Origin of the sequence: Bradyrhizobium algeriense (assembly GCF_036924595.1) — a bacterium.
Classification (GTDB): domain Bacteria; phylum Pseudomonadota; class Alphaproteobacteria; order Rhizobiales; family Xanthobacteraceae; genus Bradyrhizobium; species Bradyrhizobium algeriense.
Genome location: NZ_JAZHRV010000001.1, coordinates 2,835,554 through 2,950,896, shown reverse-complemented (window position 1 = coordinate 2,950,896; position 115,343 = coordinate 2,835,554). Strand labels below are relative to the sequence as shown.

Here is a 115,343-nt window from a genome sequence, read left to right as displayed (position 1 = left end):
CCCATGCTGTCGATCAAAGCAACGGTTTCCTTGGCGGCATCGTCAGGCAGACAGAGGATGACGAGATCCACCTCCTCCATCAGCGCCCGCTTGGCGCCCGCATCCTTGCGCTTCTCCTCGGCGATGCTTTTTACGACGACGTCGTTGTGCAGCCGAAGGCGCTCCTGAATGCCGAGCCCCGTCGTTCCGGATGCGCCGTCAACGAACACGGCGGGCTTGGTCGCGGCGCCGGCGGTCTTGCCGGTGACCTTGGGCTGCTGGCTGTCGGTGAGGGTCATGGCACGCTCCTTTCGAGCTGGTTCGTTTCGTCGGCAAAGGCCCCTTGGTTTGCAAACGCGTTGGGCCGCGCCTCTTTCATCAAATGCGCGATCTGCTGCGCGCCGGCATCGGCCTGCGCGGCCAGCGACCCTGCTACCGCTGCATAGTCGGTCTCGGATTTGTGCTGGTTCAGCTTGAAGCTGCCCTCCACTTCTTCAACCGTCATCTCCATGCCCACGATCGCTTTCTTCATCGCTTCCAGCCGCCCGGCGGTCATCTTCGACGACAGCCACGGCTTTTTCGGCAGCAGCCGCTGTTCGAACTTGGCGCTCAGCGTGTCGATCTGCACGGCGAGTTCGTCGTCGGACAAGACACGCACCGGGCCGGTCAGGTGCACCGCCTGATAGAGCCACGTCGGCACCTGGTCCGGCGAGAGGTACCAGTCCGGCGACACATAGGCGTCCGCGCCCGTCACGGCCAGCAGCCACGACGCCTTCCCGTCCGCCAGCTTTACCAGCGGATTGTGACGCGCGACGTGAAACAACGCGCGCGGCGTGCCGTCATTGGCCGAGGTCAGATAGAACGGCAGCGACGAAGCGACGGGCTTGTTGCCGTCCCACGCACAAGCCAGGCCAAAGCCGCGCGCTTCCGCGAACGCGAGGCTCGCGGTGCGGTCGGACTTGAACGGTGGAGGCGTATACATCTCAAACTCCTGCTTGACGTAGGAGCCGCCAGTTCAGACCGCGTTTTCTGGAAAAGGAAGAAGCCGCGGGACCCGATCCGGCGGCAGGGGCGACGATCTCAAACGCAGACGTCCGCCCATACCGCGATAATGCGGCGGCGGCGAGCGATGGTCATGGTCGCGGCGATAGTCATGGGCGCGGCTATAAGGCCGCTTGGTTCCGGGGTCAAGCCAAACGTAACATTGCGCGCACAGTCTTGGAGTTCAATGTCAGCGAACGTGATCGTGCCCCGTCGTGCTCCGTCTTAAAAGTCCTTAAAGAAGAACGGGAATTTTCTAACGGACCGGGGGTTTAAGCCCAGGAACGATTGAAATTTCACCAGACGGGCTATCTCTTCGCTTTCATGTCGCCACCAACACGAGGACATCGCAAATGATAGAACTCACCCGCCGCGCGGCCCTGGTCGGCGTAGCTGCAACCACCGTTGCCCCGCTCGCTGGCGCAACATCGGCCCGCGCCAACGCGCCGTTAGCGGATAAACAAGCCCCGGGTTTTTACCGTTACAACATCGGCACGCACCAGATCACGGTCGTTTCCGATGGAGTCACCGTTACCCCCCGACCCGACAATTATGTCGCCAATGCATCGAAGGACGAGGTCAGCAAGGCTTTTGCGGACAACTATATGCCTCCGGACAAGGCGACCCACAGCTACAGCCCAATCGTCATCAACACCGGGTCCAAGCTTGTAGTCGTGGACACCGGCCTCGGCCCCGCCACCTATGAGCAGAGCAAGGGGAAGGTCGGACAGTTTCAGACCAATCTCGCGGCAGCAGGCATCGACCGCAACAGCGTCGATACGGTGATCATCTCGCATTTTCACGGAGACCACATCAATGGGCTCCTGGCCGCCGACAACAAGGCCGCATATCCGAATGCCGAGATCATGGTGCCATCAGCCGAGTGGAAATTCTGGATGGACGACGGCGAGCTGAGCAAGGGCGCAGGAAATCCAATTCTCGAAAACAACTTCAAGAATTCACGGCGGGTATTCGATGCTCTCGGCCGCAAGGTGACGCAGTATGATGCCGGCAAGGAGATTGCTCCTGGCATCACGTCCGTCGCCAGTCCCGGTCATACGCCGGGCCATACCTCCTTCATCGTTGCGTCCGGCTCGGAAAAGTTGCTCGTGCAGGTCGATATCACTGCCGGAGCCGCCTTCCTATTCGTGAAGAATCCCCAGTGGCAGTTGCTGTTTGATGTCGATAAGCCACTCGCTGTCGAAACACGGCGCAAGCTTTACGATATGGCGATTGCGGAAAAGATGCCGATCCAGGCGTTCCACGCCGGTTTCCCCGGGCTCGTGCGGGTGGAGAAGGACGGGAACGGCTATCGTTGGGTTCCAGCGCTTTGGAATCCATCGCTGTAAATCAATCGCGACGGTGCTGACCCTTTCCAATACCAATGGATAGGGTCAAAACCTACGCCACCCGCCACAGCCATTCGGCGAGTTTCCCCATCACGTCGCCGACCAGCAGCAGGACGGCCGACCAGATCAGCGCCGAAATGAAATTGGCGATCTGGAACGGCCAGTAGGACATCTCGAAAATGCCGGCCGCGAGCGGCACCGAAGCCCGCAGCGGCCCGAAGAACCGGCCGATGAAGATCGAGCGCACGCCCCCTTTTTCACGAACGCCTCGCCGGGTGTCAGATCATCGGACTCCACGGCGCGGGGATCAGCCGGTAACCGTTGCCGTCCTTCTCGACAAAGCCATTGGCCGGGAACGGATAGTGGAAGCCCTGGACCCGCATCTTGTCGGCGACCAGCATGTCGTAGACCCGGCGGCGGGTCTTTTCCGCCAAAACCGGATCCTGGTCGAACTGCTGGTGCCAGCCCGGATTGGTGACAAACAGCGCCGGGACGTTGGTGACGTCGGACTGGATGAACACCTTGTCCGAGCCGGATGCGAGAATGTGGGAGGTGTGGCCGGGCGTGTGGCCGATGGTTTCCACCGCCGTCAGTCCGGGAGCGATTTCCTTGCCCCACTCATAGGCCGTCACCTTGTTCTTGAGCCCGGCCTCGAACACGCGGCGGGCGTTCTTGAAATTGTTCTGCATCCGCCCCTCGGGCGCTCGGCTCATCTCGCCCTCATCCATGAAGTATTTCCATTCCGCCGCCGGCACCAGCACTTCGGCATTGGGGAAAGCAGGCGTGTTCTCGGCGGTCAAAAGGCCGTTGATGTGGTCGCCGTGGAAGTGCGAGATCACGACGATGTCGACCGCCTTGGGGTCGAAGCCCGCGGCAACCATGTTGGCGCCGAACTGCCCGACATTACCCTTGCTCGATGCAAAGGCGGCAGCGCCGTTGCCGGTATCGACCACGACCAGCTTGCCGCCGGTGTTGATCACCAGCGGCGCGAACTGGATCGACATCCTGCCCTTCGGCAAGAAGGCCTTTTCGAGCGCCGCGTTGACTTCGTCCTTCTTGGCGTTGAGCACGAAGCTGTCAGACAGCGCAAAGTTGTTGACGCCATCCGAAATCGCCGTCACCTGAGCATCGCCCACCTTGTAGCGGTAGAAGCTCGGCGCCTGCTTGTCCGCCACAGGGGCAACCGCCCTGGCGGGCGCTTGCGGCAAGAGCGGCGTGGCGGCGAGCGCTGCGGCGCCGGCGAGTGCGTGACGACGTGTCAATTCCATGGAGATGTTCTTTCAGTTGAGACGATGAGTGAGGCGGCGGGATCCCCGCCGATGCGTGCCCTTGGTTCGGTTGCCGCAGAATCTATCAAACGTTTCTGCGATAGCGCGACGACGGCCAAGCGACGGAAATGCGAAGATGGTCGGCTCTGCGTATGTTGGGGCTAACACCCCCGTCATCAGCTTATTCCTGCCTGTCCTACGCCACCCGCCACAGCCATTCGGCGAGTTTCCCCATCACGTCGCCGACCAGCAGCAGGACGGCCGACCAGATCAGCGCCGAAATGAAATTGGCGATCTGGAACGGCCAGTAGGACATTTCGAAAATGCCGGCGGCGAGCGGCACCGAGGCGCGCAACGGCCCGAAGAACCGGCCGATGAAGATCGAGGGCACGCCCCATTTTTTCACGAACGCCTCACCGCGCGGCAGGATCTCGGGATAGCGCGACAGCGGCCACATCTCGGCGACGTGCTCCTTGTAGCGGTAGCCGAACCAGTAGGAGACCCAGTCGCCCAGCGCCGCGCCGAGGCCGCCGGCCACCCAGACCGGCCAGAAGCTGATGCCGCTGACGCCGATCAGCGCGCCGATCGCGACCAGCGCGCCCCACGCCGGCACCAGCAGCGAGATGAAGGCGAGCGATTCGCCGAACGCCAGCAACAGGACGATTGGGACGGCCCAGGCCTGATTGTCGCGCACGAAATCAGCCAGAGCACGCACATAATCATCCATTCCGAGCCCTTTCCGCCCCGATTCCTGTCTTTGAACCCTTCTACCGGTTCCGCCGGGAAGAACAGGTAAGCCAGCCCCTTCCGCGACATCAAGTCACAAAGGCGGGCACGGGATGTGATTACAGGCGGCCTGCCCCCAGCCCCGGACGGCACCGCGCTCCATATCCCGGCAAGACCCCGTGCCAAGGCCTTTGGACCCTGCCCCCGGCACCTCGAATCCGGTCAGCTCTGGGGCGGCGGCGTCCGTCTTGGCGGCCGTGGCCGGCGGGCCTGCGGCGCGACCGGTTGCAGGGTCACGATGACCGGATTCGGCTTGTGATCCATTGCGGCGCCGGTGGCGGCGTCGACGCCCATCCCGACCAGGCCGCCGAGAAGAACATTGCCCGCGAAACCGGCTGCACCAGTACCGGGGATTTCCTTGGTCAGCGGAATGATCTGGGGCTCATATCCTTCCTTGTTCACAGTGACGGTGATGTCGGCGTTGCGCTTTGCCTGAACCACGCACGGAGTAACGCAAGTTGTTGGAATCTCTAGCCCGGTAATCTCAGCCGTCGCGCCCGCCGGTGTGCTCGAAATGGAGATATTCTCGGTCGTTCCCCGCGTCACGGACGCGCAGCCGACACACGGCGCCGCGATTGCAGCAGCCAGCAATACTCTGATGATCATTTACAGCCCCCCACCCGCCAAAACATTCGGGCAACCCTAACGCGAACGCAAGGGGGGACCCTCGCGGGCATTGAGATATTGTTAACCGCCTGGTCCGGCCGTGAACCTCCCGGCCCCGGGCTTTCCAGCCCGGCCGTCACTTTTTGAGCCCATCCATGGCATAGTCAGCGTAACCGATTCGGCACGCCGCGCCGCGTGCAACACACAAAGAGCCATGTCCAAACCATTGAAATCAGCTGCGAAAACCAAATCTGCCAACGACCTGTTTGGAGCGGAACCAAAGGGCCGGGCCCCGGCCCGCGCCGCCGCCTCGCGGGCGACCAGCGCCGAGGCCGGCTATACCGCGGCCGACATCGAGGTGCTGGAAGGATTGGAGCCGGTACGCCGGCGCCCCGGCATGTATATCGGCGGCACCGACGAAAAGGCGCTGCATCATTTGTTCGCCGAAGTCATCGACAACGCCATGGACGAAGCCCTGGCCGGGCATGCCTCGTTCATCGAGGTGGAATTGAGCGCCGACGGATTTCTGACCGTCACCGATAACGGCCGCGGCATCCCGGTCGATCCGCATCCGAAATTTCCGAAGAAGTCCGCGCTCGAAGTCATCATGTGCACGCTGCATTCCGGCGGCAAGTTCGACTCCAAGGTCTATGAGACCTCGGGCGGCCTGCACGGCGTCGGCGTCTCCGTGGTCAACGCGCTGTCCTCGCGTCTCGAGGTCGAAGTCGCGCGCAGCCAAAAGCTCTATCGGATGAGTTTCGAGCGCGGCCATCCCAAGGGCAAGCTCGAAGACCTCGGCAAGATCAACAACCGCCGCGGCACCCGCATCCGCTTCAAGCCCGACACCGACATCTTCGGCGCCAAGGCCGCCTTCAAGCCGCAGCGCCTGTTCAAGATGACGCGCTCGAAAGCCTATCTGTTCGGCGGCGTCGAGATCCGCTGGCGCTGCGATCCCGCGCTGTTGAAGGGCATCGAGGATGTGCCGGCCGAGGATAGCTTCCACTTCCCCGGTGGCCTGAAAGACTATCTCGGCGCCGCCATTCACGCCGACACGCTGGTGCATCCGGATATCTTCTCCGGCAAATCGGGACGCAACGGCGCGCATGGCGCCTGCGAATGGGCGGTCGCCTGGACGGCAGACGCCGACGGCTTCCTCTCCTCCTACTGCAACACAGTGCCGACGCCCGATGGCGGCACCCACGAATCCGGCATGCGCAGCGCGATGCTGCGCGGCCTGAAGGACCATGCCGAGCGCATCGGCCAGGGCAAGCGCGCCGCCCCGATCACGTCAGAAGACGTCATGGTGGGAGCTGCCGTCATGCTCTCGGTGTTCGTGCGCGAGCCGGAATTCCAGGGCCAGACCAAGGACCGACTGGCCACGGCGGAGGCCCAGAAGATCGTCGAGCAGGCGATCAAGGATCCGTTCGATCACTGGCTGTCGGGCAATCCGCTGCAGGCCAACAAGCTCCTCGATTTCGTCATCGAGCGCGCCGACGAGCGGCTGCGCCGCCGCGCCGAGAAGGAAATCTCGCGCAAGACCGCGGTAAAGAAACTGCGCCTGCCGGGCAAGCTTACGGACTGCACCAATACGGCCGCGGAAGGCTCGGAACTGTTCATCGTCGAGGGCGATTCGGCCGGCGGCACCGCCAAGCACGCGCGCGACCGCAAGACGCAAGCGATACTCCCCTTGCGCGGAAAAATCCTCAACGTTGCATCCGCCGGCAAGGACAAGCTCACCGCCAACGCCCAGCTCTCCGACCTGATGCAGGCGATCGGCTGTGGCACGCTTGCGCATTATCGCGAAGAGGATTTGCGCTATTCGCGCATCATCATCATGACCGACGCCGACGTCGACGGCGCGCATATCGCGTCGCTGTTGATCACGTTCTTCTACCGGCTCACGCCGCGGTTGATCGACGAGGGGCACCTCTACCTGGCGGTGCCGCCGCTCTACAAGCTGACCCACGGCAGCAAGACGATCTACGCCCGCAACGACGCCCACAAGGACGCGCTTCTAAAGAGCGAGTTCAACGCCAATGCCAAGGTCGACGTCAGCCGGTTCAAAGGGCTTGGCGAGATGATGTCGGCCCAACTCAAGGAAACCACCATGGACCCGGCCAAGCGCACGCTGCTCCGCGTGGTGCTGCTGGCCGACGATCGCGACGGCACCGCCGATTCGGTCGAACGGCTGATGGGAACCAAGGCCGAGGCCCGGTTCGCCTTCATCTCCGACAAGGCGGAATTCGCCAGCGACGACCTGCTGGACGTGTGATTTTACCCTGAGAGACGACTTTCGGACGATTTCCGGGACTTTTGGCCGGCTAGCGCCCGAATTTGCGCGTTTTCGGGGCATTTTCCGGTCATTCGTTTTCCGGTGGCTGTGTTCCTCCCGCAACAGCTTTTTGGGCTGAACTGCGTATAGTCACGACACTGGGTTTTGGGAATCGGGTGCTCGCGCATCGTTAGAGCGATCAGATTTGACGCTTCTGGACTGAGGGAATGAATATGAAAAAGGCACTGCTCGCTCTGACCGCGCTGGCGGCTTTCACTGGATCGGCCGTTGCGGCTGACCTCGGGGCTCGCCCCTATACCAAAGCCCCCGCGCCGGTTGCCCCGGTGTATAACTGGACCGGCTTCTACATCTTCGGCGGCGCCGGCGGCGGATTGTGGAACGCGGACAGCAACGTTCAGACCTCCTTCCCCACCGTTCCCGCTGGAGTTGCGCTCACGCGCGATCAGCGCGTTGGCGGCGATGGCTGGTTCGGGACGGTGGGCATCGGATACGATTGGCAGTTCAACCGTTGGGTGGCCGGCGTCTTCGCTGACGGCCAGTTCGGCGAACTAAAGGGCTCGATGAGCGACCCCTTCTTTTTCCTCGAAGGCAGTGTGAAGCTCCGTACCAGCTACGCCGCTGGCGCGCGGATTGGCTATCTCGTTGCCCCCCAAGTTCTGTCCTATGTTAACGCCGGCTACTCCGGTTCGGAATGGTCGGGCTCGAGCCTCTCGGACTTGGGTGCCGCCGGCGGTCCGACCATTGCGACCACGCCTTCTTTCCGTCGTGATGGCTGGTTCATCGGCGGCGGCGTCGAGAACAACCTCGACTTCTTTGGCATCTCGGCACCCGGCTGGTTCATGAAGACCGAATATCGGTCGGCATTCTATGACCGCATCTCCCTGCCCGAGACTTTTGCTCCGGCTAGTGGCTTCGCGGGCCTGACGGGTACGGCCGTCACCTTCAAGCCTTGGGTGCAGACCATCAGCACTTCGCTGGTCTACCGCTTCAACTGGGGTGGCGCTCCGGTCGCCGCCAAGTACTGATCTCTGCTAAATCAGCAGCTCAAAAGCCCCGGCATCGTCCGGGGCTTTTTTGTTGCCTGGAATACGAGTCCGCTTTCGGACCGCGTCAATTCCCCGCCACCGCCGTCTTCAGCGACCGGTACGCGCGGCGCAACCGGCACTCGATCTCGGACCAGTCCGGATCCGTCATCGCCTGCCCGCGCGCGTCGCGATAGGCCATCGCCCCGGCGCGGCCGATGCCTGATATCAGGAGCGACGGGCCATCCGCCGGCTTGCCGTAGGTGATCGCAGCGACGCGGGCGACCGTCACGCCGTATTGCCCTGGCCTTACGGCTTCGCGCCTCGCCTGCCACCAATCGAGCTCAAGCCGCGCCGCCTCCCCGGCATCGAAGCCGCCGGGCGTGGCGGATGCGAGCAGGCGGTAGTAGCTCACGAGCGCCGGCAGCGCGGCGTTGGCCGCCTCGCGGGAGCGCGTCGGCTGAAAGGCTTTCGCGGCCTGAGCAGCCGCCAGCGCGATCCGAAAACTATCCAGCGGCGAGAAGCCGAACTGCGTCCGCGACAGTTCGTAGAGATGGCCGAACAGCGCGACATAGCGCTTCTCGTAATAGTCGCGCCACATCGCCGCCTCCAGCCGTGCGATGTCAGCCGGCTCGAAGCGGCGCAAATCCGCATGCCGCGGCCACGCCGCGTAAGCGCCGATGGCGCCCAAGACAAAGGCTGGGACAAGCACGAGCGCGAGAATGAGCGTCCGGCGGCTCATGATGGCCCCTGGGAATCGCGGTGCAACGACTTCCGGCCTTGCGAAGCCGGCCGGCTTTGTATTCGATCGGAAGCTACGGCCGCCGCGGGCAACGGTTTCCTCGCAGCGACGCATAACAAAGCCGCGGCCGCGACCAGGTCCGAGACGGCAACAGGGAGAAATCCATGGCCAGATCGCTTTCGATCATCGGCTTTCTGGCGCTTGCGATCGGCCTGTTGTGGATCGGTCAAGGCACCGGCGTGATTCCTTGGCCGCCATCGAGCTTCATGATCAATCAACTGCAATGGGCCGGATATGGCGCCGTGCTCGCCGCCGTCGGCCTGATCCTGATCTGGCAAGGCAATCGCTAGCTGTCGCCGTCATGGCCGGGCTTGTCCCGGCCATGACGAAGAAAAGGACAACCACCATGAACACAAAACTATTCGATCTCTCAGGCAAGGTGGCCATCGTCACCGGCGGCAATGGCGGCATCGGGCTCGGCATGGCCCGGGGCCTTGCACAGGCCGGCGCGGCAATCGCGGTGGTGGGCCGCAACGAAGCCAAGTCGGCGGCTGCGGTCGCGGAGCTTGCGAAAGCCGGCGCCAAGGCGATTGCGGTCGCGGCCGACGTCACCGACAAGAAAGCGGTCGCCGCCATGGCCAACCGCGTCGCCGGCGAGCTCGGCCGAATCGATATCCTCGTCAACAATGCCGGCATCAATATCCGCAAGCCGCCGCATGCGCTCGATATCGCCGAGTGGAACAGCGTGATCCAGACCAACCTCACCAGCGCCTTCCTGTGCTCGCAGGCGGTCTATCCCGCCATGAAGGCGGCCGGCGGCGGCAAGATCATCAATATCGGCTCGATGATGTCGATCTTCGGCGCCAGTTTTACGCCGGCCTATGCCGCCAGCAAGGGCGGCATCGTGCAGTTCACCCGTTCCTGCGCCTGCGCATGGGCCGCCGACAACATCCAGGCCAACGCCGTGCTGCCGGGCTGGATCGATACCGACCTCACCAAGCGCGCCCGCCAGGAGATCGACGGCCTGCACGACCGGGTGCTGGCGCGCACGCCCGCCGCGCGCTGGGGCGGCATTGACGACTTTGCAGGTATCGCCGTGTTTCTCGCCTCGCCGGCGTCCGACTTCGTCACCGGCACCGCGATTCCCGTCGATGGCGGGTATTCCGTTATGGGATAGGCGATTCCTTCCTAGAGCTCCCTTCCGCTCCACGCAAATGCATCCCGCCGGAAGCCGGCTCCAAACGTCACCCCGAGCCCGCGAAATCCCGATGTTTTTGCCGCTTATGAGCCGAAAAGCGGCGGCGGACTGGCGGTGTCGTGGTGTGGAAGTGGCAAAGCTTTGCCACTGTGGCGTGCAGGTTACAGCTTTTCCGACAATTCCTGATTATCAACATAGCCAGAAGCAATTGCTCGCGTCACTTTTTAGTGGGGGAAAATCATGAAGAAGATCGTTCTGGCCGCTGCTGCCCTGACTATCGGCACCGTCAGCGCATCCGCTGCAGACTTGGCCGCCCGGCCTTACACCAAGGCTCCCGCGCCCGTTGCGGCCGTCTACAACTGGACCGGCTTTTATATCGGTGCGCATGCCGGCTGGGGCTGGAATGAAGGCGACACCTTCACCAATTTCCTTCCGTCACCGGCGGCTTTCGGCGCGGCGCCGTTCGGCGTAAGCCACCGCCAGGATGGCGGAATGGCCGGTGGGCAAATCGGCTTCAACTATCAGGTTAACAGCCTGGTGTGGGGCGTCGAGGCGGACATTTCGTGGGTCGACTGGGATCGCGCTTACCTCGTGGGGCCGCTTAACTTCTTCGCGGGCGGCGCCCCGATTCCGGGTTCGTTCCAGGCGGCTGCAACTGACATGAACTGGTTCGGCACCGTGCGCGGCCGGCTGGGCTTTGCCGTGAACAACTGGATGTTCTACGGAACCGGCGGTCTCGCTTATGCTGATGTCCGCCACTCGGTGACGACGTCATTCGCCGCGACCGGCGGTGGCGTGTTCACGGGCACCAGCGACGACACTCGCTTCGGCTGGACGGCCGGTGCTGGCTTCGAGTATGGCTTCGTGCCGAACTGGAGCTTCAAGGCCGAATACCTTTACTATGACCTCGGCGACACCACGGTGACCGGGCTTTCCGCGGCATTTCCGGCGTTCTCAACGTCGACGACGTTCGAGAATAAGGGCCATATTGCCCGTGTCGGCATCAACTATCGCTTCGGTGGCGCGGGCGCGGTCGTCGCGAAGTACTGATCTCAGCCAACCCTCACCAACTCAAAGCCCCGGCGTCGTCCGGGGCTTTTTGTTGCGCCCGACACACGGGTGTTCGTCCTGCGCCGCAAGCATCGCCTATTCGGAGTGGACAGGCGACTGCACATGCTCAGGCCGTACGCCAAGACCTACAAACCGCGCCGTGATGCCCTGCAGCCAGGGCACGGCGGTGACGAGCCGCATCACGAGCGGGACCTTCAGCGGCTGATTGCCGGGCTTGAGCGCAGCGTTGATGATATTGTTCTGCACCACGACCTGCATCCGCTGCGTCATCTTCACCGGGAATTCGCGGCGCCGGCGGACGGCGTCGAGCTCGTCCTCCGACGGACATCCATGCGCCAGCTTCGCTGCCAGCAGGTTCGCGGTCGCGACCGCATCCTGCACCGCGAGGTTGACGCCGACGCCGCCGATCGGCGACATCGCATGCGCGGCGTCGCCGATGCACAACAACCCCGGCCGCGTCCAGCGCCGCAGCCGGTTGACCGCAACCGTCAACAGCTTCACCTCATCCCAGCTCTTCACCTCTGATAGCCCCGATTTCAGGATCGGCGCCATCCGCGCGATGTCGTCGAGCAGCGCCGCCAGCCCCCTCGCCTTCACCGCGTCGTGCTGCCCCTTCGGAATCACGTACGCGCATTGCCAGTAATCGCCGCGATCGAAGGTCACCATCATCTTGCCAGGATCGACCCGCGCAAACAGGTTTTCGTTTTCGCCCTCCCGCCTGCCGGCGCGAAACCACAGCACATCCATCGGCGCGCCGATTTCCTCGACCTCGAGGCCCGCGCGTTCACGCACCAGCGAATGGCGGCCGTCGCAGGCAATGGTCAGGTCCGCCTCGATATCGACCACGCCCTCCGGCGTCTTGGCCCTCACGCCCGTGACGCGCTCGCCGTCACGAACGAGATCGACCGCCTCCGTCGACATCATCACTTTCAGCGAGGCAAACCGTTTGCCGCTCTCGCGCAGGAAATTGAGAAAGTCCCACTGCGGCATGAAGGCGATGAAGGGATATTTGACGTTGAGCCGGCCGAGATCGGCGATCCGCACCGTCTCGCCGCCGAACATCCCCTCCATCTTCTGCAGGCGCTGATGCGGCAGTTTCAGGAAGCCGTCGATCAGCCCGAGTTCGTCCATCACCTGCAGCGTGGAGGGGTGCACGGTGTCGCCACGAAAATCGCGGAAGAAATCCGCGTGCTTTTCCAGCACCACGACGTCGACACCGGCACGCCCGAGCAGGTAACCGAGCATCATGCCGGCTGGGCCGCCGCCGACGATGCAGCAACGTGTTTTCATCGCTCGCTCCCTCGCTTCGGTAGAGCCGAGCCTATGCTACCATCAAGCCTATTCAACCATATTGTGTTGCTGCCAGCGCAGCAGATGGGCCTGTAACCGCCAGATCACGGCCGAAAGCGCCACGCCCACCAGCATCAGCACGATCACCGCGACCATCATCCCCGAGGCTTCCGCCCGTGCCTCGGACTCGATGATCAGGCGGCCGATACCACGCTCTGCGCCGATGAATTCGCCGACGATGACGCCGATCAGCGCAAAGGAGATCGCCGGCGAGAGCGAGGCAAACACCCAGGCCATGGTCGAGGGGATCACGACGGTGCGGGTGATCTGCCATTCGCTCGCTCCCAGCAGCCGCGCGGCATTGATAAAGCCTTCGTCGATCGACCGGGCGCCCTCGAAGGTGTTGAAGAACACCAGGAACACCACCACGATCCACGAGGTCACGATTTTCGAGGTGTCGCCAATCCCGAATGCCAGCACGATGATCGGCGCCAGCGCGATCCGGGGTATGGAATTCACCGCCGTAATGAAAGGCTGAAAGATCGCGCTGAGCCGGTCCGAACGTCCCAGAATAAGCCCCGCGACAAAGCCGCTCGACACGCCCGTGACGAAACCGAAGAAGGTGTTCTTCAGCGTGATCGCGGTCGCGATCCAGAGGTTGTTCTCGTTGCGCACCATGCACTTGGCAAAGTCGCCATTGAACCAGCCGTTGAAGGCGCCGAGCTTGGATTTGAGGCAGCTCAGGATCAGGAAGTGCTCGAAGATCTGCGAGGGCTTTGACACGAAATAGGGATCGAGCAGATCGGGGACCAGCCAAGGGACTTTGGCATGGAAGTCATATCCCCATTGCCAGATCGACAGCACGGCGACGCAGATAAAGATCTGCCAGGCCAGCGTATTGCCGATGCGACGATTCCTCATGGGTGACGTGTCCTCATGGCTTGCGTCCCTTGACGAACTCCTCGCCGAGCGAGTGCCAGATGTGCTGGAACAGCTCGGCATAGCGCGGCGTCTCGCGCACCTTGACCGCATCGCGCGGCCGCGCAAAGTCGACCTCGAACATATCCTTGATCCGCCCGGGGCGCGCCGAGAACAGGATGATGCGGTCGGCCAACGTCAGGGCTTCGCCGAGGTCATGGGTCACGAACAGAACGGTTTGCTGCTCGCGCTCCCAGATCCTGAGCAGCACGTCATGCATGTCGATTTTGGTGTGGGTATCGAGCGCGCCGAACGGCTCGTCCATCAGCAGGATCTGCGGCTCCACCACCAGCGTTCGCATCAGCGCCGCGCGCTGACGCATGCCGCCCGACAGCGCCGAGGGATAAGCGTGTTCAAAACCCTGGAGGCCTGCCTGCGCCACGCAGGCCGCGATGCGTTCCTTGCGCGCCGCTTCCGCAACGCCCGCCAGCTCCAGGCCGTAACCGATATTGTCGGCGACGGTCCGCCAGGGAAACAGCGTGTCGCGCTGAAAGATGTAACCGACATTGGGCGTCGCCTTGCCCGCAATGACCGGCACGCCGTCAATCAGGATTTGACCACTGGTCGGCTTTATCAAGGTCGCGATCATGTTGAGAACGGTGCTCTTGCCGGAGCCGGACGGCCCCAGAAGTGCTACGAACTCGCCGCGGCGGACACCGAAGGAAACATCCCGCACCGCCTCGATCGCGGTGCCGGCGAGCTGAAACGATTTGCTCAATCCCCTGACGTCAATGCGCTGGAGATTTGATTGTCCATCCGGCAGCGGCGTGGAAAGGTTCTGGACGTTCAAGCCGGATACGCCTTTCGGGCTGCCTCGATGAAGGTCGGGCTGACCAGATCGGCCGGCGTCAGCGGCTTGATGCCGGTCATTTCCCGGAACCAGACCTTCTCGCCGCGGGCGAAAGCCGCAGCATCGATCGACGCATCGTAGTCGACCACCTTTTGCAATGCCGTGATCTCGAGAATGTTGGCGGCGCGCGAGGTGCTGCCGACATATTGCTCGATCGTGTCGTGAATTTCGTCGGGCGAATGTTTCCTGATCCATTGCGTCGCCCGCCAGATCGCGGTGACGAAGGCCTGCATCTTGGGCGGGTCCTTGTCGATGGTCGCCTGCAGCGTGAAATGCGCCGTCACCGGGACCTTGCCGCCGATATACTTGTTCCAAATCGTCTCATCGGTGCCGTCGAACAGCAGCGTGCCCCAGCCTTGCTCCTTCGAATCGTTGAGCAGCGACAGCGAACTGACGAGGACATCGACCTGCCTGGTCTTCAGGGAACCCATCATGGTGTCGACATTGCCGGTGCCGATCCAGGTCACCTTCTGGTCGAGCCCCATCGTCTCCATGTACTAGGACGACCAGACGTGGTTGGTGCCGCCCAGCGACGACACCGAGACGATCGGCTTGCGCCCGTCGGGCCGTTTCCATTCCGTCAACCTCTCGAGCGAGGTGATGCCCTGGTCCCAGAGATCCTTGCGGATGATGAACATCACCGAAGAGGAACGGGTATCGACCGGCATCAGCACGCGTCCATGGCGGCCGCGATTAGAGAGCTGCATCGGATGCGTGATGTCGCCGATGCCGATGTCGCCCTGCGCGGAGGCAATGATTTCGCGCGTCTTGACGCCGCTGCCACCCTGGATCAGCTTGCAGTCGAGGCCGGCCTCCTTGAAGTATCCCAATCTGTCGGCGACGAATTGCGTCTGATAGACCGGCACCGCGACCGGATAGATCACGCGGCCGGGCTTGTCCTCGGCGCACACTTTGCCTGAAGCGATCGAGGCGCCGCCGGCCGCGATGACCGTCAGCGCCGAACGTCTGGTGAAATGTGCCATCACGCGCGCTCCCTTTCCCTGTCTTTTTCTTTGCCAGCGACCTTCTCCAGCGCGTTCAGCACCGCGTCGCCCATTTCCTGCGTTGAAAGTCGCTTTGCTCCCGCCTCGGCAATGTCGGCGGTTCGCGCGCCGCCCGACAAGGCACCCGCCACGGCCTTTTCCAGCAGGTCCGCGTCCTCGGGCCGGTTCATCGTCATACGCAGCATCATCGCGACGCTGAGGATGGAGCCAAGCGGGTTGGCAATGCCCCTGCCCGCGATGTCGGGTGCGCTGCCATGCACCGGCTCGTAAAGCGCCTTGCGTCTGCCGAACTTGTCGACCGGGCCCAGTGAGGCCGACGGCAGCATGCCGAGCGAGCCGGACGCCATCGCCGCGCAATCGGACAGGATGTCGCCGAAGATATTGCCGGTGACCATCACATCGAATTGCGCCGGCTCCCGCACGATCTGCATCGCGGCGTTATCGACATACATATGCGTGAGCTCGACATCGGAAAATTCCGCGGCGTGCAAGGCAATGACTTCCTCGCGCCACACCACGCTGGTCTCTAACACGTTGGCCTTGTCGACCGAACAAACCTTGTTCCTTCGCGTCCGCGCCAGCTCAAAGGCGGAACGCGCGACGCGGCGAACTTGATCGGTGGTGTATTGCTCGGTGTTGAAGCCACGGCGTTGCCCGTCGGCGAGCGTCTCGATGCCGCGCGGCTCGCCGAAATAAATGCCGCTGGTCAGTTCGCGGATGATGACGAAGTCGACGTCCCTCAGCACGCTGGCCTTGAGCGGCGTCGAGTCCGCCAGCGCCGGATGGGCGACGATCGGCCTGAGATTGGCGTAAAGATCGTATTTGCTGCGCAGGCCCAGCAGGCTCCCCGCCTTGCGCGCCGCCGCGGGAACTTCCTTCGTCTCCGGGCCGCCGGTCGCACCCCACAGGATCGCGTCGGCCTCCTCCATCGCCTCGACGGTGTCAGGCGGCATCACCTTGCCGGTCGCAAGATAAGGAATGATGCCGTATTGCGCTTCGCGCAAGGCCATGGGAACGCCGCGTTTTGCGGCAAACCAGTTGAGCACGCGCTGCGACTGCGCGGTCACTTCGGGGCCGATGCCCTCGCCGCCGACCACGGCGACCTTGATCATATTGGACCGATCATTCATGCCGCATTCCCTGACGTTTTCCCTGCGAAGTGGATCCAGGGCCGCTCCGCCCGGTCGGCCGCCTGAAAGGCACGGATTTCGTCATCGCGCTGCAATGTCAGCGCAACTTCATCGAGACCTTCCAAAAGCCCGGCGCGCCGGCGCGGGTCGATCGCAAAATCGTGTCGCTGTCCCGAAGGCGAGGTGATCGTCTGCTGCTGCAGGTCGATGCTGATGCGCCCCGCTCCTTGCGTTTGCTGCACCTCCGCAGCAAGGCCATCGGCGATCGCCTTGTCGACGACAACAGGCAGGATGCCGTTTTGGAAGCAATTGGCAAAGAAGATGTCGCCAAAGCTTGAGCCGATGACGGCGCGGATGCCCATTTCCTGCAGCGACCAGACCGCGCCTTCACGCGAGGACCCGCAGCCGAAATTCGGACCGGTAATGAGAATTTCCGCCTGCCGGTAAGGCTCACGGTTCAGGATGAATTCGGGGTTTTCCGAACCGTCGGGCAGATAGCGAAGTGCGCCGAAAGCCCATTTGCCGAGCGTTCCGTGAACGGAGTTTCCGACCAGCCGCTCGATGCGGATGATGACGTCGGTATCGATGTTGCCGCGCATGATGGGAGCGGCAATCGCCGTCAGGGTGGTGAACGGTTTCGGCATGTCAGCGCCCCATCGTTCGCACGTCGGCAATGGCGCCGGCGATGGCGGCTGCGGCCGCACTGGCCGGGCTGGCCAGATGGGTACGCGCCCGCGGGCCCTGGCGGCCGACGAAATTGCGGTTGGAGGTCGAGACCGAGCGCTGACCGGGAGCGACGGTTTCACCGTTGGCGGCAAGACACATGGAACATCCCGGCTCGCGCCATTCAAACCCGGCATCGGTAAAGACCTTGTCCAGTCCTTCGGCGACCGCATCGCGCTTGACGGTCTCCGAACCCGGCACGACCCAGGCACGGACGCCCGACGCAACCTTGCGGCCGCGCGCGATCTCGGCGGCGGCCCGCAAGTCGCTCAGTCGGCTGTTGGTGCACGACCCGATGAAGACCCAATCGACCGGTGTGCCGGCGATCGGTGCGCCGGCTACCAGACCCATATAGTCAAGCGCCGTTTCGATCGCTTGGCGGCGCGCGGGATCTGCGACCTCGCCGGGATCAGGCACGCGGCCATCGACGCCGATGACGTGCTCCGGACTGATGCCCCAGGTCACCTGCGGAATGATCTTCTCGACATCGATGACGACTTCGCGGTCGAACACCGCATCGGGATCGCTGGGCAGTCTTCGCCACGCCGCAACCGCCTGCTCCCACATCTCCCCCTGCGGCGCATAGGTACGCCCGCGCAGATATTCGAAAGTCTTCTCGTCCGGCGCGATCAGGCCCATTTTGGCGCCGAGTTCAATCGACAGATTGCAGATGGTGAGCCGGCCCTCGACCGGCAGATCGCGAATGGCGCTGCCGGCATACTCGACCGCGTAGCCGGTGCCGGCCGCAGCGCCGATATGGCCGATCAGTGCGAGGATGAGATCCTTGGCCGTGACACCGGCCAGCAGCCGGCCTTCGAACCGCACGCGCATGGTTTTCGGCCGCCGCTGAATCAGCGCTTGCGTCGCGAGCACATGGGTCAACTCGCTGGAGCCAATGCCGAACGCCAGCGCGCCCAGCCCGCCATGGGTGCAGGTATGGCTGTCGCCGCAGACGATCAGGCAGCCCGGAAGGCTGAGGCCAAGCTCGGGCCCAATCACGTGGACGATGCCCTGCCCGGGCTCATCGACATCGAACATCCGGATGCCGGTCGCCGACGTCTCGGTTCGCAGGCCCGCCAGAAGCTCCTGTCCGACCTTGCTGGTGCCGGCCCGTCCGCGCGCCGTCGAAATCGCATGATCCGGCGTTGCGAACGTCAGTTCCGGACTGTGCACCGGCAGGTTGCGATTCCTGAGATCGAGCAGGCCACGCGAGCCGCCCAGATCGTGCAGCAGATGACGGTCGACGTGAAGCAGATCAGTGTCGTCGCTGACGCGAGCGATGACGTGCTGGTCCCATATCTTGGCCAGCAAGGTTCGGCCGGGGGTTTGCACTGCCGTATCCTCCCGTTTTTCTTGTTCTATGGCAGGTTGATGCACCGCCACCGGCCGTTTTTGCGCGGCCTGCTACTCAGGTCTCCGCCCGAACTCGCTTCCGATGATCAAAACATATTGGAGCGCTTGGGCCAATGTCTGATTTGGTGGGCCAGCTCCCACACTGGCGCGGGACGCCGCCAGATCGAAGCGGCGCGGCCAAATCCATCCCGCCCGCGGAAATACGGTACCGGTCGGGAGTTCGCCACATCACGAGGCTGGCTGGAATTGCACGAGAGCGGCACGTTCGTGAAGCTCACGCAAACCGGCGCGGACCTGTTCGCCTGATGCTGTACGAGTTCCAGAATTAACCTGCGCGACGAACATCAAGCTTAACATGCGAGTTTCGTTGCGGCCGATCTAAACAAGTCTAGCGTGGCTGCAGTCGCGCAGATTGGCCAGTCCCCACGTTTAGCCTGCGTACTGCGCGATCAGGGGCCGCCTCGTGCCCTAGAGGCGGCCCCGCCCCCAATACAAAGGCCACGCGGCCGTTACATCGCGTGGCCTGATGCCGGGACTGTCCCGCTCCTCGCAAGATTCCGTCGCCGCTAAGACGATCGCGAACCAGTCAACACGTTCCCCGTAACCAAAGAAGCCCGCCAGGTTGAGTTGGCGGGCTTCCTACGCGGTTACTAAATCCCGCGGGGCCTTGGGGGCGATCCGCGATTGCCACGACGATACAGGGCTGCGGCTTACAAAATGCCTAATGGCGAGCGGCGCGCTCTACACAAGAGCCTGAGTAAGGCTTGGTCCCTAAGGCCGGAGACGCCCTCTTCAATGAACCTTTAAGAGCTTTCGGCGACCTACTCACTGCTTGGGTCTGCTGAGGAAGCTTTTGGCGATGGTTCGGAAATCCTGGTCATTCAAGGACGATCGTCGCTTGCTGGAATTAGCCAAATCTAAAAAGACGCATGAGCAGATAGCAAAGGCGATGGATCGATCACCGGAACGGATACGGAAACGGGCCATGCGACTCGGCGTCTCGATCAAATCGCAAGCTGCCAGCAGGTGACGCGGATCGCCTGATGTCTGACCTTCAAGCGAGATAGAAGCTTGCCCGCATGCCGCTTGTCGCGTGCCTCACCGCCAGAGCCGGCATCCCAGCGGCTCGCGCCAGACTCGTGCTTCCCGACACGAACGTTATCTTTACTTGCCTCAACGACGCGGCAATTGTTGAGTTCCGCTCACCTCCAGCTACCATACTCACATGATCCTGACCCTGATATTGCTGGCAGCTATCGGTGTCATTGTGCTGGCAGAACGCAGCGCCGAGCACCTGCCATTCGCAATCTCGATGCTCTTCCTTAGCGCGGCCGTAATCTCATTCATCGTTGGCGACTTCGACAGAGCGATACTGCTGGCCAGTGTGCTGGCCGCAGCAATCACCGCCGCATCGACCATCAAACATAATTACAGCGCGCTTAAGCTGATTGTAACCGACTTGCCACTGATGTTTGCAGGCACAGTTCCCTTTTTCGCATCGCAGTACCCGCGCGCCGTATTGGCCGTTCTGACTGGAACTGCCGCACTCGTCCTGGCTGTAATCGCTACTCTGATCTACGGAACCGGGCCATCAATTCCCCTGGATGTCAGAGTTTCTTTATTCAGCGTTGCGCTTGTTTGCGTTGTAACGGCCTTCAGGATGAGCGGCGGCGGCATTTCCTTCCAGCGGATCATGGCCCAGCGTCGGTGCTTTTACTCGACCTTCATGGCTTCGCTCATCGATCCACATTCCTGGCGGCAAGTCGGCGGATTGGCTCTGAGCGATATTGCAAATGACCCGTTGCCGCTAATGGCGGCCGTACCAGCGCGCACCACCGAATACCCCGACATTATCGTCATCCAGCATGAATCAATTTTCGATCCTCGCATTTTTGGACTTCCGATTGAGCCGACTGTCGAAGCGTTTCTGTCCCCAACGAATGGCCTCCATGGAATCCTTAACGTCGACATTTTCGGCGGAGGTTCGTGGCAATCCGAATTTAGTTTGTTGACCGGTCTTTCAAGTGCAAGCTTCGGTTCAAATGCCTATTACCTTTTCAAGCAGGGCGCGGGCCGATTTCACAACAGTCTTCCCCATGCGTTGGCTGCGCTTGGGTACAGGACCATGCTCGCGTCGAGCTGTCGTCGCAGCTTTCTCAGCTACGATGAATTTTATCGTTCGATTGGCATTGGCGAACGCATCTTTACGGACGATTTCCCTCCACCGTTCGACATCAGCCAGTTCGAGACGACAAATTCCGATGCAATTTTCCTGGAAGCGGCGTTCGCGGCCCATAGGAAGGGTATTGCTGACGACCCAGCGCCCCGCTTTCTATATGCACTGACTAACTTCAATCACGGCCCCCACAACCGAAGGCTGGCAGCACCCGGACAGTTTGAGAGGGAACGTGCCTTTGCCGCATCAAGCCTTCCCGATGCTCAATATGCCGAATACTACGCAAGGCTCGCGGAAACAGCCTCAACCTGGAACAGGCTCAAGTTTGAGCTGACAACGAATTTTCCAAAACGTCCTGTTCTCATTGTGCACTACGGGGATCATCAGCCCGTCGTGGCGAAGCGGATCGATCGGCAACTCAAACTCCCCAACGATGCGCGGCGCGCGTTCCGCACATTTTATGCAATGGAGGCGCTAAACATCGTACCTGATCGCCTTGCTTCCGGACCGGGTGCGGACCTCGATATTGCTTTTCTTGGGACCGTCGCCCTGCAGCAAGCAGGTCTGCCGCTTGATCCGATATTTGCCACCCGCGCCAGCTTGCTCGACCATTGCCGGGAAACCTACTTTGCGTCACCTTCCGAACAGAAGCGCCGATTCCATCGCACGCTGGTGGATCTGGGCATGATAGACACGGGGCCGAGCGTTCCAAACGGTCGCTACTCGCCCACGCCGACGAAGTGATCGAATGGGCCCGCTATGTCCGCCGTAGGCGACCATAAGCGGACACCGTAACAGCCAAAGCTGATGTCCGTTCTTGTGGGGGTAAAGCAGACCAAGTCCCCTTTCGATCGGATGTCGCTTTTGACCATCTCGGAAGTCGACGTTGCCGCTAGGCGGCCGAATTTTGCGTCGCAAAATGCTCAACGTCGCGAAAGATATATTGCACTAAATCGCTGCGCGGTAATGAGCGCGTGCATGGTGTCAGAGACCTTGGTTATCAACCGTCGATCAATCTCGGCGTCGTTCTTGTCTCTCATTTGCCGATATGCCGGCTCCGGCTCGCCCCTTCCGAGAATGCCTAGATTTGCCGCTGCCGGCGGACATCGACCCCTGCCGAAGCAGGGCGGGGTCGGCACCAGTAACTGTGACTGGTATCGTCGCGTGCGCCATGTTAGCGGGCCGCAGAAGGCCGCCCATGCGCGCGGCGAGCGCTGGGGTAGGAGTGGCTGCCCGGCCCGGGTATCCTGCTAACGCAGCAAGGGCGCGGCGTGGGTCGTGCCGGCTGCCGCAGCCCATTTTCGCGTCACATTAGGAGCACGCCGATGACCCCGCTCGATGTATTCGGAGGCGTCATGTACCTCCTCTTCTTCGCACCGTTCCTCTTTCCGCTGGCGCCGTGGTTCGCCAAAAGGCCGCGCGGAGCCTGGCTAGTCTGTTGCGCGGCCGTTTCCGTACTTGTCCTCCTTTTCCCGGCCATGTTTTGGTGGGGGTGTGACTGGTCAAACTGCGGCCAAGGAGCCGTTGCAATTTTCATCGTCGCTCCAGTTTGGCTGCTCTTTGCCGTGATCACACCGCTTTCCGCCTGCGCGGCGGCGCGCAAACTTGCCCGCACGCCGACATCCGACCCGCCCCGGTCCGTTCCCTGACAGGCGGAGGATACTGGCCGATCCTCAGTAGCCCTGCTTGAAAGTTGCAAGGCCAGCTTTGCTCTACGCAGGCTATTCCCTCATTAAGTCCGACAAACCAACCGGCATTGAAGCGCGGACGTTGTCGTGATTAGCTACTGTCTTTGTTTAAGGAGGCGAAAATGAGAGCGGTCGCTATTGTGCTTTCGCTGTCGATTTGCGCCATGGACTTTTTGACAGCCCCAGCTATTGCCTCAGTAATGGACGGAAAGGGGTCTCCAGGCTCCTTTCGCGGGGAGCGTGCGAGAGACAAAGCATTCGGAAAATTAAAAAAGAACGCAGCCGGGGAAAGGACATGTAGTTCTTATGCAAAGATATGCCGGAGGAACAATGCCAACTCGCCCGCTTGCCAAACGTCTTATTCAAACTGTATGGCGACAGGCGTTTTTGTCGGCCCCAAAGGCGCGACTTTTTCTGGCATGACGAGGCAGTAAAATCGGGAAATGATCTTTCCAAAGAGGCCGCCTTAGTTGGCCTCTTTCATTTGTCGATGTCATCGGTGTCGCCTGTTGACGCATCACGGAAGTCGGCCCTAGTCCAGCAACGGCCCGATATGGTTTGATGCCGTGGGGCGGGAACTGAGACGCATGGGTGGCCTCATGTACATGTTCATTCGAAAGTACACCAAGGTTCATTCGGTTGCGGATGCTGCCCGCCGCGCCAAAAGCGGCGTTGGTCAGATCCTAAGGGAATCGCACGGATTCAGATCGTATTATGTAATGGATGGGGGCGCGGGCGTCGGTGTCGCTGTGATGATATTCGAGGACCGCGAAAGCGCCAATGCGGCGAACGATAAAGTCCGGGAGTTTGTTCAAGCAAGCCTGCATGACCTTGATCTTGGAGACCCGGAAATCATCGCCGGGGAAGTCTTGGTGAATATGGAATCTGATGCGTAATGTCGGCCGACGGTCAAAATGGCGCGATTGACCCACAATGGACATCAGGCTTTGCGACAAGCAACTCGAAGCCAGCCCCTATCAATGCACTCAGTTGACCTGATACATTGGCCCGCTGAGGGTTGACAGGTAACGGCCGGAATTTCTTAGCTTCTTTGGTGGTGCGGCTGTCGCGTGGCCGCATGCTATGCACGCACAAGAGGGCCTAGAATGAAGAAGACATTTGCTGCCTTTGTCGCGGTCGCAACAATTGCCGGTTCGCTCGTCGCGACGCCCGCAAGCGCACAGCGGGGCGTCTCCGCTCCGGGCCGCTATTATGAGCCCGCCCCTTACGGAGCAGGTCGCGGGCCATACGACGATTTTGGCAGTTGCGAATGGGTGACACAGCGTTTCTGGGACGGCCGTGGCTGGCGGGTCCGCCGGGTGCGCGTCTGCGGCTGATCTGCGATTGCGGCGAGATTGAACGGCTCATAGCAACATCGACGTCGAGCGGAGGCCGTCGAGAACGGGTCCAGCATCTCCATGACGGCTTCAACCTGTACCCGGGCGTTGCGCGCGAGCGACGATACCGCCCGCGACGCCAACGCCCAGCACGTATAGCCACCCTTCGTGAAAATCGAACAGGTGGGAATTGAGCAGCGAACTGATGAAGTTCTGAACCACGATCACCAGGCCGATCCACGATGCAAAAAGGGATTCCCGAAACAGCTGCAGATGGAAGTACCACATCGCATAGAGCACGAGGCAACCGAGCACGCCCCACTGGATTGCGACGTAAAGTGTCTGGTTATGAGGGTTGCGGATGATGTTGCCCCATTCGCCGCTCTTGCCTTCAGCTTCACGGCTGAAAAGCTGCTGGGTTGATCCGGTGCCGTGCCCGAAAACCGGCGCCTCGGAAATCGACCTGATGGAAACGCGCCAATACGCCAGTCGCAGGCCATTCGACGTCGCGGCACTGGTGTCGCGATCCACCTTGTAGTCCTGCACCGTGCGCCCGATCCGGTCACGCAAATAGGGTGATGAGAGTAGAACTCCGAACTCGACAACTGCCGCAAGCATCAGAAAATAAATCGCATGTCTGCGATTCAGATATTTGACAGCAAAGAGGATCAACAGGACAGGGAAGTAGGCGAATGCCGTTCGCGATGTCGCGACAAACCGCATGTCGAGGTAGAAGCCCAACATGACAGCTGCGAAAGCCAAGGTCCACGCGCGATGACCGTTCGCCGCGAACCACAAGATCAGCGGCGCCATGACAAACAGGCACAGCGCGAATTCGTGGCTTTGATCGATGTAGTTTCTGACGGGGACTCCAGCCAGCGCCCCCGGCGAGGAGGCTTTCCAGTCGGCGAAATATGTCACCCATGACAATCCCATCAGCAAGACACAGGAAGCCAGGAACGCGAACAGCACCCAATGCCCGCGCTGGGAGCGTTCGTAGTGGTAGAGGAGAAGCGGCACCGCCAGCAGCTTTGTTACGGGCACGACGCCTTGAATTCCTGTCGCCCAGCTGTCCTCAGTCCAGAACAGGCCCGCAAACGCCAGTGCGAGGAAGGCCAGCGGCAGCAAGCTGGCTGGTGCACGCAACGACTCGAAAAATGCCGGCCAATGGATCGTGGGAAGAACCACGAGCATCCACAGCACCATGAAAATGGAAACCGCCGTTGTGGACCATGGAAGCGAAGCGCCGGCCAGTGCCGGGTAAAGATCGACGCTGAGAAGCCAGAGCCGGGATTGCGGCCACGCGCCGATGAGTTCAGAAAATCCCGGCCGTACGACGGGAGCGGTCAGCTCTGACATCGCACACCTGCCACTCGATCATGATCTGCAAGGAAGAAACGGCGATGCTGGCGGACGCGGTCCCAGCGCGATCGGCTCGGCTTTCGAAAGGTCATCTGAAATACCCGTATACATACGCATACTCAACAAATACTACCTCCCCGCGCGACATCGCCTTGCGGCACGCCCCGCCCTCGAAAGGCTCCTAATATCGCTGCGCGCAAACGGCGGTTTGTTGAATAATTTCAGGCTGATTTGGGTCATCCAGCCTCCTGAGCAAAAATATTCCGCTTTCCATCCGACCCAAATCAGCGCGGCATAAGCCGTCAAACCATTGCGCAGGGGATGCCGAAGTGCTCCGGCTGTACCTGTATGCTCGTGTGCGCAACTCTTTACACCATTGCACACGAGACCGCGGGTGCAGCAAGCACCCGGCATTCCCTGCTCCCTCTCGTTGGAGGGAAGGTTCATGCAAGCCTCGGGCGCAATGCGTCGCGGGAATGCGAAACTGTATCAACGTCATTGCCTGCGACAAACGCGAAGCGTTTGCGCAAGGGAGCGAAACGACGAAGCAATCCACGTCTCCGCAAGCGGCGCAATGGATTGCTTCGCGGAGCCTGTCATCGGGCGCGCATTCGCGCGACCCGTTGGCTCGCAATGACGTGGATAGGCCGCGGCGTGCTGGATACACTGCCTTCGCGGAGTATGACGACCCTCATGGTGAGGAGCACGCCTTCGCGCGTCTCGAACCATAAGGTCCCGATGCGGCCATCAGCGCCTGAAACTCTTGATCTCCGAGACGCTGCCGTCGCGATAAGTCAGCTCCACCGAAACCGATTTGGTCTGCGGCGCGAGCTTCAGGTACGGCGTCGCTTCGTGCGGAATGACGCTGGGATCCCGGGGATCGCATGGCGGCATTTTCAGGACCTTGTCGGGCACCGTAGAGTCGATGCCGACGCGCACTTCGCGGATCGCGCAGCGATACGACATCAGATGCGTGTAGTAGACCAAGAGGCCGTTGAATTCGCGGAACGACAGCCAGCTCGTCGCGGTCATGTCGAGGATCTTGCGCTGGTCGCGGATCAGGGCGGCCTCGGGGTCGAAGCGGATCGGGAACGGGCCCTGCAACTCGCCATTGGTGTCGACATAGCGCACCTGGATGATGGCCGCCGGCGCATCGGCCGGCAATTCGACCGACGGATTGGGCATCCGCTTGCGGGTCCGCGGGTCGAGCGTATCCATGAAGCCGGTTTCGCGGAAATTGCCGCTGTCCCCCAGCCGCCAGGAAATGCCGAGCGTCGGGTCGGCGATCGAGAACACCACGGTCCAGCCGCCATTGTGGCGCGAGAACATCGCGATCGGCGCGTTGACGGAATCGTTCTGCGGCTTGAGTTGCTGCACCGGCGGCAACGCTGCCAGCTTTGGCAGCTGTTCGGCAGGCTTCGCGGCCGCTTCCGGCTGCGCCTTGCTCGCCAGACCGTTCAGGAACACGTCGTCGACCATCTGGTCGAAATAGACCGGGATCTGCTTGTGGCGAACCGTCTCCGCCAGTTCGCTGACCGCCCGCCGCGTCCGCTGCGCGACCTGAACGAGGTTCGCGCCGGGCTGCGTCAACTCCTTGGCGAAGGTGCGGGTGAACACCGAATTGGGATTGGCATCGTCATTGGAGAGCCGGTCGAGCGCGGTCTGCCGCGGCCCGGCCGAGAAGATCGAGAACACGCCTTCCGGCAATTGCGTCATCGGCGCAAGGCCGCCCCGGCCGGCAATCGCGCGCGTGCCGGCACGCTCGAACGGATTGTTGCGGCAAGCGTCGAACACCAGGATGGCGGTGCGCACGTTGCGGTTCTGCAGCCGCTCGATGATGCGGTCGGCGAGGACCGAGGCGTCGCGTACCAGCTCTTCCTGGCCTTCGGTCGCCGCCGGCACGTCGGTCGGCAGCAGGAAATTCTGGCCGGCGATTTCGAAGCCGTGGCCGGCAAAAAAGAAGAACGCGGTGTCGCCGGCATCGACCGCCTTGTCGAACGCGAGCAGGGTCTGGCTGAACGCCTGCCGGTTCTGGTTTTCCGCCACCATCACCGTGAAGCCGAGCTGCTTCAGCGTATCGCCCATGGTGCGGGCGTCGTTGACCGCCTTCTGCAGCTTGGGCACGTTCCGGTAGTCGTTGTTGCCGACCACGAGCGCGACGCGCTTTTCCGCATGCGCGGGCGCGGCAAACGCCGCGATGCAACCTGCAAGGCTCGTCACCGCGAGCAATCTGGAAAGCCAAGCCTTCATCGAATTCCCCCAGCGCACGAATGGTCCTGGTTTGAGCCGTGCGAAGCCACTTCATGCCATAGTCGGCATCCCAATGCCCACGGTTCAACGGCCACCGCTGTTAGGAATACAGCGGCCCGATTTGACGCCCAAATGACGGTTTTGGCCGTTATTTGTGCGAGAACATTAAGCTTTTTCGGCGATATGGCCGTTCCCAGATTGACTTTGGCCATTTCGCCCCTATGTTCCGGCTCAACGCGGCCTTGGATCGAAACGCGATTCCCTAGGTTAGCCGCTCGTCTGCGTAAGTCAGAGCCCCCAGCTTTTCAAAAGCGCGCCGTTTCGGGGCAAAACGCGACAGCCTTTTTACCCTCGATTCCGAACGGCGGTGTCGACTAGAGGCTCAATGTCTTTTTCCCATCTCGGCCTTTCCGATAAGGTCCTCGCCGCGGTTGCGGCCACCGGCTACACCACCCCTACCCCCATCCAGGAACAGGCAATTCCGCACGTTCTGGCACGCCGCGATGTTCTCGGCATCGCCCAGACTGGCACCGGCAAGACCGCCGCCTTCGTCCTGCCCATGCTCACCTTGCTGGAAAAGGGCCGCGCCCGGGCACGAATGCCGCGCACCCTGATCCTCGAACCGACCCGCGAACTCGCCGCCCAGGTCAAAGAGAATTTCGACAAATACGGCGTCGGCCAGAAACTCAACGTTGCGCTCCTGATCGGCGGCGTCTCGTTCGGCGACCAGGATTCCAAACTGACCCGCGGCGTCGACGTCCTGATCGCGACCCCCGGCCGCCTGCTCGACCACACCGAACGCGGCGGTCTGCTGCTCACCGGTGTCGAACTCTTGGTCATCGACGAAGCCGACCGCATGCTGGACATGGGCTTCATCCCCGACATCGAACGCGTCTGCAAGCTGGTGCCGTTCACGCGGCAAACCCTGTTCTTCACCGCAACGATGCCGCCGGAAATCAGCCGCATCAGCCAAGACTTCCTGCACAATCCCGAGCGGATCGAAGTCTCGAAACCCGCCACCACCGCGACAGGCGTATCGCAGTTCCAGGTTCGCGGCGGTCGCGAGGTGCACGAGAAGCGCGAGATTCTGCGCCGCCTGCTGCGCGACGCCAAGGATCTTCAGAACGCGATCATCTTCTGCAACCGCAAGCGCGAAGTCGCCGTCGTTTACAAATCGCTGCAGAAGCACGGCTTCAGCGTCGGCGCCCTGCATGGCGACATGGACCAGTCGGCGCGCACCGCAGCGCTCGATCAGTTCCGCAAGGGTGAGATACCGTTGCTGGTGGCCTCCGACGTCGCGGCCCGCGGCCTCGATATTCCCGCCGTCAGCCACGTCTTCAATTTCGACGTGCCGCATCATGCCGACGATTACGTGCATCGCATCGGCCGTACCGGACGCGCCGGTCGCGCCGGCACCGCGATCTCGATCGTCAGCCCGCTCGACAGCAAATCGATTGCTGCGATCGAACGGCTGATCGGCCAGACCATTCCTGCCGCCGAAGGCGATTATGCCGTGCAGTCGGTCGCCTCCGACGAGACCGACCAGCCCCGCCGCTCACGCGAGGGATCTCGGGAAGGTTCACGCGGCGGCCGCAAGCCGCGACGTGAACGCGAGCCGCGTGCTGCCAAGGGTAGCGATGGCAGCGAACGCGAGCCGCGTCCCGCCAGGGATTCCGACAAGAGCGGCGAGCGCGAACCGCGGCATGCCAGGGGCGCAGGCCGCAGTGCCGGCCCGCAGCCGCAGGCAGCGGCCGCTTCCTTCACGCCGCCCGCCCCTGCGCAGCCTTCGCGCGTGCCCTCGATCGGTCGTCCGGAACCGCGGCGCGCCCAGCGCGATGTTGAATCGGAGCCCGCCGATCACTCGCATCTTCCGGCGTTCCTGCTGCGGCCGGTTCGCGCCCGCGTCTGAACGAACTCGGCACGACCCAACGGCCGGAACCGTTTACCGGCCGTTCATTCTCCTCCATTAACCTGCCGCCGATAATTTAATCATTGCGGCACGGCAACGAGCGCGGCTCGATATTGGGGACGGATCAGTGGTCAAGCTGCTGGACGAACACGAACGCACTTTGGCGTTTGCCGAAGTCGCGTTGGGCCAGATCAAATCCCTCCGGCAAACCGCCGTCCCCCGCAATTACGAAATCTGGTACGTCTACGCGACCGGATACAATGCCCCCCTCAACAAGATCATCAACGAGACGCTGGCGCGCAATGGCCGACTGAGCGAGTCCGATCTCGAACAGATCTACGAAACCTATCTCTCCCACATCAAGACCTCCGACCGCATCGACAAGGTCGGCGCGCGCGTGATCGGCGAAATCGACGACGTGATGAACCTGATCACCGAGGCGCTCGGGATGTCCGAGAGCTACGACGCCAAGCTGAACGGCGCGAACGATCAACTCAGGACTGCAAAGACCCGCGAACAGATCAAGGCGGTCGTCGACGGCCTCGTGAAATCGACCCGCGAGATGCGCGAGACCAACAAGGCGCTGGAAAGCCGGCTAGCGCTGTCGAAAACCGAGATCAGCAATCTTCAGCACAGCCTCGAGGCGATCCGCGCCGAGAGCCTGACCGATCCGCTGACCGGACTGGGCAACCGCAAATATTTCGACCGCTCGATCGAGATGGCGGTGCGGGCGGCGCTGGCGAGCGGCGAGCCGCTGTCGATGATGATGTTCGACATCGACCACTTCAAATCGTTCAACGATTCCTACGGCCATCTCACCGGCGATCAGGTGCTGCGGCTGGTTGCGATGTCGCTGAAACAGACCATCAAGGGCCAGGACATCACCGCCCGCTATGGCGGCGAGGAATTTGCGGTGGTGCTGCCCAACACGGCGCTGCGCCAGGCGCTGACGGTCGCCGACCACATTCGCCGCGCCGTGATGGCGAAGGAATTGAAGAAGAAATCCACTGGCGAAATCCTAGGCCGCGTCACCATCTCCGTCGGCGTCTCCATGCTGAAACCGGACGATGATACGGATTCGCTGATCGAGCGCGCCGACGCCTGCCTCTACGCCGCCAAGCGTAACGGCCGCAACCGCGTGATCTGCGAAGTCGACCCCGAATACGCCGCCGAGACTCGCGGCCAGGTCGCCTGAGCGCCAACTACCGGCGCGTCGCCTTCTTCGCCTTCGCTGCCGGCCGCTTCGCCGCCAGCTTACGGCCAACAGCCGGCTTGCTCGCAGCCTTGCTCGAAACCTTCGGCTTCGCCACCTTGCGCGCCTTCGGCCGCTTGCGTAACGCCGCGCGTTGCGCAGCGGCCAGCGCCGCCCTCGCCCAATCGGCCAATTCCTCGGAATCGTCGAACAGGCGCGCCGGCAACTGCCAGTATGAGTTCACAGTGACGGTCTTGGCGCGCGTTTGATACTGAAACGGCTGCGACCCCTCCGCCTCGAATTGCGGAATGGTCTGGTCATCGGCGCGGAAATAGACACCGGCGCGAAGCGCGAGCGCGAAGTTGGTGCCGTCGACGGAGATGCCGAATCCGGAGAACATCTTGCGGATGGTGACGGGGCCGAAATCGGCAAACAGGTCGATCAGGAAATCGCGGTCCATCGCTCACCGCCCCGGCGATGCGGTCGTTAGACCTTCGCGGCCGTCAGTTGCACCGACTCGCCGCAACCGCAGGCGGAGACCTGGTTCGGATTGTTGAAGATGAACTGGGCCTGCATCTTGTCGGCCTTGTAGTCCATCTCGGTGCCGAGCAGGAACAACACCGCCTTGGGATCGACCAGGATCTTCACGCCGCGGTCCTCGACCACCTCGTCAGTCGGGCGGACCTCATGGGCATATTCCACCGTGTAGGACTGGCCGGCGCAGCCGCCGTTCTTGATCCCGACGCGAAGCCCGACGATCTCGGAATCGGCGCGCTTGGTCAGTTCCGTAATCCGCTGCGCGGCTGCCTCGGTCAGTTTCATGACCTGCGGGCGCGGCCGCGGCTTCGGCTTGGAAGACTGGACGGTGGTATCCATTGCAGTCGATCTCCCGCGTCGCATCATGGCGACGAACTATCTTGCCATTAAAATAACAACGAAATTCCCGCTGTGAAGGTCTCTCGTCATGAACTCGATCAGAACCCGTCGAAACCAGCTGCAAGCCTCCTAGTAAATCGCCCAAATTCCCGGTGTCGCCAATTCCAGCAGGTGATTGTCCGGATCGCGAAAATAGATGCTTTTTCCGCCGCGCGGCCAGTCCGTCCTGCCTTCGATTGCGACATTGTGCTCACCAAGCGACTTTTCCCATACTGGCAGCTCAGTCGCCGCAATGGCAAAGGCCATGTGAATAGGGCCACTGCCGTCATGCGGCGGAATGGTCCCGCCGGGTAGTTGGATCGGCTCGGGCGTCGAACCGCGGAGAAAGAGCAGCAACACGCTGCGGCCGCCAACATCATAGGCAAGAAATCGCGAGTCGGCCGTCAGCGGCACAAGCCCGAGCACCTTCTCATAAAATGCGCGAGCGCGATCGAGGTCATCAACGTAAAGCGCGGTCTCGATGACACCGGATAATTTAGGCAACGGATCCCTTCACCACATATTGAGGACGAGGCGTGCCTCGTCGGACATACGATCCGGCGTCCAGGCCGGATCCCAGACCAGGTTCACATTGACGACGCCGACGCCGGGAACGCTGGCGATCGCGTTCTCCACCATGGTCGGCAATTCGCCGGCCGCCGGACAGTTCGGCGTGGTCAGCGTCATCATCACGTCGACACCACGGTCGTCCTTGAGGTCGACCTTGTAGATCAGCCCGAGCTCATAGATGTCGGCCGGGATTTCCGGATCGAATACCGTCTTCAGCGCGGCGACGATTTCACTTCCCAGCCGCTCGGTCTCCTCGGGCGGCAGCGCCGAGATGGTTTCCATATTGGCTGATTTGACTTCGGCTGCGTCACTCATGAGAACAATTCCCGCGCCTTGATCAGCGCCTGTGCCAGATGGTCGACTTCTTCCCGGGTATTATACATCCCAAACGATGCCCGGCAGGTGGCTGTGACGTTGAACCGCTCTAAAAGCGGCATCACGCAATGGGTGCCGGCGCGCACCGCAATGCCCTGCCGGTCGATCACGGTCGCGACGTCATGGGCATGAGCCCCCTTCATCTCGAAGGAAATCACCGGTCCCTTGCCGCGCGCGGTGCCGATCAGGCGCAGCGAATTGATTTCGCGCAGGCGATCCTGGGCATAGTTCAAGAGATCGTGCTCGTGGGCGGCGATGCGCTCCTTGCCGATCGAATTAACGTAGTCGATCGCAGCGCCCAGCCCGATCGCCTCGACGATTGGCGGCGTCCCGGCCTCGAACTTGTGCGGTGGGTCGCCATAGGTGACCCAATCCCTTGCCACCTCGCGGATCATCTCGCCGCCGCCGTTATAGGGCCGCATCGCCACCAGGTGCTCATGCTTGGCATAGAGCGCGCCAATCCCGGTCGGACCATAGATCTTGTGGCCGGTGAAGGCATAGAAATCGCAATCGAGATCCTGCACGTCGATCGGCAAATGCACCGCGCCTTGCGCACCGTCGACCAGCACCGGAATGCCGCGGTCATGGGCGAGCTTCACGACCTCCTTGACCGGGACGAAGGTGCCGAGCGCGTTCGACATCTGGGTGATGGCGACGAGCTTGGTGCGCGGCGTCAGCAGCTTCTCAAATTCCTCGATCAGGAAATTGCCGTCGTCGTCGACCGGCGCCCATTTGATCACGGCGCCATGGCGCTCGCGCAGGAAATGCCAGGGCACGATGTTGGAGTGGTGCTCCATGATCGAGAGCACGATCTCGTCGCCCGGTTTGATGTTGGGCTCGCCCCAGGACGATGCCACGAGGTTGATGGCCTCGGTGACATTGCGGGTGAAGATGATTTCTTCACTACGCGCCGCATTGATGAATTTTGCTACCTTGCCGCGCGCGCCCTCGTAAGCCTCGGTCGCGGCATTGGCGAGGTAATGCAGGCCGCGATGCACGTTGGCGTATTCGCTCTTGTAAGCTTCCGTCATGCGATCGAGCACAGCGGTCGGCTTCTGCGCGGAGGCGGCGTTATCGAGATAGACCAGCGGCTTGCCATAGACCTTCATCGCCAGCGCGGGGAAATCCTCCCGCACGCGGGCGACGTCATATGCACCGTTGGAAACCGCCGGATGCATTGTCATCCCCTTGCCTCCAGCCAGCGCTGCGCGGCTGCAATTGCGAGTTCGCGCAGATCGTCGTTGACGATCGATTCAATGGCTTCGCCCACGAACGCCTGGATCAGCAGCGCCTGGGCTTCCTTCTCCGAAAGGCCGCGGGCGCGCAGGTAGAACAGCAGGCTCTCGTCGAGCGCGCCGGTGGTGGCGCCATGGCCGCAGGTGACGTCGTCGGCGAAGATTTCGAGCTCCGGCTTGTTGTCGGCCTCGGCCTCGTCGGACAGCAACAGCGCCCGCGTCATCATCTTGGCGTCGGTCTTCTGCGCATCCGGGCGCACGATGATGCGGCCCTGGAACACCGAATGGCCGCGGTCGTCGGCGACGGCGCGGAACACTTCGCGGCTGGCGCAATGCGGCACCGCGTGGTCCATGAACAGCGTGGTGTCGGCGTGCTGGCGGCCATTGAGCAGATTTACGCCGTTGGTCTCGACCCGGGAGCCCTCCCCTGCGAACGCAATCGCCGCCTGATAGCGGCTGACGGCAGCGCCGGAGGTCATGCCGAAGGTGTTGAAGTGCGCATGCGCGCCCAGCGCAATCACGGCGGAGGAAATATTGACGGCCTCGCGGCCATCCTCGATCAGGCGAATCTGGTCGAGCCGCGAATTGTCGCCGATCGTAACGATCAGCGAGTCGTGGACCTGATAGGCCGTCGCGCCATCGGCCGCGATGTAGCTCTCGACCAGCGTCGCGCCGGCGTCCTTGCCAAGGCGCAACAGCGAGCGGGTGAACATCGCCGCGGGCGTGGCGCCGCTCGCAACATGGATAACTTGCAGCGGCTCCTTCAGCACGAGGCCATTGGCGATCTCGATCACCACGCCATCTGTCATCATCGCGCTGTTGAGCGCCACCATCGGATTGGCGATATCTGGCGTGAATAGCTGCGCCTGCAGTGCAGCGTCGCCGGCCTCCAGCACGTCGCGCAGGGTGCGGACGGCGAGCCCCTTTTCGAGCCCGGCCAGTTCGGAGAGTTTTGGCGCGAACACGCCGTCCACCAGCACCAGCCGGCGCACGCCCTTGATCGCTTGCAGCTTCGCGGCCGTTGCGGCCCGTGCCAGGGCTGCGGCATCCGGCACGGGCGCCAGCGGCAGCACTTCGCGCATCAGCGCGCGCAGATCGGTGTATTTCCAATCCTCGATCCGCCGGTGCGGAAGGCCCACACGGTCATAGGCCTCGAAGGCGGCGCTTCGCGCCTCGGCCACGCTGCCTGTACCCGGCAGCCGGTCGCGCGCGATGGCGAAGCTGTCGCTCAGCGCGCGTCCGGTCTCGTTCTTTGCCAAAACTAGGTTCATCACAAATCCGCTTTGCGTCAGGCTGCGTCTTCGAACTGGGTGTAGCCGGAAGCCTCGAGCTCCAGCGCCAGATCCTTGCCGCCGCTTTTGACGACCCGGCCCTTCGACATCACGTGCACGAAGTCAGGCACGATATAGTTGAGCAGCCGCTGGTAATGCGTAATGACGACCATCGCGCGATCCGGCGAACGCAGCGCGTTGACGCCGTCGGCCGCCACACGAAGCGCGTCGATATCGAGGCCGGAATCCATTTCGTCGAGGATGCAGACGGCAGGCTCGAACAGCGCCATCTGCAAAATCTCGTTGCGCTTCTTCTCGCCGCCGGAGAAACCGACGTTGACACCGCGGCGAAGCATGTCCTGCGGAATGTTCAGCGACTTTGCTACCTCGCGCACCTTCTTCAGGAAGTCCGGCGTTGAATATTCGCTCTCGCCGCGCGCCTTACGCTGGGCATTCAGCGCGGTGCGCAGGAACGTCATGGTCGCAACACCGGGAATTTCGACCGGATACTGGAACGCCAGGAACACGCCCTTGGCGGCGCGCTCGTCCGGCGACATTTCCAGCAGGTCTTCGCCCCTGAACAGGATTTCGCCGCCGGTGACTTCATAGCCCGGCTTGCCGGCGATCACATGCGACAGCGTCGATTTGCCGGAGCCGTTCGGCCCCATGATCGCGTGCACCTCGCCCGGATTCACCGTGAGCGACAACCCATGGAGGATTTCGTTATCCTCGACACGGACCTTCAGATCTTTGACTTCAAGCAATGACATCTTGTCTTTCCATTTTTTTACCCTCGTCCTGAGGAACGCCGATAGGCGCGTCTCGAAGGACGTGGCCCACAATCTTTCCTCCCATCCTTCGAGACGGCCGCTGCGCGGCCTCCTCAGGATGAGGCCCTACCCAACCGAACCTTCGAGCGAGATCGAGATCAGCTTCTGCGCCTCAACCGCGAATTCCATCGGCAGTTGCTGCAGCACGTCCTTCACAAAGCCGTTGACGACGAGGCCAACCGCTTCTTCCTGGCTGAGGCCGCGCTGGATGCAATAGAACAGCACGTCCTCGGAGATCTTCGACGTCGTCGCTTCGTGCTCGAAGGTCGCCGACGAGTTCTTCGCCTCGACATAGGGCACGGTGTGGGCGCCGCATTTGTCGCCGATCAGGAGCGAGTCGCAGGCGGTGAAGTTGCGCGCGCCGGTGGCTTTCCGATGCGCGGTGACGAGGCCGCGATAGGTGTTCTGCGAGACGCCGGCGGCGATACCCTTGGAGATGATCCTGGAGGTCGTGTTCTTGCCGAGATGGATCATCTTGGTGCCGCTATCGACCTGCTGGTGACCGTTCGAGATCGCGATCGAGTAGAACTCGCCGCGTGAATTGTCGCCGCGCAGGATGCAGCTCGGATATTTCCAGGTGATCGCCGAACCGGTTTCGACCTGGGTCCAGGAGATTTTTGAATTGTTGCCGCGGCAGTCGCCACGCTTGGTGACGAAATTGTAGATGCCGCCTTTTCCTTCGGAATTGCCGGGATACCAGTTCTGCACCGTCGAATATTTGATCTCGGCGTCGTCGAGCGTGACGAGTTCGACGACTGCGGCATGCAGCTGGTTCTCGTCGCGCTGCGGTGCGGTGCAGCCTTCGAGGTAGCTGACGTAAGCGCCCTTGTCGGCGATGATCAGCGTGCGCTCGAACTGGCCGGTGTTGCGCTCGTTGATGCGGAAATAGGTCGAAAGCTCCATCGGGCAGCGTACGCCCGGCGGCACGTAGACGAACGAGCCGTCAGAAAACACCGCCGAGTTCAGCGTCGCGAAGTAATTGTCCGAGGTCGGCACGACCGAACCGAGATACTTCTGCACCAGTTCGGGATGTTCGCGGATCGCCTCCGAGATCGGCATGAAGATCACGCCGGCCGCCTTCAATTCCTTCTGGAACGTGGTGGCGACGGAAACCGAGTCGAAGACGGCGTCGACCGCGATCCTGCGCTCGCCTTCCGGCTTGACGACGCCTTCGAGCACCTCGACCTCGCGCAGGGGGATGCCGAGCTTCTCGTAGGTCTTGAGGATTTCCGGATCGATCTCGTCCAGCGAGCCGATCTGCTTCTTCGGCTTCGGCGCCGAGTAGTAATAGAGGTCCTGGTAGTCGATCCTGGGATAATTGACGCGGGCCCAGGTCGGCTCGGTCATGGTCAGCCAGCGGCGATACGCCTCCAGACGCCATTCCAGCATCCAGGTCGGCTCGTTCTTTTTCGCTGAAATGAAGCGGACGGTGTCTTCCGACAGCCCCCTGGGGGCCTTGTCGGATTCGATCAGCGTCTCAAACCCATATCGATACTGGTCGACGTCGATGCGCTTCACGCGCTCGACCGTCTCTTGTACGGCTGGCATTCCATCCTCCGCTCGCGGTTTCAAGGACCGCGGTGGAACAATTCCAAATCAGTGACGAACCATTTCAGCGAAACCCACTTAGAACGTTTCAAGCTGTGTTTCGTCGCCCTCTAAGTAAGGCATCGGCGAGCTTTCGCCAAGCCTGAAGCGCCAAATCAATGTCTGCCTCAGAGGTAGACCAGCCCAGACTGAGCCGCACCGCTCCCTGGGCCAGTTCCTTGCCATAGCCCATGGCCTCGAGGACGTGGGATGGCTGGACCTTGCCGGACGAGCAGGCGGAACCCGAGGATACCGCAATACCGCCGAGGTCGAAGCCAATCACGGCCGTTTCGGCCCTCAGCCCGGGAACGGTAAACAGGGTGGTATTGGGCAGCCGCGGGACGTCCTCGGAGAATACAATCACCCCCGGAGTTTGCTTCAGGCCGGCTTCAAGGCGGTCCCTCAAGCCCCGTAGCCGGGCTGTATCGCCGTCTAAAGCCCCCATGGCGGCCCGCACGGCAGCGCCAAAGGCCGCAATACCCGCGACATTCTCGGTGCCGGCCCGGCGCCCGAGCTCCTGACCACCGCCACGCAGCAGCGGCTCCAGCCCCAGCATCTCCGCGGCCAGAACCAGCGCACCGACGCCCTTCGGGCCGCCGATCTTGTGCGCAGAAAGCGTGACCAGATCGGCTTTCATCGATTTGATATCAAACGGTATTTTCCCGAGCGCCTGGATTGCATCGACATGCAGCAGCCCGCCTGCTTCATGTACGATGTCAGCGACTTCGCCGACCGGTTGAAGCGCGCCGGTCTCGTTATTGGCCAGCATGACCGAGACAAGCGCCGGCGGCCCGACGGCAACAAGCCTCCGCAAATGGTCGGTGTCGATCAGGCCGGATCCGGTGACCCGGATGGTCCCGATCGCGTCCGGCGAAAAACGCCCTCCCGATAACACCGAGGTATGTTCGATGGCCGAGACCAGCAGCCGACGGACCGGTTCGCCCGCGCCCCGGCGTAGCCCCGGCGTCAGCGCTAGCGCATTCGCTTCCGTACCGCCCGACGTAAACACCACGTCCTGCGGCCGCGCGCCGACAGCCGCCGAGATGGCGGCACGGGCGTCCTCGATCAGCCTGCGCGCCTGACGGCCTTCGGCATGGACCGAGGATGGATTGCCGGCCACCTCCCAAGCAGCCGCCATCGCCTGCCTGGCCTCTGGGTGAAGCGGCGTCGTCGCATTCCAGTCGAGATAGACCCGGTCGGGCATGTCCGTACAATATTACCTATATCGGCCAGCAGCTCCCGCAAGGCTCGGCCTCGCCGCCGGCGCGAGCTGCCTTATGGCAATTGGGGATCGCGGCGTCTCTTGCAATCGCAGCCTAACGCCTTGAGCTGCCTTCGAGATGTTCAAGATGCTTGCTTTTTGCCCCTCGCCTCATGCTAGAACGCCGCCACCAGTTTCACGGGAGCGCCGGTTGCGCACCACCCAACGACGCCTGATCGCATTTCTTCTCTGCCGGATCACGGCCGTTGCCAAGGATCACTTCCAAGGATCATGAATGCCTGAAGTTATTTTCACCGGCCCCGCGGGCCGCCTCGAAGGCCGTTACCATCCGGCCAAGCAGAAGAACGCGCCGATCGCGATGATCCTGCATCCGCATCCGCAGTTTCACGGCACGATGAACCACCAGATCGTCTACCAGTGCTACTACGCGTTCGCGCATCGCGGCTTCTCGGTGTTGCGATTCAATTTTCGCGGCGTCGGCCGCAGCCAGGGCTCGTTCGATCACGGCACCGGCGAATTGTCGGATGCGGCTTCCGCGCTCGACTGGGCGCAGACCATCAATCCCGAAGCGCGCGCCTGCTGGGTCGCCGGCTTCTCGTTCGGCGCCTGGATCGGCATGCAGCTTTTGATGCGCCGGCCCGAGGTCGAGGGCTTCATCTCGATCGCGCCGCCCGCCAATCTCTATGACTTCTCCTTCCTCGCGCCCTGCCCGTCCTCAGGGCTCATCGTGCATGGCGAGAAGGATGCGGTGGTGCCGCCGAAGGACGTCAACACGCTGGTCGAGAAGCTGAAGACCCAAAAGGGCATCGTGATCGACCAGCAGATCATCCCCGGCGCCAACCATTTCTTCGACGGCAAGCTTGAGCCCCTGATGGAGACGGTGACCGGCTATCTGGATATGCGGCTCGCCAACGTCCGCTGACGTGACCGTGTTGTTTCGTAGCCCGGATGGAGCGCAGCGAAATCCGGGACCGCTGCCAACGCGGTGACGATTCCCGGATTGCGCTGCGCTCCATCCGGGCTACGGCGACATCTGAGTCTCACGCCGCCAGCTTCAGCAGATGCGCGTCATGGCGCACCAGGAACGCGTGCAGCAATTGCGGATAGTCCGGCCCGACTGCCGTACGCACGCTCGGCCGCTTCGCGAGCGCCTCGCGCCACGCGCGGACCTTGGGCGTATCGGCAAAGACCGAGAGATCGGTCAGCTGATCGAACACATCGAAATAGCGGAAAATCGGAGCGAACACTGCGTCCACCAGGCTGAAATCTTTGCCGGCAAAGAACGGGCCCGGTCCCAGCGCTTCCTCGACACGCGCGAACTTCGCGGCAACCGCTTGCCGCTTGCTCTCGAAGATCGCGGGATCGCCTGTCGTCTCCAGCCCCCATAGCTCGCTCAGAATCGTCGAGCCGAATTCCATCCACGCGCGGTGCTTCGCCCGCTCGAGCGCGTCCTGCGGATGCAGTTTCGCGCCTCCTTGCGTCTCCTCGATGTACTCGCAGATGACATTGCTCTCGAACAGTGCGGCTTCGCCGTCCTCTGTTTCGACAAGCAGCACCGGCACTTTGCCGAGCGGCGAAATTTTCCGGAACCAGTCCGGCTTGTTGGCGAGATCAATGTCGACCCGCTCGAACGGAATGCCCTTCTCGCTGAGCGCGATCACGGCACGCTGCACATAGGGACAAAGCTTGTGGCTGATCAGCGTGAGTTTTGGCGCCATGACGGACCTCCAGGCGAGGCCAGCAGGCCTCGCTACATGCATCTGCATCCAAATTAGATGCGTATGCATGTATCCGTCAAGGTCAATGCAATTGCATCAACATATCTTGAACCCAGATCAGGGTCGCGCGATGATGCCACCGGTCATCGGGAATGGTACCCCCGTGGTGGCGGGGTAGCTCAGCGGCAGGCCTTTCAGGCCCCGCGCGGCCAGGAATCCGAAGGCCTGCGCCTCGATGGCGTCGGACGCCCAGCCGAGTGTGTCCGCTGCCCGGACGGTCGCAGGCTGCAGACACTCGCGCAGCATCCGCAGCATGGTCAGGTTGCGGGCGCCGCCACCGGCCACGATCCAGTTCTTGGGCTCCTTTGGCAGCAGCGGCACCACCCTGGCGATCGCGGCAACGGTAAAGGCGGTCAGCGTCGCCGCGCCATCCTCGGGGGGTATATCGCCGAGCTTCAACCTCTCAAAATCGTTGCGATCGAGCGATTTCGGCGGCGGCAGTGAAAAGAACGGCATTTGCAGCGCGCGATTGATCCAGGCCGCATCAACCTTGCCCAGCGCGGCGGTGCGGCCCTCGTTATCGAAACGCTGGTTCAGCCAGCGAAACATGTAGTCGTCGAGCAGCGCGTTGCCCGGGCCGGTGTCGCACGCGATCAGCGTGTCGCCGTCGATATAGGTGATGTTGGCGACGCCGCCGATATTGACCACGACGGTCGGCCCCTCCCACTCCAGCGATTGGGCGAGCGCGCGGTGATAGACCGGCACAAAGGGAGCGCCCTGCCCGCCGGCGTCGACGTCGGCAGCGCGGAAATCGTACATGACCGGAACGTGGATGAGCTTGGCTAGCGCCGGTGCGTCACCAATCTGGACCGTCAACTTTTTCTCGGGCCGGTGCAGCACGGTCTGGCCGTGAAAGCCGACGATGTCGATGTCGTCGAAGCGCATCCGGTGCTGTGCGGTAAAGGCGGCCACCGCCTCGGCATGAGCAGATGTGACGACCCGCTCGGCCTCGCGCAGGCAACCGGGCCGCGCCGCGCGATCCGGCAGGTCGGCGGCCTCGTACAACGCCTGTCGCAGCAGGCCGCGCTCCACGTCGGTATAGGGCCGGTATCCGGACGGTCCCAGGGCGTTCACCCGGCGGCCGTCGGTCTCGATCATAGCGACATCGACCCCGTCGAGCGAGGTGCCGCTCATCAGACCAAGCGCCGTCAACATCATGTTAAATCGTGCCTTTGCAACGCCCTGCTCGATCCGTCCCGCCGACGACGATCAGCTTGTGCCAAACACAGACATCTTATAATGCCACAGCGCCCGGCCCTGCGGCAGCCCGTTCCGCCATGGTTCCGCAAGCAGTTACAATTACAGTGAAAATAGAATGATCAAAGCAGCCCGCCATGACCGCATTTAAATCAGATTTCCTGAACATTTTACAGGAACGCGGCTTCATCCACCAGTGTTCCGATTTCGAGGGCCTCGACGCGCTTGCCGCGAAGGGCCAGGCGACCGCCTATGTCGGCTACGACTGCACGGCGCCATCGCTGCATATCGGCAATTACCTCACCATGATGATGCTGCACTGGCTGCAGCAGAGCGGCAACAAGCCGATCACCCTGATGGGCGGCGGCACCACCATGGTCGGCGACCCCTCCGGCAAGGATGAATCGCGCGCCATCCGCTCGATCGAGGAAATCGAGGCCAACAAGGCCTCAATCCGCGGCGTGTTCGCGAAGGTACTGCGCTACGGTTCGGGCCCGAGCGACGCCATCATGCTCGACAATGCCGAGTGGCTGACGAAGCTGAACTGGATCGAGATGCTGCGCGATATCGGCCGGCATTTCTCCGTCAACCGCATGCTGACGATGGATTCGGTGCGGCTCCGTCTCGAGCGCGAGCAGGAGATGAGCTTCATCGAATTCAACTACATGGTCTGCCAGGCCTACGACTTCGTCGAACTGGCGCGGCGCACCGGCTGCCGGTTGCAGATGGGCGGCTCCGATCAGTGGGGCAACATCGTCAACGGGGTCGATCTCGGCCGCCGCATGGGCACGGCGCAATTGTTCGCGCTGACGACGCCGCTCTTGACGACCGCGTCGGGCGCCAAGATGGGCAAGACCGCGCAGGGCGCGGTGTGGCTCAATGCCGACCAGTTCTCGCCTTACGATTTCTGGCAATACTGGCGCAACGTCGAGGACGCCGACGTCGTCAAGTTTCTAAAGCTGTTCACGATCCTGCCGATGAGCGAAATCGCAAAGCTGGCGGCATTGCAGGGCGGCGAGATCAACGAAGCCAAGAAGGTGCTGGCGACGGAAGCCACCGCGCTGTTGCACGGTCGCGACGCCGCCAACACGGCCGCCGAAACCGCCCGGCAGACTTTTGAGCAAGGCGAGATCGCGGAAAGCCTGCCGACGGTGGAAATTACCTCCGGCGAGCTCGAAGCCGGCGCCGGCGTGCTGGGACTGTTCGTGAAAGCGGGTCTCGTCGCATCGAACGGCGAGGCACGGCGCCAGATCAAGGGCGGCGGCTTGCGCGTCAACGATGCCGCCGTCACCGACGAGAAGATGGTTCTGACGCCGTCCAACCTCACGCCGGAAGGCGTCATCAAACTTTCCATGGGGAAGAAAAAGCACGTCCTGCTCAGGCCGGCTTGAGCCTGCCTGCATAGCCGTATTCATTTTTGAGGCTTGCGGGGGTGGACGGAAACGCGCTCCCTGCGTCCGATGGATAACAAGACGCCAGAGCGAGATGCGTTAGCCAGGCCGCTCAAGCCGGAGCGGGTTGCGCTCAACGTGCTGGCGCTCTGCTTTACGCTGGCGCTTATCGGCCGCGGCCTCGGCGAGAGCTTTACGGTTTTCCTGAAACCGATCTCGGAGAATTTCGGTTGGGACCGCGCCCAAGTGGTCTCGGTCTATTCGCTGACCTGGCTGGCGGGCGGGCTGATGGCGCCGGTGGTCGGCCGGCTGTTCGACCGCTACGGCCCCCGCACCGTCTATTCGGTGGGATTGCTGCTGCTCGGCGGCGCGTTCCTGATAGCCTCGCAGGCGCAGGCGCTGTGGCAATTCCAGTTGAGCGTTGGGCTCGCCGTCGGGATCGGCATCGCCTTCATCGGCAACGTGCCGAATTCGATCCTGCTCGGCCGCTGGTTCGGCCCGCGCCTGCCGACGGCGATGGCAATCGTCTATTCCGCGACCGGCGCCGGCGTGCTGGTGCTATTGCCGGCGTCGCAGCTTCTGATCGATCATTTCGGCTGGCGTGGGGCCTACCAGATCTTCGGCATCGTTGCGCTGTGCCTGTTGTTGCCGTTGCTGCTGCTGCCGTGGCGTCTGTTTTCGACGGGCTCGCCGCACATCGCGGGGAAGGCCGATCCCGATTTCGTCGACGGCGGCTGGACGCTTGCGAGCGCGATGCGCCACCACGCGTTCTGGGCGCTGTTTTCGACGTTCTTCTTCACGGCAGTCGGCATGTACGCGATCTCGGCGCAGATCGTCGCCTATCTGATCGACGCCGGCTTCCCGCCGCTGCAGGCGGCGACCGCCTGGGGCTTTTCCGGAATCGTGCTGCTGTTCGGCATGCTGGGCGTGACGCAACTCGATGCGATGATCGGACGAAGGCCGTCGGTGCTGCTGAGCTACGCGATCTCGATCGTCGGCATCATCCTGCTGTGGTTGCTGCAGTTCTATCCGAACTTCTGGCTGTTGGGCGCCTTCGTCGTGACCTTCGGCAGCATGATCGGTTCGCGCGGCCCGCTGATCACGGCGACCGCGATGAAGATCTTTCGCGGCGAGCGTGTCGGCACCATCTTCGGCACGATCGCCATCGGCAGCGGCCTTGGCTCAGGGCTCGGCGCCTGGGCCGGCGGTCTGATCCACGACTGGACCCACAGTTATGATCCCGTGATCGCGTTTGCGCTGGTCGCGGTGGTGCTGGGAATGATTCCGTTCCTGGTCGTGCCGGCGCTGCGACGTTAGGACGCGCATGCTCGAGATCCAGCGAACAAGCGTACATCAATTCTAAATCAGTGCCGTTGCTTCCGCCCCTTCGATTTCCTAGTCAGCAATCAACTGGTGAGTTGGGGGCGTTTGGTGAGCTTCAAGAAAAATAAGAGCCGCGTGCTTGTTGGCGCGGCCGTGAGTGCTGTTTCGTTAAGCCTGACCGGCATGGGAGCCACTCAAAGCAGCGCGCAAAGCACAGCGTCGCAGGCGTTGCCTCCAGTATCCATCGATGCGCCACAACAGAGAGCGCGACAGGCGCGCACGACAACAACAGTTCGGAGCACGGCTCAGCGCTCTGCGCGCGTTGCGCCGCGGCCGCCGAGCGAGCGTCCCGTGTCGGCAAGCGTGACAGCCACGACGATGGGGACAACCCATACGATCGGAACTCCCGCGCCGTCTTATGCCGGCGGTCAGCTGGCGCAGGGCGGAACGCTCGGCCTCCTTGGAAACAGGAGCGTGATGAATGTCCCGTTCAGCACGACGAACTATACGTCGCAACTGATTCAGGACCAGCAGGGACGAACAGCGGCGGATACGCTGATCAACAATTCTTCGGTCCGGGCCTCAACCGGGCAGAACGGATTCGACGACGCGCTCCAGATCCGCGGCTTCCCTGTGCCCGCAAGCGACATCGGTTTGAACGGTATTTACGGGCTAGTCTCCTCCAATCGTGTTCCCTCCTATTTCATCGAGCGGATCGAACTGCTGCTGGGCCCGGGTGCGCTCATCAACGGTATCGCCCCCGGCGGCAGCGTCGGCGGCGGTGTCAACATCGTCACCAAGCGTGCCGGCGAGATACCTTTCACACGTGTCACCCCATTTTTCATGAGCGCCGGCAGCTATGGCCTCCATCTGGAAAACAGCGGCCGCTACGGCGAGAACAAGGAGTGGGGAATTCGCTTCAACGGGGTGGGACGCAACGGCGAAGCCTCGATCAACGACGGCAACGGGCGGACCGGTCTCGGTGCGCTGGGGGTCGACTATCGCGGCGAGCGCTTCCGCTGGACACTCGATGCCATTTCACAGAACGACGACACCAGGAATTTCCGTCCGCAGATGGGCATTCAGACCACCGTGCCGTTCATCCCTGCTGTGCCCGACGCGCGCAGCAACTGGTACCCCGGCACAATGCTGAAGCAGAGGGACAACACCATCGCTACGGCTGCCGAATACGACATTGCCCAGTCACTGACGGCCTATGCCGGAATCGGCTACCGCGAGGGCGAGAACTACCAGACGTTCCCTGATTCCCGTGTCACCGGATACCCCGGCGGCATGGACCAATTCGGCAACTTCAGGCTCATCAACGCCTACTACGATTCCTACAGCAAGACGACAAGCGGCAACGCGGACATTCGATCTCGTTTCCAGATCGGGCCCGTCAATCATGCGGTCAATCTCGCCTTCACCGGCTATTACCAGGAGAACGGCAACGCATATGTAGCCAACACGCCGGCCCAGTCCGTGCCGTCGAACATCTACAACCCGTCGCCGCTTCCCGTGGTCACAGGCGCTCGCCTGCCGCCGCAGAAGGCCAACGAGATCACGTTCAGGAGTATGGCGATCGCCGACACGATGTCCTTCCTGAACGAGTCGATCCTCTTCACCGTCGGTGCTCGTCACCAGAGGGTGGAACAGGATGCCTTCAGCACCACCACCGGTCTGCAGACAAGCAGCTACGGAGCGGAAGCGGTCACGCCGCTTGCCGGCATTGTTGTCAAGCCATTGCAGAATGTCTCGCTGTACGCGAACTATGCGGAAGGTCTGAGCCAAGGCATCATCGTTCCCGTCAACTTTGCGAACCGGGGTGAAATTCTAGCCCCGTTCAAGTCGAAGCAGCAGGAAGCCGGCATCAAGGTGGATTGGGGCACGATCACGACGACCGCCGCCGTGTTTCAGATTGCACGTCCCCTCCTGATCACGACGCCGGCCAATTTCCGGGTCTATGATGGCGAACAGCGTAATCGCGGTCTGGAACTGAACGCTTATGGCCTGTTGCTGCCGGGTCTGCGCGGCATGGTCAGCGCGACCTTCCTGCGTCCGGAGATAACGAAATCATCCACTCTCGCGGAAATCGGCAAGGACGCCGCCGGCGTGCCGGACAAGACGCTCTCGGCCAGTCTCGACTGGGATACGCCGTGGGTATCAGGCCTCTCCCTCAATGGTCGCGTGATCTATACATCGGGCTCATATCTCACGAACCTCAACAATCCGTGGCAGAAATTTTCCGACTGGACCCGGGTCGACATCGGCGCACGTTACGCGACTGCCTTCAACGGTCGGCCCGTCACGATACGCGCCAACATCGAAAATGTTTTCGACAACAGATACTGGCTCACGACCGGCTCGTTCGTGACGGTTGCGTCACCTCGAACCTACATCATCTCTGCGGCATTCGATCTCTAGACAGGAAGGTTGTCACGCAAACGGATTGACTTCCGACGCCTCGAAGCGTTGGCGCATTGCAGAATCGCCGGGGCGCGCGCTCCGGCGCTTTCTGCATCTGCCAAAGATTGATAACTACCCGCTCGTAACACTGCCAAGGTGCCAGTAATGACAAAACGCTCCATAGCCCTGATTGCCCTGCTTGTCGCGGTGTCGCCCGTGCAAGCGCATCAGATCTGGATTGAACAGACGGACGGGCAGAATGCCGTCGTTCGCTTTGGCGAATTCGGCGAGAACCTGCGTGAAGCATCGCCGGGCTTGCTCGACAAGTTTGCAAAGGTCACCGGTACGCTCGTCTCCGCCAAGGGCGAGCAAAAGTCTGACGCTACCAAGACCGCCAACGGCTTCACGCTGCCGTTCTCCGCGGCCTCCGGCGACGGCATCTTGGCGGAGGATGCGAACTACCCGCTCTATGTCTGGAAACAGCAAGGCAAGGACGTCACCAACTGGTTCTATCCCGCGGCCCGCTACATCACTAGCTTTACCGCGCAGCAGCCCAAGCTCGTGCTCGATCTCGTCCCGACCGGCGAGGACGGCCAATTCAAGCTCTTCTTCAAGGATCAGCCCAAGGCCAAGACCAAAGTGACGCTGGTGACCGAGTCGGGTTGGTCCAAGGATGCTCACACCGATGAGCACGGCCTTGTGAAGTTCGATATGCCCTGGAAGGGCACCTACGTGGTTGAAGTCAGCTTCAACGACCGCAGCGCGGGTGAGCGCGCGGGGGCCGGCGGCGCCGAGAAATATGATGCCGTAAGCTATGCCACCACGGTGACCTTCGTGAACGCCAAGGGCCTGACACCCATTCCTGCGGGCCCGCCCGCAACGCCGGGCAAATGAGTTTTATGATACATCGGGTCCGCTCCACGGGCCCGCTGATCTCGCGCATCGTGGCTGCGCTGTTCGGCGGCTATGCCTTGGCCGCACTTTTCAGCGTTGCCGTGCTCGCCCTACCCTTGAGCAAGCCGCAGGCCGTGCTGACCGGCATGCTGGCGAGCTTCGCCATCTACGCCGGTGCCGTGATCTGGGTCTTTGCGGTGCGCAGTGCGCTGAGGGCCTGGGCGGGATTGCTCATCGTGGCTGCGCCGCTGTTGCCGCTGGCGTGGTCTGTTTCCTGACGAAGGGCCTGCGCGTGAATACGGACAACGATGTGCGAGTTGCAGGCCCCGGCATCCGGCAAAGCATGTCCACCCTGCACACATGGGCTGGCCTTCTGCTCGGCTGGGTGCTCTATGCCATGTTCCTCACCGGCACCGTGTCGTATTTCAAGGATGAACTCTCGCAATGGATGCGGCCGGAGCTGCCGCGCCTGTCTCAAATTCCCGATCAGGCCGTGGTGGCACAACGGCTCGCGGACGAGCTTGGCAACATAGCGCCCGGAACATCGCAGTGGAGCATCCGCCTGCCCGACGAGCGCAACAACAGTGTCTATGCGTTCTGGCGCACAACTCCGCGCAACCCGGGCCAGCGCGGCTTCGGTGAAGGCAACTTCGATCCCGCGACCGGCCAACGCGTCGCCTCGCGCGACACGCTAGGCGGCGAGTTCTTCTACCGTTTCCACTTCCAGTTCCATTACATGCCGGTGGTCTGGGGCAGATGGCTGGCGGGCGCAGCCGCGATGTTCATGCTCGTGGCCATTGTCAGCGGCGTCATCACCCACAAGAAGATCTTCGTTGATTTCTTCACCTTCCGCTGGGGGAAGCGACAGCGCTCGTGGCTGGACGCGCACAACTCCTTGTCGGTGTTTGGTCTACCGTTTCATTTCATGATCACCTACACCGGACTGGTGACGCTGATGGCGCTGTACATGCCATGGGGCGAGCAAGTAGCTTTCAAGACGCCGGCAGAGCGCCAGCAACTTTCAGCCGAACTCAGCGCCTTCATCCAGCCGGACAAACCCAGCGGGCAGAAAACGGCGCTGGCATCGGTGGCGGACATGGTGCGGCAGGCCCAGGAACGTTGGGGCCGCGACAGTATAGGGCGCGTAACGGCCGTTCATCCCGGAGATGCGGCAGCGCGTGTGTCGGTGGCGCGAGGAGAAGCGGGCCGTGTCTCCATGAGTCCGCAATACATGGAGTTCGAAGGGGCCACCGGCAAACTGCTGACGGTCCGTGAGTCGGTGGGGGCTGCGGCCGAAACCCGTGGCGTGCTTTACGCACTCCACCTCGGGCGCTTCAGCGACACCGAAATGCGATGGCTGTACTTTCTCGTCAGCTTCATGGGTACGGCCATGGTGGGTACGGGCCTGGTTATGTGGACCGTAAAGCGGCGACAGAAGCTGCCTGACCCGGGTTGTCCCTATTTCGGCTTCCGCCTTGTAGAGCGACTAAACATCGCCAGCATCGCCGGCCTGTCGATCGCAATGACTGCATTTTTGTGGGCCAACCGCCTGTTGCCGCACCCGTTCGAGAGCCGCGCTGACTGGGAGGTTCACGCATTCTTTATCGTCTGGGGCCTGACGCTGCTGCATGCCGTGGTACGTCCGGCCAGGTCGGCCTGGGTCGAGCAATTATGGGCGGCATCAGCGCTGCTGTTTCTGTTGCCGCTTCTCAACGCATTCACGACGCAACGTCCGCTGTGGCATAGCCTGGTCGAAGGCGACCGGGTCTTCGCCGGTATCGATATGATGTGCTGGGCGCTGGCTTTGCTTCATGCCGTTTTGGCAATACGCACTGCCCGGCAGGGGGCGATTTCCCAGTCCAGGATCAAGCCAAAACGGCAGGCTCCGGTCGTCACCTCCCGCGAGGCAGCAGGATGAATCACCTGCTGCCCTTCGCGCTCAGCCTGGCAGGCTTTACTGCGTTGGCATTTGCCGTGCCCCGCCAACAGCGCGATATCATCGGCAGACCGCTGCAGCCGACCACGACCTACGTCCTTCGCGTTGCCGGCACTTGCGCTCTACTGTTTGCGCTCGGCATTCTTGTCGCCGAGAAGGGCTGGAGCATCGGCCTCGTGATGTTCAGCGGTCACACCAGCATTGCTGCCGGTATCGTGCTTTGTGCGCTTATCGGGCAAGCGAGGATGGTGCGTTAAGCGTCCATATCCGGAGCAGAATGAGGTTGGGGTGGGCCGTGGCGGACCATCTCCTGCCCCGGACGCGAGCAGCCAAAGTGCTGCGAGCCGGGGCTTATTCTACTTTGCATGGGGTTGTTTTCGCGATTTTGTGTCTGGGCCCTGCGGTGTGCCGCCCAAGAGCATCTGCACGCGGCCGGGACACGAAATCGTTAATGCTTCGCGCTGACGGCGTACCGATTCGACTCCAACCCGATCCGCCTTAATTATTCGGCGGGAATTCGATCGGGTTGTTCTGCTTGCCGGTGTTGAATTCCATGATCTTTCGCGTCACGCCCGGAAAGATCGCCGAAATCGGATTGACGCGCAGCACGGGCTGGCCCGGCGTACCGACGACCTCATAGGTCACGCCGATCAGGCCCTCATTGTTGCCGTTGCCGAGGAACAGGCCAAGCACCGGAATCTGGCCGAACATGTTGTTCAGCCCGTACATCGGAACGAAGGTGCCGCTCATCCGAACTTGGTTGACGACGGTATCGATGCTGCCTTCGATGGTCGCCCCGACCATCGGTCCTTTCACGACACCATCGCGGATCGCGAGCTGTCCATTCTGCCGGGTGAACTCGGCTCGCAACGCCGTAAAGGAAACGCCGCTCTGCGTGCCGGTTGAGCCGCCAGCAGCCACACGGTCGAGCGAAGCCTCGCCCTTGATGGAGAAGTTGCGGACGTTGATCAGGCCTTCCTTGGCGCTGGGTTCGACGGTCGGAGGCTCCAACGCGAGTTCGAGCTGGCCGCCAATAATCTTGGAGTACATGTCGGTGAACCGGAAGAAGGCACCCGCATCACCGGTCTGCAGGATGATGATGTCCCGGCCCTGCCCCTGCGCGCGGCCGCGCAAATCCGCGGTCACCGGCGTATCGCGTCCGACCTTGCCGGACAGCGTGAAGTTTTTCACGATGCCGTTGCGGCGGGAGAACTTGCTATCGACGCTGCGCAACGCCTCGCCGTTGAATCCCGCCACCGCGCCGAGCTTGAGGTCGATGTCGAGGTCGATATTCCTGGACTTGTTCTTGGGATCGGCCTCCTTGCCTGTTATCGCCGACTTGAGGAAGCCGCGGCCGTCGAACACGTCGCCGCGCATCATGACCTTCACGACGCCGTCAGCGCCGCGTTCGGCTTTCAGCGAGGTCTTGTCGCCGTCCGATGGCGCGTAGGTCGGGAAGTTCGCATTCAACAGGTCGCCATTCTGGTCGACTTCCAGCGATCCCTTGATCGAGACGCCGCCGCCCTCGACCACGATGTCCTGGAACAGTGTCGATTGTTCCTTCTTCACCACGATGAACGTCGCCTTGCCCGACTTGCCGGGCACCTTGACCCAGCCCGGCAGGATGTTGTCGAGACGTAGCGAGGTCAGATCGGCCTCGATGCCGACGCGGCTGTCGTTCTCGCCGATCTTGCCGATCACCTTGATCGGAATGGAGCCGCTGACGGCGGACCCGAGATCGATCCCGAGGCGTTGGCGGCTGGCGTCATCGAGCGTCGCCTGCAGCCTGATGTCGGCGTCGCCCTCGTTCTGCTTGCGATAGTCAAGCGAGGCTGGCTGACCGTTGATCTTGACGTCGCCCTTGACCTGGTAGCCGGAATTGTTGGCGACCAGCTTCAGCGTATTGGATTCCAGTTTCTGGTTCATCACGAGCTTGTCGGCGGCAAACCCGGAGAGATCGGCCGTGACGGCGTAGGTGGTGTCGGCCTTGGTCAGCGAGCCCTTGACCGGCATGCCCATCGTGATGGAGGCGGTAATGTTGCCCTTGCTGGAGTTAGGATCGATTAAGGTGCCGGAGACGTCGCTGAGACGGTCTGAGGCGAGAATCTCTGCGGCGGCCGGCACCGGAGCATCGACCCTGAACTTCACCCGCGAGGGTGACGGCTTCGGCGCCATGTCCGGCACCTCGAAGATGAAATCCGAAATGTTGATCTTGCGTCCGGCCGGCGTGTCGGCGACGCCCTGCCCGATCGTCACCGTCGCGGTGCGGCCGGTGACCCGCGCCTTCAAATCGGCATCGCGAACCGAGGGCATTTCATCCACCGGGCGCACCGTGACGCCGGAGGCCACGATGTTGACGGCGAGACCATCATCCGGAATCGGCGGCCCCTTGCGCGACAAGTTACGCACCGGCGAATTGACGCCGACCTCGATACGCTGAAGCGTACCCTTCTCGATCCGCTCGATCACCCATTCGCGCACTTCGGGCACGATCAGGACCGGCCACATCCGTTTCAGCGCCGATGCCGACATCGGCGTGCCCGCGAAACCAAGCTGCAGACGCGCCTCGTTCGCATAGTCGACGCTGCCAGTGCCGGCGATGCCGATCTCGCCATTGCTGATATCGGCCTGCGTGAGCAGCACGCGCTTGCGGTCGGTGTCGAACTTCAACCCGATCGCGATGCGATTGAAGATCAGCGGCGGTTCGTTGTCGGTGCCGGCGAGCAGGATCGTGCCGCCGCTAAGGCCCGCCTGCCATTCGGTGGTGGCGCCGTTCGGCGGTTCGAGATGACCCAGCAACGTAATCCGGTTCGCGCCGGAAACGACCTTGAAGGGCGCGACCAGCACCCGCCGTCCGGAATCCCATTCGACGCTCATCTCCGCCGAATCGATCGGCATCGGATAATCGGGCGTATCGCTATCGATCAGGTTCCCGGCCCCGGCGATGACCTTGCCGCGCAAATAGGTCGGCACGCCATCGCGCCCCAGTTCACCCTTCAGCTCACCAGACAGCGGCAATTCCGCACTATAGGTGAGATCCTTGACCCGCATCGCCAGCAGGATGTTGGCGGCCGGCACCTTGTCGGCGCGAAGATCGACCGACCGCACGCCGTTCTGCGGCGGCCCGACCACGACCTTGAGCGACCACGGGCGTGCGCCCTCCTCGCCAAGGCTCACCGCGACCCCGCCGCCGCTCGGCCGGCGCATGCTGAGGCTGATATTGTCGAACGTCCATTTGTTGCCGCGCTGCTGGTCGTCGACGACGAGATTGCCGTTCTTGAGGCCGATCTCGTTCAGGTTCTGACCGTCGAGGCCGCTAAGGCTGAGGCTGTCGAGCCAATCGAGGCTGGCCAGCAATCCGTTCTGCGTCGTGTCGGGCACCGTCGCCGTCACGCCCTGGGCGGGCGCAGGCGCTGGACGGGGGAATGTCGGCGCCATGCCGGCATCGCGCTTGGAGGCAACGCCGGTCGCCAGCGGTTTGGCGGTGTCGCCGGCAGACACCGTCACCTGGCCGTCCGGCGTGATTCGCACCGCGAGTTCGGCATCGACCAGATTGAGGCTTTCGGCACGCAGCCGTCCCATCAGAAGCGCCGTGCCTGACAGTTTCACCTCGGCCTTCGGCGCGGTGGCGACGACGACCTGGTCACGGTCGCGAACCACGATGTCGCGGATTCGCACCGCGATTCGAATCCGTCCGGCCCGCTCGATCTGCGTACCGCCGACCTCGACCGTATTTCCATGGCCGATATTTTCCTCGATAGCGGCCGCCAGCCAAGGCGTTGCCATATCGAGATTGATGGGCCCGGCGCCGAGCCGCCACCACAGACCGCCAAAACAACTGGTGAAGATTACCGCCAGCACGGCAATCACGATCGCCAGGCGCTTGACCCAGCGTTCGCCGGTCAGCTGGAGTTGCAGCGCTGCAAATTTGTCGCCCAGCCGGCCGGAACTGGGGCGGGAGAGCAGCCGCTTTGCCCGATGGCGCGCCGCCTCGTCAGGCTCTTGATCCCAGCCGCCCGCATCATCCCACTGAGAGTTGTGGGCCTCGGCACGCGGATTCGACCCCTTGGGCGAAGTGTTCCTAGCCATTGCCTCTCGGTGTCGGCGCTGAGATTGATCGCCGCCAACGGCGCGCTCTTCGATCGTTATCGAGCGCTCCTGTGCCGGCATCGCTGCCAATCCTCGATTAATACTGTTACTCGTGGTCGGGCCCAAGGATTGATTGGGCGGTCCCATCGACGAGCGGACGGGGGTAGCGTCGAATTCCTTGTAACCATACTCCCGGGTCATCAAACTTGCCCAGCGGCCGGAGCGAATCCGACGGTCAGAGGCAAGACCCGCAATACCCTAATGGTTGATCTGCGGAAAGCGACGAAAGGAAGGCGTATGTCCAAGAAAACGCGCAAGAAATCCTCCAAGCCAGCCCCCAAAAGCCGCAAGACGCCCGCCCCAAAACCAGCCGCGGCCAAACCCGCTCGCAAAGCCGCTAGCCGCAGCGACACGACATCGGCCAAAAAGCCTGCCGCCAAGGTCGCCAGCAAGGCAGCCAAATCCGCCGCCAAGGCAACCGTCAGAAAACCGGACAAGATGGCCAAAACCGCCAAAGCCGCTCCTGCCGAAGCGTCGCACAAGCCGCCATCGAAACCGTTAAAATCCAATCTATCGGCTCCGCCCAAACCGGATCTGGGAACCGAACTGGTCGAGGGCGCGATGGCTCCCTCCTTCAGGCTGCCCCGCGATGGCGGCAGTAGCGTCTCGCTGGCCGACTATGCTGGCAAGAAACTGGTGCTGTTCTTCTATCCCCGCGCCGACACCCCCGGCTGCACCCGGGAAGCGATCGACTTCACGCGGCTCGAGAGCGCGTTTGCCGATGAGGGAGCCGCGGTCCTCGGCATCTCGGCCGACACCGTAAAAGCCCAGGAATCCTTCCGCAGCAAGCACCGGCTTTCGGTTCCTCTGATCTCGGATGAGCAGCATGAGATGCTGGAGGCCTATGGCGCCTGGGGCGAAAAATCGATGTACGGCAGGAGCTTCATGGGAATCATTCGAACGACGGTTCTGATCGGGGCCGATGGTCGAGTCGCCAAAATCTGGCGTCATGTGCGGGTCGACGGCCATGCCGACGACGTGCTGGCCGCCGTCCGCGCCCTCTGATTTGACAGGTTCCATTTCCCAAAAATTAACCATGAAAGGGTCAAATCGGCACGCAAATTGAGCCGTACGGAACTCATCTCCGACCGGCGCGGGAGTGCCGATGTCGTACCGTTCCGGTCATCATTATTCCGATCACCACCATCCTCACGATCATGGCCGGACGCCGCCCCGCCGTCCCGCCAACTATGCGGCAAAGGCGGCTGCGATCGACGGTGACGGCTACACCATCGTGCATGCCGGCAAGCAGGTCCGGCTCGGCCCAGTCGTGTTCTGGATCGTTGTCGGCACGATCGTGTTGCTCGGCATGTGGTCGGCGGCGACCGCCACCTATTTCGCGTTTCGCGACGACGTCCTGACCCGGCTGATCGCCCGTCAGGCCGAGATGCAATACGCTTATGAGGACCGCATCGCGGAGCTGCGCGCCAAGGTCGACCGCACCACCAGCCGCCAGTTGCTCGATCAGGAGCAGTTCGACCAGAAGCTCGACCAGATCATGCGCCGCCAGACCGCACTCGAATCGCGTGCCACTGCCCTCGGCACGATCCCGGATGCCGCGGCCACCGGTTCGGTCAGGCCTCCGGCGCGCGGCGCGGCTGTGGAGACGCCGGCTTCCGGCACCCTGAAACCCTCCCCGATCAGCGACACCGTGATCTTCGTGGCGCCGCCGGATCGCGAAGCGCGGCTGGAATCGCGCGCGCCCATCGCCGTCAAGCCACAGCCAAATCAGTTTGCCAAGGTTCAGGGCTTCGACAATGTGCTGGTCCGCCTGCAGACCTCGCTCGATTCCGTCGAGCGGCGCCAGATGGCGGCACTGACCGCGGTCGAGGACAGCATGGAATCGCGCGTCCGCCGGATGCGCGGCGTGTTCAGCGATCTCGGCCTCGACATGGCGCAGCTCGAAGCGGCGACGCCGCGCTCGGCCATTGGCGGCCCGTTCGTACCGGTAAAGCTTTCGGCCGATGCCGGCGCATTCGAGCGCCAGCTCAACCGAATCAATATCACCCGCTCGCAGATGCAGCGTCTCAACGCGACCCTGGCGCTGGTGCCCTACCGCAAGCCTGTTGTCGGCGAGGTCGAATTCACCTCGGGCTTCGGTGTCCGAAGCGATCCCTTCCTCGGCCGCCCCGCCATGCACACCGGCCTCGACTTCCGCGCCGCCACCGGCGATCCCGTCCGCGCCACCGCGAACGGCAAGGTGCTGTCATCGGGATGGATGGGCGGCTATGGCCGCATGGTGGAGATCGACCACGGCAACGGGTTGTCGACTCGTTATGGCCACCTGTCGGAAATTCACGTCAAGGTCGGTGACGTCGTCAGGATCGGACAGGTGATCGGCGCCGTCGGCTCCACCGGCCGCTCCACCGGCCCACACCTGCATTATGAAACGCGGATCGACGGCGACGCGGTCGACCCGCAGAAGTTTTTGCGCGCCGGCGTGAGGCTCAGCGCGGGCTAGCATCACGCCGCCAGAACTGGCGTGCTCGCTTGTCGATCGTGCGCGGAATACTCGCTCTATTCTACCCTCGCCGCTCCACAGTCACCTAAACGGAACCGGCGCACGCCCGCGTCGGTGAAATTTTTTTGCCCCCATGTCGGCTCGCAGGGAGGCCAGGCGTCCTTGTGGCAGAGACGGAGCTAACCCAACTAAATCCTGCGATATACTCCGCTCAGTAATGGAGAAAATAACGTCATGTCCCAAGGCAATACCGTTCGTTTGCACCGTGTCCTCGCCACCAAGCCGGAGAAGGTTTTTCGTGCCTTCCTTGATGCGGACGCCATGGCCAAGTGGCTGCCGCCCTACGGATTCACCTGCAAGGTTCACCATTTTGAAGCGAAGGTTGGCGGCACATTCAGGATGTCATTCACGAATTTCACCACGAACACAGGCCATTCGTTCGGCGGAGAATATCTGGAAATCGTGCCCAATGAGCGTATCCGCTACACCGATCGTTTCGACGATCCCAATTTGCCCGGCGTCATTGAGGTCACTGTGACCCTGAAAGCGGTGTCGGTCGGAACCGAGATCAACATCGAACAGACAAACGTGCCGACGGTGATTCCGGTCGAAGCCTGCTATCTCGGCTGGCAACAGTCGCTCGCCCAGCTCGCATTACTCGTGGAGCCGGATATTCCGGGATAGTGAGGGCCGAGGACAGGCACCACGCCGTGGTGCCTTATCCCTCCAGAGCGGACACCGGTTCGCGTTTAGAAAACGCGTCAAAAGAAGATTCTAGAGTCCGGTTCTGATTAAATCAGAACCGGACTCTAATGCCCGACCTCCCCGGCGATGATGTCGCCGAACACTTCCCAGGCTTCGCCGTTGAACTTCATCAACTGCATCTGTTCGATCGGGAAGAAGTCGTTGGCGGCCGTGTTGATCTTGATCCCGGGCAGCAGCACCTCGCTGGTGAAATCCTTCAGGCTCGCGGCTTGCTTCATCACGTTCTCGCGCGTGAGATTGTCGCCGCACTGCTTCAGCACCTGCACCATGGTCTGCGCCGTCGCATAGCCGTAGATATTGTTGGCGTTGGTCTTGTCTCCGTCAGGGAAATATTTGTCCATGAACGCAAGCCAGGTCTTGATCCCCGGATCGTCCTTCCACAATGGATCGGTCGGATCCTTCAGATAGGCCGTTGAAATGATGCCTTTCGAATTATCGAGGCCGGCTGGCTTGAGGACCGCCGCCACCGAGGTCGAGACATTGCCGATGAAATAGACCGGCTTCCAGCCGAGCTCGGCCACCTTCCGAATCGCCTGCGCCGCGCCCTTCGGCGCCGCCCAGGTCATCATGATGTCGGCGCCGGAATCCTTCAGCGCGACGATCTGCGAATCGATGGTGGGATCGGAGACCTCATAGGACTTGTCGACGATGATCATACTGGCCTTGGCGCCAAGGCCATCGCGCAAGCCCTTCATCTGGTCCTTGCCGGCATCGTCATTCTGCCAGAGCGCCGCGATCTTGCCGTTCGGAAAGTTCTTCAGGATATAGGCGGCGTAGATCCGGCCTTCGCTCTGGTAATTCGGCTGCCAGCCCATGGTCCACGGAAAGTTCTGCGGATCGCCCCATTTGGTCGCACCGGTCGCGACGAAGAGCTGCGGGACCTTCTTGGCGTTCATGTATTTCTGGATTGCCGAATTGGACTGCGTGCCGAGCGGCTGGAAGATCAGCAGCACCTCGTCGCTTTCCACCAGCTTGCGCGCCTGCTCGACCGCCTTCGGCGGGCTGAAGGCGTCGTCATAGCTGACGAAATTGATCTTGCGGCCGTTGATGCCGCCCTCGGCGTTGACCTTGTTGAAATAGGCCGCCTGCGCCTTGCCGATCGTGCCATAGGCCGACGCCGGGCCGCTGTAGGGCATGATGTTGCCGATCTTGATTTCGGTATCGCTGGCGCCGGGATCGTATTTTTTCTGGGCGTGGGCTGTGGTGGCGACCGTTGCGACGACGGCGAACACGGTCAGGGCAACAAGGTTCTGCATGCGAACCGGCATCGTTTTCTCCCCCTATTTTTTTCGGTCTTGTTGCGGGCAAGTCTCGCAAGTCGCATCAACAGTTGCAAGCATGTGCTTATTCCGTATGACGAAACAGCATTGTTGCCCGGCGCCAATTGTGATTGATGCAGGTTCGCGTCATTACCATGCGTGCAAGGCCATGCGTTCAAGGCCCAGAGGTTGGACAGGTTGAAACCAGACATACGAATTGGCCCGCGGCATCCCAGGCTCGCTGGCCTCGGCTTCCGTTTCGCGCGCTGGCTCGCGGCGAAAACCATGGGGGCTGCGGGATTTCACCAGCTCGGCTCGGAATTCGCCGATGCGCGGATCGCGCATGTGCGCGACAAACTTGCGCGCGGCGAAACGGTCTATCTCGCGGGCCTCGGCGCACCCGGCACGCATAATTCAGGTCTGGCGCTGGTCGAGGTGACGCAGGCTCACGGGCCGCGGCTGATCGTCAACAATGAGGAAGAGCGCTTTTCGGGCAACAAGCACACGACAGAGTATCCCAAATTGTCGGTCGACGCCGCGGTGGCGACGCTACGGGAGATGGGCCGCGACATCGGCGACATCGATGCCTGGCTCACGAGCTGGGATTATCCGACGCTTGCCGGCACGCTGGCGCGCTCGGTGATCGAAGAAATGCCACAGAGTTTCAAGCTCGTGCGCACCACCGAAGCCGCAGGCTTCGACGGCCGCCGCCTCGACCAGATGACGCGGACGCCAAAGATCCTGGCCCGCCAGTTCGAGCTTGCCGAGCGCGTGCCGCTGATTTGCCTGCCGCATCACGACAACCACGCCTGGTTTTCCTACGCCGCCTCACCGTTCGCCGATGACGGCGAGCCGACGGCGATTGCGGTGCTCGACGGAACCGGCGATCAGGGCTCGATCTCGCTTTACGTCGTCGAGCATGGCGCGATGCGCCGGCTCTACTGCAACGACAGCATGTTCGATTCACTCGGCGCGTTCTACAGCGTGATTTCCTCGACACAGGGCGGCTGGACCTGGCTGTCCAGCGAGGGCCGCTACATGGGCGCCGCCGCGTGGGGCGACATGGACCGCGCCAGCAATCCCTATTATGCGCGGTTGCGCGACGTGCTGCATTTCGGCCGCGATGGCGAAGTCCGGCTCAACCGCGCGATGGCTAACTGGTATTGCGACCCCTTCGATCATCCCTACAAGCAGGCGCTGACAGAGATACTCGGCGAACCGCTCAAGCCGGACCAGCTCTGGAATCCGGATGCGGTGCTGCGTGTCGAGGACATCCATCACCGCCCTGATACCAGGGACCGCCTCGACAAGGCCGCCGCTACCCAACTGGTGTTCGAAGACGCCATGATCCATGTCGTCGATCACCTGTTGCGCACCACGGGTGCCAACCGGCTGGTGCTGACCGGCGGCGTCGCGCTGAACGCGGTCGGCAATATGCGGCTGCTTGAGCATTTCGATGAGGCCTGGTTCGCCAAAGCCCAGCAGCGCAACACGCGCCTGCATCTTTGGGTGCCGCCGGTTCCCGGCGATCCCGGCGTCACCATCGGCGCCGCCTGGCTATTCGCGCATCTCGCCGGCGCCCCGCGCGGCGCACCGATGACGCATGCTTTCTATTGCGGCACGCCACCATCGCAAGAGGATATCGTCAGCGCGGTCGAGGCCAATGACATCGCCTCGCAACGGATCGGGGGTATCTCGACCTCTGACGGCCGCGACGCGATCGCCGACCTGATGGCATTCATGGTGGCGCAGAGCGGCGTGATTGCGCTCTATCAGGGCGCGGCCGAAACCGGTCCCCGCGCGCTCGGCCATCGCTCGATCCTCGCCAACCCCTGCGACGCGGAAGCGCGCGAACGGCTGAACGAGCGCGTCAAATACCGTGAGGCCATTCGCCCGCTGGCGCCGATGGCGACGCTGGAAGCCGCGCGAGAATATTTCGAACTGCTGCCCGGCGCCTCGGATGCCGATTACAACGCCTATAATTACATGGTGCTGACGGCGCATTCGAAGCCGCATGCCCGAAAAAAAATTCCAGCCGTCATTCACGCTGACGGCACCGGCCGAATCCAGATCGTGCGCGCTGAAGACGATTCCCTCACCCATGCCTATCTCAAGGCGCTCGGCCGCTATATCGGCGTCGAGCTGTCCGTCAACACCTCCTTCAATGTCGCAGGACCGATCGCGCAAACGCCGCAGCAGGCGATCGACACGCTGCGCCGCTCCAAGGGGCTCGATGCCGTCATCATGGTCGCCGACGACGGCACCGTGCACGCGGCCTGGCATGGCGGCGAGCGCGATAGCGGAAGGTTCAGAAACTGGCTCGCCGACTGGAAGAAGACATCGGCTTCCAGCCAGCGCACGCGATAATTCGCTTCTTCCCTGAGATGGGGTGATCCGCCGGTTCAGAGATCGACGCGCTCGCTCGCAACCGTCTTGCGTTCCGCCATGTTGAACCGGCCGCTATAGATCGGGCGCTCACCGGTCGTCGGACCGGGATACTGGACGATGAATATCTCCCCGCCCGTTTCGGTGCGGAATTCACCCTCAAAGTGCGGGTCGGGATGGAACAGCACCGTTCCCGGACCATGCGGCGTTCCGTCGATTGAAAACTCGCCTTTCAGGATATGCCAGACCTGCGCGAAGCCATGATAGTGCTCGGGGTGATAGGCGCCGGGCTCAAGCCGCAGAATTCCCGCGTTCGGTTCGGTCGGACGTTCCGGTCGCGGATGAAAAAGCATTTTGCCTGTCTCGCCCGGCCACCGGATCGTCTCCCAATCGACTTCCTCGAAATGGCGCGCCTCGTAAGGCTTGTGGTCCTTTCGCGAGGCTTCGCGCGCGGTCGTCAATTCCGCATTTGCGGCCGCCGTATCGGGAATCTCCTTGCTCCTGACAGCACTCATTTTGCTCTCCCTTTTGCCGTGCTCTCTCGTTCGCTTTTCCTGCCCGCAATATTGCTCCACCACTCGACCGCGATGGCCGACTGATTTTCGATTGATGTCACCATGAGCAGGCGCGCACTGCCGGACCCGCGCGCCCATGCCATATGCGGTACGTCCGAGCGCAAATGAATCGAATCGCCTCGCTCCAGCGCGATGGTTTCGTCGCCCACCTGAAATTCGACACTGCCTTCGAGGACAAAGCACATCTCTTCGCCGGGATGCGCGACCAGCGTCGGCCTGCGCGGTTTTGCCGACAATTCGAGCTGGAAAGTTTCCAGCCGCTGCTCGCCCACGCCCGAAGCGAGCTTGCGCCAGGCATAGTTTGCGTCAGCGCCCTTCGATGGAACGGCATCGATTGACCGCACCACGCGATACGCGCGGGTCCGATCCTCGCCTTCGACGTCGGCAAACAATTCAGCCGGCTGCACCTGAAGGACGCCGGCAATTTCCAGGAGATTGCCGATCGAACACGCGATGAGTCCACGCTCGATCCGCGAGAGAAATGTCACTGACAGACCGACCATTCCGGCGAGTTCATCGAGCGTCAAACCGCGCGCCGAGCGGGCCCTGCGAATGACGGCTCCGATTGCGGCAAGGCGCGCCGCCTCGCGGGCGCGCCGGCCAACTTCTGCCGAAACCACGCTGCTCTCCCATTTGCTTATAAGGCAAATCGTATTGCTATATAGGCAAATGTCAAGTTGGCTCGCATCGCCTGTACGAGCGAACTAACGTTCGAGAAACCTCAGCGCGCGGCCGTCGATCACTAGCAGCGCGCTGCCGATCACCAGTGCGCCTGCGATTTCACGCGGTGAAATCTGCTCGCCGAGCACGAGGGAGCCGAGCAGGATGGCCGTGACCGGCACAAGCAGCGTCACCAGCATGACGTTGGTGGCGCCCGAGCGCCGCAGCACCTGGAAGAAAACGATATAGGCCAGCGCCGTCGACAACGCGGCGAGGCCGAGCACCGCGAACCATGTCACCGCGCCCGGCATTGGCAATTGCCACGGCTGCTCGAAAATGCCGGCGACGACAGCCATCATCAGGCTCGATGCCATTAGTTGAAACGTGGCGGTGGCAAGCGGCGGCGAATCCGATAGCGCGCGCCGGGCTATCAGCGCGGAGATGCCGTAGCTCAGCGCCGCCGCGAGACACAGCAGGACGCCGAGCCCCTGCCCGCTGGCAAAGCCCACTCCGCTGCCGCGAAGGATCACGACGCCGACAAGGCCGACGATCACACCGGCCACACGCCTGATGATGAGCTTCTCCTCGCCCGCCGCCGCCATCACCGCCACCGTGAACAGCGGCGTGGTGGCATTGAGGATCGAAGCCAACCCGCTCGGGATGTACATCTGTCCGGTGACGATCAGCGAGAACGGCAGCACATTGTTGAACAAGGCGACGAGGAAGAACGGCCTCCAGCCCATCCATCCATTCGGAAGCGGCAGTCGCTGCGCGCAAAGCACTGGCACCAGGATCATGGCGGCCAGCAGCACGCGCAACAGCACGAGCGTGAACGGCGGCAGCTCGCGTAGCACCACGCCATTGAAAAAGAACGATCCGCCCCACAGGATCGAGAGCAGGCCGACCAACGTCCAGTCACGCGCATCGATCCGGCCGTCGCTGACTGTCATTCGCAAGAACCTGGTGAAATCGCGCAACCAGCTAGGACCGGACGCACGTCGCCGTCCACCCGATTTCCGAAGACTATTTCGGCTGCGACACGATCTCGATCATCTTGCCTTCGTCATCGTCGGGCGCGTTTGCCTTCGCCTTCTCATAGGCGGCAAGCGCGGCGCGGCTGACGGGCACGCCGGGCAGCAGCGTTTCAGCCAGCTTCACCGCATAGGCCGCATCCTTGTGGCGAAGCGCCGCCGTCGATATAGATCAGGCCGCGGCCGCTCAGTTCGCGCGCCATGTCGAGCGCGTGCTGATGGGAGACAGTCGAGCATTCAATCGCGAGGCTGCCCGCCTTCATCGTTGCAGCCGCGGCCGTCCTTGCCGAGCCAGACGACACGCGACGCCTCGTCGTCAGCGACCATGGTCACGACGGCATCAGCATTATCGGCAGCCTCTGCCGGAGACGCGGCCCAGCGTGCGCCGCGCGCGATCAGGTCTTCCGCCTTGGCCTTGCTGCGATTCCAGACCGCAACCGAAAAGCCTGCATCGAGGTAGCGGCAGGCCATGCCATGGCCCATGCGCCCGAGCCCGATGAAGGCCACTTTGGTCATGGATTAATCCACATCCTCGACCGCGCCGGGCGTGGTGCCGAAGGCGCGCTGCGCCAGCGTCGCCGCCATGAACTCGTCGAGATCGCCGTCGAGCACGCCTGATGTATCGGAGGTCTGCACGCCAGTACGCAGGTCCTTCACCATCTGGTAGGGCTGCAGCACGTAAGAGCGGATCTGGTGGCCCCAGCCGATGTCGGTCTTGGCGGCCTGATCGGCGGCGGCCTGTTCCTCGCGCCGCTTCAGTTCGATTTCATAGAGCCGCGCGCGCAGCATGTCCCAGGCCTGGGCGCGGTTCTTGTGCTGCGAACGGCCGGCCTGGCAGACCACCGCGACGCCGGTCGGGATATGGGTCAGGCGGACCGCGGATTCGGTCTTGTTGACGTGCTGGCCGCCGGCGCCGCCCGAGCGCATGGTGTCGGTGCGCACGTCCGATTCCTTGATGTCGATCTTGATGCTGTCATCGACGACCGGAAAGATCGCCACGGAAGAAAACGAGGTGTGCCGCCGCGCATTGGAATCGAACGGCGAGATCCGCACCAGGCGATGCACGCCCGCCTCGGTCTTCAGCCAGCCATAGGCATTGTGCCCGCTGATCTGGATGGTCGCAGATTTGATGCCGGCTTCTTCGCCGGGAGTCTCTTCGAGATACTCGATCTTGAAGCCGTGCTCTTCGGCCCAGCGCGTATACATGCGCAGCAGCATCGACGCCCAGTCCTGGCTTTCAGTGCCACCGGCGCCGGCATGCACTTCGAGGTAGGAATCGAAGCGGTCCGCCTCGCCCGATAGCAGCGCTTCCAGTTCGCGGCGCGCGACCTCCTTCTTCAGGGCTTTTAGCGCGCCCTCCGCCTCGACCACCACGCCTTCATCGTTCTCGGCCTCGCCGAGCGCGATCATCTCGACATTGTCGTCAAGCTCGCGCTCGACCTTGCCGATGCCCTCGAGCGCGTCCACCAGCGAGGTGCGCTCCTGCATCAGCTTCTGGGCCTTCTGGGGATCGTTCCAGAGATTGGGATCTTCGGCGAGCTTGTTCAGCTCGGCGAGGCGAGCCTTGGATTTCTCGACATCAAAGATGCCTCCTCAGCAGCCCGACTGACTGCTTGATCTCTTCAACGAGGCGTTCGATTTCGGCGCGCATGGTCTCTTCTGTCTGCGGTCGGAACCGCTACTGAATTATATGCGAGGGATGTAGCGGCCTACGCCGCAAAGCGCAATCCGCAAACCGGCCAGAGCCCCGTTCCGACGGAATCGGAACGGCGCTCTGGATTTTGATTTGACGCGTTTTCCTGACGCGAACCGGTCTCCACTTCGCTGGAAAACGCTTTAGTTAGTAAAGCCTGCCGGTTCCGGGACGCATGATATTGCCGGAGTCAGGCGAGATTCCCTGCATATTGCCGGCGTCAGGCGGGATTACTTGCGGCATCCGCCCGTCCTGGTCGGCCACGCCGACGACAGAATAATTATCCGGCGGCGCGGTGCCCGGCTTGAACGCTTCCAGGATGGTGCGGCCGCCATCGCCTTGACCGGGGCGCATGCCACTCTTGGCATCGATACGGACCAGCCTGATGCCGGCGGGAATCTTGAACGGGGTCGCCGGCTTGTCGGCGAGCGCGAGCTTCATGAACTCTTTGACGATCGGAGCCGCGGTATGGCCGCCCTGCGCGGCTCTGCCCAGGCTGCGGGGCTTGTCATAGCCAAGATAGAGACCGACGACGAGATCCGACGAAAAGCCGATGAACCAGACATCTTTTCCGTCACTGGTGGTGCCGGTCTTGCCGGCGATCGGCTTGCCGACCTCGCGCATGACCGACGCGGTGCCACCCTGCACCACCCCCTCCAGCATCGAGGTGATCTGGTAGGCCGTCATCGAATCAAGCACCTGCTCCCTGCGGTCGACGAGCTGAGGCTCGGGCTGATTCTTCCAGCCGCCCGGCGCGTCGCAGCCGCGGCACTCGCGCGCGTCATGTTTGAAAATCGTCCGTCCGTAGCGGTCCTGGATGCGGTCGATCAGGGTCGGCTTCACCCGCCGGCCGCCGTTGGCGAACATCGAATAGGCCGTGACCATCCGCATGACGGTGGTTTCGCCGGCGCCGAGCGAATAGGAAAGATAGTTCGGCAATTCCTCATAGACGCCGAAGCGTTTGGCATATTCACCGATCAGGGGCATGCCGACATCCTGCGCCAACCGCACCGTCACGGTGTTGACCGACCATTTGAGGGCTTCACGCAGCGTAATGGGACCACGATAACTGCCGACCGAAAAGTTCTCCGGGCGCCAGACGCCGGCGCCCTGCCCCTGATCGATCTCGATCGGCCCGTCGATCATGATGGTCGCTGGGGTGTAGCCGTTGTCCATCGCTGCCGAATAGACCAGCGGCTTGAACGTCGATCCCGGCTGTCGATAGGCCTGGGTCGCGCGATTGAACTGGCTTTGGTCGAACGAGAAGCCTCCCACCATCGCAACCACGCGGCCGGTCCAAGGATCCATCGCGACCATGGCGCCGGACACTTCAGGCAATTGCCGCAGGCGATACTGGCCTTCGACCGCGTGGCCGTCCTTGCCGAACAGCGGATCGGCGTAGATCACATCGCCCGGCGAAAGAATTTGCGAGACCGAGTTCGGCGTCTTGCTGCGAGCCGGAGCGGAAGCCGCCTTTGCCCATCGGACACCCTCCAGCGTAATGAGGCCGGTTTGCCGGTCCTTGGAGATCGCGCCGCCCAGTTCGCGGCCGGGCTGGAAACCGATACGGGCCGACTGTTCGGAAGTCTCCAGCACCACGGCCATTCGCCAGGGCGAGATGTCGCTCAGCGATTTGACATCGGCGAGCTTCACGCCCCAATCGCCTGATATGTCGAGCTTGCTGATAGCTCCGCGCCAGCCCTGGGCCTCGTCAAAATTCACGAGGCCGGCGGCCATGGTTTTGCGCGCCATCACCTGCAGCTTCGGATCGAGCGTGGTGCGGACGGACAATCCGCCTTCATAGAGCTTCTTTTCGCCGTAGCGCTCGAAGATGTCGCGCCGGACCTCCTCGGCAAAATACTCGCCGGCAAAGGTGTGCGCGGCGTTGGACCGGCTGGTCACGGCCAGCGGTTCCTTGCGGGCCTTGTCGGCGTCGGCCTGCTTGATCCAGCCGTTTTCCACCAGGCGGTCGATCACGTAATTGCGCCGCTCGACCGCGCGGTCGCGGTTGCGCACCGGATGCAACTGGGCCGGTGCTTTCGGAAGCGCTGCCAGATAGGCGGCTTCCGCCACCGTTAGTTCGTTCACCGATTTGTCGAAATAGACCAGCGATGCGGCGGCGATGCCGTAGGCGCCGAGGCCGAGATAGATTTCATTGAGATAGAGTTCGAGGATGCGGTCCTTGGAATAGGCACGCTCGATGCGCATCGCCAGCAGGGCTTCCTTGATCTTGCGCGTGAAGGAAACCTCGTTGGTCAAAAGGAAGTTCTTCGCGACCTGCTGGGTGATCGTGGAGGCACCCTGCGGCCGGCGGTTGGAGCCAAGGTTCTGCGCATACACCACGGCGGCGCGCGCCATGCCCGTGAAGTCGATGCCGCCGTGCTCGTAAAAATTCTTGTCCTCGGCCGCGAGGAACGCGTTGGTGACGAGTTTTGGCATCGCCTGGATCGGCAGATAGAGACGCCGCTCCTTCGAATACTCGCCGAGCAGCGCGCCGTCCGAGGCATGCACGCGCGTCATCACCGGCGGCTCGTAATCCTGAAGCTGCGAATAGTCCGGCAGGTCCCTGGAGAAATGCCAGATCGCGCCCGCGACACCGGCCACGCCGACCAGGAACACGACAGTCCCGGCGGTAAACAGAAAACCCAAAAACCGGACCAGAAAACGCATTACCGAAGTTCCATTCCAACCTTGGCGCCGTAACAGTCAGCGCTTGTCCTCGTGTCCATCGGACATTTCCTCTCCCGCGACCGGGATCGCAGAGATCCGCGGGATCCAAGCATGTTTATAACGCGATGTCCGAAGATGCGCCTTGAGGTTGTGAACACGTCGTGCGGATCAGTAAAGCCCGCCGGTTCCTGGACGCATGATATTGCCGGAGTCGGGCTGGTACCCTTGCTGATACCCTTGCGGGTATCCCTGCTGCGGCATCCGACCATCCGCATCGGCCACACCGATGACCGAGTAGTTATCCGGCGGCGCGGTGCCCGGCTTGAAGGCTTCGAGAAGGCCGCCACTGCCCGGACCGGCGCGCATGCCGCTCTTGGGGTCGACGCGGACGAGCTTGATGCCGGCGGGCACCTTGAAGGGTATAGCGGGCTTGTCGGCGAGCGCGAGCTTCAGGAAGTCCTTGGCGATCGGTGCGGCCAGATGACCGCCGGTCATGCCGCGGCCGAGATTGCGCGGCTTGTCGAAACCGACATAGATGCCGACCACGAGGTCCGGCGAGAAGCCGATGAACCAGGCGTCCTTTTCATCGTTGGTGGTGCCGGTCTTGCCGGCGATCGGCTTGCCGACTTCCTTGACCACCGTCGCGGTGCCGGCCTGGACCACATATTCCATCATCGAGGTGATCTGATATGCCGTCATCGGATCGAGCACCTGCTCGCGGCGGTCCACGAGCTGCGGCTCGGCCTGATTCTTCCAGCCGCCGGGCGCGTCGCAACCGCGGCATTCGCGGGCGTCATGCTTGAAGATGGTGTGGCCGTAGCGATCCTGAATGCGATCGATCAGCGTCGGCTTCACGCGGCGGCCGCCATTGGCGAACATCGAATAGGCCGTCACCATCCGCATGACCGTGGTTTCGCCGGCGCCGAGTGCATAGGACAGATAGTTCGGCAACTCGTCGTAGACGCCGAAACGCTTGGAATACTCACCGATCAAGGGCATGCCGATGTCCTGGGCCAGCCGCACCGTCACCGTATTCAGCGAATTCCGCAGCGCGTTGCGCAGCGTGACCGGTCCCTGGTATTTTCCGGACGAATAGTTTTCCGGGCGCCAGACACCGACGCCCTGTCCCTGATCGATTTCAATTGGCGCGTCGACGACGACCGTCGACGGGGTGTAGCCGTTGTCCATTGCCGCCGAATACACCAGCGGCTTGAAGGACGAACCCGGCTGCCGATAGGCTTGGGTCGCACGGTTGAACTGGCTCTGATCGAACGAGAAGCCGCCGACCATCGCCAGCACGCGGCCGGTCCACGGATCCATCGCGACCATCGCGCCGGACACTTCCGGCAACTGGCGTAGCCGATACTGACCTTCGACCGGCTTGCCCTCTTTGTCGAACAGCGGATCAGCATAGATCACGTCGCCGGCCGCCAGAACTTGCGCCACCGAGGTCGGTGTCCTGCCCTTTGCGGGACCTGATGCGGCCTTCGCCCACCGCACGCCATCGAGCGTGATGATGCCGGTCTGCCTGACCTTGCTGATGGCGCCGCCGAGCTCGCGGCCCGGCTGGAAACCGATCCGCGCCGACTGGTCGGACGTCTCCAGCACCACGGCCATCCGCCACGGCGCAATGTCGCCCAGCGATTTGACGTCGGCGAGCTTCACGCCCCAGTCGCCGGAAATATCCAGCTTGGACGGTGCGCCGCGCCAGCCGCTCGCCTCGTCATATTTGACGAGGCCGGCGACCATGGCCTTGCGCGCCATCACCTGCATCTTCGGATCGAGCGTGGCACGGACGGACAATCCGCCTTCGTACAGCTTCTTTTCGCCGTAGCGCTCGAAAATGTCGCGCCGGACTTCCTCGGCAAAATATTCGCCGGCGAAGATATGCGCGCCGTTGCCGCGGCTGGTGACGTTGAGCGCTTCCTTGCGGGCCTTGTCGGCGTCGGCCTGCTTGATCCAGCCGTTTTCCAGCAGGCGATCGACCACGTAATTGCGCCGCTCGACCGCGCGATCGCGGTTGCGAACCGGGTGCAGCACCGCGGGAGCCTTGGGCAGCGCCGCCAGATAGGAGGCTTCCGCGATCGTGAGTTCGTTCACCGATTTGTCGAAATAGACCAGCGATGCGGCCGCGATGCCGTAGGCGCCAAGACCGAGATAGATTTCGTTGAGATAGAGCTCGAGGATGCGGTCCTTCGAATAGGCGCGCTCGATGCGCATCGCCAGCAAGGCTTCCTTGATCTTGCGGGTGAACGAGACCTCGTTGGTCAGCAGGAAGTTCTTTGCAACTTGCTGGGTGATCGTCGAGGCGCCCTGCGGACGCTTGTTGGAGCCGAAATTTTGCGCATACAGGACGGCCGCGCGCGCCATGCCGGTGAAGTCGATGCCGCCGTGCTCGTAGAAGTTCTTGTCCTCGGCCGCGAGGAAGGCGTTGATGACGAGCTTCGGCACCGCCTGAATCGGCAGATAGAGGCGGCGCTCCTTGGAATATTCGCCGAGCAGTGCACCGTCGGACGCGTGCACGCGCGTCATCACCGGAGGCTCGTAATCCTGAAGCTGTGAGTAGTCCGGCAGGTCCTTGGAGAAATGCCAGATCGCGCCCGCGACGCCGGCCACGCCGACCAGGAACACGACAGTCCCGGCGGCGAACAGGAAACCCAAAAACCGGACCAGAAAGCGCATTGTCGAAGTTCCGTTCCAACCCTGTGCGCCGAAATCTGCGGCGTCTATCCTAATACGGCAATCCCACCGAACGAGTTGCCGCCACGCGGTCGAACAATAAAGGGTCCGGCGGACAATATTGACCGATTCCGAAGACCAGCAGTCGATTTTCTATACCGTTGCCGCTGTGGCCAAACTAGGGCTTGGGCCACCGCACGGCACGCTTTTCAGCCTGCGCCTACGCAATGCGCACTGAACTTTTCACTTGCCCGGTCCGGCAGTTGCCAGCCGTTTGGCTAAAAACGCATCAATTGCCTGCGCCATCGCACCGACCGTCCGGTTCCGCCAGTTTTCCGACACCAGATGCTCAAGGTCGCCCTTGTTCGAGACGTAGCCGAGCTCGACCAGGACCGAGGGCACGTCGGGGGCCTTCAGGACCCGGAAACCGGCCGATTTCAGCGGATGCTTGTGCATCCGCACCGTGGTCTTCATTTCGCCCATCAGGATCCGCGCGAACCGGTTTGAAAAGGTTTTGGTCTCCCGTTGCACCAGGTCGATCAGGATGTCGGCGACCTCGGTCGGCTCGTCGGCGAGACTGACCCCGCCGATCGCGTCCGACTTGTTTTCAGTGTCCGCCAGCCGCTCGGCTTCGGAGTCGGTGGCCTTATCGGAGAGCGTATAGATGGTGGCGCCCTGGGCATCGCCCTCGCCACGACGCAGGGCGTCGGCATGGATCGAGACGAACAGCGCCGCTGACTCGTTGCGCGCGATCTTCACGCGGTCGCCGAGCGGAATGAAGGTGTCGTCCGTCCGGGTCATGACGACGCGATACTTGCCCGACTTCTCGATCCGATCGCGCAGCGCCAGGCCAAAGCCGAGCACCAGATTCTTTTCCATGATGTCGCCGCCGCCGGCCTGGGTGCCGTTGTCGACGCCGCCATGGCCAGGATCGATCACGACCACCGGCCTTTTGTCCGGCGGCGACGGAGGCGCTGCCGGCGCTTCCGCCCGCGCAGCGGCGGCGTTGGCCTCGGCGATCGCAGGCCGCAGTTCGGGGCGGCTTTCGGGCGCCAGCGACTGTACAAAGGCGGTGCGGTCGACGTCTTCGAATTCGAGCACCAGCCGCGGCGGCTGGCCGTTGGCCGCCTCCAGCACATAGGATTTGGCGATCTTGGCAGGTCCCGTCAGGTCGAACACGATCCGCGATCCGCCCGGCATGACGAGACCGTAACGGAACGCCTTGACCAATCCCCGTCCCGCGACACCGACTCCGGCCGGAAGCTGGAAACTGACTTGGGGAAGATCGACGATCACGCGATATGGGTCCGCCAGGGCAAAGGCCCGAAACTGGACCGGCTTGTCGAGATCGAGGATGAAACGGGTCTGTTTGGTATCGCCGGCCAGGCGAGCGTCCGACGCGATCGGGAAATTCGATGCCGCCGCTGGGCTCGGAATGGCGGCCGGTCCTTGATAAAGCGGCGTTTGATAGGCGGGTGCTTGATAAACCTGTGCCTGGGCCACGCTGGGGCCGGCCATTTGGGCGCGCAGCAATGCTGCGGCGCACAATAGGCCACATCCCAGCAAAACAAGGTGATTTGCGCGGCTCGCCAACGATTCGGTGCCTCCGGAGGAGCCCTCCCTTACCGCATTAGAACCGCAGGGTTAATCAGACCTTAAGGTCGAATCTGTGAAAAGGAGCGAGTGTTGCCGCGCTGCGACGCCCGGCGGCTGGTTCCCTTTTGTGCCTTTCTTGCGCTTCCCTTGCACGTAGCCGCCAATCCACGTATGTACGGGGTGCTGACGGCTAATACTCCCGGTTGTGTCGCGTTCAGCCTCCCGGTGCAGCGCCGGAACCTTCGAAGCCGGAGGAACCTGCGTCTTTCCCGATCCCTCCACAGCCAGCGCCGCGCGCGGCTGACACGGAGTGGCGGTTTCGAGCCCGAGCGGCGTCCGGTCCCAGGTACCTTTTCCAGGGACGGTTTGAGACACGGCAAAACTGATTATCCGGACCCCAAACGGTCCGATATGCGATGGCCGGCGGGCGTTTAGGCGCCGAACCGGGCCTTCAGCGATAAATGCGGCGGTATCCTTTTCCGCCAACATGTTTAGACGGGCCGACGCTTGATGCGCCAGACTGTGTTGCCGACCAGGATCCACGGAACGATCGCGCCGACGCGAAGCGAAAGCTTCGCACGTCGCCTCGCTCCGGTGGCTCCCCGTTCGGCGCGGCGCCAAGAAGTGCGTTTTGGCCTTCCCCTCACCCCCGAATCAGGTGGACCGTCGCGTCACCGGGCCGCGCAATTTGCGCGCGCCATGCACCGCGCCCGCCGCCGTCAAGAGTTCAAAAATGCCCAACAAGATGTTGATCGACGCCACCCACCCGGAAGAGACCCGGGTCGTTGTGGTCCGCGGCAACCGCGTCGAAGAGTTTGATTTCGAGACCGCCCAGCGCAAGCAACTGCGCGGCAATATCTACCTCGCCAAGGTCACGCGCGTAGAACCGTCGCTGCAGGCGGCGTTCATCGAATATGGCGGCAACCGCCACGGCTTCCTCGCCTTCAGCGAAATCCATCCGGACTACTACCAGATCCCGGTCGCCGACCGTCAGGCGCTGATCGAGGCCGACGAGCGCGCCCATCGCGAGGCCGAGGAAGAGAGCGAGAACCGCTCCTCTAGCCGCCACCGTGGCCGCTCGCGCCACCGCAATGCGCGTCGACGCGGCCATGGCGACCGTGTCCAGAGCGGCGTCGTCGAGAACGCCGGCCAGGATCCCTCGCAGGCGGCCCAGCCCTATGAAGGCGAGGCGCATCAGCACGAAGGCGCGTATGCCGGCGAAGTGCATCCGCACGACGCTGAACATCATGATGAGCATCATGAGGACACGGCGCATCACGACCATGATGCGCATGAGACGCATGATCACGATCAAGACCATTCGCACGATCACGATTCTCAGCACGACCACGAACGTCACCACGATCACGATGCGCAAGGTCCTGATACGCGGACAGATGCCGCAAGCGAAGCACCGGTCGCGGAATTGGAATCCGGCGTGCCCGCCGCGGCGCCGGTCGAGGCGGCCGCCCCCGAGGCGACGGCCGAACACGCTCACGACGAACACGCGCATGATGAGCATCATGACGAGGAACGGGCGCGCGAAAACGCGGCCCATGCCGACGACGCGCCGCATATCGAGCACGCCGGTGAAGGCTACGCCGTTGCTTCTCCCGACGAACTCGCCCCGGCCTCCGAACGCGACGACGGCCATGACGATGAGGACGACGCCGAGGACGCCGAAGAGGAAGTCGTCGAATCCGTCGGCGGCGACGACGTGCTGGAGGAAGTTCCGGAACGCCCGTTCCGCCCGCGCCGCCAGTACAAGATCCAGGAAGTCATCAAGCGCCGCCAGGTGATGCTGGTTCAGGTCGTCAAGGAAGAGCGCGGCAACAAGGGCGCCGCGCTGACGACCTATCTGTCGCTGGCCGGCCGCTATGCGGTGCTGATGCCCAACACCGCCCGCGGCGGCGGCATCAGCCGCAAGATCACCTCGGCCCAGGACCGTTCGCGGCTGAAGGAAGTGGTGCAGGACCTCGACGTGCCCGAGGGCATGGGGATCATCCTGCGCACTGCCGGCGCCTCGCGGACCAAGCCCGAGATCAAGCGCGACTTCGAATATCTGATCCGGATGTGGGAAACCGTGCGCGACATGACGCTGAAGTCGCAGGCCCCCACCCTCGTCTATGAGGAAGGCTCGCTGATCAAGCGCTCACTGCGCGACCTCTACAACAAGGAAATCGACGAAATCCAGGTCGCGGGCGAATCCGGCTACCAGGAAGCGCGCGACTTCATGAAGATGCTGATGCCCTCGAACGTGCGGGCAGTGCGGCAGTATCGCGACGGCCAGCCGCTGTTCTCGCGGATGGGCGTCGAGAGCCAGTTAGATGCGATGTTCTCGCCGACCGTGCAGCTGCGTTCCGGCGGCTACATCGTCATCAACCAGACCGAAGCGCTGGTCTCGATCGACGTCAACTCCGGCCGCTCGACCCGCGAACACCACATCGAGGACACCGCGCTCAAGACCAATCTCGAGGCGGCCGAGGAAGTCGCGCGACAATTACGCCTGCGCGATCTCGCAGGCCTCATCGTCATCGACTTCATCGACATGGACGAGAAGCGCAACAACCGCGCGGTCGAGCGCAAGCTGTCCGACTGCCTGCGGCAGGACCGCGCGCGCATCCAGGTCGGACGCATCTCGCATTTCGGCCTGCTGGAAATGTCCCGCCAGCGCATCCGCGCCAGCGTGCTGGAGAGTTCGACCGAGCCCTGCGCGGTTTGCGGCGGCAGCGGTCACGTGCGCTCGGTCTCGTCGGTCGCGCTGCAATTGCTGCGCGGCATCGAGGAAATCCTGATGAAGGGCGCGACCCACAATCTGGTGGTGCGCACCCGCACCGACGTCGCGCTCTATGTGCTCAATCACAAGCGCGGCCATCTGCGCGACCTCGAAAATGCCTTCAAGGTGTCGCTCGCGGTGAGCGCCGATCCAACCGTTGCCGGCCAGCAGTCGTACATCATCGACCGCGGCGAGCAGGTGCATACGCTGGAAGCAGCCAAGGCGTTGCTGGCGGCGCAGGCCACCGCCTTCCCGCCGCAGGTCGAGGAAGCCTATGATGACGACGAGGCGTTCGACATCGAAGCCGAATCCGAGATCGAAACCGACGAGACCGAGGGGCTGGCCGACGAGGCCGCCGAAGCCGCAGTGGGCGAAGGCGAAGGAGACGGCCACCGCCGCAAGCGGCGCCGGCGCCGGCGCGGCCGTGGCGAGCCCCGTGAAGGCGGTGCCCCGCGTGAGGACAGTGACGCGATGCGCGTCGCGGGCGAGGCCGTCGAAGGCGTGACCGCCGAGGACGGCGAAGCTGACGAAGACGAAGGCGACGAACAGCCCGGCATGGCCCGCGGCGATCAGCCTGCCGGTGGCGAGCGGCGCCCGCGCCGTCGCGGCCGTCGCGGCGGACGCCGCCGGCGTGGTGCCGAGCTGGAAGATGGCTTGGCCGGATCGATCGCGGACGAACTCGGGCCGACCCCGACTCCCGAAGTGACCAGCGCGGTTGCCGATTTCGACGGCGGCGCGTCCGAGCCCGCGCCATCGCTGGTGCAGGCTGACTTTCAGCCCGAACCGGTCTCGCAGCCGGCGGAGATGCAGCCTGCGGCCTACGCCCAGCCCGAGCCGGTCGAGAGCGCACCCGCGCCGTCAACTGAAGAAACCACGCAAGAGGCCGAGCGGGCCGCGGCGCGGCGGCGTTCGACGGTGCGCGAGAAAGTCAGCTTCGTGACCAGCGCTCCGGCCGAACCGGCGCCCTCCTCCGTCAGCCAGAGTGCGCCGGAGCCGTTCGAGTCGCCCGCGCCTGCTCCGACCGAGCCGGCGCCGGCCACATCGGACGAGGGCGCGCCACGCAAGGCGGGCTGGTGGTCGCGGCGCTTCGGCAGCGGCGAGTAAGGATCAAACCAAAAAAGAAAACCGCCCGGCCAAAACCGGGCGGTTTTTATTTGCATCGAGCTGGTCGCTAGAGCGCCGTTCCGATGGAATCGGAACGGCGCCCTGGATTTTTGATTTGACGCGTTTTCTTGATGCGAATCGGTACCCACTTCGCTGGAAAACGCTCTACCTATCCCGTCGTGAGCGCCGTCTCCACGTCGGACGGATCAACCTGCTTGTTCAGATTGGCGTGCAGCTTGCTCTTGTCGAGTTCGCCCTCCCACCACGACACCACCACGCAGGCAACGCCGTTGCCGCACAGATTGGTCAGCGCACGGCACTCGCTCATGAACTTGTCGATGCCGAGCAGAATGGCCATGCCCGGCACCAGCCGCGGATCGACCACGGCCAGCGTCGCCGCCAGCGTGATGAAGCCGGCGCCGGTGATGCCGGAGGCGCCCTTCGAGGTCAGCATCGCCACCAGCAGGATGGTCAGTTGCTGGCCGAAGGTCAGGTCAAAGCCGAGCGCCTGCGCGATGAACAGGGTCGCCAGCGTCATGTAGATGTTGGTGCCGTCGAGATTGAACGAGTAGCCGGTCGGCACCACGAGACCCACCACCGACTTGGAGCAGCCGAGCCGCTCAAGCTTTTCCATCAAGGACGGCAGCGCGCTTTCCGAGGACGACGTGCCGAGCACGATCAGGAGCTCGTCCTTGATGTAGGCCAGGAACTTGAAGATCGAGAAACCGACGATCCGCGCGACGATGCCGAGCACCACGAACACGAACAGCGCGGCGGTGACGTAGAAGGTCGCGATCAGTCCGATCAGGTTCAGGATCGCGCCGGTCCCGAACTTGCCGATCGTGAACGCCATCGCGCCGAACGCGCCGATCGGGGCGGCCTTCATCACGATGGCGATGACGCCGAACACCGCGTGCGCCGCATCGTCGATAAAGGCGCGGATCGTGTGGCCGCGCTCGCCAAGACCCATCAGCGCAAACCCGAACAGGATCGAGAACAGCAGCACCTGGAGGATTTCGCCCTGCGCGAAGGCGCCGACCACCGTATCGGGAATGATGTGCAGGAAGAAATCGACGCTCTTTTGCGCCTCGGCCTGCTTGGCAAAGCCGGCGACGGCTTGCGCATTCGCCATGCCGCCGCCGAAACCCGCGCCCGGCTTGACCAGATTGCCGACGAGCAGACCGATCACCAGCGCGAAGGTCGAGATGACCTCGAAATAGACCAGCGCCTTGACGCCGATCCTGCCAACCTTCTTGGCATCTTGTATATGCGCTATGCCGGATACCACGGTGCAGAAGATGATCGGCGCGATCACCATCTTGATCAGCTTGATGAAGCCGTCGCCGAGCGCCTTGATCCAGTCGTTGGTCGCAAGCGCGGGCCACAGCCAGCCGAACAGTGCGCCGAGCACGATCGCTATCAAAACTTGAACGTAAAGAACCCGGTACCAGGGCTTTGCCGCACTTGCCGGCGCTTCGGTCGCAATTGTTGCCGCCATGACGCTTACTCCTCCCTCAGCGGTCGCGGATTGGTCGCACCTGCGCCAATCCGTCGCACACAGCCAAAATCCTTTGGGCGAGCGGAGTCAATGGTGTTGGCAGACGCGACTTGCTTAGCCGCGTGGGTCGAAAATCCTCCGGATCGCCGGCACGAGGGCAGCGCCGAGCGCATTCTTGATCAGGGACGCCGCGATGAATGGCGCAATACCGACCAGCCACGCCTTTTCAACGCCGAGCTTCATGCCGAACGCAAGCCAACCAAATCCGGCAGCGAGAATGAGAATGTGTCCCAGCGCCATCGCAACGAACAGCCGGAGCACTGATCGGTCCCAGCCGCGCTCGCTCAGCCATCCCGTCACGAAGGCCGCCGCCACGAAGCCGAAGAGATATCCGGCCGTCGGACCGATCAACGGCGCAAGGCCGCCGACCGGGCCTGCGAATACCGGAAATCCAATAGCCCCCTCGGCCAGATAGGCCATGAGCGTAACGCTGCCGAGCCGCCAGCCATAGGCCGCGCCGATCACCAGCACAACCAGCGTCTGCAACGTCATCGGCACATAGGGCAACGGCAGATTGACCTTGGCCGACAAGGTCAGCAGCGCCGTCCCCAGCGCGACCAGGATCACGCTGCGCAACAGACCCCACGATCCATCAGCACGATGCGGCCACAGCAGGGCGGCAAGCGGGAAATGCGATGGCGCGGCGGTTTCAGGCATGGTTCTGGCGGACATGGATGGCTCCCCGATTGATTTTAGGTAGGTATGATTTGGATGATGGTGACCGGTCGGTGCTAACCGAGCCACTGCGCGATGCGCGTCACCGCTTCACGCATCTCGTCGGCCGAGCGCGCGTAGGAGAAGCGAATGAAGCTGCGGCCGTGGATCGGATCGAAGTCGACGCCCGGCGTCGCCGCCACATGCGCCTTCTCCAGCATGCGGCCGGCAAATTCGAAACTGTCGGAGGTGAAATCCGATACATCAGCGTAGAGGTAGAACGCGCCATCGGCAGGCAGGAACCTGGTGAGGCCGGCCTTCGGCAGTCCCTCGATCAGGATGCGGCGGTTTTCCTGATAGCCGCGCTTGATCGCCTCCATCTCCTCGCGGCCTTCGAAGGCCGCTTCGGCCGCGATCTGCGACAGCGTCGGCACCGAGATCGACAGGTTCTGCTGCAGCCGTTCGATCGGCCGCACCAGAGGCTCCGGCACCACCATCCAGCCGACCCGCCAGCCGGTCATGCAGAAATATTTCGAGAACGAATTGATCACGAGCGCATGTGGCGAAAGCTCCGCCGCCGTCACCGCCGGAAACGCATAGTCGAGGCCATGATAGATCTCGTCGGAAATGAAGCGGATGCCGGCGCCTTCCGCCGCATGAATCAGGCCGGTGAGCGCCTCGCGCGACATCATCGTTCCAGTCGGATTGGCGGGGCTGCCGACCAGCACGCCCTTCAGCGGCGCCTTGCGATGCGCGGCCAGCAAGGCCTCGCCCGTCAACGCATGACGCGTCGCGCTCGAGGTTTCGATCAACACCGGCTCGCAGCCGAGCGCGGTCAGGATATGCCGGTATGGCGGATAGCCCGGCACCGTGACCGCCACCCGGTCGCCCGGCTCGAACATCGACAGAAACGCCAGAATGAAACCGCCGGACGAGCCGGTCGTGATCACAATGCGTTCGGGATCGACCGCGCGGCCGTAAGTATCGTGGTAGTGTCTTGCGATCCGCGTGCGCAGCGTGGGAATGCCGAGCGCGGAGGTGTAATCGATCCGCGCCGCATCGAGCGCGGCATGCGCGGCCGCGATCGCGACCTTGGGGGCTGACGCCGCCGGCTGCCCCACTTCCATGTGAATGACATGGCCGCCGGCCGCCTCGATGCGGGCCGCGGCCGCCATCACGTCCATCACCATGAAGGGCGGAACATCGCTCCGCGCCGACGGAGTCAACAGGGTTTTCACGCGGTCTCTAAGTGTCGATTCCAGCATCGATATCTGCTATTTGCACGAGCGGCTCCGAATTCGGGTTCCCGAACCGGTTACCGCCCCAGACTGGCCGTATTCGGTGGCTTGTTATAGCGTTTTGACGCGAAGTGATACCGGTTCACATCAACAAACACGTTGAAACAACAGACTGGGACCTGTTTCTGATCTAATCAGAACCGAACTGCCCTCGGACCACAACCGGGCCTCGCAAATCGCCAAAGATCGCTCATGCTGCTCCGCATCGCCTTACGCAAGAAACCACTGAAATTGACCGCGCTGATGACGGCCGCAGCGCTCGCCGTTGCGCCAATGGCGGCTGTGGCGCAGGAGAACAAGGGCCCACCGGTGCTCCGCGACACCGAGACGGAGCAGCTGCTGCGTGAATATACGCGGCCGATCCTGCGCGCCGCCGGCCTGGAAAAACAGAACATCCAGATGGTGATCATCAACCAGGGCGTCTTCAACGCCTTCGTTGCCGACGGCCGCCGCATCTTCGTGAACTATGGCGCGATCATGCAGTCTGAGACGCCGAACCAGATCATCGGCGTGATGGCGCACGAAACCGGCCACCTCGCCGGCGGCCATCTCGCCAAGATGCGCGAGCAGATGGCGCAGGCCCAGACCCAGATGATCATCGCCATGCTGCTTGGCGCCGGCGCGATGGTGGCGGGCGCGCAAGGCGGCGGCAGCAACAGTGGCCTGGCGAACGCCGGCGCGGCAATGTTCTCCGCGCCGGGAGAAATGATCCGCCGCAACCTGCTGTCCTACGTGCGCCAGCAGGAGGAAAACGCCGACAAGGCCGGCGTAAAATTTCTGGCCGCCACCGGCCAGTCCGCCCGAGGCATGTACGAGACCTTCAAGCGCTTCACCGACGAAAGCCTGTTCGCCGCACGCGGCTCGGACCCCTACGTTCAGTCGCATCCGATGCCGGCCCAGCGCGTCGCCGCGCTGGAAGAACTGGCAAGGTCGAGCCCTTATTGGGACAAGAAGGACGACCCTGCCCTGCAGCTGCGCCACGACATGGTGCGCGCCAAGATCTCGGCCTTCATGGAGCGGCAGGAGACCGTGTACCGGCGCTATCCGCTGTCCAACAACAGCCTGCCCTCCCGCTATGCCCACGCGATCTCGACCTATCTGCACGGCGACCTGCGCAGCGCGCTCACCCAGATTGATGCCCTGATCCAGCAGCAGCCCAACAATCCCTATTTCCACGAGGTGCGTGGCCAGGCATTGCTGGAGGGCGGCAAGCCGCAGGAGGCGATCGCGCCGCTGCGCAAGGCGGTCGCGCTCTCCAACAACTCCCCGCTCATCGAGATGCTGCTAGGGCAGGCCCTCGTCGCAACCGGCAACAATGCCTACACCGACGAGGCGATCGCCATCCTGCGCGCGGCGGTGGCACGCGAGAGCGAAGCGCCGATCGGCTACATCCAGCTCGCGATGGCCTATGGCCGCAAGGGCGACTACGCGCAGGCCGATCTGGCGTCGGCCCAGGCCGCCTACCTCCGCGGCGACAACAAGACGGCGCGCGATCTTGCATCGCGCGCGAAGACGCGCTTCGCGATCGGGACGCCGGGATGGGTCAAGGCTGACGACATTGTGAGCGCCAAGCCGCTGCCGGGCCAGAAGAGCAACTAGAATTAAGCCGCGTTCGGCTATAATCGGACTGGATCACCAAGGATTTGGTCACCCGCGACCAGCATATTCCCCAGGAGCCGGCCTTCAGCAGAATTGCCCGGGAACCCGCCGCATAAGGATTTACCGATGCCCTCGTTCCGTCTTCTCATCCCCGCATTGTTCGCTCTCGCGCTCTGCGGCGCGCCGATGTCCGCTTCCGCGCAGAGCTTCAGCGACACCCAGCGCGGCGACATCGAGACCATCATCCGGAATTACCTGATCGCGCATCCCGAAGTGCTCGAAGAGGCGATGACCGAACTCAGCAAGCGTCAGGCCGCGGCGGAATCCGCCAAGCACGAAGCCGGCGTGGCCAAGAACGCGGACGCGATTTTCAACTCGCCGCGCAACGTCACGATCGGCAACAAGGACGGCGACGTCACCTTCGTCGAATTCTTCGATTACAATTGCGGCTACTGCAAGCGCGCGATGCTGGACATGATGGAGCTGATGAAGAGCGACCCGAAGCTGAAGGTCGTGCTCAAGGAATTTCCGGTGCTGAGCGCGGGCTCGGTCGAAGCCGCGCAGGTCGGCGTCGCGGTGCGCATGCAGGATCCGACCGGCAAGAAATATCTCGACTTCCACCAGAAGCTGCTCACTGGCCGCGGCGCCGCCGACAAGGCGCGCGCGATGGCCGTTGCCAAGGAAGTCGGCCTCGACATGGCGAAGCTGGAGAAGGACCTTTCGAGCGCCGAAGTGCGCAACACGCTCGAGGAAAATTTCAAGCTCGCCGAAGCGATGGGCATGAACGGCACGCCGAGCTACGTGATCGGCAAGCAGGTCGTGATCGGCGCGGTCGGCGTCGAGAACCTGCGGGAGAAGATCAGCAACGCCCGCTGCGGCAAGGCGACGTGCTGAGGCGACGCTGCACGCATTAAGATGAAAAGGCCGGCTCGACAGCCGGCCTTTTTGTTTGCGGCATTCTCGTGCGCATCAGTTCATCTCGCATTCACAAAACAAGGCCTTCGGAACCGATCAAATAACAGGAACATCGGGCAAATCCTTTCGTTGTTGGCGTGGGCAATGCAGAACACGTGAGGAGACATTCGATGACTAATCGCTTTTTGATTTCGGTCGCGACAGCGGCCCTGATCGCCGGAACCGGCTTTGCGAATGCGCAGGGTACCGGAATGGGCCGTGACGCAGGGTCACCAGGTTCCGCGACGCAACAGAGCGCGCCCTCCGATCGCGGTGGTGGTGCGTCGGGCGGCACGATGCAGCGCGATAGCGGCGGCACGACGGGTATGAAGGGTGCGGAATCCGAGAAGTCGACGGGCGCTGAAAAGAACCAGCGCGCCGACGACAAAATGAAGGGCGGCAAGGACATGAAGGCCGAAGGCAAGGAGGACCGCGGCGGCATGAAGGGCGAACAGAAGGGTCAGACGACGGGCCAGGGCACGATGCAGCGTGATCAAAGCACGACCCAGCAGCGTGAGCGTGACCAGACCCCGGGCCGCGACCAGACCATGCCGCAGAAGGACCAGAAGGCCCAGGGCAAGGAAGATCGCATGCAGACTCAGACGCAGGGCGGAGCCGCGGGCCAAAGCACGACCACGACGGGTCAGGCCGGCGCGGCCGGCAAGCTCTCGACCGAGCAGCGCACCCAGATCACCAGCGTAATCAAGGAGCAGCGCGTCGCGCCGGTGACGAACGTGAACTTCTCGATTTCGGTCGGCACCCGCGTACCGCGCGACGTGGTCTTCCATACGTTGCCGGAGCGCGTGGTGACGATCTATCCGGAATGGCGCAGGTATAAGTTCATCCTCGTCAAGGAGCAGATCGTGATCGTGGATCCGAACACCTTCGAGATCGTGGCTATTCTGGAAGCCTAACAGTGGTATCTTCGCAGTATCAGGGCGGGCAGAAATGCCCGCCTTTTTTTGTCCGCCTTGGCTCCACTCAACAAGATACCCGGCTTCGCTTCACTTCTGCAGAAGCAGCCGCACCAGTTCGGCCTGGCGACGCGAACCTGTCTTGTCAAAGATACTGGACAAATGGCTGCGCGCCGTCCCGACGGTGATGCCAAGTCTGTCAGCGGCAGCCTGGCGGCCATCGCCCTTGACGATCTCAAGCGCGAACGCTGCCTCTGCCGGCGTAAAACCGAACCGTTGGCGTAAGCCTTCGACGCGCACCTGTATCTCCCGTTCGGGATCTGAGACGAGCACGATCGCGACTGCACGTTGCGAGAAAGTCCAGGGGATGATGGCCTTCGCCGCTTCCTGCTTTACCGGCGTCACGACAACATCGAGCGGCGACCGCTCCGCTCCTCGCGGCAGCGCGACGTCGCCGCCAGAACCGGTTACAGCACTGGCATCGCCAGCGCATGACTTGATCAGCCGACGCAATGTCCGCCCGCCGTCGGCATCGGATGCGGACAAGGCGTCGGCTTCGAGCCGCAGGCCATCGCGACTATCGAGCAGCGCACGGGCCGCGCGATTGACGAACAGCGGCCGCGCCTCCGCGTCGACGAGCAGAAAACCCTGTTGCAATCCGTCTAGGCCGGTTAGCGCACGCTCATTTGCGATCGTCAGATGATACACACGGCGCTGCAGCGCGACCGCGCGAACGAGATGCTGCGCCAGCGCCGCGAACAAGCGTTTCTGGCTACCGTCGAATGGCGACCGGTTCAGCAGTCCGTGGCTCGCAATGTGCCCGGAGGCTGCGCTATCGGCAAACAGGTTGGTGACCAAGGGATCGGCGCTGAAACCGCCCGGCCGCCACAATTCGTTATAGAAGGCCGTGCTGGTAAACTCGTCCCGCGAGATGACGTCCGCACCGGTAAAGACCTCGCCGGGCCGATAGTTTCCAGTGCACGGCAAGGCCGGAATATCCGGCGTCCATTCGTCAAAGCTGCGCAAGATGTCCGGATCGGTGCGCGGCGCGTGCATGCTCACGATCCCGTTCGCCGGGTCGTAAAATCCAAACACCACCTGCGGCCCGCCAACAGCATCGCCAATTCTGTTGAGGACACCCGGCCAGAGCTGCGCGTCGAGCGCTGCATCATAGATGGATCCGACAAGGTCCAGCACCCTGTCCTCGCCGGATAGCCCATCGCCAGACATCAGCCCCTACCCCAAGTTGTGCGTGAAGTCTGGCCTATGTACCGCCCCGGCCGCAAGGCTCGACTATGGGCATCAAGCACGATTCTGTTGCCACGAAGTCTCACTCGGCAACATTCAGCGCAAAATGCTTCCGTTTGGTTCGATGCCTCTGACGTTCGTCAGATGCGGCCACTGCATGGCTTGGGCCAAGGTCGCTTCACGGCAGATCGAAGTAACAGGAATCGCGCCGTCTGCCGTGGGAGCTTGCATGTCTGACGTTCACCAAACGGTCATTTCACCGGTCAGCGATCAGAAAGGCCGGCGATGACAAGTTTTCCAAGAGCGGGCGCGGCGGATTTGGCCACAGCACACGCCTCCGACGTGTTTCACCCACACGGCCTCCAGGCGCGGCTGCTTGTCATATCCGGCGAGACATTGCGAGGGCTGGCGCTGGCCGCCAGCGTTTCAATCGCAGCAGCAACCCTCTGGGCCGTTCCGGCGATGGGCCAGCAATCTCTCAACGGAGGGACAGCTACCGGCATACAAGCCTACGCTTCTGGCGATGGCGCGGTAGCGACCGGCGACGGCGCGACCGCGACCGGCCAAGCCAGTATCGCGAACGGTACTTACGCTACCGCGACCGGCGGGGGCAGCAACGCGAACGGCGGCAACGCGACCGCGACGGGGGTGGCCAGCGATGCGATCGGCCAAAACGCGACCGCGACGGGCCAAAGCAGCCTCGCGAACGGCACCAACGCGACCGCTACGGGCCAGAACAGCACCGCGAACGGCCTTGCCGCGACCGCGATAGGTCAGTTCAGCACCGCGAACGGCGGCGGCGCGACCGCGACAGGTCAGTTCAGCACCGCGAGTGGCTTGCAAGCGACCGCCACGGGCCAGAACGCTAACGCGAACGGCGCGACCGCGAGCGCGTTCGGCCAGAGCAGCAATGCCACCGGCGATGCCACCACCGCCATTGGCCAAGCGAGCACAGCAAGCGCGATAGGCGCCACCGCAGTCGGTGCCAACGCGCAGGCAACTGCGACCGGCGCGGTCGCGGTCGGCCAAAATTCCACCGCCAGCGGCGTCAATTCGATTGCGATCGGTAACGGTGCGATCGCAACCGGTTCGATCGCGGTCGGCGCTGGGGCGTCGGCTGCGAATGGTGGCGCCGCCTTCGGCGACGGCACGGTCGCGACCGGCACGAATTCCGCCGCCCTTGGCACCAATGCCACGGCGACATTCGCCAATTCGACTGCGATCGGCACTGGCGCTACGACGTCAGCGGCGAACCAGGTCTCGATCGGCACAGGATCGAACACCTACCGAATGTCCGGCATCACCTCGGCGGCAAGCCTTGCTGCTCAATCCGGCCCGACCTCGCTCGTGACCACCGACGCCAACGGCAATCTCGCCGCGGCAGGTTTCAGCGGCCAGGATATCTCCCTGCTGCAATCCAACGTCGCGACGTTGCAGACGCAGATGCGGCAAGCCTTTGAGGGAACGGCGATTGCCATCGCCATGGGCGGCTCCGCGCTGCCGTCGGACAAGAAGTTCGCGATCTCGACCAACTGGGGCACCTTCCGCGGCCAGAATGCCATGAGCCTTGGAGCGCAGATGCGCTTGAACCAATATGTGGTGCTCAATGGCGGCGTCGCCGCCGGCTTCGCACAGGGCGGCGTCGGCGGACGGGCCGGCATGACCGTCGCATGGTGACGATAGGGTGGTAACGGGAGAGCGACGTGGCTGGCGAGCTCTGATGTTTGCGGCTGTCATGGCCGCAACGGCTTCTGCTAGCCACGCGCAGGCGCCCTCGCCCGCGGCGGCGCCGAAACCGGCGCCGATTGACCGCAACGGCGTGCTGATTCTGGTCCGATCGACGCTGCTCGCGCTCGACCAGGCCAACAAGACCGGCAACTATACAGTACTGCGCGATATCGGCGCGCCCGGCTTTCAATCTAACACCGCGGCGCGGCTTGGCGAAATCTTCGCCAAGCTGCGCAGCGACAACCTCGATCTCTCAGGCGTCGCTGTGATTGATCCGCAACTCAATCTGCTGCCGCAGATCGAAGCCAACGGCCTGATGCGCATGGCAGGCTTCTTTCCATCAGCGCCGACCCAGGTCAATTTCGACCTGTCGTTCGCGCCGGTGAACGGGCAGTGGCGGCTGTTCGGCATCTCCGTCGGCGTCGGATCGTCCGCACCCGCCGCGCCTGAGCCGTCCTCGTCGCCGATTGCGCAGAGGCCCCCTCCTCCGAACCACGCCAAGCAGGCTGCATCAGCAAAGCCCGCGCCCGCAATCAGGCTCACGCCGCCAGCGAACAAGCCGACCGACAACCAGCAACCTAAGTAGGCCGGGCGCGCGGTCCGATCTGCAATGCGAGGTGCTGCATCTCGGGCAGCACAATTTCCGCAGTGACCTCGCCGAAAGCCTGGGAGGCCAGAGCCGGTGGTAATGTGGGGTGATCCGGCTGCCCGGTTACGGTGCCGGTTCTCCTAACATTGGTTAACGGAACAATTTCAGCAGGTTCTGTACGCCTTTTTATGAACAGGATGAGGCTTTTGAAAGGGATACAGAGCGGCCTAGAGGCTTCCCCTTGGCCCCGTTGTTACCTATAACCCCGCGACCTGCCCGCCCCCTTTGCTGGAAATTGGATGGCCCAAGCCTCTGCCGCGACGATCTATGTGCTCAACGGCCCGAACCTCAACATGTTGGGGATACGGGAGCCGGAGAAGTATGGACATGCATCGCTCGCCGATGTCGAAAAGCTTTGCGTGGAAACCGCAGCGCAATTCGGCCTGAAGGCCGATTGTCGGCAATCCAACCGCGAAGGCGAGTTGATCGATTTCATCCACGAGGCGCATGCCAAGAAGGTGGTCGGCATCATCATCAACGCCGGCGGCTATTCGCACACCTCGATCGCGTTGCATGACGCGCTGGTCGCGGTGAAAATCCCGACGGTGGAAGTGCATATCAGCAACATCCACGCCCGCGAGAGCTTCCGTCATCACTCCTACACGGCCATGGCTGCCTTTGCATCGCTCTGCGGCTTCGGCATCGATGGCTACCGCCTCGCAATCAATGGCCTTGCCGCCAAACTCGGCGCCAGGGCCAAAACCTGACTTCAAAAACCTGACGTCGAACGCCCCCAAGCCTGACGCTTCAACCGTCACCCACATCGAGAATTCCGGATCAAGAGCATGGCCCGCCAGCCCGACAACAAGTCAGCGGACAAATCAGCCGCAAATCTGCAGAGCGACGACAGCGCGCTCATTCGCGAACTCGCGCTGTTGCTGGACGAGACCAGCCTGACCGAGATCGAGATCGAGCGCGCCGGCTTGCGGCTGCGGGTCGCGCGCAACATCACCGTATCGGCGGCGATGCCGGCGGGCTTCCAGCCGGCGGCGGTTGCTGCCGCGGCAGCCATCCCCGCGGCGGGTGCCGATCTGGCCAAGCATCCGGGCGTGGTCCCCTCGCCGATGGTCGGTACCGCTTATTGGGCGCCCGAGCCCGGCGCCAAGCCGTTCATCGACGTCGGCAGCAAGGTATCGGCCGGTCAAACGCTGCTGATCATCGAAGCGATGAAGACGATGAACCAGATCCCGTCGCCGCGCGCGGGCACGGTGACGCAGATTCTCGTCGAGGACGGCCAGCCGGTCGAATTCGGCGAGCCGCTCGTGATCATTGAATAAGTTCGTCAACGTCAGGCGCTGCGATGTTCGATAAGATTCTCATAGCCAATCGCGGCGAGATCGCGCTCCGCGTGCTGCGCGCGTGCAAGGAACTCGGCATCAACACCGTTGCCGTGCATTCGACCGCCGACGCCGATGCCATGCATGTGCGGCTCGCCGACGAGAGCGTCTGTATCGGCCCGCCGCCGTCGAAAGACTCCTATCTCAACGTCCCCGCACTCCTCGCGGCCTGTGAGATCACCGGTGCGGACGCGGTGCATCCCGGTTACGGCTTCCTGTCGGAGAACGCCCGCTTCGCCGAAATCCTCGCCGAGCACAATCTGCATTTCATCGGCCCGAAGGCCGAGCACATCCGCCTGATGGGCGACAAGATCGAAGCCAAGAAGACCGCCAAGCGGCTCGGCATCCCCGTCGTTCCGGGCTCCGATGGCGCGGTCTCGCCCGACGACGACGCCCTCGCGATCGGCAAGGCGATCGGCTTCCCCGTGCTGGTGAAGGCGGCCGCCGGCGGCGGCGGACGCGGCATGAAGGTGGCGCACTCCGCCGACGATTTGATGATGGCGCTGTCGACCGCATCCAACGAGGCCAAATCGGCCTTCGGCGACGCCTCAGTCTATCTCGAAAAATACCTGCAGAAGCCGCGCCACATCGAGATCCAGATTCTCGGCGACGGCCGCGGCGGCGCGATCCATCTCGGCGAGCGCGACTGCTCGCTGCAGCGCCGTCACCAGAAGGTCTGGGAAGAAGGCCCCTCACCGGTTCTCGCCGCCGCCGCCCGCGCCAGGATCGGCGAGACCTGCGCCAAGGCGATGCGGGACATGAAATATCTCGGCGTCGGCACCATCGAATTTCTCTATGAGGATGGCGAATTCTACTTCATCGAGATGAACACCCGTATCCAGGTCGAGCATCCCGTCACCGAGAGCATCACCGACATCGACCTCGTGCTGGAGCAGATCCGCATCGCCGCCGGCGGCGACCTGCCCGCGAAGCAGGAAGAGATCGCCATCATCGGGCATGCCATCGAATGCCGCGTCAATGCGGAAAACCCGCAGACCTTCCGCCCGTCGCCCGGCAGGATCACGCAATTCCACCCGCCCGGCGGGCTCGGCGTGCGGATCGATTCCGCCGTTTATCAGGGCTACGTCATTCCGCCTTATTATGATTCGCTGGTCGGCAAGCTGATCGTGCACGGCAAGACCCGCGCCGAATGCCTGATGCGGCTGCGCCGGGCGCTCGACGAGATGGTGGTCGACGGCATCGAAACCACCCTGCCGCTGTTCCGGGCTCTGGTCCGGGAGGCCGACATCATCAACGGCGACTACCACATCCACTGGCTCGAGCAGTACCTTGCCGGCCAGCCGCTGGACGGCAAGACCTGAGCGAAAAACCACCTGAAATATTCGACAGCGCATGGAACCGTCGGGTTCCATCGCACGTTGGAGTGCAAAGGGGGTGTCAGGGGCGCTTGTTCCGTTGTTCATGACGAGAGATCACCGTGACCGCTAATGCCCAGCGCAAGCGCGCCATGGGGCACATCCTGCTGCTTGCGGCGGGGCTCCTGGTGTTGACCGCGATCAGCGCCGGTTCGGTCCATCTGGTGAACAAGGCGCGCGAGGACGCGCGCAAGGTTCTGCGCACCCTTGAGGTTGAAAACCAGATATCGCTCGTCCAACTGCAGTTGCGGCGGGCCGAAAGCGCACAGCGCGGCTACCTCGCGACATTGCGGCCGGATTTCCAGACCGATTTTGAGCAAGCCCTATCCGAACTGACGCCGGCGCTGACGAAGTTGAGCCAGCTCATCACCGACAATCCGGTTCAAAGGCGGCTCATCAACGAGATCATGCCGCTCTACAACCAGCGGATCGAGGAATTCCGCACGACGAACGAACTAGCCCGGTCGAAGCGCATGAGCGACGCCGCCAAGATCGTCCGCGAGGGCATCGGGCGCGACACCATGAAACATATCGAGGATCTCGCGCTGCGGATGCGGACGGAGGAAGACCGTCTGTTTGTGGAGCGCACGACCAACGCCGATCGCAGCCAGACGCTGGCAGCCTCGATCACCGGCATCGGCTCGGGCCTAGTCGTCGTGCTGGCCGGCATCGCTATCTTCCTGGTCCGACGTTCATCGCACGCGCGCGACCAGGCCGACGCCAGACTGCGCGACAGTCATCTCAACCTCGAGGCCACGATCGACGAGCGTACCGCGGACCTGCGCGAAGCCAATGATGAGATCCAGCGGTTCGCCTACATCGTCAGCCACGATCTGCGCTCGCCGCTGGTGAACATCATGGGCTTCACCAGCGAGCTGGAGGAATTGCGCGGCGACATCTTCAAACGGATCGCAGCGCTTTCCCGCGAGCAGTCCGCTGCGCAGCCTGCCCCGGAAAACGCCACCGATACCGCCGAACCCGTGCTCGAGGGCTCCGACAAGCAGCTCTCGGAAGATTTCTCCGAGGCGCTCGCCTTCATCAAGTCGTCGATCGGCAAGATGGACCGGCTGATATCGGCGATCCTGAGCCTCACCCGCGAGGGGCGGCGCGAGTTCGAGCCGGTCTGGATCGATACCAGGGACCTGATAGACGGCATCGTGGCGACTGTGGCGCATCAGGCCGCGGAAGCCCAGGCCGAGATCCGGATCGACGCGCTGCCGAATATCGTCAGCGATCGCCTTGCGCTGGAGCAGATCTTCTCCAATCTGATCGACAATGCACTCAAATACCTCAAGACCGGAGTCCCCGGCGAAATCAGGGTGCGTGGCCGCACCAAGCTCGGCTTTGCGATTTTCGAGATCTCGGATAATGGGCGCGGCATCGATCCCAAGGACCATCAGCGCATTTTCGAATTGTTCCGCCGCGCGGGAACCCAGGACAGGCCCGGACAGGGCATCGGCCTTGCCCATGTCCGCGCCTTGGTGCGCCGCCTGGGAGGTACCATGTCAGTCGCGTCGGAACTTCACCAAGGCAGCACATTCACGATTACACTGCCTATCAATTGGCCAGTCGGTAACCGGAACACACGGACATGAGTAATCCAGTCACCATCATCATGATCGAGGACGATGAGGGCCATGCCCGCCTGATCGAGCGAAATATCCGCCGATCCGGTGTCAACAATGAGATAATGCCGTTCACCAGCGGTACAGCCGCGCTGAACTACCTGTTTGGCAAAGACGGGACGGGTCTCGACCACAAGGGCAGCGCGCTCCTCATCCTGCTCGACCTCAATTTACCCGACACGACCGGCATCGACATTCTGAAGCGGGTCAAGGAAAACAAATATCTCAAGACCACGCCGGTGGTGGTGCTGACCACGACCGACGATTCTCACGAGATCAAGCGCTGTTACGACCTCGGGTGCAATGTCTACATTACCAAGCCCGTGAACTACGAAAGCTTCGCCAACGCCATTCGCCAGCTCGGTTTGTTCTTCTCCGTCATTCAGGTTCCTCCGGCCGCCACATGAAACTATCGACGCCGACACTGCTGTATATCGACGACGACGCCGGGCTGGCCCGGCTGGTCGACCGCGGCCTGACGCGGGCAGGCTTCAAGGTCGTCCACGCGGCGAGCGGTGAGCAAGGGCTGGCGCGGCTGGCGCAGGGCGGCATCGATGTGGTTGCGCTCGACCAGTTCATGCCGGGTCTCGACGGCCTCGAAACGCTGGAACAGATCATGGCGATAGCGGACGCCCCTCCCGTAGTGTTCGTCACGGCCGCCCAGGATTCGGCGATCGCCGTTACGGCGCTGAAGGCCGGCGCCGCCGACTATCTGGTCAAGGACACGCACGGCGATTTCATCCCCCTGCTCCAGGTCGCCGTCAACGGCGCCCTGCGGCAGGCCGAGCTTCAGCGCGCCCGCGACGAGGCCGAAGCCGAGGTCCACGCCTCGCGCGACCGCTATGCGGCGCTTGCCGCCGAACGCGAGGTGCTGCTGCGCGAAGTCAACCACCGCGTCGGCAATTCCCTGCAGATCATCGCCTCGCTGCTGCATTTGCAGGCCAATTCGACGACCCAGGACGACGTCAAGGCGGCGCTGACCAATGCGATGGGCCGCGTCGCCGCGGTCGCCCAGGTGCATCGCCGTCTCTACACCTCGCACGATCTCAAGAGCGTGTTGCTGAATCAGTATCTCGAAGCCCTGCTGGAGGACCTTCGGCGTTCGGCCGAGGGCAATAAGATGTCGCGGCTGACGCTCAAGGCCGAACCGATCGAGATCGACCCGGACCGCGCGGTGGCGATCGGTATCATCGTCAATGAGCTGGTGATGAACGCCGTCAAATACGCCTATCCCGACGGCGCCGGTCCCATTCACGTCGAGCTCAAGCCCGAGGGCGACGACCTCGTGGTCGCGATTGCGGACGACGGCGTCGGCCTCAACGCCAAGGCCGATCCGCGCTCCACCGGCATGGGGCAACGCATCGTGAGCGCGATGGCCGCGAAGCTCGACGCCAGCGCCGAGCGCGATCCGGACCATCACGGCACCAGGATCGTGCTGCGCTTCCGCCGCATCCCGGCGGCGGCGCCGAAATCGACCAGCGCCGCGGCGAGTTAAGCCGCTAATCCCTCGGGGTCGCCGCCTCGATCGCACGCGCGGTAGCGAGGAGAACGTCCGCCACCTCGATTGCGCGACGCGGGCTCAACCTGTTTCGGATGGCGGAGAGCGTAATCGCAGCGGCTGGCTGGCCGTCCGGCGTCCGGATCCAGGCTGAAAGCGACTTCGTTCCCTGCACCAGGCCGACATCGCGCAGATTGTAGCCCCGGCGGCGGGCGAGCTGGACCTGTCCGAGCACCGTCGCCGTATCAGTTCGGTAGGCGCCAAATCTTGTTTCGTTGGCGAGCACAATCTTGCGCGCCTCCGCAGAAGGCATGGCGGCCAGTATCGCCACCCCCGCGCTGCTGACGCCCAGCGGACGCCGCACACCGACCTCGATCGACAACACCTGGATCGGATAGCTGCCGATGCGGCGCGCCACGCATAGCGTGTCGAGCCCGGTGCGCACCGTCAGGAACAGGGTATCGCCGAGTTCCGCCGACGCTTCCGCGAGATGCGGCTCGGCTGCAACAATCAGGGGTGAACGCGATGGACGCGCCAGCGCCAGTTCGGGCACCTGACGACCGACGACGTAATTTCCTGTCCGCTCGCTGCGCTCGACAATCCCCTCCTCGATCAGCACATGCACGATGCGATGTACCGTCGGACGCGCGAGCGAGGTCGCTTGCACGACTTCAGCCAGAGGCACGCCTTTTTCCCCGCCAACCGCGAGCGTCCGCAGCACGGCCAATGCGCGGCGGATCGCCTGCCCGCCCTGCCGCGGCCCTCGCCCGCGCGCCTTTAACCGACCGTTTGTCATACGCGCTGTCCTGTCCACAATGTGGACAGAAACACCACAATTTGGTCGACAGCGGAAGGGCCGCGCGCAAGATCGCGGCGCGGAACAATACATGCGCATGCTGCTGGGACGGGGCTCGCGCAAAACAAAATGTAGCGGCGAATATGCCGCTTTTCGGGAGAATGCGATGAAAATTTTCGCGATCGCAGGCGTCGCTGTATCGGCACTATTCGTGGCAGCGTTGAGCACACCGGCCGACGCCCAGCAATGGCCGGCGCGGCAGGTACGCCTGATCGTGCCCTATCCGGCAGGCGGCAATGTCGACAGCGCGGCGCGCGTCATCGCCGACAGGCTGCAGGCGAAGCTGGGCCAGCCGTTCATCGTGGAAAACAAGGCCGGCGCGGGCGGCCTGATCGCCGGCGAGGCGTTCGCGAAAGCCAAACCCGATGGCTACGCCCTGTTCGTCGGCGCCAACGGCCCCGTGCTGTTCGCACCCGAGATCGCCAAGCGCGAGGCCTATAACTGGAAGCGGGATTTCCTCCCGATCACCTCGATCACGATGACGCCGCTGGTGCTCGAAGTGCATCCGACGGTGCCGGCCCAAGGTCTGAAGGAATTCATCGAGCTTGCCCGCCGCGATCCCGGCAAGCTGACGATGGCTTCCCCCGGCCAGGGCACCACCAACCATCTGCTCAGCGAGTTGATGCAGTCGTCGCTCGGCCTGGAATGGCTGACGGTGCACTACCGCGGCAACGCACCGGCTCTCAACGACCTGATCGGCGGACAGGTGCAATTTGCGCTGGACCAGATCTCGGTCGGACTGCCTTCCATCAAGAGCGGCATGCTGCGCGCGCTCGCCGTCACCGGCAGCCACCGCGCCTCCTGGCTTCCGGATGTCCCGACCTTCACCGAACTCGGCTACAAGGAACTCGACGGCCAGACCTTCACCGGACTGTTCGCGCCATCAGGCACGCCGGCCGAGATCGTGACCAAGCTCCACGATACCCTCGCGGAGATCCTGAAAGATCCCGCCATCGTCGAGAAGTTCAACGCGCTCGGCGCCGAGGCTGTATCGATGACGCCGGCGGAGTTTACGAGCTACCTCGAACGCGAGGACGCCAAGTGGATTCCCGTGGTCCGCAAGGCGAACATCAAGGCCGACTGAGGCGCATCCCGATGCGGATCGATCCTGCATATCTCGACCCCGAAACGGCCTACCGGCTGATCACCGGCGTCGTGGTGCCCCGCCCGATCGCCTGGGTGACCAGCCTGTCGGGTAGCGGGGTGCTCAACCTCGCCCCCTTCAGCGCCTTTATGTTCGTCTCGCCGAAGCCGCCGATGCTGGCCATCAGCGTCGGCCGCAAGGGCGCAATCTACAAGGATACCGCGCAGAACATCCTCAACAACGAGGAGTATGTCGTTCACATCGCGGATTCGAGCCTGATGAAGGCGGTGCACGAGAGTTCCACCGAGCATCCGCCCGATGTCAGCGAGGTCGAGGAATTGCGGCTCTCGACGCTGCCGGGCGAACGCACCAAGGTGCCCCGTCTGGCCGCCGCGCCGATCGCGATGGAATGCCGCTTCCGGCAATGCCTCGAATTCGGCGAAACCCGCAGCCGGCTCATCGTCGGCGAGGTGCTGGTCTTCCATATCAGGGATGGGCTGCTGAACAACGGCAAGATCGAAACCGAGGCGCTCGATCCGATCTGCCGCATTGCCGGTCCGCGTTACGCCAAGCTCGGCGAGATCGTTACCCTGAAACCCGTGTTCCAGACCTCGAAAACTGAATCCTGAAGCGTCGAAAGGCGCGCCGTCGCCCGCGTGAACGCGGCGCTGATCCGGAGATCCACCGCATGCATCTCTTAAGTTATCTCGCAAACGGCGAGCCGCACTTCGGCGCGGCCGTTGCCGGCGGCGTGGTCGACCTCACCCAACGGCTCGGACCGAAATGTCCTGACCTTCGGAGCCTGATCGCCAAGGACGGCCTGGAAGTCGCGCGCCAGATGGTCGCCGGCCTCAAGCCGAGCCATGCGCTCGACGATCTCGTGCTGCTGCCGCCGATTCCCAATCCGGAAAAACTCTGGTGCATCGGCGTCAACTACAAAGACCGCAACGCCGAGTACAAGGACAATTCGGACCTGCCGAAATATCCGAGCCTATTTGTCCGCAACCCCTCCTCGGTCGTCGGCTCCGGCCAGCCGATCGAAAAGCCTGATATCTCCGAACAGCTCGACTATGAGGGCGAACTCGTCATCGTGATCGGCAAGGAAGGCCGGCACATCCCCCGCGAGCGCGCCTGGGAGTACATCTTCGGCATGACGCTGTGCAACGAAGGCAGCGTTCGCGACTGGCTGCACCACGGCAAGTTCAACGTCACCCAGGGCAAGAATTTCGATCGATCGGGCAGCATCGGGCCGTGGATCGTTACGTCGGACGAATGCGATCCGCGTGGGCCTCATGACATTATTACCCGCGTCAATGGCGAGGTGCGCCAGAGCGATTCCACCGAGCGGCTGATGTTTCCGTTCGATTTCCTGATCGCCTACCTCTCCACCTTTGCGACCCTGAAACCCGGCGACATGATCGCGACCGGCACCCCGACCGGGGCCGGCGCCCGGTTCACGCCGCCGCGCTGGCTCAAGCCAGGCGACGTCGTCGAGGTGGAATCCGCTCGGATCGGCATCCTTCGCAACACCGTGGCGGAGGAGCAGTAACCGATGCTCGATCAACAAACCGTCGAACGGCTGGCGCAGCGCCTGGACGAGGCCGAACGCAGCAAGTCGCTGATACCTGCGTTCACGCGCGAATATCCTGATCTCACGATCGAGGATGCCTACGCCATCCAGCGCGCATGGACGAAACTGCAGCTCTCCCGCGGCCGCGTCGTCAGGGGGCACAAGATCGGCCTGACATCGAAAGCGATGCAGAACGCCGTCGGCATTTCCGAGCCGGACTACGGTGTGCTGTTCGCCGACATGTTTTATCCGGATGCATCGCCGATCCCGTTCGACCGCTTCCGCGCGCCGCGCATCGAGGTCGAACTGGCGTTCGTGCTGAAGACGCCGTTGAAGGGCCCGGACTGCACGCTGTTCGACGTGCTCAACGCCACCAACTACGTCACGCTGGCGCTCGAAATCCTGGAAACCCGGATGCATCGCGTCGATCCCGAGACGAAAGCGCCGCGCAAGGTGATGGACACGATTTCCGACAATGCCGCGAATGCAGCGCTGGTCGTCGGCGGCCGGCCCATTCGGCCGCTCGATTTCGACCTGCGCTGGATTGGCGCGCTGTTGTTTCGCAATGGCCAGATCGAGGAGACCGGCATCGCCGCGGGCGTTCTCAATCATCCCGCCAACGGCGTGGCCTGGCTTGCCGACCGGCTGGCGGCTCAGGGCGAGTATCTCGAAGCCGGCGAAGTGGTGCTGGCGGGATCGTTTACGCGCCCCGTCGAAATTATCAGGGGCGACACGTTTCATGCCGATTACGGCCAGTTCGGATCGGTGTCCTGCCAGTTCGTCTGAACAAGAAAGCGTCCCAGGGAGAGAAGCGATGACACGGCGCAAGAGCATTCATATCGGCGAATTCAAGCACGCCAATCCAATTCCGAACGCCTGCCGCATCGGCAATCTCCTGATGTCCGGCGTCATTCTCGGCCGCGACGCCGCCGGCAAGATGCCGGACAAGATCGAAGACCAGTGCGCCAACATGTTCGGCCACATGAAGGCCATCGTGGAAGCCGGCGGCGGGACCACGGACGACATCATCAAAATGACCGTATGGCTGCAGGACCGCACGCAGCGTGCGCCCGTAAATACCGAATGGCTGAAAATGTTTCCCGACGAGCATTCGCGCCCTGCCCGCCATGCGCTGCAGATGGACATGGAGAACGGCGCGCTCGTGCAATGCGATTTCACCGCCGTGATCGGCTGACCGCGACCAGTCAAGGAACCTGACATGCCGACCTATCTCCCCTTCGATCCGAACCCGCGCCGTCCCTCAAAGCTGCCGCCGCCGAAGAGCATCGACAGCCAGTTTCACGTGCTGGGTCCGCTGGACAAATATCCGGTGCGGCCGGGCGCCGCCTACCAGATGCCGACCGCGACCTGGGAAGCCGCGCTTCGCGTCCACAAGGCGCTCGGCATCGAGCGCGGCATCATCGTGCAGACCACGACCTATGGCGCCGATCATTCCGTGGTGCTCGACGCCCTCGCGGCGATGGGGCCGAACTACCGCGCTTGCGCCAACGCGCTGGTGTTTGCCGAAGCCGACGATGCCTATCTCGCCAAACTGCATGACGCCGGCGTGCGCGGCGCCCGCTTCAGTTTCCGGCAGGAACTCGGTGCGGTGCTCTCGGACAAGGATTTTGCCCGTGCCATCGCGAAAATCCGCGAGCTCGGCTGGTACGCAAAAATCCAGCCGGAAAAGGACGGCATCGTTTCCAGCGCCGCCAAATACGAAAACCTCGACGTGCCTGTGCTGATTGACCACATGGCGCGCCCTGACCCCGTGCGCGGCAAGGACGATCCGAACTTGCAAAAGATGCTGGCGCTGCTGTCGAAGGGCAATTTCTGGGTGATGCTGTCGCTCGGGGAGAAGACGTCGAAAAACGGCCCGCCCTGGGACGACGTCATTCCGATCGCGCGCGCCTATATCGAAGCTGCTCCCGACCGCTGCGTGTGGGCCAGCGACTGGCCGCACCCGGTTTCGGTGGTGCAGCCCCCCAACGACGCCGACCTGCTCGAACTGCTCTATCGCTACGCGCCCGACGAGGCCGAGCTACGGAAGATCCTGGTGACCAATCCGGCAAAGCTGTTCGGCTTCGAGGACTAGAATTGCGACTGATGTCGAGCGCCTAGCGCAGCGCGACCGTCACGAATGCCACGATGACGGGCAACGTCACTGCGGCCAGGACCGTGCCGAGCGCCACCGCGCCCGAGACGGCTTCGCTCAGCCGTCCGTACTGGGCCGAGAAGATATAGGCATTGGCGCCGGTCGGCATTGCGGCAAACAGGACAACCACAGCCGCGGAAATGGGCGGCAACGCCAGGACGTAGAACGCGAGGATCGCGGCAATGGCCGGCATCGCCAGCAGCTTGAGCGCGCACATGACGGCCATCGCGACTGCCTGGCCCTTGATCCTGAATCCGAACAGATTGATGCCGAGCGCGATCAGCGCCGTGGGTGAACCCGCCTGCGCCAGCAGTTCCAACGTCCTGTCCGCAACGGGATGCAGCCCCAATCCGGTCAGGCGCCAGAGAAAGCCGAAGCCGAGCGCGAGCATGATCGGATTGCGCGCGATCTCGCGCACGGCCCGCAGCACCAGCAGCGGCGCTGACTCGGAAGACTTCCGCTCGGCCCATGCCATCTGCAGCGTGCCGCAAAGCCAAAGCAGGGGCGTGTTGACCGACAGGATCAACGCCATAGAGCCGGCCGCCTGACTTCCCAGCGCCGACAGCGTCAGGGGAAGGCCGAGCATCACGACGTTGCCGTAGACCGCGCCGATCGCAAGCACCACGCCGTCGGCCCGGGATTGCCGAAGAACGGATGACGCCAGCAGCGCGACGATCCATATAGCCGCCGTTGCGCCATAATAGGCGCCCCACACCGCGAAGGCGTTGACGGCGGGAAATTCCGCGACGACCACGATCCGGAACAAGAGCGCGGGAATGGCGATGCTGAAGGCGAACTCGGAAATGCCCCTGTGCGCCGTAGGCGAGATGAAACGCAGCGCTACCGCCGCATAGCCGGCCGCGATCAACGCGAACACCGGAACGACGATCAACACTGCGCTCATGCTACACTCATTTGCGGGAAGTCGGCCGGGCGGATTGCCTTACCGTCATCCGTCTCGCATTGTGCGGCCACGGCTGCGCACTGATCGTTTGCGGAACGTAGCATAGGCCCCCTCCGTCCTGCTATCATCAGCCCATGACATCGCGCGAGTCAGCCGTTTCCGAAATCACGCCCGAAGTGCTGCTGCGGGCCTATGCCTGCGGCATCTTTCCGATGGCCGAGAGCGCCGGTGATCCGACGCTGTTCTGGGTCGAGCCGGAAATGCGCGGCGTGATCCCGCTCGAGGGCTTCCGCATCGCCTCGCGGCTTGCCCGCACCGTGCGCTCGGACGCCTTCAGCGTTACCGTCGATACCGCCTTCAAGGCGGTCATTGCGGGTTGCGCGGCGCCGCAGCCGGGCCGCGACGACACCTGGATCAACAAGCGCATCCGCGATCTCTATGTCGGGCTCCACGAACTCGGGCACTGCCACAGCGTCGAGGTCTGGCAGGACGGCGACCTCGTCGGCGGCCTCTACGGTGTCAGCCTCGGGCGGGCGTTCTTTGGGGAGAGTATGTTCCATCGCACCCGCGACGCATCGAAAGTGGCGCTGGTGCATCTGGTGGCGCGGTTGATCGCTGGCGGGTTCGAGCTGCTCGACACACAATATGTCACCGAACATCTGCGCAGCTTCGGCGCGGTCGAAATTCCGAGGCGCCGCTATCGCATGCTGCTCGACAAGGCGATTGCGGGCGAGCCTGCGGATTTCCTGAATTTGGCCGCCGGCCAGCCGGTCAGCGGCGCGGAAGCGCTCGCGATCATTGCCGAACGCAATTGATGCGTAGGTCTTGCAAAACACCGAGGCGCGGCGGCGTCCGCTTCCGATCGGCTCAAACCGGCGGCGGGTTCAATCGCGCAAAGCCTTCCTGGACACGATAAGGATAATAGGGATAGCAGGGCATCACCGCGCTCGCCTTGTCGAGGAGCGCGATCTGCTCGGCGGTCAGCGACCAGCCAATGGCGCCGAGATTGTCGCGGAGCTGCGCTTCGTCACGCGCGCCGATGATCACGGACGCCACGCTTGGGCGGGTGAGCAGCCATGCGATGGCGACCTGCGGCACGGTGCGACCGGTCTCGGTCGCGACCGCATCCAGGACGTCGACGACGCGATAGAGCCGCTCCTCGTCGACAGGCGGACCGAACTGCGCCGTCTCGCGCAGGCGACTGCCCGCCGGCAGCGGCTGGCCGCGTCTTATCCTGCCGGTGAGACGTCCCCAACCCAGCGGGCTCCAGACCAGCGCACCAACGCCCTGATCGAGGCCGAGCGGCATTAGCTCCCACTCGTAGTCGCGGCCGACGAGCGAATAATAGACCTGGTGCGCCACATGGCGCGGCCAACCGTGACGCTCGGCAATGGCGAGCGACTTCATCAATTGCCAGCCCGAGAAATTGGAGGCGCCGACATAGCGCAGCTTGCCGTCACGGACGAGCCCATCGAGCGTCGACAGCACTTCCTCGATCGGCGTGAAGGCATCGAAGGCGTGGAGCTGCAGCAAGTCAATGTAGTCGGTCCCGAGCCGCCGCAAGGCGGCGTCCACCGCCAAAACGAGGCGATGCCGCGATGAGCCCGCGTCGAATGGACCGTCACCCATCGGCAGGCTGGTCTTGGTAGAGATCAGCACCCTGTCGCGGCGGCCTTTGATCGCGGCGCCGAGAATCGCTTCCGACGCGCCGTTCGAATAGACATCGGCGGTGTCGAACAGATTGACGCCGGCTTCGAGGCAGATGTCGACCAGCCGCCTCGCTTCCTCGGCGCCGCTCCGGCCCCAAGCCGAGAACAGCGGCCCCTCTCCGCCGAACGTGCCAGTGCCGAAACTGATAACGGGAACCTTCAGGCCTGAGGCACCCAGGTTGCGATATTGCATTGTCGTGCTCCCTTTTGATGCTTTGCTTTCATTCCGCCGGGCACGCCGCAGCGGAAGGTACCGGCCGGTCGAGACGCACGCTCCATATCGCCAGCACGAGCCCCGCCGCGGTGATCGCCGCCGCGACGAGTGGAAGCGCGGCCAGACCCAGGCCGTGATCGATCGTTAGCCCGCCGGCCCAGGCGCCGAGCGCATTGCCGAGATTGAAGGCCGCGATGTTGAGGCTGGACGCGAGCGTGCGTCCCTCCGTGCCGGCCGCTTCGAGCACGCGAAGCTGCAGCGGCGCGACAGTGGCGAAGGCGGCAGCGCCAAGCAGGAACATAAACGCCACGGCGAGGCCCTTGATCGACAGCACCGCCGCAAGCGCGACGAGCACGAGCGCGAGCGCCGCAAGCGTGCCGATCAGGGCACGTCCGAGACCACGGTCGGCGAGCCGCCCACCCGCAACATTGCCGATCGACAGGCCGACGCCGAACACGAGAAGGATCGGCGAGACCGCCGCTTCAGAGAAGCCGGTCAGCCGGGTCAGGATCGGCTGGACATAGGTAAAGACCACGAACAGGCCGGCAAAACCGAACACGGTCATGGCGAGGCCGAGCAGGACTTGCGGACGGCCGACCAGCGCCAGCTCCTCGCGCAGCGAAGTGGCTTTCTCGTTGCCGCCGACATCGCCGGGAACGAGAATGACCAGCACGGCGAAGGCGACCACACCGATCGCGGTCACTGCCCAGAAGGCGGCGCGCCATCCCAGCATGAGGCCGAACCACGCGCCGAAGGGAACGCCGAGCAGAGTAGCCACCGTCAGCCCGATGAACATGGTGGCAATCGCGGAAGCACGCTTGTCCTCGGTGACGAGGCTCGTCGCCGCAACCGAGCCGACGCCGAAGAATGTGCCATGGGCGAGCGAGGTGAGAATCCGCGCCGCCATCAACAGCCCGTAGTCCGGCGCCAGCGCGCAGGCGGCGTTGCCGAAGGTAAAGATCGCCATCAGAGCAAGCAGCACCGCCTTGCGCGGCATCCGCCGCGTCGCCAGCGTCAGGATCGGCGCGCCGACGAACACCCCGAGCGCATAGCCGGAGATCAGCAGGCCCGTCGCGGAGACCGAAACCTGCATATCGGCGGCGACCTGCAGCAAGAGGCCCATGATGAGGAATTCAGTGGTGCCGATGCCAAAGGCACCGGCGGTCAGCGCAAGGACGGCGGCAGGCATGCGTTGCTCCGGATCAGGACAGGGTTGCTGCAACGCAAATAGCGGAAGCGCGGCGGAAGAATTAGGATGCCGGCAATCCAATCATTTGTGATGCGAATTCAACATGAGCCGGCTCGATACCAACCGTTCCGCCGAGATGGAGGTCTTCGTCCGGGTCGTCGACCTCGGCGGGTTCACCGCGGCGGCAAAAAGCCTTCGCATGACCCCATCCGGCGTGAGCAAGCTGGTATCCCGCCTGGAGGCCCGGCTCGGCACGCGACTTGTGAACCGGACCACGCGCAAGCTCCAACTGACCGAGGAAGGCCAGGCCTTCTACCAGCGCTCGTTGCGCATTCTCGGCGAGATCGAGGAGGCGGAGCGCGAGGCCGGCTCCGGTGCAGCGCCGCGCGGGCATCTGATGGTGAATAGCAACATACCCTTCGGCATGCAGCACGTGATGCCGCTGCTGCCGCGCTTCCTCGCCGAGCATCCCGATATCACGCTCGACATCGTTCTCACCGATACGGTCATCGACCTGATGCAGGAGCGCGCCGACGTGGCAATTCGCGTCGGGCCGCTGGGGGCTTCGCGCCTCGTCGCGCGCAAGCTCGGGACCAGCCGCATGGCGGTGGTGGCCGCGCCGACTTATCTTGCCCGTTTCGGCGAGCCGAAGACCCCGGCTGAACTCGCCAGCCATCGCGGCATCGGTTGGACTTTTCCGCGCAGCATTCGCGGTTGGCCGTTCCGTCGCGGCGAGCGGATCGAGGAGGTGCTGCCGCCGCCAGCAGCACGCGCCAGCGACGGCGAAGCGGTCCGCCGGCTCGCGCTCGGCGGAGTCGGCTGCGCACGCCTGGCTCTATTCCACGTCGGTCCGGACATCGAGGCCGGGCGCCTGATTCCGGTGCTGCAAAACTACAATCCGGGGGACCGCGAAGACATCCATGCGATCTACGTCGGCCACGCCGGGCCGCTGCCGACGCGCGTGCGCAGCTTCATCGATTTCCTCGCGACGAACATCCGCATGGGCGATCTTACTGTAAGGCGCACTGCCGACGGCAAGTGGCGGCTACACGGTGAATGCTGAGTATTTGGGGGCGTACAACCTGCCGACGCGGAGGCGGGCGTCCTAATTCCCGAACAATCCGCCAAACAGTCCACCCGGCCGCTGCTGCGGCGGGGGTGGCGGCGGCGGAGCCTGCTGCGGCTGCTGCTGGAATTGCGGCTGCGGCGGTAGTCCCGGTGGACGCGGCGCCGCCTGCTTCGGCTGCGGCGGACGCTTCTGCCCGGCCGGCGGCGCGACTGTCTTCGCCGGATCGGGCTGTGCGCTGACGATGGTCTGGTCGGGGCCTTTGCAGTCGGTCAGCCAGATGTCGTAGACTGGGTGCTCGACGCCATGCAGGCCGGGGCTTGCCGCGTACATCCAGCCCGAGAATATCCGCTTCACCTCGCCCTGCAGCGTGATCTCGTCGACCTCGACAAAGGCGTCCGTGTTGGCAGCTTCCGTCGACGGCCGCGTGTAGCAGGCACTGGTCTTCACGCGCAGCGCGCCGAACTGCACGGTCTCACCGATATCCTCCTCGAAATTGATGATGCGGCCGGTGATCTTGTCGAGGCCGGAGAAGCTCGCCTTCTTGTTGGTGATCTTGGTGGCCGGCGGCTCGGACACGACCTCATCGCCCGGCTGTAGCGTCGCCGGCGATTGCGGCACGCCTTTGGCTGGCGGCTGGCGCTGGCCCGGCGGCGCGGTGGCGACGCCCGGCTGGCCCGGCTGCGGCGGCTGAACCGCAACACCCGGTTGCGTGCCCTGGGGAGCGACGGTCGTTCCCGGCGGCGGCGCCAGCGGCTGCGACTGGAAGCTTCCCGGCGGCGGAGCGCCCTGCCCCGGCGGCGGACGGTTCGGGGTCGGCAACAGGCGGCCGCGCGGCAATTCCGGCACTTCCTCGTCGTCGTCGGGAAATTGTTGCTGCTGCTGATTGCCGCGGGGAATGGCGCCCGGCGGCCGCAGCGGCGGATCGGAAAAGATATTGCCGATCTGCGCCTGCGCCGGCGGCACAAGCGAAGTCATGGTGGCGGCGATCAGCGCCGCAAGACCGGTCAGGGCAATGGTTCGAAGCATCTCGCGGCTTTTACAGGCGAATCGGGCTCGCGACATAGTACAGACTTATCCGCCGCTCGCGTCCCACCCGGTTAACACGGCGAATACGGCGCGGAAAGGGCGGCTTGCCCCCTTCCCGCCGCACTCGATCCGTGGCCCCGGGGGAAGGCGGAAACCGGCTTTCAATGGTCGCACCATGATCTCGATCATGGCCCCATGATCTAGTCATGCCCCGTTTCAGATGAAATAGTCGCTTCCGTTCGCGCAAGGGTGCCCACTCCTGGCGTGAAAACCACCAAAATCCGGGATAACCGGAGGAGCGAGAGGAAATCCCAGACATGCCCGATCGAATTCGTCTCGATGGCCGGGTTGCCGTCGTGACCGGCGCCGCCGGCGTCATTGGAACCGCGACCATCCGCCTCTTGGCCGAACGCGGTGCCCGTATCGTCGCCGTCGACCGCAGGGAAGACGACCTTAAGGCCGCGATCAAGGACCTGCCCGCCTCCGCCGAAGCGCACGCGGTCGCGGCGGACGTTACCCAGGAGGACGAGGTCGCGGACTATGTCCGCGCCACGGTCGACAGGTTCGGCGCGATCGACGCGTTCTACAACAACGCCGGCATCGAGGGTAACATCAAGCCGATCCCGGAATATTCGCTGGAGAGTTTTCGGCGCGTGCTCGACGTCAACGTCGTCGGCGTCTTTCTCGGCATGAAGCATGTGCTGCCGGTGATGCTCAAACAAAACAAGGGCAGCATCATCAACACCGCCTCGATCGCCGGCCTGATCGGATCGCCGATGATCGCCGTCTACAGCGCCAGCAAGCATGCGGTGATCGGGCTCACCAAGAGCGCCGCCTGGGAATGCACCGGCACCGGCGTGCGGGTCAATTGCGTCTGCCCCGGCCTGATCGACAGCCGGATGCTGAGCACCATCCTGCAGGGCCGCAATCCCGGCAATGAACCGCTGCCGAACGAGAAGATCGTCGACCGGATTCCGGCGCGGCGGCTCGGACAGGCATCCGAAGTCGCCTCCGTCGTGGCGTTCCTGGCCTCCGACGAGGCGAGCTACGTTTCCGGCTCCGCCTATACCGTCGACGGCGGCCGCACCGCCGCCTGACGCAACCGTCATTCCGGGGCGCATCGCAGATGCGAACCCGGAATCTCGAGATTCCGGGTTCGCTGCGCGCCCCGGGATGACAACTCAAAACGAGAGGTCCCATGCCCGTCACGCTCGATCCCGATGCCGCCGCCGTCTACAAGGCTTTCCAGGAGGCGGGCCGTCCCGCCTACGAGACGCTGACCGCACCGGAAGCCCGCGAGTACTATCTGAACGCCCGCTTCGTCAGTAATCCCGAACCGCCTGAACTGGAATCGGACAAGCCGCTGTCGATCCCGGCACCGCATGGCGCGCTCCCGGCCCGCATCTACACACCGAAGGCGCTGCGCAAGACCAACGGTCTCGCGCCATGCCTCGTCTTCTTCCATGGCGGCGGCTGGGTGATCGGCAATCTCGATTCCCATGATGTGGTCTGCCGCATGCTCGCCCATGAAGGCGAGTTGATCGTCATCTCCATCGATTACCGCCTCGCGCCCGAGCACAAATTCCCGGCCGCCGCCGATGACGCGATTACGGCAACGACATGGGTTGCGGACAACGCCAGACAGCTCGGCATCGACGCCGCGCAATTGCTGGTTGGCGGCGACAGTGCCGGCGGCAATCTTGCAGCCGTCGTGGCCCTGGCCGCGCGCGACGGTGACGGACCAAAACTCGCCGGCCAGGTGTTGATTTATCCCGCCACCGATTTTGCTATGAGCCACCCCTCGCACAGCGAGCCCGAGACCAGCATCCTCCTCACCCATTCCGTGATCAAATGGTTCTGCAACCATTATCTGAACAGCGCTGATGACATCGACCATTGGAAGGCCTCGCCCGCGCGCGCGAAGACGCTCGCCGGGCTGCCGCCGGCCTATGTGCTGACCGCCGGCGCCGATCCGCTGCGCGATGAGGGCGCCGAATATGCCGCGCGGCTCAAGGAGGCCGGCGTGCCCATGACCTACCGCCACTTCCCCGGCCAGTTCCACGGCTTCTTCACCATGGGCAAGCTCTTGCAGCAGGCCAACGTCGCGGTCAGCGAAATCGCCGATTGGCTCAAGACGCTGAAATAATGCACATTGCAGATTGCGCGCTGAACCCCGTGAATTTCCTCTGCCCTCATCCGAGGCCGTTGTGATCGAACCCATCCTTGTATTCGGGATACCCGTCGACTTCATCCTGTTCGCGCTGACGCTGCTCGGGGTCGCGCTGTTCCATCACAAGACGCTTCAGGTCGCGCTCGCCGGCCTTGCCGCGATCATCGTCTACAAGTTGATCTTCACCGGGTTCAAATACGGCACCGGCCTCGGCGGCCTCGGCCACCATATGGCGCACGAGTGGGTCACGCTCGGCAATCTGTTCCTGCTCTTGATGGGGTTTGCGCTGCTGTCCCGGCATTTCGAGGAAAGCCGGATTCCGGATGAGATGCCGGCGCTGTTGCCGGACGACTGGAAGGGCGGCGTGGTCCTGCTCGCCCTGGTGTTCGTGCTGTCGAGCTTCCTCGACAATATCGCCGCCGCCCTGATCGGCGGCACCGTTGCGCGGCACGTGTTCCGGGGCAAGGTTCACATCGGCTATCTCGCGGCAATCGTCGCAGCCTCGAATGCCGGCGGAGCCGGCAGCGTCGTCGGCGACACCACCACCACCATGATGTGGATCGCGGGCGTCAGTCCGCTCGCCGTGGTGGAGGCCTATATCGCGGCCATCGTTGCGATGCTGATCTTCGCGGTGCCCGCTTCCATTCAGCAACAGCGCTACTCGCCAATCCAAAAGGATGCGTCAAAGGGGCTGAAGATCGACCCGGCGCGGGTGTTCATCGTCGCCGCCATTCTCGTCGCCGCACTGGCCGCGAACATCACCGCCAATTTGAAGTTCCCTGCCCTGCTCGATGCTGTCCCGGTTCTCGGCATCGCCGTCTGGGTCGTCATTCTGCTGACGGCGGGATTGCGCACGCCGGATTGGAAGGTGATGCCCGAGACCTTCAAGGGCACGATCTTTCTTCTGGCATTGGTCACCTCGGCTTCGCTGATGCCGGTCGAGAAGCTGCCGGTCGCTTCATGGCCGACCGCGCTGGGCTTGGGCTTCGTCTCCGCCGTGTTCGACAACATTCCCCTCACCGCGCTCGCGCTGAAACAAGGCGGCTACGACTGGGGCTATCTGGCCTATGCCGTCGGCTTCGGCGGATCGATGATCTGGTTCGGCTCATCGGCGGGCGTCGCCTTGTCGAACATGTATCCGGAGGCCAAATCCGTCGGCCGCTGGATCAGCCAGGGATGGCCGGTGGCTGTGGCCTATGTCGTCGGGTTTTTCGTGATGCTGGCGGTGCTCGGGTGGCACCCCGACAAGCCGGTTTAGCCGCGTTCCATGCACAGCGACGTTGATGGCCGGCCCCTGGCCGGCCATCATCCACTGCCCGGTTTCGCCCAACAGACTTAAGCCGCAATGTCATCCAAGTTTCAGGCTAGTTTTTACATGTAGCGAATCGGCCCGCTGATTCGGCGGACGATCGTGATGCGCGGGGGTATTGCCATGGCATTTTTTAAGCGCGAGCTTTTTATGCGCGAGCTCGGCCCGATCGAGCGCTTTGAGAACGCGCTGAAGGAAAAGTTGGCGGCGCGGCAGAAGTTGGCCGAGCGGCTGAGCGTCGCCGAGTCGGAACTTGCAGAAAAACGCACCGCCGCCGAACGGCTGGCGGTAGCCGGTGCTGCCAATGCCCGGCTCGATCGCGCCGAAGCTGCCATGCGCGCCGTCGAGGACCGCACCAAGACGATGCGTGCCGAACTGCTGGAATTCGACGAGCAGGTCGCTTCAGCCGAACGCGCGCTGGCGGACGCCAAGGCCCAGCGCGACCGCGATGCGCTGGCGGACCAGATCGAGGCGATGGCTGCGGCGATAGAGCGGGCCGCGCCGGGATTTGACGGCGGCGCCACCGCGCTGGTCGAGGCCGTCACGAAAAGCGCGATGTCGATACCGGAAGCGACCAGGTTCTCGAGCAACGTGGATGCCGTTCGCCGCGAGGTTCTTGCGGCGGCAGACTTGATATGTTGGGAGCTGCGATCCGCAGCCGTACGCACCCGCGCTGGTAACGCCAACCTCGCCAGCATCGCGCTATCAGAGGCGGAGCAACCGCCATCGGCGGAGATCGATCGGCAATTGATTTACACCCTCCATCCCCTGCTTTGGCGCGAGGGCGACGAGGTGCGCAAGGTTCCGGCCTTTGCGCTGGTCGGGCTGCCCAAGGCGCTGCTGCCGGTAGCCCTGCAGCATCAGCATGTGGACCATCTCAACGCCCGCCGCGTGCAGACCCTGATGCATCTTCATGGCAGCGCAGGACTCAACGGCGAACCCGAGCATGACGATCCGCAGCTCGTCGATCTCGATGCCTTGCTCGCGGAGGAGACGCCGAGCGCGCAAGCCGATGTTGCGTGAGCCAGGCGAACGGCGCCGAATCATCGCGCGCCGGAGACATCAGACATAGCCAGCAAGGTTCCCCCGGAAATCGGGTGGCCGCCGCGCCTCCATCCTGCGATCCAACGCCCTTGAAGCAGGCCGTGCCGCTCGGAGCGAAGCACGGCCATGGCAGTTGGAGGCACCGATGAAATCCGAAAGCGCAAACCGAAACGTCGTATCCGAAAACGATCCGGCAATCCGAAATCCATTCGGCGTCATGGACGTTCCAAACCCCAACGACGATGACGTGACGCAGTTTGCCCGCAACACGGTACCGGAAGAATCCGCCGCCGACGAAAATGCAAAGCCATGGAGCGCTGGAAATACGAGCGGCCCGCGCGGCACGATCGAAGGCGAGTGGTCGAGCCGCTGGAAGGGGGCAGCGGATCCCACCATACCGGGCGATGCCCCCGATAAATGGAAGCCGGGCCAGGGCGAAGCAAGAATCGTCGGAGACCGCGTGTACCTGCTATTCGATTGGGATTCCGGTAAGCGCAGAGGCCTGATCGAGGCCAGGCGCGAAGGTCCGCGCCGGCTGGTCGGGAAATATATCAACCTGAACAACCCGGAGATCACGGTCCCCTGGGTCGGCCTGATGGTGAGCGATCAGAGAATAGACGGTTACTTTACGCAAGGCCGGGTGGATTTCCGGAGATAGCGTTTCTCCAATGCCCCTACCCCGCCCGCGCCGCGCGGCGCAGCGATTGCGGGGGCTGGCCGAAGGCGCGGATGAAGGCGCGGCGCATCCGCTCGGGATCGCGAAAGCCCGTGACTTCGGCAACCCGCTCGATCGCCTCGCTGGACGATTGCACGCGTTGCCGCGCCACCTCGATGCGCAGCCGCTCCACCGCCTTTGACGGCGTGCTGCCGGTCTCCGCCATGAAAGCGCGGGTGAAATGCCGCGAACTCATGCCGGCCTGCTCGGCGAGATCCTCGACGGTGAGCGGTGCATCGAGATTCTCGCGGGCCCAGGCCAACAGCGGTCCGAACCGGCCGTTCGGTGCCTTCAATTCCAGCAGCGAGGAGAATTGCGACTGGCCGCCGCTACGACGGTGATAGAGCACCAGTTGCTTCGCGGTCTTCTGCGCGATCTCGTCGCCGTAATCTTCCGCGATCATCGCCAGCGACAGATCGATGCCGGCCGATATCCCGGCCGACGTCCAGATGTCGCCATCGCGGACGAAGATGCGGTCCGGCTCGAGCTTCACTTGCGGATAGGTTTTGAGAAAATGCGGCGTGCGCTGCCAATGCGTGGTGGCGCGGCGGCCATCGAGCAGGCCGGCCTCGGCGAGGATATAGGCGCCGGAGCAGACGCTGGCGATGCGGACGCCACGTTTGGCAATCGCGCGCACGAAGCCGAGCGTCTTCTCGCAGGTCGCCGCCTGCCGCACGCCCTCGCCCCCCGCGATGATCAGGGTGGTGATCGCGCCCGACGGCCTTAGCCCGCGCGCGAGCATCTCGACGCCGGAGGACGAGCGCACCGGTCCCGGCGTCACCGCCAAAACCCTGATCGAAGGGGCGTTTTCGGCGTAGCGCGCTCCGATCTCGAACACCGAAATCGGACCGGCGGCATCGAGCAGCTGGAAATCCGGAAATACGAGAACGCCGATCATCCTGCAGCTCGCTTTTTGGCTGATGTCCCGAAATGAGGGAAATATGCCATTTCGGACACGAGGCGACCATGTCAGGATGCCTTCCGTCAAGCCAATTTTGCGTCAAGCCAAATTTTCCGGAGGTCATGATGTCCGCGCCGTCTCCCACGCCCACGCCGCTTCAGATCGGTCTCGTGCTGTTCCCCAAGGTCACCCAGCTCGACTTCACCGGGCCGTTGCAGGTGTTCTCCAGCCTGCCCGGCGCACAAGTTCATCTAGTCTGGAAGCGGATCGAGCCGGTCACGAGCGATTCCGTGCTGATGCTGACGCCGACCACGACCTTTGCGGACTGCCCGCAACTCGACGTCATCTGCGTGCCCGGCGGGTTCGGCACCGACGACATGATCAACGACGAGGAGATGCTGGCCTTCCTGCGAAAGCAGGCGCCCGGCGCCAAATACATCACCTCGGTCTGCACGGGTTCACTGGTGCTCGGCGCCGCCGGCCTTCTCAAGGGTTATCGCGCGGCGACGCACTGGACGGCGATGGATTTCCTCTCGGCGTTCGGCGCGATCCCGACCAGGACGCGGGTCTGCGTCGATCGCAATCGCGTCACCGGCGGCGGCGTTACCGCAGGCATCGACTTCGCGCTGACGCTGGTCTCGCTGCTGCACGACAGGCGGACCGCGGAGACGATCCAGCTCCGGCTCGAATACAATCCTGCGCCGCCGTTCAATTCCGGCTCGCCCGACACCGCGCCGCCGGAAGTCCTCGCCTTCATGAAAGACAGGATCGCACCGGCGCAAATCCGCCGCGGCGAGATGATTGACCGCGCCGCTGCGCGGCTGGCGTAGCTCTGCCGTCATGCCCGTGAAGGCGGGCATCCAGTAATCGCAGGTGCCGGCTAGAGCCGAGAGATCACGGCGTACTGGATCGTCCGCCCCAGTGCGCAATCGCGCACAAGGCGGACGATGAAAAACAACACACGATATCGCGCGAACACAGAAAAAGGCCGCCTGGTTTCCCAGACGACCTTTCCTGTCCTACGGCAGCCACACATTAGCGGGCGATTTCAGAACCTCTGCACCAGGGGCCTATCTCCCGGCCGTGTCCTACTCGGTGACCGCTGCTAGCCGGGACAGTCGCGAACTGGAGCCCGACACCGACGCGATGGTTTCCCATCTCCGTAAGATGTCCCTATTGAGCAGCAAGCTCGCGGAGAGGACAAGATGGTCGCGTTGGTTGTACCCGCTGATCCCGTTATCCACAGGCGAGGCTTGTGCAAAATAGGAACGCGTGCGGTGCGGCGCAGAGCTTCAGCCCGGCGCGCGCTGGCTGCCCTGCGCCAGCTTCGCAAAGATGATGCCGTGCACAATCAGATACATTGGCACCAGCACGGTCGGAATCAGCGACCATGGTAGCATTTGCACCGCTTCCGAGCCTTGCCCGGCGTGAATGATCTGCAGCGGCGAGCCATTCGCGGAGATAATTCCGAATGCAAGCGCGGCCACGAGATCGAGCATGCCGAATGTATTCCATGCCCAGACCAGCGGACTAGCTTGTCCGCGCAGCGCGAGCCAGGCCACCGGCAAAGCCAATACGCCGGTGATGACATCGCCCCAGCCCGCCGAGGTTGGAAACGGTCCGCCAAGCCGGCCTTCGGCCGCGAGGAGGAGGAAAAATCCTCCCGCCAGCCGCCAGAGGTTCAGAGCGATCAGGAAGGGCATCGGCATTCCGAGCAGCGAAGCGCGCACCGACGGCGAGATCGACGCCGCAACGGCCGTCGCGACCAGCGGAAGCGCGATCATCGTACCGATCACCGGCGGCCCTATCGGATTTGTGCCAAGGAACAGGTTCGCGGCGGCAAGTGCGGCAGCCAGACCCGTCCACAGACCGGCGCCGACTGAAAGGGCAATGCGCTGCGATGCGCTGATCGGCATCGCGCCAGTGAGCGCATTGATGCTGACGATGATCGCGGCAACGAGAACGATGGTTCCAATAAAGTCCAGCATGATACATCTCCTTATGTGTAGTTACACCTATTGAGACAAATGAAAATGCTGACCAGGCGTCCGGTTCGTCTCACCCCAAATTTCGGGAACCCAAAAGCTTCAGCGCCGCCTGGCCGTCGGCGCCGAGCAGCTTGCCGATATGCGCCTGCGCTTTCGACCAGTGGGGAAATCCGCGACGAACGAGGCCGCGTCCCTGCGCGGTAATGGCAATCATGCGTGCGCGCGGATCCTCGCCGGCGCTGATCGAAATCCAACCCTTGTCCTCCAGCAGGGTTAGGTTGCGGCTCAGCGTGGTGCGCTCCATCCCAAGCAGACCCGCAAGCTTGCCGATCGGCATTTCACCGCGGAGCATCAATTGCGACAGGATGGTGAACTGCGTGACGCGGACGCCAGAACCCTGCATATGGGAATCGTACAGCCGGGTGATCTTCCGCGCGGCCTGTCGCGACGCGAGGCAGAAGCAGCCGGCCGCGGCCATGTAGTCGGTGTCGTGATCGGATGGTTGTTTCATGTGATAAGTGTATATACACCTATGATGCCCGGCAAGACACCTGGTGGTAGCGGCGGGTAAACTTACCGAGAGTTCAGCTTCCGGGCGTCCAGGCCTGATAATCGCCGGTCGCCTTGGGGCGGCGGCCGCTGACCAGCGTCGAGCCGGACGGACGGTAGGCTGCGGGCGTGCCGGTCAGGTTGGGAACATGCGGCTTTTCCCATTCCCGCGGCGTGTAGCTCTCCTCGGTCGGCGCCACGTCGACGGTGTGATGCAGCCAGCCATGCCATGATGGCGGCACCCGGCTCGCCTCAGCATAACCGTTATAGACCACCCAGCGCCGCTCGAAGCCGAGCGTCGGATCGATCTTGCGGCCCTTGGTGCGATAGTAACGGTTGCCCTGCTCGTCCAGGCCGACCAGCTCGCCGAATCGCCACGTCCACAATTGCGTGCCGAACGTCTGGCCGTTCCACCAAGTGAAAAATTTGAGCAGAAACTGCTTCATGAGGGCTCGGCCGGTTCGAGGTGACGTGTCGCTCTGATGCCATCGGCGGGGCGAATTGTCCAGCTAAAGGCTGTTTCCCGCCCTGCCCGTCGCCCTTGGTCCACACGGCACATTTCGGCGGCAGTTGCCGCGGAACCGGCGCAATCCGTTCATTTCGCATACAGCTCCGGCGGGGCAGGCTCGGTATGCGCACGATCAGTGCGTGGGTTTGGGAACGTCCACCTCCGAGGATGGTTGAAACCCATATCCCGGAAATGGAGCCTACGATGATTAATCTGAAAGTTTTGAGTACAGCAGCGGCGATCGCGCTTGTGTTTCCGATAGTCGCGTCGAGTATCAGCGCCGCCCAGGCGCAGGAAGGCAGAGGCGGCATAGCGGCCGGTGGCGGCGGTGCCAGGGCCGGCGGCGGCGGTGGTGGCGGCGCAGCCATTGGCGGTGGCTTTAGAGGCGGTGGCGGCGGCTCCGTCGCCGCACCCGGCGGTGGTGGCGGCTTTAGGGGTGGCGGCATGGCCGCTGCACCCAGCGGTGGTGGTGGCTTCAGAGGTGGTGGCGTGGCCGTTGCGCCCAGCGGAAGTCCCGGCTTCCGGGCTGGCGCGGTTGCCGGCACGGAAGGTCGCCCCGGCTTCGTCCGGCCCGCGCCCGGCGTCGGTGCAGGTGCCGTCGCGGGTAGCGGCTACTACGGCGGCCGTTACCATCGTCATCATCATCGCCGTGGCTTCTGGCCCGGCTTCGCGATCGGCGCCGGCATCGGGTCGAGTTATGGCTATTACGACAGCCCCTCCTACTACGATGACTCGTATGGATATTACGACGACAGCGTAGTAGCCGCAGCCCCCCCGGCCGACGATGATGCTGTGGCGTATTGCACGCGGAGATACCGGTCCTACGATCCGGCGTCGGGAACCTATCTCGGCAACGACGGGCTACGGCATCCCTGCCCCGCGCAATAGAAGGACCGCGCAATAGCAGGATATCGTGAGTTCGAAGGGCGGCGCATTCTTACTGCGCCGCCCTTTTCGTTTGCGAAATTACGCGCGCAGCGCCACCGCCACCCCGCCGAGCGTAAACGCCAGCGCCGCGATCTCGCGCAGGCCGAGCGGCTCGCGCAGCATCGCCGCCGCCGCAAGCACCCCGATGACCGGGACCAGCAAGGTTCCAATCGAAGCCGTCGCCGCCGACAGCCGCTCCAGCGCGGCAAACCAGCACACATGGCAAAGGCAGAACTGGACCAGCGTCATATAGAGCAGCGACAGCCAGCCGACATAAGATAGCGCTGCCAGTTGCGGCTGCTCGACCGCAAGCCCAACGATCGCGATCGGCAGGCAGCCGAGCCCGATCTGCCAGGCGGCCAGCGACAGCGGCGGCATCGCCAACGGGAAATGCTTGGTCAGCACGGTACCGAGGCCGACGCACACCGCACCAGCCAGCGCGCACGCGACGCCCGGCAATTTATCGACGCTGGCCTCGATGCCGTTGCCGCCGATCAGCACGGCGATGCCGGCGAGCGCGACCGTCAGCGCGACGGCGCGCAGCGGCGACAGCCGTTCCCCCAGGATCGGCCATGCCAGAAGCGCCACCCAGACCGGGATCGATATGCCGAGCACCGCGGCCTCGCTGGCACTGAGCCACAACAGCGCCAGTCCCATGAATGCGACCCAGCCGCCGATCGTCAACATGGAAACAATTAGCAATCTTAGCCACATCGGCCGCGGCACGCTCAATTTTTGCCGCCGCGCGAGCGCAATCAGCGCCAATGCCGCAGCGCCGGCGATGCCGCACAAGCCGCGCGAGGACAATGGCGGCCATTCCGTCAGTAAATGTTTCATGATCGGGAAGTTGACGCCCCACCCGACCGACGTAATGGCGAGCAGGACGAACCCGAGCGGCGACAGCCGCCCCGCGCGATCGATCGGGGGCATGGCAGGCGCAGCTCCGGAACCGGTGGATTGTTCTCGTTCTGACACAGCTAAACGTAATTGCCCTCAACAACTTTTATGTGCACTCTATCATACAGACGACCTGTCGGCGTTTCGACTTAATCGTCACATGGGATGTGCTGGTCACCTGGCCGCCGCCCGAGGAAGAAGGAATCATCGTGCCGCGCGTTCTCGTGGTCGATGACGACCCGATGGTCTGCGTTGCCATCGAGGTTTGTCTGGCCCGCAAGGGTTTCGAGGTCACCGTTGCCGACGGTGGTGAAGCGGGAATGCGCGCACTCGAATCCTCCGATTTCGACGTCATGCTGATCGACGTGTTCATGCCGCATATGCGCGGCTTCGAATCGATCCGGATGTTTCACGAGCGCAGGCCGGACCTGCCGATCGTCGCGATGTCGGGCTACGCCTTCGCCAACACCGAGCGCGCGCCGGAACTCCTGCGGATGACCATCGAACTCGGCGCGGCATGCTGCCTGCGCAAGCCCTTCACGCCGGATGCGCTGTTGACCTCGGTCAATCAGTGCATCACCACACCGAAAGCTTCTGCGCGCCACTCGAGATAGTGAAGTAAGCAACTGGCAATGCCCTCGCAGCGTATCATTCTTGGGATTGGCCTCGCCATCCTCCTCGTTATCGGCGCTGCCTCGATCGGTTTGGACCTCAAGTCGCGGTCCGATACCGCTTCCGTCGACCGTGCGCTCGGCATACTCGGCAAAATCTCGGACATGCGCCCGTTGCTG

The 115,343-nt window shown here is 63.1% G+C and carries 103 protein-coding genes and 2 pseudogenes (2 of these 105 running past the window's edge); 53 read left to right on the top strand and 52 right to left on the bottom strand.

All coding sequences use genetic code 11. From position 1 onward, the window contains the following. Together argC and V1286_RS14535 are read right to left on the bottom strand one after the other, a co-directional pair. Positions 1–278, bottom strand: the beginning of a protein-coding gene (gene argC / locus V1286_RS14540) for an N-acetyl-gamma-glutamyl-phosphate reductase (RefSeq protein WP_334480510.1). The gene continues 715 nt to the left of window position 1, outside the view; only the first 278 of its 993 coding nucleotides appear in the window; it begins with the start codon at positions 276–278; its stop codon lies beyond the left edge, outside the window. Continuing rightward, positions 275–961: an FMN-binding negative transcriptional regulator gene (locus V1286_RS14535; RefSeq protein WP_334480509.1), complete on the bottom strand. Its 687-nt coding sequence runs from the start codon at positions 959–961 to the stop codon at positions 275–277. The genes argC and V1286_RS14535 overlap by 4 nt, the downstream gene beginning before the upstream one ends. Positions 962–1,376: 415 nt before the next feature. Between V1286_RS14535 and V1286_RS14530 the strand changes: the two genes are divergently transcribed. After that, a complete protein-coding gene (locus V1286_RS14530) occupies positions 1,377–2,369 on the top strand; it encodes an MBL fold metallo-hydrolase (protein ID WP_417021255.1) in 993 nt (330 codons plus the stop codon). 52 nt (positions 2,370–2,421) lie between these two features. Here V1286_RS14530 and V1286_RS14525 read toward each other — a convergent pair. The 4 genes and pseudogenes from V1286_RS14525 to V1286_RS14510 form a co-directional block, all read right to left on the bottom strand. Then, a pseudogene (locus V1286_RS14525) lies at positions 2,422–2,651 on the bottom strand (DedA family protein); the annotation flags it as partial. Then, positions 2,648–3,637, bottom strand: a complete 990-nt coding sequence (locus V1286_RS14520; protein ID WP_334480506.1) for an MBL fold metallo-hydrolase — start codon at positions 3,635–3,637, stop codon at positions 2,648–2,650. The pseudogene V1286_RS14525 and the gene V1286_RS14520, both read right to left, overlap by 4 nt. 196 nt (positions 3,638–3,833) lie before the next feature. Continuing rightward, positions 3,834–4,364, bottom strand: a complete 531-nt coding sequence (locus V1286_RS14515; protein WP_334480504.1) for a DedA family protein — start codon at positions 4,362–4,364, stop codon at positions 3,834–3,836. A gap of 221 nt (positions 4,365–4,585) precedes the next feature. Then, positions 4,586–5,029 carry a PEGA domain-containing protein gene (locus tag V1286_RS14510; protein ID WP_334480502.1) on the bottom strand — a complete coding sequence of 148 codons (444 nt, stop codon included), beginning with the start codon at positions 5,027–5,029 and terminating at the stop codon, positions 4,586–4,588. A gap of 214 nt (positions 5,030–5,243) precedes the next feature. On the opposite strand from V1286_RS14510, the gene parE reads away from it, so the two are divergent. Both parE and V1286_RS14500 read left to right on the top strand, forming a co-directional pair. Further along, positions 5,244–7,301, top strand: a complete 2,058-nt coding sequence (gene parE / locus V1286_RS14505) for a DNA topoisomerase IV subunit B (protein WP_334480501.1) — start codon at positions 5,244–5,246, stop codon at positions 7,299–7,301. A 233-nt stretch (positions 7,302–7,534) separates the two neighbouring features. Next, positions 7,535–8,347: an outer membrane protein gene (locus tag V1286_RS14500; RefSeq protein WP_334480499.1), complete on the top strand. Its 813-nt coding sequence runs from the start codon at positions 7,535–7,537 to the stop codon at positions 8,345–8,347. Between the two features lie 85 nt (positions 8,348–8,432). Here the strand turns inward: V1286_RS14500 and V1286_RS14495 are convergent, their stop codons facing one another. Continuing rightward, entirely contained in the window at positions 8,433–9,086 is a 654-nt protein-coding gene (locus V1286_RS14495) for a hypothetical protein (RefSeq protein ID WP_334480497.1), read from the bottom strand. Positions 9,087–9,250: 164 nt separating this feature from the next. Between V1286_RS14495 and V1286_RS14490 the strand changes: the two genes are divergently transcribed. The 3 genes from V1286_RS14490 to V1286_RS14480 all read left to right on the top strand — a co-directional run bounded on the left by V1286_RS14490 (position 9,251) and on the right by V1286_RS14480 (position 11,334). Beyond that, on the top strand, positions 9,251–9,436 hold the full coding sequence (locus tag V1286_RS14490; protein WP_108522470.1) for a hypothetical protein: 186 nt from the start codon (positions 9,251–9,253) through the stop codon (positions 9,434–9,436). Positions 9,437–9,492: 56 nt separating this feature from the next. Beyond that, a complete protein-coding gene (locus tag V1286_RS14485) occupies positions 9,493–10,263 on the top strand; it encodes an SDR family NAD(P)-dependent oxidoreductase (protein ID WP_334480496.1) in 771 nt (256 codons plus the stop codon). A gap of 261 nt (positions 10,264–10,524) precedes the next feature. Beyond that, on the top strand, positions 10,525–11,334 hold the full coding sequence (locus tag V1286_RS14480) for an outer membrane protein (protein WP_334480494.1): 810 nt from the start codon (positions 10,525–10,527) through the stop codon (positions 11,332–11,334). 96 nt (positions 11,335–11,430) lie between these two features. Here the strand turns inward: V1286_RS14480 and V1286_RS14475 are convergent, their stop codons facing one another. Genes V1286_RS14475 through leuC form a run of 8 tightly spaced genes read right to left on the bottom strand, consistent with a single transcriptional unit; the run spans position 11,431 to position 18,662 of the window. Then, the gene (locus V1286_RS14475; RefSeq protein WP_334480492.1) at positions 11,431–12,645 is read right to left on the bottom strand and encodes an FAD-dependent oxidoreductase; all 1,215 of its coding nucleotides are present in this window, start codon (positions 12,643–12,645) and stop codon (positions 11,431–11,433) included. 48 nt (positions 12,646–12,693) lie between these two features. After that, positions 12,694–13,566, bottom strand: a complete 873-nt coding sequence (locus tag V1286_RS14470; protein ID WP_108522465.1) for an ABC transporter permease — start codon at positions 13,564–13,566, stop codon at positions 12,694–12,696. A 13-nt stretch (positions 13,567–13,579) separates the two neighbouring features. After that, positions 13,580–14,413: an ABC transporter ATP-binding protein gene (locus V1286_RS14465; protein ID WP_334480490.1), complete on the bottom strand. Its 834-nt coding sequence runs from the start codon at positions 14,411–14,413 to the stop codon at positions 13,580–13,582. After that, the gene (locus tag V1286_RS14460) at positions 14,410–14,958 is read right to left on the bottom strand and encodes a substrate-binding domain-containing protein (RefSeq protein WP_334480488.1); all 549 of its coding nucleotides are present in this window, start codon (positions 14,956–14,958) and stop codon (positions 14,410–14,412) included. The genes V1286_RS14465 and V1286_RS14460 overlap by 4 nt, the downstream gene beginning before the upstream one ends. A 12-nt stretch (positions 14,959–14,970) precedes the next feature. Next, positions 14,971–15,456 carry an ABC transporter substrate-binding protein gene (locus V1286_RS14455; RefSeq protein ID WP_334480486.1) on the bottom strand — a complete coding sequence of 162 codons (486 nt, stop codon included), beginning with the start codon at positions 15,454–15,456 and terminating at the stop codon, positions 14,971–14,973. Next, complete coding sequence (gene leuB / locus V1286_RS14450) at positions 15,456–16,607, bottom strand: 3-isopropylmalate dehydrogenase (protein ID WP_334480485.1); 1,152 nt, start codon at positions 16,605–16,607, stop codon at positions 15,456–15,458. Before leuB ends, V1286_RS14455 begins: the two co-directional genes overlap by 1 nt. Further along, the gene (gene leuD, locus V1286_RS14445) at positions 16,604–17,251 is read right to left on the bottom strand and encodes a 3-isopropylmalate dehydratase small subunit (RefSeq protein ID WP_334480483.1); all 648 of its coding nucleotides are present in this window, start codon (positions 17,249–17,251) and stop codon (positions 16,604–16,606) included. The genes leuB and leuD overlap by 4 nt, the downstream gene beginning before the upstream one ends. 1 nt (position 17,252) lies before the next feature. Continuing rightward, positions 17,253–18,662, bottom strand: a complete 1,410-nt coding sequence (gene leuC, locus V1286_RS14440) for a 3-isopropylmalate dehydratase large subunit (RefSeq protein ID WP_334480482.1) — start codon at positions 18,660–18,662, stop codon at positions 17,253–17,255. A gap of 1,246 nt (positions 18,663–19,908) precedes the next feature. Here leuC and V1286_RS14435 point away from each other — a divergent pair. From V1286_RS14435 to V1286_RS14420, 4 genes are all read left to right on the top strand, one after another. Continuing rightward, positions 19,909–21,603 (top strand): sulfatase-like hydrolase/transferase, encoded by a 1,695-nt coding sequence (locus V1286_RS14435; protein WP_334480479.1) that lies wholly within the window; start codon positions 19,909–19,911, stop codon positions 21,601–21,603. A gap of 581 nt (positions 21,604–22,184) precedes the next feature. After that, entirely contained in the window at positions 22,185–22,508 is a 324-nt protein-coding gene (locus V1286_RS14430) for a hypothetical protein (RefSeq protein WP_334480478.1), read from the top strand. Positions 22,509–23,146: 638 nt separating this feature from the next. Next, positions 23,147–23,443 (top strand): hypothetical protein, encoded by a 297-nt coding sequence (locus tag V1286_RS14425; protein ID WP_334480476.1) that lies wholly within the window; start codon positions 23,147–23,149, stop codon positions 23,441–23,443. 210 nt (positions 23,444–23,653) lie between these two features. Then, positions 23,654–23,884: a hypothetical protein gene (locus V1286_RS14420; protein WP_334480475.1), complete on the top strand. Its 231-nt coding sequence runs from the start codon at positions 23,654–23,656 to the stop codon at positions 23,882–23,884. A 90-nt stretch (positions 23,885–23,974) separates the two neighbouring features. Here the strand turns inward: V1286_RS14420 and V1286_RS14415 are convergent, their stop codons facing one another. Both V1286_RS14415 and V1286_RS14410 read right to left on the bottom strand, forming a co-directional pair. Beyond that, positions 23,975–25,243, bottom strand: coding sequence for an O-antigen ligase family protein (locus V1286_RS14415; RefSeq protein WP_334480474.1), 1,269 nt, complete (start codon positions 25,241–25,243; stop codon positions 23,975–23,977). A gap of 750 nt (positions 25,244–25,993) precedes the next feature. Next, positions 25,994–27,496 (bottom strand): caspase family protein, encoded by a 1,503-nt coding sequence (locus V1286_RS14410; protein ID WP_334480473.1) that lies wholly within the window; start codon positions 27,494–27,496, stop codon positions 25,994–25,996. A 385-nt stretch (positions 27,497–27,881) separates the two neighbouring features. On the opposite strand from V1286_RS14410, the gene V1286_RS14405 reads away from it, so the two are divergent. Both V1286_RS14405 and V1286_RS14400 read left to right on the top strand, forming a co-directional pair. Next, complete coding sequence (locus tag V1286_RS14405; RefSeq protein WP_334480472.1) at positions 27,882–29,405, top strand: DEAD/DEAH box helicase; 1,524 nt, start codon at positions 27,882–27,884, stop codon at positions 29,403–29,405. 127 nt (positions 29,406–29,532) lie between these two features. Beyond that, positions 29,533–30,600, top strand: a complete 1,068-nt coding sequence (locus V1286_RS14400) for a GGDEF domain-containing protein (protein WP_334480471.1) — start codon at positions 29,533–29,535, stop codon at positions 30,598–30,600. Between the two features lie 7 nt (positions 30,601–30,607). Here V1286_RS14400 and V1286_RS14395 read toward each other — a convergent pair whose 3' ends face one another. The 9 genes from V1286_RS14395 to V1286_RS14355 form a co-directional block, all read right to left on the bottom strand. After that, the gene (locus V1286_RS14395; RefSeq protein ID WP_334480470.1) at positions 30,608–31,057 is read right to left on the bottom strand and encodes a TfoX/Sxy family protein; all 450 of its coding nucleotides are present in this window, start codon (positions 31,055–31,057) and stop codon (positions 30,608–30,610) included. A 26-nt stretch (positions 31,058–31,083) separates the two neighbouring features. Then, positions 31,084–31,473, bottom strand: coding sequence for a HesB/IscA family protein (locus tag V1286_RS14390; RefSeq protein ID WP_108521123.1), 390 nt, complete (start codon positions 31,471–31,473; stop codon positions 31,084–31,086). 129 nt (positions 31,474–31,602) lie between these two features. After that, positions 31,603–32,016: a VOC family protein gene (locus V1286_RS14385; RefSeq protein ID WP_334480469.1), complete on the bottom strand. Its 414-nt coding sequence runs from the start codon at positions 32,014–32,016 to the stop codon at positions 31,603–31,605. 9 nt (positions 32,017–32,025) lie between these two features. Next, complete coding sequence (locus V1286_RS14380) at positions 32,026–32,397, bottom strand: SUF system Fe-S cluster assembly protein (RefSeq protein ID WP_334480468.1); 372 nt, start codon at positions 32,395–32,397, stop codon at positions 32,026–32,028. Beyond that, complete coding sequence (locus V1286_RS14375) at positions 32,394–33,641, bottom strand: cysteine desulfurase (RefSeq protein WP_108521129.1); 1,248 nt, start codon at positions 33,639–33,641, stop codon at positions 32,394–32,396. Before V1286_RS14375 ends, V1286_RS14380 begins: the two co-directional genes overlap by 4 nt. Further along, positions 33,638–34,963 carry a Fe-S cluster assembly protein SufD gene (sufD, locus tag V1286_RS14370; protein WP_334480467.1) on the bottom strand — a complete coding sequence of 442 codons (1,326 nt, stop codon included), beginning with the start codon at positions 34,961–34,963 and terminating at the stop codon, positions 33,638–33,640. Before sufD ends, V1286_RS14375 begins: the two co-directional genes overlap by 4 nt. Before the next feature lie 17 nt (positions 34,964–34,980). Continuing rightward, a complete protein-coding gene (gene sufC / locus V1286_RS14365) occupies positions 34,981–35,733 on the bottom strand; it encodes a Fe-S cluster assembly ATPase SufC (RefSeq protein WP_334480466.1) in 753 nt (250 codons plus the stop codon). Between the two features lie 126 nt (positions 35,734–35,859). Beyond that, a complete protein-coding gene (gene sufB, locus V1286_RS14360; protein WP_334480465.1) occupies positions 35,860–37,341 on the bottom strand; it encodes a Fe-S cluster assembly protein SufB in 1,482 nt (493 codons plus the stop codon). A gap of 88 nt (positions 37,342–37,429) precedes the next feature. After that, positions 37,430–38,584: a cysteine desulfurase family protein gene (locus V1286_RS14355; RefSeq protein ID WP_334480464.1), complete on the bottom strand. Its 1,155-nt coding sequence runs from the start codon at positions 38,582–38,584 to the stop codon at positions 37,430–37,432. 292 nt (positions 38,585–38,876) lie between these two features. Between V1286_RS14355 and V1286_RS14350 the strand changes: the two genes are divergently transcribed. After that, a complete protein-coding gene (locus V1286_RS14350; RefSeq protein ID WP_025589847.1) occupies positions 38,877–39,524 on the top strand; it encodes an alpha/beta hydrolase in 648 nt (215 codons plus the stop codon). Positions 39,525–39,642: 118 nt separating this feature from the next. Here V1286_RS14350 and V1286_RS14345 read toward each other — a convergent pair whose 3' ends face one another. Next, entirely contained in the window at positions 39,643–40,320 is a 678-nt protein-coding gene (locus V1286_RS14345; RefSeq protein WP_334480463.1) for a glutathione S-transferase family protein, read from the bottom strand. A 117-nt stretch (positions 40,321–40,437) separates the two neighbouring features. Continuing rightward, on the bottom strand, positions 40,438–41,538 hold the full coding sequence (locus V1286_RS14340; protein WP_334480462.1) for an anhydro-N-acetylmuramic acid kinase: 1,101 nt from the start codon (positions 41,536–41,538) through the stop codon (positions 40,438–40,440). A 176-nt stretch (positions 41,539–41,714) separates the two neighbouring features. Between V1286_RS14340 and tyrS the strand changes: the two genes are divergently transcribed. The 7 genes from tyrS to V1286_RS14305 all read left to right on the top strand — a co-directional run bounded on the left by tyrS (position 41,715) and on the right by V1286_RS14305 (position 49,784). After that, a complete protein-coding gene (gene tyrS / locus V1286_RS14335) occupies positions 41,715–42,968 on the top strand; it encodes a tyrosine--tRNA ligase (RefSeq protein WP_334480461.1) in 1,254 nt (417 codons plus the stop codon). Positions 42,969–43,037: 69 nt separating this feature from the next. Beyond that, entirely contained in the window at positions 43,038–44,285 is a 1,248-nt protein-coding gene (locus tag V1286_RS14330) for an MFS transporter (RefSeq protein WP_334480460.1), read from the top strand. 111 nt (positions 44,286–44,396) lie between these two features. Further along, on the top strand, positions 44,397–46,715 hold the full coding sequence (locus tag V1286_RS14325; protein WP_334480458.1) for a TonB-dependent receptor: 2,319 nt from the start codon (positions 44,397–44,399) through the stop codon (positions 46,713–46,715). Positions 46,716–46,862: 147 nt separating this feature from the next. After that, positions 46,863–47,591, top strand: coding sequence for a cobalt ABC transporter substrate-binding protein (locus V1286_RS14320; protein WP_334480457.1), 729 nt, complete (start codon positions 46,863–46,865; stop codon positions 47,589–47,591). Further along, positions 47,588–47,869, top strand: coding sequence for a DUF3649 domain-containing protein (locus V1286_RS14315; RefSeq protein WP_334480456.1), 282 nt, complete (start codon positions 47,588–47,590; stop codon positions 47,867–47,869). The genes V1286_RS14320 and V1286_RS14315 overlap by 4 nt, the downstream gene beginning before the upstream one ends. 65 nt (positions 47,870–47,934) lie before the next feature. Next, entirely contained in the window at positions 47,935–49,509 is a 1,575-nt protein-coding gene (locus tag V1286_RS14310; protein WP_334489669.1) for a PepSY-associated TM helix domain-containing protein, read from the top strand. Then, positions 49,506–49,784: a DUF3325 domain-containing protein gene (locus tag V1286_RS14305; protein ID WP_334480455.1), complete on the top strand. Its 279-nt coding sequence runs from the start codon at positions 49,506–49,508 to the stop codon at positions 49,782–49,784. Before V1286_RS14310 ends, V1286_RS14305 begins: the two co-directional genes overlap by 4 nt. A 241-nt stretch (positions 49,785–50,025) precedes the next feature. Here the strand turns inward: V1286_RS14305 and V1286_RS14300 are convergent, their stop codons facing one another. Next, a complete protein-coding gene (locus tag V1286_RS14300; protein WP_334480453.1) occupies positions 50,026–53,697 on the bottom strand; it encodes a YhdP family protein in 3,672 nt (1,223 codons plus the stop codon). Between V1286_RS14300 and V1286_RS14295 the strand changes: the two genes are divergently transcribed. From V1286_RS14295 to V1286_RS14285, 3 genes are all read left to right on the top strand, one after another. Continuing rightward, positions 53,641–54,681 carry a peroxiredoxin gene (locus V1286_RS14295; RefSeq protein ID WP_417021139.1) on the top strand — a complete coding sequence of 347 codons (1,041 nt, stop codon included), beginning with the start codon at positions 53,641–53,643 and terminating at the stop codon, positions 54,679–54,681. The genes V1286_RS14300 and V1286_RS14295 overlap by 57 nt on opposite strands. Before the next feature lie 100 nt (positions 54,682–54,781). Continuing rightward, complete coding sequence (locus V1286_RS14290) at positions 54,782–56,137, top strand: M23 family metallopeptidase (protein ID WP_334480451.1); 1,356 nt, start codon at positions 54,782–54,784, stop codon at positions 56,135–56,137. 234 nt (positions 56,138–56,371) lie between these two features. Further along, entirely contained in the window at positions 56,372–56,821 is a 450-nt protein-coding gene (locus V1286_RS14285) for an SRPBCC family protein (protein ID WP_334480449.1), read from the top strand. A gap of 125 nt (positions 56,822–56,946) precedes the next feature. Here V1286_RS14285 and V1286_RS14280 read toward each other — a convergent pair whose 3' ends face one another. After that, the gene (locus V1286_RS14280) at positions 56,947–58,170 is read right to left on the bottom strand and encodes an ABC transporter substrate-binding protein (RefSeq protein ID WP_334480447.1); all 1,224 of its coding nucleotides are present in this window, start codon (positions 58,168–58,170) and stop codon (positions 56,947–56,949) included. A 189-nt stretch (positions 58,171–58,359) separates the two neighbouring features. On the opposite strand from V1286_RS14280, the gene V1286_RS14275 reads away from it, so the two are divergent. Further along, the gene (locus V1286_RS14275) at positions 58,360–60,528 is read left to right on the top strand and encodes a carbamoyltransferase C-terminal domain-containing protein (protein WP_334480446.1); all 2,169 of its coding nucleotides are present in this window, start codon (positions 58,360–58,362) and stop codon (positions 60,526–60,528) included. A gap of 35 nt (positions 60,529–60,563) precedes the next feature. On the opposite strand, the gene V1286_RS14270 is transcribed toward V1286_RS14275, so the two are convergent. The 8 genes and pseudogenes from V1286_RS14270 to V1286_RS14235 form a co-directional block, all read right to left on the bottom strand. Continuing rightward, a complete protein-coding gene (locus tag V1286_RS14270; protein ID WP_334480445.1) occupies positions 60,564–61,061 on the bottom strand; it encodes a cupin domain-containing protein in 498 nt (165 codons plus the stop codon). After that, entirely contained in the window at positions 61,058–61,741 is a 684-nt protein-coding gene (locus tag V1286_RS14265; protein WP_334480444.1) for a helix-turn-helix domain-containing protein, read from the bottom strand. Before V1286_RS14265 ends, V1286_RS14270 begins: the two co-directional genes overlap by 4 nt. 84 nt (positions 61,742–61,825) lie before the next feature. Beyond that, on the bottom strand, positions 61,826–62,731 hold the full coding sequence (locus tag V1286_RS14260) for a DMT family transporter (protein ID WP_334480443.1): 906 nt from the start codon (positions 62,729–62,731) through the stop codon (positions 61,826–61,828). Between the two features lie 73 nt (positions 62,732–62,804). After that, positions 62,805–63,328 (bottom strand): annotated as a pseudogene (locus V1286_RS14255) (NAD(P)-dependent oxidoreductase). 3 nt (positions 63,329–63,331) lie between these two features. Then, a protein-coding gene (gene prfB / locus V1286_RS14250) for a peptide chain release factor 2 (protein WP_334480441.1) occupies positions 63,332–64,463 on the bottom strand; the annotation gives its coding sequence in 2 pieces (ribosomal slippage) (positions 63,332–64,393 and positions 64,395–64,463; 1,131 coding nt in all). Between the two features lie 189 nt (positions 64,464–64,652). After that, positions 64,653–67,175 carry a penicillin-binding protein 1A gene (locus V1286_RS14245; protein ID WP_334480439.1) on the bottom strand — a complete coding sequence of 841 codons (2,523 nt, stop codon included), beginning with the start codon at positions 67,173–67,175 and terminating at the stop codon, positions 64,653–64,655. A gap of 168 nt (positions 67,176–67,343) precedes the next feature. Next, on the bottom strand, positions 67,344–69,857 hold the full coding sequence (locus tag V1286_RS14240) for a penicillin-binding protein 1A (protein ID WP_334480438.1): 2,514 nt from the start codon (positions 69,855–69,857) through the stop codon (positions 67,344–67,346). 240 nt (positions 69,858–70,097) lie between these two features. Continuing rightward, positions 70,098–71,447 carry an N-acetylmuramoyl-L-alanine amidase gene (locus tag V1286_RS14235; RefSeq protein WP_334480437.1) on the bottom strand — a complete coding sequence of 450 codons (1,350 nt, stop codon included), beginning with the start codon at positions 71,445–71,447 and terminating at the stop codon, positions 70,098–70,100. Positions 71,448–72,183: 736 nt separating this feature from the next. Here V1286_RS14235 and V1286_RS14230 point away from each other — a divergent pair. Next, the gene (locus tag V1286_RS14230) at positions 72,184–75,330 is read left to right on the top strand and encodes an Rne/Rng family ribonuclease (RefSeq protein ID WP_334480436.1); all 3,147 of its coding nucleotides are present in this window, start codon (positions 72,184–72,186) and stop codon (positions 75,328–75,330) included. A 169-nt stretch (positions 75,331–75,499) separates the two neighbouring features. Here the strand turns inward: V1286_RS14230 and V1286_RS14225 are convergent, their stop codons facing one another. The 3 genes from V1286_RS14225 to V1286_RS14215 all read right to left on the bottom strand — a co-directional run bounded on the left by V1286_RS14225 (position 75,500) and on the right by V1286_RS14215 (position 78,807). After that, the gene (locus tag V1286_RS14225; protein WP_334480435.1) at positions 75,500–76,828 is read right to left on the bottom strand and encodes a dicarboxylate/amino acid:cation symporter; all 1,329 of its coding nucleotides are present in this window, start codon (positions 76,826–76,828) and stop codon (positions 75,500–75,502) included. 114 nt (positions 76,829–76,942) lie between these two features. Beyond that, complete coding sequence (locus tag V1286_RS14220; RefSeq protein ID WP_417021138.1) at positions 76,943–77,560, bottom strand: biotin transporter BioY; 618 nt, start codon at positions 77,558–77,560, stop codon at positions 76,943–76,945. Positions 77,561–77,619: 59 nt separating this feature from the next. Beyond that, complete coding sequence (locus tag V1286_RS14215; protein WP_334480433.1) at positions 77,620–78,807, bottom strand: pyridoxal phosphate-dependent aminotransferase; 1,188 nt, start codon at positions 78,805–78,807, stop codon at positions 77,620–77,622. Positions 78,808–79,032: 225 nt separating this feature from the next. Here V1286_RS14215 and V1286_RS14210 point away from each other — a divergent pair, with 225 nt between their 5' ends. From V1286_RS14210 to V1286_RS14200, 3 genes are all read left to right on the top strand, one after another. Next, complete coding sequence (locus V1286_RS14210; RefSeq protein ID WP_334480431.1) at positions 79,033–80,439, top strand: M48 family metalloprotease; 1,407 nt, start codon at positions 79,033–79,035, stop codon at positions 80,437–80,439. Positions 80,440–80,565: 126 nt separating this feature from the next. After that, the gene (locus tag V1286_RS14205) at positions 80,566–81,333 is read left to right on the top strand and encodes a DsbA family protein (protein WP_334480429.1); all 768 of its coding nucleotides are present in this window, start codon (positions 80,566–80,568) and stop codon (positions 81,331–81,333) included. A gap of 191 nt (positions 81,334–81,524) precedes the next feature. After that, positions 81,525–82,307, top strand: coding sequence for a DUF1236 domain-containing protein (locus V1286_RS14200; protein ID WP_334480427.1), 783 nt, complete (start codon positions 81,525–81,527; stop codon positions 82,305–82,307). Positions 82,308–82,397: 90 nt separating this feature from the next. Here V1286_RS14200 and V1286_RS14195 read toward each other — a convergent pair whose 3' ends face one another. Beyond that, positions 82,398–83,504, bottom strand: a complete 1,107-nt coding sequence (locus V1286_RS14195) for a helix-turn-helix transcriptional regulator (RefSeq protein WP_334480425.1) — start codon at positions 83,502–83,504, stop codon at positions 82,398–82,400. Positions 83,505–83,873: 369 nt separating this feature from the next. On the opposite strand from V1286_RS14195, the gene V1286_RS14190 reads away from it, so the two are divergent. The 8 genes from V1286_RS14190 to V1286_RS14155 all read left to right on the top strand — a co-directional run bounded on the left by V1286_RS14190 (position 83,874) and on the right by V1286_RS14155 (position 91,765). Next, positions 83,874–85,232 carry a YadA-like family protein gene (locus V1286_RS14190; RefSeq protein ID WP_334480423.1) on the top strand — a complete coding sequence of 453 codons (1,359 nt, stop codon included), beginning with the start codon at positions 83,874–83,876 and terminating at the stop codon, positions 85,230–85,232. 43 nt (positions 85,233–85,275) lie between these two features. Then, entirely contained in the window at positions 85,276–85,869 is a 594-nt protein-coding gene (locus tag V1286_RS14185; RefSeq protein ID WP_417021137.1) for a hypothetical protein, read from the top strand. Positions 85,870–86,171: 302 nt separating this feature from the next. Next, on the top strand, positions 86,172–86,639 hold the full coding sequence (gene aroQ / locus V1286_RS14180) for a type II 3-dehydroquinate dehydratase (protein WP_334480421.1): 468 nt from the start codon (positions 86,172–86,174) through the stop codon (positions 86,637–86,639). Between the two features lie 78 nt (positions 86,640–86,717). Next, on the top strand, positions 86,718–87,209 hold the full coding sequence (gene accB / locus V1286_RS14175) for an acetyl-CoA carboxylase biotin carboxyl carrier protein (protein ID WP_334480419.1): 492 nt from the start codon (positions 86,718–86,720) through the stop codon (positions 87,207–87,209). Between the two features lie 23 nt (positions 87,210–87,232). After that, on the top strand, positions 87,233–88,591 hold the full coding sequence (accC, locus tag V1286_RS14170; protein ID WP_108521207.1) for an acetyl-CoA carboxylase biotin carboxylase subunit: 1,359 nt from the start codon (positions 87,233–87,235) through the stop codon (positions 88,589–88,591). A gap of 116 nt (positions 88,592–88,707) precedes the next feature. Next, the gene (locus V1286_RS14165; RefSeq protein WP_334480412.1) at positions 88,708–90,240 is read left to right on the top strand and encodes a sensor histidine kinase; all 1,533 of its coding nucleotides are present in this window, start codon (positions 88,708–88,710) and stop codon (positions 90,238–90,240) included. Beyond that, positions 90,237–90,677 carry a response regulator gene (locus V1286_RS14160; RefSeq protein WP_334480410.1) on the top strand — a complete coding sequence of 147 codons (441 nt, stop codon included), beginning with the start codon at positions 90,237–90,239 and terminating at the stop codon, positions 90,675–90,677. The genes V1286_RS14165 and V1286_RS14160 overlap by 4 nt, the downstream gene beginning before the upstream one ends. Continuing rightward, positions 90,674–91,765, top strand: coding sequence for a sensor histidine kinase (locus tag V1286_RS14155; RefSeq protein WP_334480408.1), 1,092 nt, complete (start codon positions 90,674–90,676; stop codon positions 91,763–91,765). The genes V1286_RS14160 and V1286_RS14155 overlap by 4 nt, the downstream gene beginning before the upstream one ends. A 4-nt stretch (positions 91,766–91,769) precedes the next feature. Here V1286_RS14155 and V1286_RS14150 read toward each other — a convergent pair whose 3' ends face one another. Further along, complete coding sequence (locus V1286_RS14150) at positions 91,770–92,564, bottom strand: IclR family transcriptional regulator (RefSeq protein ID WP_334480406.1); 795 nt, start codon at positions 92,562–92,564, stop codon at positions 91,770–91,772. Positions 92,565–92,730: 166 nt separating this feature from the next. Between V1286_RS14150 and V1286_RS14145 the strand changes: the two genes are divergently transcribed. Genes V1286_RS14145 through V1286_RS14120 form a run of 6 tightly spaced genes read left to right on the top strand, consistent with a single transcriptional unit; the run spans position 92,731 to position 97,373 of the window. Then, a complete protein-coding gene (locus V1286_RS14145) occupies positions 92,731–93,708 on the top strand; it encodes a Bug family tripartite tricarboxylate transporter substrate binding protein (protein ID WP_334480404.1) in 978 nt (325 codons plus the stop codon). A gap of 11 nt (positions 93,709–93,719) precedes the next feature. Beyond that, entirely contained in the window at positions 93,720–94,337 is a 618-nt protein-coding gene (locus V1286_RS14140; protein WP_334480402.1) for a flavin reductase family protein, read from the top strand. Between the two features lie 59 nt (positions 94,338–94,396). Then, positions 94,397–95,257: a fumarylacetoacetate hydrolase family protein gene (locus tag V1286_RS14135; RefSeq protein WP_334480401.1), complete on the top strand. Its 861-nt coding sequence runs from the start codon at positions 94,397–94,399 to the stop codon at positions 95,255–95,257. Between the two features lie 3 nt (positions 95,258–95,260). Further along, positions 95,261–96,064, top strand: coding sequence for a 2-oxo-hept-4-ene-1,7-dioate hydratase (gene hpaH, locus V1286_RS14130; protein WP_334480399.1), 804 nt, complete (start codon positions 95,261–95,263; stop codon positions 96,062–96,064). 28 nt (positions 96,065–96,092) lie between these two features. Continuing rightward, positions 96,093–96,473, top strand: a complete 381-nt coding sequence (locus V1286_RS14125; RefSeq protein WP_108521225.1) for a RidA family protein — start codon at positions 96,093–96,095, stop codon at positions 96,471–96,473. A gap of 24 nt (positions 96,474–96,497) precedes the next feature. After that, on the top strand, positions 96,498–97,373 hold the full coding sequence (locus V1286_RS14120; RefSeq protein ID WP_334480398.1) for an amidohydrolase family protein: 876 nt from the start codon (positions 96,498–96,500) through the stop codon (positions 97,371–97,373). Positions 97,374–97,395: 22 nt separating this feature from the next. Here the strand turns inward: V1286_RS14120 and V1286_RS14115 are convergent, their stop codons facing one another. Next, positions 97,396–98,337, bottom strand: a complete 942-nt coding sequence (locus tag V1286_RS14115) for an AEC family transporter (RefSeq protein WP_334480397.1) — start codon at positions 98,335–98,337, stop codon at positions 97,396–97,398. A 134-nt stretch (positions 98,338–98,471) separates the two neighbouring features. Here V1286_RS14115 and aat point away from each other — a divergent pair, with 134 nt between their 5' ends. After that, the gene (gene aat / locus V1286_RS14110; RefSeq protein WP_334480395.1) at positions 98,472–99,152 is read left to right on the top strand and encodes a leucyl/phenylalanyl-tRNA--protein transferase; all 681 of its coding nucleotides are present in this window, start codon (positions 98,472–98,474) and stop codon (positions 99,150–99,152) included. Between the two features lie 52 nt (positions 99,153–99,204). Here the strand turns inward: aat and V1286_RS14105 are convergent, their stop codons facing one another. Continuing rightward, on the bottom strand, positions 99,205–100,239 hold the full coding sequence (locus tag V1286_RS14105) for an aldo/keto reductase (protein WP_334480393.1): 1,035 nt from the start codon (positions 100,237–100,239) through the stop codon (positions 99,205–99,207). A 28-nt stretch (positions 100,240–100,267) separates the two neighbouring features. Beyond that, the gene (locus V1286_RS14100) at positions 100,268–101,449 is read right to left on the bottom strand and encodes an MFS transporter (RefSeq protein ID WP_334480391.1); all 1,182 of its coding nucleotides are present in this window, start codon (positions 101,447–101,449) and stop codon (positions 100,268–100,270) included. Between the two features lie 103 nt (positions 101,450–101,552). Between V1286_RS14100 and V1286_RS14095 the strand changes: the two genes are divergently transcribed. Continuing rightward, on the top strand, positions 101,553–102,512 hold the full coding sequence (locus tag V1286_RS14095) for a LysR family transcriptional regulator (RefSeq protein WP_334480390.1): 960 nt from the start codon (positions 101,553–101,555) through the stop codon (positions 102,510–102,512). 42 nt (positions 102,513–102,554) lie between these two features. On the opposite strand, the gene V1286_RS14090 is transcribed toward V1286_RS14095, so the two are convergent. After that, complete coding sequence (locus V1286_RS14090) at positions 102,555–103,544, bottom strand: DUF2155 domain-containing protein (protein WP_108521301.1); 990 nt, start codon at positions 103,542–103,544, stop codon at positions 102,555–102,557. A gap of 317 nt (positions 103,545–103,861) precedes the next feature. On the opposite strand from V1286_RS14090, the gene V1286_RS14085 reads away from it, so the two are divergent. From V1286_RS14085 to V1286_RS14065, 5 genes are all read left to right on the top strand, one after another. Then, a complete protein-coding gene (locus V1286_RS14085) occupies positions 103,862–104,641 on the top strand; it encodes an SDR family NAD(P)-dependent oxidoreductase (protein ID WP_334480387.1) in 780 nt (259 codons plus the stop codon). A gap of 101 nt (positions 104,642–104,742) precedes the next feature. Beyond that, positions 104,743–105,690, top strand: a complete 948-nt coding sequence (locus V1286_RS14080) for an alpha/beta hydrolase (RefSeq protein WP_334480385.1) — start codon at positions 104,743–104,745, stop codon at positions 105,688–105,690. 61 nt (positions 105,691–105,751) lie between these two features. Continuing rightward, positions 105,752–106,972 (top strand): citrate transporter, encoded by a 1,221-nt coding sequence (locus V1286_RS14075; protein ID WP_334480383.1) that lies wholly within the window; start codon positions 105,752–105,754, stop codon positions 106,970–106,972. 174 nt (positions 106,973–107,146) lie between these two features. Further along, positions 107,147–108,046 carry a coiled-coil domain-containing protein gene (locus V1286_RS14070; RefSeq protein ID WP_334480381.1) on the top strand — a complete coding sequence of 300 codons (900 nt, stop codon included), beginning with the start codon at positions 107,147–107,149 and terminating at the stop codon, positions 108,044–108,046. A gap of 166 nt (positions 108,047–108,212) precedes the next feature. Continuing rightward, positions 108,213–108,725: a hypothetical protein gene (locus V1286_RS14065; RefSeq protein ID WP_334480380.1), complete on the top strand. Its 513-nt coding sequence runs from the start codon at positions 108,213–108,215 to the stop codon at positions 108,723–108,725. Between the two features lie 16 nt (positions 108,726–108,741). Here V1286_RS14065 and V1286_RS14060 read toward each other — a convergent pair whose 3' ends face one another. Then, a complete protein-coding gene (locus V1286_RS14060) occupies positions 108,742–109,680 on the bottom strand; it encodes a GlxA family transcriptional regulator (RefSeq protein ID WP_334480378.1) in 939 nt (312 codons plus the stop codon). A gap of 128 nt (positions 109,681–109,808) precedes the next feature. On the opposite strand from V1286_RS14060, the gene V1286_RS14055 reads away from it, so the two are divergent. After that, a complete protein-coding gene (locus V1286_RS14055) occupies positions 109,809–110,513 on the top strand; it encodes a DJ-1/PfpI family protein (RefSeq protein ID WP_334480377.1) in 705 nt (234 codons plus the stop codon). Between the two features lie 462 nt (positions 110,514–110,975). On the opposite strand, the gene V1286_RS14050 is transcribed toward V1286_RS14055, so the two are convergent. The 3 genes from V1286_RS14050 to V1286_RS14040 form a co-directional block, all read right to left on the bottom strand. Continuing rightward, positions 110,976–111,671 (bottom strand): hypothetical protein, encoded by a 696-nt coding sequence (locus tag V1286_RS14050; RefSeq protein WP_334480376.1) that lies wholly within the window; start codon positions 111,669–111,671, stop codon positions 110,976–110,978. A gap of 70 nt (positions 111,672–111,741) precedes the next feature. Continuing rightward, positions 111,742–112,182 (bottom strand): MarR family winged helix-turn-helix transcriptional regulator, encoded by a 441-nt coding sequence (locus V1286_RS14045; protein ID WP_334480375.1) that lies wholly within the window; start codon positions 112,180–112,182, stop codon positions 111,742–111,744. 73 nt (positions 112,183–112,255) lie between these two features. After that, the gene (locus tag V1286_RS14040; protein ID WP_334480373.1) at positions 112,256–112,666 is read right to left on the bottom strand and encodes an NADH:ubiquinone oxidoreductase subunit NDUFA12; all 411 of its coding nucleotides are present in this window, start codon (positions 112,664–112,666) and stop codon (positions 112,256–112,258) included. A gap of 266 nt (positions 112,667–112,932) precedes the next feature. On the opposite strand from V1286_RS14040, the gene V1286_RS14035 reads away from it, so the two are divergent. Next, positions 112,933–113,616 (top strand): BA14K family protein, encoded by a 684-nt coding sequence (locus V1286_RS14035; protein WP_334480372.1) that lies wholly within the window; start codon positions 112,933–112,935, stop codon positions 113,614–113,616. A 78-nt stretch (positions 113,617–113,694) separates the two neighbouring features. On the opposite strand, the gene V1286_RS14030 is transcribed toward V1286_RS14035, so the two are convergent. Further along, positions 113,695–114,585, bottom strand: a complete 891-nt coding sequence (locus V1286_RS14030; RefSeq protein WP_334480370.1) for a DMT family transporter — start codon at positions 114,583–114,585, stop codon at positions 113,695–113,697. Between the two features lie 176 nt (positions 114,586–114,761). On the opposite strand from V1286_RS14030, the gene V1286_RS14025 reads away from it, so the two are divergent. Continuing rightward, entirely contained in the window at positions 114,762–115,166 is a 405-nt protein-coding gene (locus V1286_RS14025) for a response regulator (protein WP_334480368.1), read from the top strand. 18 nt (positions 115,167–115,184) lie between these two features. Continuing rightward, positions 115,185–115,343, top strand: partial view of an ATP-binding protein gene (locus tag V1286_RS14020; protein ID WP_334480366.1) — the beginning only. Its footprint extends 2,076 nt past the window's final position; the window shows 159 of its 2,235 coding nt (coding positions 1–159); the start codon lies at positions 115,185–115,187; the stop codon falls past the right edge of the window.

What these genes read in the sequence shown, in the direction of transcription:
- V1286_RS14200 (WP_334480427.1), top strand. Translation starts at nt 81,525, where the DNA reads ATGACTAATCGCTTTTTGATTTCGGTCGCGACAGCGGCCCTGATCGCC.
- V1286_RS14420 (WP_334480475.1), top strand. Translation starts at nt 23,654, where the DNA reads ATGAAGAAGACATTTGCTGCCTTTGTCGCGGTCGCAACAATTGCCGGT.
- V1286_RS14140 (WP_334480402.1), top strand. Translation starts at nt 93,720, where the DNA reads ATGCGGATCGATCCTGCATATCTCGACCCCGAAACGGCCTACCGGCTG.
- V1286_RS14070 (WP_334480381.1), top strand. Translation starts at nt 107,147, where the DNA reads ATGGCATTTTTTAAGCGCGAGCTTTTTATGCGCGAGCTCGGCCCGATC.
- V1286_RS14510 (WP_334480502.1), bottom strand. Translation starts at nt 5,029, where the DNA reads ATGATCATCAGAGTATTGCTGGCTGCTGCAATCGCGGCGCCGTGTGTC.
- V1286_RS14135 (WP_334480401.1), top strand. Translation starts at nt 94,397, where the DNA reads ATGCATCTCTTAAGTTATCTCGCAAACGGCGAGCCGCACTTCGGCGCG.
- V1286_RS14160 (WP_334480410.1), top strand. Translation starts at nt 90,237, where the DNA reads ATGAGTAATCCAGTCACCATCATCATGATCGAGGACGATGAGGGCCAT.
- V1286_RS14150 (WP_334480406.1), bottom strand. Translation starts at nt 92,564, where the DNA reads ATGACAAACGGTCGGTTAAAGGCGCGCGGGCGAGGGCCGCGGCAGGGC.
- V1286_RS14090 (WP_108521301.1), bottom strand. Translation starts at nt 103,544, where the DNA reads ATGCTTCGAACCATTGCCCTGACCGGTCTTGCGGCGCTGATCGCCGCC.
- V1286_RS14470 (WP_108522465.1), bottom strand. Translation starts at nt 13,566, where the DNA reads ATGAGGAATCGTCGCATCGGCAATACGCTGGCCTGGCAGATCTTTATC.
- V1286_RS14145 (WP_334480404.1), top strand. Translation starts at nt 92,731, where the DNA reads ATGAAAATTTTCGCGATCGCAGGCGTCGCTGTATCGGCACTATTCGTG.
- V1286_RS14375 (WP_108521129.1), bottom strand. Translation starts at nt 33,641, where the DNA reads ATGACAATGCATCCGGCGGTTTCCAACGGTGCATATGACGTCGCCCGC.
- V1286_RS14105 (WP_334480393.1), bottom strand. Translation starts at nt 100,239, where the DNA reads ATGCAATATCGCAACCTGGGTGCCTCAGGCCTGAAGGTTCCCGTTATC.
- V1286_RS14415 (WP_334480474.1), bottom strand. Translation starts at nt 25,243, where the DNA reads ATGTCAGAGCTGACCGCTCCCGTCGTACGGCCGGGATTTTCTGAACTC.
- accB (WP_334480419.1), top strand. Translation starts at nt 86,718, where the DNA reads ATGGCCCGCCAGCCCGACAACAAGTCAGCGGACAAATCAGCCGCAAAT.
- V1286_RS14225 (WP_334480435.1), bottom strand. Translation starts at nt 76,828, where the DNA reads ATGGCGGCAACAATTGCGACCGAAGCGCCGGCAAGTGCGGCAAAGCCC.
- V1286_RS14055 (WP_334480377.1), top strand. Translation starts at nt 109,809, where the DNA reads ATGTCCGCGCCGTCTCCCACGCCCACGCCGCTTCAGATCGGTCTCGTG.
- V1286_RS14080 (WP_334480385.1), top strand. Translation starts at nt 104,743, where the DNA reads ATGCCCGTCACGCTCGATCCCGATGCCGCCGCCGTCTACAAGGCTTTC.
- V1286_RS14205 (WP_334480429.1), top strand. Translation starts at nt 80,566, where the DNA reads ATGCCCTCGTTCCGTCTTCTCATCCCCGCATTGTTCGCTCTCGCGCTC.
- V1286_RS14290 (WP_334480451.1), top strand. Translation starts at nt 54,782, where the DNA reads ATGTCGTACCGTTCCGGTCATCATTATTCCGATCACCACCATCCTCAC.
- V1286_RS14220 (WP_417021138.1), bottom strand. Translation starts at nt 77,560, where the DNA reads ATGTCCGCCAGAACCATGCCTGAAACCGCCGCGCCATCGCATTTCCCG.
- V1286_RS14515 (WP_334480504.1), bottom strand. Translation starts at nt 4,364, where the DNA reads ATGGATGATTATGTGCGTGCTCTGGCTGATTTCGTGCGCGACAATCAG.
- V1286_RS14425 (WP_334480476.1), top strand. Translation starts at nt 23,147, where the DNA reads ATGTACATGTTCATTCGAAAGTACACCAAGGTTCATTCGGTTGCGGAT.
- V1286_RS14495 (WP_334480497.1), bottom strand. Translation starts at nt 9,086, where the DNA reads ATGAGCCGCCGGACGCTCATTCTCGCGCTCGTGCTTGTCCCAGCCTTT.
- V1286_RS14065 (WP_334480380.1), top strand. Translation starts at nt 108,213, where the DNA reads ATGAAATCCGAAAGCGCAAACCGAAACGTCGTATCCGAAAACGATCCG.
- aroQ (WP_334480421.1), top strand. Translation starts at nt 86,172, where the DNA reads ATGGCCCAAGCCTCTGCCGCGACGATCTATGTGCTCAACGGCCCGAAC.
- V1286_RS14040 (WP_334480373.1), bottom strand. Translation starts at nt 112,666, where the DNA reads ATGAAGCAGTTTCTGCTCAAATTTTTCACTTGGTGGAACGGCCAGACG.
- V1286_RS14260 (WP_334480443.1), bottom strand. Translation starts at nt 62,731, where the DNA reads ATGACAGTCAGCGACGGCCGGATCGATGCGCGTGACTGGACGTTGGTC.
- V1286_RS14350 (WP_025589847.1), top strand. Translation starts at nt 38,877, where the DNA reads ATGCCTGAAGTTATTTTCACCGGCCCCGCGGGCCGCCTCGAAGGCCGT.
- V1286_RS14310 (WP_334489669.1), top strand. Translation starts at nt 47,935, where the DNA reads ATGTCCACCCTGCACACATGGGCTGGCCTTCTGCTCGGCTGGGTGCTC.
- V1286_RS14125 (WP_108521225.1), top strand. Translation starts at nt 96,093, where the DNA reads ATGACACGGCGCAAGAGCATTCATATCGGCGAATTCAAGCACGCCAAT.
- leuD (WP_334480483.1), bottom strand. Translation starts at nt 17,251, where the DNA reads ATGCCGAAACCGTTCACCACCCTGACGGCGATTGCCGCTCCCATCATG.
- V1286_RS14330 (WP_334480460.1), top strand. Translation starts at nt 43,038, where the DNA reads ATGGATAACAAGACGCCAGAGCGAGATGCGTTAGCCAGGCCGCTCAAG.
- V1286_RS14430 (WP_334480478.1), top strand. Translation starts at nt 22,185, where the DNA reads ATGACCCCGCTCGATGTATTCGGAGGCGTCATGTACCTCCTCTTCTTC.
- V1286_RS14395 (WP_334480470.1), bottom strand. Translation starts at nt 31,057, where the DNA reads ATGGACCGCGATTTCCTGATCGACCTGTTTGCCGATTTCGGCCCCGTC.
- sufC (WP_334480466.1), bottom strand. Translation starts at nt 35,733, where the DNA reads ATGTCATTGCTTGAAGTCAAAGATCTGAAGGTCCGTGTCGAGGATAAC.
- V1286_RS14390 (WP_108521123.1), bottom strand. Translation starts at nt 31,473, where the DNA reads ATGGATACCACCGTCCAGTCTTCCAAGCCGAAGCCGCGGCCGCGCCCG.
- V1286_RS14475 (WP_334480492.1), bottom strand. Translation starts at nt 12,645, where the DNA reads ATGAAAACACGTTGCTGCATCGTCGGCGGCGGCCCAGCCGGCATGATG.
- V1286_RS14410 (WP_334480473.1), bottom strand. Translation starts at nt 27,496, where the DNA reads ATGAAGGCTTGGCTTTCCAGATTGCTCGCGGTGACGAGCCTTGCAGGT.
- V1286_RS14535 (WP_334480509.1), bottom strand. Translation starts at nt 961, where the DNA reads ATGTATACGCCTCCACCGTTCAAGTCCGACCGCACCGCGAGCCTCGCG.
- aat (WP_334480395.1), top strand. Translation starts at nt 98,472, where the DNA reads ATGACATCGCGCGAGTCAGCCGTTTCCGAAATCACGCCCGAAGTGCTG.
- sufD (WP_334480467.1), bottom strand. Translation starts at nt 34,963, where the DNA reads ATGAACCTAGTTTTGGCAAAGAACGAGACCGGACGCGCGCTGAGCGAC.
- V1286_RS14210 (WP_334480431.1), top strand. Translation starts at nt 79,033, where the DNA reads ATGCTGCTCCGCATCGCCTTACGCAAGAAACCACTGAAATTGACCGCG.
- V1286_RS14355 (WP_334480464.1), bottom strand. Translation starts at nt 38,584, where the DNA reads ATGCCCGACCGGGTCTATCTCGACTGGAATGCGACGACGCCGCTTCAC.
- V1286_RS14095 (WP_334480390.1), top strand. Translation starts at nt 101,553, where the DNA reads ATGAGCCGGCTCGATACCAACCGTTCCGCCGAGATGGAGGTCTTCGTC.
- V1286_RS14050 (WP_334480376.1), bottom strand. Translation starts at nt 111,671, where the DNA reads ATGCTGGACTTTATTGGAACCATCGTTCTCGTTGCCGCGATCATCGTC.
- V1286_RS14215 (WP_334480433.1), bottom strand. Translation starts at nt 78,807, where the DNA reads ATGCTGGAATCGACACTTAGAGACCGCGTGAAAACCCTGTTGACTCCG.
- V1286_RS14460 (WP_334480488.1), bottom strand. Translation starts at nt 14,958, where the DNA reads ATGGGGCTCGACCAGAAGGTGACCTGGATCGGCACCGGCAATGTCGAC.
- V1286_RS14045 (WP_334480375.1), bottom strand. Translation starts at nt 112,182, where the DNA reads ATGAAACAACCATCCGATCACGACACCGACTACATGGCCGCGGCCGGC.
- tyrS (WP_334480461.1), top strand. Translation starts at nt 41,715, where the DNA reads ATGACCGCATTTAAATCAGATTTCCTGAACATTTTACAGGAACGCGGC.
- V1286_RS14520 (WP_334480506.1), bottom strand. Translation starts at nt 3,637, where the DNA reads ATGGAATTGACACGTCGTCACGCACTCGCCGGCGCCGCAGCGCTCGCC.
- V1286_RS14230 (WP_334480436.1), top strand. Translation starts at nt 72,184, where the DNA reads ATGCCCAACAAGATGTTGATCGACGCCACCCACCCGGAAGAGACCCGG.
- V1286_RS14345 (WP_334480463.1), bottom strand. Translation starts at nt 40,320, where the DNA reads ATGGCGCCAAAACTCACGCTGATCAGCCACAAGCTTTGTCCCTATGTG.
- V1286_RS14240 (WP_334480438.1), bottom strand. Translation starts at nt 69,857, where the DNA reads ATGCGCTTTCTGGTCCGGTTTTTGGGTTTCCTGTTCGCCGCCGGGACT.
- hpaH (WP_334480399.1), top strand. Translation starts at nt 95,261, where the DNA reads ATGCTCGATCAACAAACCGTCGAACGGCTGGCGCAGCGCCTGGACGAG.
- V1286_RS14485 (WP_334480496.1), top strand. Translation starts at nt 9,493, where the DNA reads ATGAACACAAAACTATTCGATCTCTCAGGCAAGGTGGCCATCGTCACC.
- V1286_RS14270 (WP_334480445.1), bottom strand. Translation starts at nt 61,061, where the DNA reads ATGAGTGCTGTCAGGAGCAAGGAGATTCCCGATACGGCGGCCGCAAAT.
- leuB (WP_334480485.1), bottom strand. Translation starts at nt 16,607, where the DNA reads ATGAATGATCGGTCCAATATGATCAAGGTCGCCGTGGTCGGCGGCGAG.
- V1286_RS14280 (WP_334480447.1), bottom strand. Translation starts at nt 58,170, where the DNA reads ATGCCGGTTCGCATGCAGAACCTTGTTGCCCTGACCGTGTTCGCCGTC.
- V1286_RS14030 (WP_334480370.1), bottom strand. Translation starts at nt 114,585, where the DNA reads ATGCCCCCGATCGATCGCGCGGGGCGGCTGTCGCCGCTCGGGTTCGTC.
- V1286_RS14285 (WP_334480449.1), top strand. Translation starts at nt 56,372, where the DNA reads ATGTCCCAAGGCAATACCGTTCGTTTGCACCGTGTCCTCGCCACCAAG.
- sufB (WP_334480465.1), bottom strand. Translation starts at nt 37,341, where the DNA reads ATGCCAGCCGTACAAGAGACGGTCGAGCGCGTGAAGCGCATCGACGTC.
- V1286_RS14155 (WP_334480408.1), top strand. Translation starts at nt 90,674, where the DNA reads ATGAAACTATCGACGCCGACACTGCTGTATATCGACGACGACGCCGGG.
- V1286_RS14115 (WP_334480397.1), bottom strand. Translation starts at nt 98,337, where the DNA reads ATGAGCGCAGTGTTGATCGTCGTTCCGGTGTTCGCGTTGATCGCGGCC.
- V1286_RS14305 (WP_334480455.1), top strand. Translation starts at nt 49,506, where the DNA reads ATGAATCACCTGCTGCCCTTCGCGCTCAGCCTGGCAGGCTTTACTGCG.
- V1286_RS14480 (WP_334480494.1), top strand. Translation starts at nt 10,525, where the DNA reads ATGAAGAAGATCGTTCTGGCCGCTGCTGCCCTGACTATCGGCACCGTC.
- V1286_RS14120 (WP_334480398.1), top strand. Translation starts at nt 96,498, where the DNA reads ATGCCGACCTATCTCCCCTTCGATCCGAACCCGCGCCGTCCCTCAAAG.
- V1286_RS14245 (WP_334480439.1), bottom strand. Translation starts at nt 67,175, where the DNA reads ATGCGTTTTCTGGTCCGGTTTTTGGGTTTTCTGTTTACCGCCGGGACT.
- accC (WP_108521207.1), top strand. Translation starts at nt 87,233, where the DNA reads ATGTTCGATAAGATTCTCATAGCCAATCGCGGCGAGATCGCGCTCCGC.
- V1286_RS14490 (WP_108522470.1), top strand. Translation starts at nt 9,251, where the DNA reads ATGGCCAGATCGCTTTCGATCATCGGCTTTCTGGCGCTTGCGATCGGC.
- V1286_RS14300 (WP_334480453.1), bottom strand. Translation starts at nt 53,697, where the DNA reads ATGCCGGCACAGGAGCGCTCGATAACGATCGAAGAGCGCGCCGTTGGC.
- V1286_RS14060 (WP_334480378.1), bottom strand. Translation starts at nt 109,680, where the DNA reads ATGATCGGCGTTCTCGTATTTCCGGATTTCCAGCTGCTCGATGCCGCC.
- V1286_RS14500 (WP_334480499.1), top strand. Translation starts at nt 7,535, where the DNA reads ATGAAAAAGGCACTGCTCGCTCTGACCGCGCTGGCGGCTTTCACTGGA.
- V1286_RS14405 (WP_334480472.1), top strand. Translation starts at nt 27,882, where the DNA reads ATGTCTTTTTCCCATCTCGGCCTTTCCGATAAGGTCCTCGCCGCGGTT.
- V1286_RS14185 (WP_417021137.1), top strand. Translation starts at nt 85,276, where the DNA reads ATGTTTGCGGCTGTCATGGCCGCAACGGCTTCTGCTAGCCACGCGCAG.
- V1286_RS14085 (WP_334480387.1), top strand. Translation starts at nt 103,862, where the DNA reads ATGCCCGATCGAATTCGTCTCGATGGCCGGGTTGCCGTCGTGACCGGC.
- V1286_RS14435 (WP_334480479.1), top strand. Translation starts at nt 19,909, where the DNA reads ATGATCCTGACCCTGATATTGCTGGCAGCTATCGGTGTCATTGTGCTG.
- parE (WP_334480501.1), top strand. Translation starts at nt 5,244, where the DNA reads ATGTCCAAACCATTGAAATCAGCTGCGAAAACCAAATCTGCCAACGAC.
- V1286_RS14455 (WP_334480486.1), bottom strand. Translation starts at nt 15,456, where the DNA reads ATGGCACATTTCACCAGACGTTCGGCGCTGACGGTCATCGCGGCCGGC.
- V1286_RS14380 (WP_334480468.1), bottom strand. Translation starts at nt 32,397, where the DNA reads ATGAGTGACGCAGCCGAAGTCAAATCAGCCAATATGGAAACCATCTCG.
- V1286_RS14320 (WP_334480457.1), top strand. Translation starts at nt 46,863, where the DNA reads ATGACAAAACGCTCCATAGCCCTGATTGCCCTGCTTGTCGCGGTGTCG.
- V1286_RS14315 (WP_334480456.1), top strand. Translation starts at nt 47,588, where the DNA reads ATGAGTTTTATGATACATCGGGTCCGCTCCACGGGCCCGCTGATCTCG.
- V1286_RS14340 (WP_334480462.1), bottom strand. Translation starts at nt 41,538, where the DNA reads ATGATGTTGACGGCGCTTGGTCTGATGAGCGGCACCTCGCTCGACGGG.
- V1286_RS14035 (WP_334480372.1), top strand. Translation starts at nt 112,933, where the DNA reads ATGATTAATCTGAAAGTTTTGAGTACAGCAGCGGCGATCGCGCTTGTG.
- V1286_RS14100 (WP_334480391.1), bottom strand. Translation starts at nt 101,449, where the DNA reads ATGCCTGCCGCCGTCCTTGCGCTGACCGCCGGTGCCTTTGGCATCGGC.